Origin of the sequence: Streptomyces sp. NPDC021749, assembly GCF_040640655.1 — a bacterium.
GTDB lineage: Bacteria > Actinomycetota > Actinomycetes > Streptomycetales > Streptomycetaceae > Streptomyces.
Genome location: NZ_JBFACE010000005.1, coordinates 1 through 112,484 on the forward strand (window position 1 = coordinate 1; position 112,484 = coordinate 112,484).

The 112,484-nt window shown below is 72.2% G+C and carries 100 protein-coding genes, 2 tRNA genes and 1 pseudogene (1 of these 103 running past the window's edge); 48 read left to right on the forward strand and 55 right to left on the reverse strand.

Annotated features, from left to right (window positions below):
• Positions 1–209 precede the first annotated feature (209 nt).
• A complete protein-coding gene (locus AB0G35_RS06440) occupies positions 210–2,882 on the forward strand; it encodes a bifunctional FO biosynthesis protein CofGH (protein WP_360944640.1) in 2,673 nt (890 codons plus the stop codon).
• Positions 2,883–3,066: 184 nt separating this feature from the next.
• Here AB0G35_RS06440 and AB0G35_RS06445 read toward each other — a convergent pair whose 3' ends face one another.
• On the reverse strand, positions 3,067–3,321 hold the full coding sequence (locus AB0G35_RS06445; RefSeq protein ID WP_030415575.1) for a hypothetical protein: 255 nt from the start codon (positions 3,319–3,321) through the stop codon (positions 3,067–3,069).
• Between the two features lie 66 nt (positions 3,322–3,387).
• Positions 3,388–4,347: a D-2-hydroxyacid dehydrogenase family protein gene (locus tag AB0G35_RS06450; protein ID WP_360944643.1), complete on the reverse strand. Its 960-nt coding sequence runs from the start codon at positions 4,345–4,347 to the stop codon at positions 3,388–3,390.
• Between the two features lie 179 nt (positions 4,348–4,526).
• On the opposite strand from AB0G35_RS06450, the gene AB0G35_RS06455 reads away from it, so the two are divergent.
• The gene (locus AB0G35_RS06455; protein WP_360944646.1) at positions 4,527–5,648 is read left to right on the forward strand and encodes an ADP-ribosylglycohydrolase family protein; all 1,122 of its coding nucleotides are present in this window, start codon (positions 4,527–4,529) and stop codon (positions 5,646–5,648) included.
• A gap of 447 nt (positions 5,649–6,095) precedes the next feature.
• On the opposite strand, the gene AB0G35_RS06460 is transcribed toward AB0G35_RS06455, so the two are convergent.
• The 3 genes from AB0G35_RS06460 to AB0G35_RS06470 form a co-directional block, all read right to left on the reverse strand.
• Positions 6,096–6,881, reverse strand: coding sequence for an SDR family oxidoreductase (locus AB0G35_RS06460; RefSeq protein ID WP_360944649.1), 786 nt, complete (start codon positions 6,879–6,881; stop codon positions 6,096–6,098).
• Positions 6,882–7,007: 126 nt separating this feature from the next.
• Positions 7,008–7,223: a hypothetical protein gene (locus AB0G35_RS06465; RefSeq protein WP_360944652.1), complete on the reverse strand. Its 216-nt coding sequence runs from the start codon at positions 7,221–7,223 to the stop codon at positions 7,008–7,010.
• 273 nt (positions 7,224–7,496) lie between these two features.
• Positions 7,497–8,744: a PLP-dependent aminotransferase family protein gene (locus AB0G35_RS06470; RefSeq protein WP_360944655.1), complete on the reverse strand. Its 1,248-nt coding sequence runs from the start codon at positions 8,742–8,744 to the stop codon at positions 7,497–7,499.
• Between the two features lie 387 nt (positions 8,745–9,131).
• On the opposite strand from AB0G35_RS06470, the gene AB0G35_RS06475 reads away from it, so the two are divergent.
• Positions 9,132–10,037, forward strand: a complete 906-nt coding sequence (locus tag AB0G35_RS06475; RefSeq protein ID WP_360944658.1) for a hypothetical protein — start codon at positions 9,132–9,134, stop codon at positions 10,035–10,037.
• Positions 10,038–10,198: 161 nt separating this feature from the next.
• On the opposite strand, the gene AB0G35_RS06480 is transcribed toward AB0G35_RS06475, so the two are convergent.
• The 3 genes from AB0G35_RS06480 to AB0G35_RS06490 form a co-directional block, all read right to left on the reverse strand.
• Positions 10,199–10,408 carry a DUF397 domain-containing protein gene (locus AB0G35_RS06480; protein WP_360944661.1) on the reverse strand — a complete coding sequence of 70 codons (210 nt, stop codon included), beginning with the start codon at positions 10,406–10,408 and terminating at the stop codon, positions 10,199–10,201.
• 237 nt (positions 10,409–10,645) lie between these two features.
• On the reverse strand, positions 10,646–11,512 hold the full coding sequence (locus AB0G35_RS06485) for a helix-turn-helix transcriptional regulator (protein WP_360944664.1): 867 nt from the start codon (positions 11,510–11,512) through the stop codon (positions 10,646–10,648).
• A 332-nt stretch (positions 11,513–11,844) separates the two neighbouring features.
• Positions 11,845–12,609 carry a GPP34 family phosphoprotein gene (locus AB0G35_RS06490; RefSeq protein ID WP_360944667.1) on the reverse strand — a complete coding sequence of 255 codons (765 nt, stop codon included), beginning with the start codon at positions 12,607–12,609 and terminating at the stop codon, positions 11,845–11,847.
• Positions 12,610–12,848: 239 nt separating this feature from the next.
• Here AB0G35_RS06490 and AB0G35_RS06495 point away from each other — a divergent pair, with 239 nt between their 5' ends.
• The 3 genes from AB0G35_RS06495 to AB0G35_RS06505 all read left to right on the forward strand — a co-directional run bounded on the left by AB0G35_RS06495 (position 12,849) and on the right by AB0G35_RS06505 (position 18,672).
• A complete protein-coding gene (locus AB0G35_RS06495; protein WP_360944670.1) occupies positions 12,849–15,800 on the forward strand; it encodes a serine hydrolase in 2,952 nt (983 codons plus the stop codon).
• Positions 15,801–16,088: 288 nt separating this feature from the next.
• Positions 16,089–17,777 carry a hypothetical protein gene (locus AB0G35_RS06500; protein ID WP_360944673.1) on the forward strand — a complete coding sequence of 563 codons (1,689 nt, stop codon included), beginning with the start codon at positions 16,089–16,091 and terminating at the stop codon, positions 17,775–17,777.
• A gap of 61 nt (positions 17,778–17,838) precedes the next feature.
• Positions 17,839–18,672 carry an isocitrate lyase/phosphoenolpyruvate mutase family protein gene (locus tag AB0G35_RS06505; RefSeq protein WP_360944676.1) on the forward strand — a complete coding sequence of 278 codons (834 nt, stop codon included), beginning with the start codon at positions 17,839–17,841 and terminating at the stop codon, positions 18,670–18,672.
• A 26-nt stretch (positions 18,673–18,698) separates the two neighbouring features.
• On the opposite strand, the gene AB0G35_RS06510 is transcribed toward AB0G35_RS06505, so the two are convergent.
• The 8 genes from AB0G35_RS06510 to AB0G35_RS06545 form a co-directional block, all read right to left on the reverse strand.
• Positions 18,699–18,983, reverse strand: a complete 285-nt coding sequence (locus AB0G35_RS06510; RefSeq protein ID WP_360944679.1) for a hypothetical protein — start codon at positions 18,981–18,983, stop codon at positions 18,699–18,701.
• A 267-nt stretch (positions 18,984–19,250) separates the two neighbouring features.
• Positions 19,251–21,218 (reverse strand): DNA helicase RecQ, encoded by a 1,968-nt coding sequence (gene recQ / locus AB0G35_RS06515; protein WP_360944682.1) that lies wholly within the window; start codon positions 21,216–21,218, stop codon positions 19,251–19,253.
• A gap of 520 nt (positions 21,219–21,738) precedes the next feature.
• Positions 21,739–22,089: a MerR family transcriptional regulator gene (locus tag AB0G35_RS06520; RefSeq protein ID WP_360944685.1), complete on the reverse strand. Its 351-nt coding sequence runs from the start codon at positions 22,087–22,089 to the stop codon at positions 21,739–21,741.
• A 961-nt stretch (positions 22,090–23,050) separates the two neighbouring features.
• Positions 23,051–23,380, reverse strand: a complete 330-nt coding sequence (locus tag AB0G35_RS06525; protein WP_360944688.1) for a CBS domain-containing protein — start codon at positions 23,378–23,380, stop codon at positions 23,051–23,053.
• 43 nt (positions 23,381–23,423) lie between these two features.
• Positions 23,424–24,917, reverse strand: coding sequence for a DEAD/DEAH box helicase (locus AB0G35_RS06530; protein WP_360944691.1), 1,494 nt, complete (start codon positions 24,915–24,917; stop codon positions 23,424–23,426).
• A gap of 228 nt (positions 24,918–25,145) precedes the next feature.
• A complete protein-coding gene (locus AB0G35_RS06535; RefSeq protein ID WP_161242060.1) occupies positions 25,146–25,349 on the reverse strand; it encodes a cold-shock protein in 204 nt (67 codons plus the stop codon).
• Between the two features lie 704 nt (positions 25,350–26,053).
• Positions 26,054–26,536, reverse strand: a complete 483-nt coding sequence (locus AB0G35_RS06540; RefSeq protein WP_261950898.1) for a universal stress protein — start codon at positions 26,534–26,536, stop codon at positions 26,054–26,056.
• A 5-nt stretch (positions 26,537–26,541) separates the two neighbouring features.
• Positions 26,542–27,798: an SLC13 family permease gene (locus AB0G35_RS06545; RefSeq protein ID WP_360945316.1), complete on the reverse strand. Its 1,257-nt coding sequence runs from the start codon at positions 27,796–27,798 to the stop codon at positions 26,542–26,544.
• Positions 27,799–28,477: 679 nt separating this feature from the next.
• Between AB0G35_RS06545 and AB0G35_RS06550 the strand changes: the two genes are divergently transcribed.
• Complete coding sequence (locus AB0G35_RS06550) at positions 28,478–29,422, forward strand: hypothetical protein (protein ID WP_360944696.1); 945 nt, start codon at positions 28,478–28,480, stop codon at positions 29,420–29,422.
• Positions 29,423–30,039: 617 nt separating this feature from the next.
• Here AB0G35_RS06550 and AB0G35_RS06555 read toward each other — a convergent pair.
• The 3 genes from AB0G35_RS06555 to AB0G35_RS06565 form a co-directional block, all read right to left on the reverse strand.
• Positions 30,040–30,112: transfer RNA gene (locus AB0G35_RS06555), tRNA-Arg, on the reverse strand.
• Between the two features lie 144 nt (positions 30,113–30,256).
• Positions 30,257–30,559, reverse strand: a complete 303-nt coding sequence (locus tag AB0G35_RS06560) for a hypothetical protein (RefSeq protein ID WP_360944699.1) — start codon at positions 30,557–30,559, stop codon at positions 30,257–30,259.
• A complete protein-coding gene (locus AB0G35_RS06565; protein WP_360945360.1) occupies positions 30,556–30,783 on the reverse strand; it encodes a hypothetical protein in 228 nt (75 codons plus the stop codon). The genes AB0G35_RS06560 and AB0G35_RS06565 overlap by 4 nt, the downstream gene beginning before the upstream one ends.
• Before the next feature lie 39 nt (positions 30,784–30,822).
• On the opposite strand from AB0G35_RS06565, the gene AB0G35_RS06570 reads away from it, so the two are divergent.
• Positions 30,823–31,467, forward strand: a complete 645-nt coding sequence (locus AB0G35_RS06570; RefSeq protein ID WP_360944702.1) for a TetR family transcriptional regulator — start codon at positions 30,823–30,825, stop codon at positions 31,465–31,467.
• Between the two features lie 57 nt (positions 31,468–31,524).
• On the opposite strand, the gene AB0G35_RS06575 is transcribed toward AB0G35_RS06570, so the two are convergent.
• A complete protein-coding gene (locus AB0G35_RS06575) occupies positions 31,525–32,772 on the reverse strand; it encodes a M6 family metalloprotease domain-containing protein (RefSeq protein ID WP_360944705.1) in 1,248 nt (415 codons plus the stop codon).
• 235 nt (positions 32,773–33,007) lie between these two features.
• Between AB0G35_RS06575 and AB0G35_RS06580 the strand changes: the two genes are divergently transcribed.
• Both AB0G35_RS06580 and AB0G35_RS06585 read left to right on the forward strand, forming a co-directional pair.
• Positions 33,008–33,718, forward strand: a complete 711-nt coding sequence (locus AB0G35_RS06580; RefSeq protein ID WP_360944707.1) for a TetR/AcrR family transcriptional regulator — start codon at positions 33,008–33,010, stop codon at positions 33,716–33,718.
• 179 nt (positions 33,719–33,897) lie between these two features.
• The gene (locus AB0G35_RS06585) at positions 33,898–35,424 is read left to right on the forward strand and encodes an MFS transporter (RefSeq protein WP_360944710.1); all 1,527 of its coding nucleotides are present in this window, start codon (positions 33,898–33,900) and stop codon (positions 35,422–35,424) included.
• Positions 35,425–35,593: 169 nt separating this feature from the next.
• Here the strand turns inward: AB0G35_RS06585 and AB0G35_RS06590 are convergent, their stop codons facing one another.
• Complete coding sequence (locus AB0G35_RS06590) at positions 35,594–36,091, reverse strand: MarR family transcriptional regulator (RefSeq protein WP_360944713.1); 498 nt, start codon at positions 36,089–36,091, stop codon at positions 35,594–35,596.
• Between the two features lie 155 nt (positions 36,092–36,246).
• Between AB0G35_RS06590 and AB0G35_RS06595 the strand changes: the two genes are divergently transcribed.
• Complete coding sequence (locus AB0G35_RS06595; protein WP_360944716.1) at positions 36,247–37,023, forward strand: class III extradiol ring-cleavage dioxygenase; 777 nt, start codon at positions 36,247–36,249, stop codon at positions 37,021–37,023.
• Between the two features lie 150 nt (positions 37,024–37,173).
• On the opposite strand, the gene AB0G35_RS06600 is transcribed toward AB0G35_RS06595, so the two are convergent.
• Complete coding sequence (locus AB0G35_RS06600; protein WP_360944719.1) at positions 37,174–38,223, reverse strand: questin oxidase family protein; 1,050 nt, start codon at positions 38,221–38,223, stop codon at positions 37,174–37,176.
• A 218-nt stretch (positions 38,224–38,441) separates the two neighbouring features.
• Here AB0G35_RS06600 and AB0G35_RS06605 point away from each other — a divergent pair.
• A pseudogene (locus AB0G35_RS06605) lies at positions 38,442–38,624 on the forward strand (hypothetical protein); the annotation flags it as partial.
• A gap of 103 nt (positions 38,625–38,727) precedes the next feature.
• Here AB0G35_RS06605 and AB0G35_RS06610 read toward each other — a convergent pair.
• Together AB0G35_RS06610 and AB0G35_RS06615 are read right to left on the reverse strand one after the other, a co-directional pair.
• Positions 38,728–39,294, reverse strand: coding sequence for a hypothetical protein (locus tag AB0G35_RS06610; RefSeq protein ID WP_360944722.1), 567 nt, complete (start codon positions 39,292–39,294; stop codon positions 38,728–38,730).
• A gap of 330 nt (positions 39,295–39,624) precedes the next feature.
• Positions 39,625–40,233, reverse strand: coding sequence for an N-acetyltransferase family protein (locus AB0G35_RS06615; protein ID WP_360944725.1), 609 nt, complete (start codon positions 40,231–40,233; stop codon positions 39,625–39,627).
• A gap of 213 nt (positions 40,234–40,446) precedes the next feature.
• On the opposite strand from AB0G35_RS06615, the gene AB0G35_RS06620 reads away from it, so the two are divergent.
• The 5 genes from AB0G35_RS06620 to AB0G35_RS06640 all read left to right on the forward strand — a co-directional run bounded on the left by AB0G35_RS06620 (position 40,447) and on the right by AB0G35_RS06640 (position 47,168).
• The gene (locus AB0G35_RS06620) at positions 40,447–41,451 is read left to right on the forward strand and encodes a sigma-70 family RNA polymerase sigma factor (RefSeq protein WP_360944728.1); all 1,005 of its coding nucleotides are present in this window, start codon (positions 40,447–40,449) and stop codon (positions 41,449–41,451) included.
• Between the two features lie 263 nt (positions 41,452–41,714).
• Positions 41,715–42,521: a DeoR/GlpR family DNA-binding transcription regulator gene (locus AB0G35_RS06625; RefSeq protein ID WP_360944731.1), complete on the forward strand. Its 807-nt coding sequence runs from the start codon at positions 41,715–41,717 to the stop codon at positions 42,519–42,521.
• 62 nt (positions 42,522–42,583) lie between these two features.
• Positions 42,584–43,531, forward strand: coding sequence for a 1-phosphofructokinase (gene pfkB, locus AB0G35_RS06630; RefSeq protein ID WP_360944734.1), 948 nt, complete (start codon positions 42,584–42,586; stop codon positions 43,529–43,531).
• 130 nt (positions 43,532–43,661) lie between these two features.
• Positions 43,662–45,893 carry a fructose-specific PTS transporter subunit EIIC gene (locus AB0G35_RS06635; protein WP_360944737.1) on the forward strand — a complete coding sequence of 744 codons (2,232 nt, stop codon included), beginning with the start codon at positions 43,662–43,664 and terminating at the stop codon, positions 45,891–45,893.
• Between the two features lie 402 nt (positions 45,894–46,295).
• Entirely contained in the window at positions 46,296–47,168 is an 873-nt protein-coding gene (locus tag AB0G35_RS06640; RefSeq protein WP_360944740.1) for an NAD(P)-binding domain-containing protein, read from the forward strand.
• A 153-nt stretch (positions 47,169–47,321) separates the two neighbouring features.
• Here AB0G35_RS06640 and AB0G35_RS06645 read toward each other — a convergent pair whose 3' ends face one another.
• The gene (locus AB0G35_RS06645) at positions 47,322–48,653 is read right to left on the reverse strand and encodes an Ig-like domain-containing protein (protein ID WP_360944743.1); all 1,332 of its coding nucleotides are present in this window, start codon (positions 48,651–48,653) and stop codon (positions 47,322–47,324) included.
• 61 nt (positions 48,654–48,714) lie between these two features.
• The gene (locus AB0G35_RS06650) at positions 48,715–49,938 is read right to left on the reverse strand and encodes a CaiB/BaiF CoA-transferase family protein (RefSeq protein WP_360944746.1); all 1,224 of its coding nucleotides are present in this window, start codon (positions 49,936–49,938) and stop codon (positions 48,715–48,717) included.
• Between the two features lie 284 nt (positions 49,939–50,222).
• On the opposite strand from AB0G35_RS06650, the gene AB0G35_RS06655 reads away from it, so the two are divergent.
• Entirely contained in the window at positions 50,223–50,537 is a 315-nt protein-coding gene (locus tag AB0G35_RS06655) for a hypothetical protein (protein ID WP_360944749.1), read from the forward strand.
• Between the two features lie 65 nt (positions 50,538–50,602).
• Here AB0G35_RS06655 and AB0G35_RS06660 read toward each other — a convergent pair whose 3' ends face one another.
• On the reverse strand, positions 50,603–51,235 hold the full coding sequence (locus AB0G35_RS06660; protein WP_360944752.1) for a YIP1 family protein: 633 nt from the start codon (positions 51,233–51,235) through the stop codon (positions 50,603–50,605).
• An 83-nt stretch (positions 51,236–51,318) separates the two neighbouring features.
• Between AB0G35_RS06660 and AB0G35_RS06665 the strand changes: the two genes are divergently transcribed.
• Positions 51,319–52,035, forward strand: coding sequence for a VIT family protein (locus tag AB0G35_RS06665; protein ID WP_360944755.1), 717 nt, complete (start codon positions 51,319–51,321; stop codon positions 52,033–52,035).
• Positions 52,036–52,153: 118 nt separating this feature from the next.
• Here AB0G35_RS06665 and AB0G35_RS06670 read toward each other — a convergent pair whose 3' ends face one another.
• From AB0G35_RS06670 to AB0G35_RS06680, 3 genes are all read right to left on the reverse strand, one after another.
• Positions 52,154–53,266, reverse strand: coding sequence for a P1 family peptidase (locus tag AB0G35_RS06670; RefSeq protein WP_360945319.1), 1,113 nt, complete (start codon positions 53,264–53,266; stop codon positions 52,154–52,156).
• Positions 53,259–54,092 carry a L,D-transpeptidase family protein gene (locus AB0G35_RS06675; protein WP_360944758.1) on the reverse strand — a complete coding sequence of 278 codons (834 nt, stop codon included), beginning with the start codon at positions 54,090–54,092 and terminating at the stop codon, positions 53,259–53,261. Before AB0G35_RS06675 ends, AB0G35_RS06670 begins: the two co-directional genes overlap by 8 nt.
• Before the next feature lie 822 nt (positions 54,093–54,914).
• Complete coding sequence (locus AB0G35_RS06680) at positions 54,915–55,946, reverse strand: methyltransferase (protein WP_360944761.1); 1,032 nt, start codon at positions 55,944–55,946, stop codon at positions 54,915–54,917.
• Between the two features lie 187 nt (positions 55,947–56,133).
• Here AB0G35_RS06680 and AB0G35_RS06685 point away from each other — a divergent pair, with 187 nt between their 5' ends.
• Positions 56,134–57,492, forward strand: coding sequence for an amidohydrolase (locus tag AB0G35_RS06685; protein ID WP_360944764.1), 1,359 nt, complete (start codon positions 56,134–56,136; stop codon positions 57,490–57,492).
• 162 nt (positions 57,493–57,654) lie between these two features.
• Positions 57,655–58,779, forward strand: coding sequence for a MerR family transcriptional regulator (locus tag AB0G35_RS06690; protein ID WP_360944767.1), 1,125 nt, complete (start codon positions 57,655–57,657; stop codon positions 58,777–58,779).
• A gap of 18 nt (positions 58,780–58,797) precedes the next feature.
• Here the strand turns inward: AB0G35_RS06690 and AB0G35_RS06695 are convergent, their stop codons facing one another.
• From AB0G35_RS06695 to AB0G35_RS06705, 3 genes are all read right to left on the reverse strand, one after another.
• Positions 58,798–60,015, reverse strand: coding sequence for an FAD/NAD(P)-binding oxidoreductase (locus AB0G35_RS06695; RefSeq protein WP_360944770.1), 1,218 nt, complete (start codon positions 60,013–60,015; stop codon positions 58,798–58,800).
• A 154-nt stretch (positions 60,016–60,169) separates the two neighbouring features.
• Complete coding sequence (locus AB0G35_RS06700; protein WP_360944773.1) at positions 60,170–61,015, reverse strand: sulfite exporter TauE/SafE family protein; 846 nt, start codon at positions 61,013–61,015, stop codon at positions 60,170–60,172.
• 1 nt (position 61,016) lies between these two features.
• A complete protein-coding gene (locus AB0G35_RS06705; protein WP_360944776.1) occupies positions 61,017–62,129 on the reverse strand; it encodes a UTRA domain-containing protein in 1,113 nt (370 codons plus the stop codon).
• A gap of 251 nt (positions 62,130–62,380) precedes the next feature.
• Here AB0G35_RS06705 and AB0G35_RS06710 point away from each other — a divergent pair, with 251 nt between their 5' ends.
• The gene (locus tag AB0G35_RS06710; RefSeq protein WP_360944779.1) at positions 62,381–64,042 is read left to right on the forward strand and encodes an MBL fold metallo-hydrolase; all 1,662 of its coding nucleotides are present in this window, start codon (positions 62,381–62,383) and stop codon (positions 64,040–64,042) included.
• A gap of 165 nt (positions 64,043–64,207) precedes the next feature.
• On the opposite strand, the gene AB0G35_RS06715 is transcribed toward AB0G35_RS06710, so the two are convergent.
• Entirely contained in the window at positions 64,208–65,734 is a 1,527-nt protein-coding gene (locus AB0G35_RS06715) for an MFS transporter (protein WP_360944782.1), read from the reverse strand.
• 315 nt (positions 65,735–66,049) lie between these two features.
• Between AB0G35_RS06715 and AB0G35_RS06720 the strand changes: the two genes are divergently transcribed.
• The 4 genes from AB0G35_RS06720 (at position 66,050) to AB0G35_RS06735 (ending at position 69,842) form a co-directional block, all read left to right on the forward strand.
• The gene (locus AB0G35_RS06720; protein ID WP_360944785.1) at positions 66,050–66,598 is read left to right on the forward strand and encodes an AMP-binding protein; all 549 of its coding nucleotides are present in this window, start codon (positions 66,050–66,052) and stop codon (positions 66,596–66,598) included.
• Positions 66,599–66,723: 125 nt separating this feature from the next.
• On the forward strand, positions 66,724–67,290 hold the full coding sequence (locus tag AB0G35_RS06725) for a hypothetical protein (RefSeq protein ID WP_360944788.1): 567 nt from the start codon (positions 66,724–66,726) through the stop codon (positions 67,288–67,290).
• A gap of 397 nt (positions 67,291–67,687) precedes the next feature.
• On the forward strand, positions 67,688–69,247 hold the full coding sequence (locus AB0G35_RS06730) for an MFS transporter (RefSeq protein ID WP_360944791.1): 1,560 nt from the start codon (positions 67,688–67,690) through the stop codon (positions 69,245–69,247).
• Between the two features lie 406 nt (positions 69,248–69,653).
• Entirely contained in the window at positions 69,654–69,842 is a 189-nt protein-coding gene (locus AB0G35_RS06735; RefSeq protein WP_360945322.1) for a hypothetical protein, read from the forward strand.
• A 53-nt stretch (positions 69,843–69,895) separates the two neighbouring features.
• On the opposite strand, the gene mscL is transcribed toward AB0G35_RS06735, so the two are convergent.
• From mscL to AB0G35_RS06760, 5 genes are all read right to left on the reverse strand, one after another.
• On the reverse strand, positions 69,896–70,399 hold the full coding sequence (mscL, locus tag AB0G35_RS06740; RefSeq protein WP_360944794.1) for a large conductance mechanosensitive channel protein MscL: 504 nt from the start codon (positions 70,397–70,399) through the stop codon (positions 69,896–69,898).
• 929 nt (positions 70,400–71,328) lie between these two features.
• Positions 71,329–72,162 carry an S-methyl-5'-thioadenosine phosphorylase gene (locus AB0G35_RS06745; protein WP_360944797.1) on the reverse strand — a complete coding sequence of 278 codons (834 nt, stop codon included), beginning with the start codon at positions 72,160–72,162 and terminating at the stop codon, positions 71,329–71,331.
• 242 nt (positions 72,163–72,404) lie between these two features.
• Positions 72,405–72,734, reverse strand: coding sequence for an FmdB family zinc ribbon protein (locus tag AB0G35_RS06750; protein WP_360944800.1), 330 nt, complete (start codon positions 72,732–72,734; stop codon positions 72,405–72,407).
• Positions 72,735–72,906: 172 nt separating this feature from the next.
• Positions 72,907–74,238, reverse strand: coding sequence for an MFS transporter (locus tag AB0G35_RS06755; RefSeq protein WP_360944803.1), 1,332 nt, complete (start codon positions 74,236–74,238; stop codon positions 72,907–72,909).
• Between the two features lie 325 nt (positions 74,239–74,563).
• The gene (locus AB0G35_RS06760) at positions 74,564–76,084 is read right to left on the reverse strand and encodes a potassium/proton antiporter (protein WP_360945324.1); all 1,521 of its coding nucleotides are present in this window, start codon (positions 76,082–76,084) and stop codon (positions 74,564–74,566) included.
• Between the two features lie 206 nt (positions 76,085–76,290).
• On the opposite strand from AB0G35_RS06760, the gene AB0G35_RS06765 reads away from it, so the two are divergent.
• Complete coding sequence (locus AB0G35_RS06765; protein ID WP_360944806.1) at positions 76,291–79,014, forward strand: penicillin acylase family protein; 2,724 nt, start codon at positions 76,291–76,293, stop codon at positions 79,012–79,014.
• Between the two features lie 191 nt (positions 79,015–79,205).
• Here AB0G35_RS06765 and AB0G35_RS06770 read toward each other — a convergent pair whose 3' ends face one another.
• On the reverse strand, positions 79,206–79,823 hold the full coding sequence (locus tag AB0G35_RS06770; RefSeq protein WP_360944809.1) for a 5-formyltetrahydrofolate cyclo-ligase: 618 nt from the start codon (positions 79,821–79,823) through the stop codon (positions 79,206–79,208).
• A gap of 144 nt (positions 79,824–79,967) precedes the next feature.
• On the opposite strand from AB0G35_RS06770, the gene galU reads away from it, so the two are divergent.
• The 7 genes from galU (at position 79,968) to AB0G35_RS06805 (ending at position 85,273) form a co-directional block, all read left to right on the forward strand.
• Entirely contained in the window at positions 79,968–80,870 is a 903-nt protein-coding gene (gene galU / locus AB0G35_RS06775; protein ID WP_261950938.1) for a UTP--glucose-1-phosphate uridylyltransferase GalU, read from the forward strand.
• Positions 80,871–80,874: 4 nt separating this feature from the next.
• The gene (glp, locus tag AB0G35_RS06780) at positions 80,875–82,191 is read left to right on the forward strand and encodes a gephyrin-like molybdotransferase Glp (RefSeq protein WP_360944812.1); all 1,317 of its coding nucleotides are present in this window, start codon (positions 80,875–80,877) and stop codon (positions 82,189–82,191) included.
• Positions 82,192–82,278: 87 nt separating this feature from the next.
• Positions 82,279–82,761 carry a cyclic pyranopterin monophosphate synthase MoaC gene (gene moaC, locus AB0G35_RS06785; RefSeq protein WP_360944815.1) on the forward strand — a complete coding sequence of 161 codons (483 nt, stop codon included), beginning with the start codon at positions 82,279–82,281 and terminating at the stop codon, positions 82,759–82,761.
• Positions 82,758–83,261 (forward strand): MogA/MoaB family molybdenum cofactor biosynthesis protein, encoded by a 504-nt coding sequence (locus AB0G35_RS06790; RefSeq protein ID WP_360944818.1) that lies wholly within the window; start codon positions 82,758–82,760, stop codon positions 83,259–83,261. Before moaC ends, AB0G35_RS06790 begins: the two co-directional genes overlap by 4 nt.
• A gap of 14 nt (positions 83,262–83,275) precedes the next feature.
• On the forward strand, positions 83,276–83,902 hold the full coding sequence (locus tag AB0G35_RS06795; RefSeq protein ID WP_360944821.1) for a GNAT family protein: 627 nt from the start codon (positions 83,276–83,278) through the stop codon (positions 83,900–83,902).
• A 151-nt stretch (positions 83,903–84,053) separates the two neighbouring features.
• Positions 84,054–85,109 (forward strand): hypothetical protein, encoded by a 1,056-nt coding sequence (locus AB0G35_RS06800; protein WP_360944824.1) that lies wholly within the window; start codon positions 84,054–84,056, stop codon positions 85,107–85,109.
• A gap of 91 nt (positions 85,110–85,200) precedes the next feature.
• Positions 85,201–85,273 (forward strand) — tRNA-Ala (locus tag AB0G35_RS06805).
• Positions 85,274–85,390: 117 nt separating this feature from the next.
• Here AB0G35_RS06805 and AB0G35_RS06810 read toward each other — a convergent pair.
• The 7 genes from AB0G35_RS06810 to AB0G35_RS06840 form a co-directional block, all read right to left on the reverse strand.
• Positions 85,391–85,921, reverse strand: a complete 531-nt coding sequence (locus tag AB0G35_RS06810; RefSeq protein WP_360944827.1) for a M23 family metallopeptidase — start codon at positions 85,919–85,921, stop codon at positions 85,391–85,393.
• A 124-nt stretch (positions 85,922–86,045) separates the two neighbouring features.
• Entirely contained in the window at positions 86,046–87,314 is a 1,269-nt protein-coding gene (locus AB0G35_RS06815; protein WP_360944830.1) for a glycosyltransferase, read from the reverse strand.
• A 127-nt stretch (positions 87,315–87,441) separates the two neighbouring features.
• On the reverse strand, positions 87,442–88,227 hold the full coding sequence (locus tag AB0G35_RS06820) for a MerR family transcriptional regulator (protein ID WP_360944833.1): 786 nt from the start codon (positions 88,225–88,227) through the stop codon (positions 87,442–87,444).
• A gap of 111 nt (positions 88,228–88,338) precedes the next feature.
• Positions 88,339–88,734, reverse strand: a complete 396-nt coding sequence (locus AB0G35_RS06825) for a GntR family transcriptional regulator (protein ID WP_360944836.1) — start codon at positions 88,732–88,734, stop codon at positions 88,339–88,341.
• Between the two features lie 148 nt (positions 88,735–88,882).
• The gene (locus AB0G35_RS06830) at positions 88,883–89,872 is read right to left on the reverse strand and encodes an ABC transporter permease subunit (protein WP_360944839.1); all 990 of its coding nucleotides are present in this window, start codon (positions 89,870–89,872) and stop codon (positions 88,883–88,885) included.
• Complete coding sequence (locus tag AB0G35_RS06835) at positions 89,869–90,801, reverse strand: ABC transporter ATP-binding protein (RefSeq protein WP_360944842.1); 933 nt, start codon at positions 90,799–90,801, stop codon at positions 89,869–89,871. Before AB0G35_RS06835 ends, AB0G35_RS06830 begins: the two co-directional genes overlap by 4 nt.
• Positions 90,802–90,943: 142 nt before the next feature.
• Positions 90,944–91,462: a GNAT family N-acetyltransferase gene (locus AB0G35_RS06840; RefSeq protein ID WP_360944845.1), complete on the reverse strand. Its 519-nt coding sequence runs from the start codon at positions 91,460–91,462 to the stop codon at positions 90,944–90,946.
• A 105-nt stretch (positions 91,463–91,567) separates the two neighbouring features.
• On the opposite strand from AB0G35_RS06840, the gene AB0G35_RS06845 reads away from it, so the two are divergent.
• Positions 91,568–92,371: an exodeoxyribonuclease III gene (locus tag AB0G35_RS06845; protein WP_360944848.1), complete on the forward strand. Its 804-nt coding sequence runs from the start codon at positions 91,568–91,570 to the stop codon at positions 92,369–92,371.
• A gap of 24 nt (positions 92,372–92,395) precedes the next feature.
• On the opposite strand, the gene AB0G35_RS06850 is transcribed toward AB0G35_RS06845, so the two are convergent.
• From AB0G35_RS06850 to AB0G35_RS06860, 3 genes are all read right to left on the reverse strand, one after another.
• The gene (locus AB0G35_RS06850) at positions 92,396–93,313 is read right to left on the reverse strand and encodes a hypothetical protein (RefSeq protein WP_360944851.1); all 918 of its coding nucleotides are present in this window, start codon (positions 93,311–93,313) and stop codon (positions 92,396–92,398) included.
• 65 nt (positions 93,314–93,378) lie between these two features.
• Positions 93,379–93,903 (reverse strand): hypothetical protein, encoded by a 525-nt coding sequence (locus AB0G35_RS06855; RefSeq protein ID WP_360944854.1) that lies wholly within the window; start codon positions 93,901–93,903, stop codon positions 93,379–93,381.
• 120 nt (positions 93,904–94,023) lie between these two features.
• Positions 94,024–94,758 (reverse strand): MerR family transcriptional regulator, encoded by a 735-nt coding sequence (locus AB0G35_RS06860; RefSeq protein ID WP_360945326.1) that lies wholly within the window; start codon positions 94,756–94,758, stop codon positions 94,024–94,026.
• 304 nt (positions 94,759–95,062) lie between these two features.
• Between AB0G35_RS06860 and AB0G35_RS06865 the strand changes: the two genes are divergently transcribed.
• The 4 genes from AB0G35_RS06865 (at position 95,063) to AB0G35_RS06880 (ending at position 98,878) form a co-directional block, all read left to right on the forward strand.
• On the forward strand, positions 95,063–96,601 hold the full coding sequence (locus tag AB0G35_RS06865; protein WP_360944857.1) for an NAD(P)/FAD-dependent oxidoreductase: 1,539 nt from the start codon (positions 95,063–95,065) through the stop codon (positions 96,599–96,601).
• Positions 96,598–97,620: an alpha/beta hydrolase gene (locus AB0G35_RS06870; RefSeq protein ID WP_360944860.1), complete on the forward strand. Its 1,023-nt coding sequence runs from the start codon at positions 96,598–96,600 to the stop codon at positions 97,618–97,620. The genes AB0G35_RS06865 and AB0G35_RS06870 overlap by 4 nt, the downstream gene beginning before the upstream one ends.
• Positions 97,617–98,528, forward strand: a complete 912-nt coding sequence (locus AB0G35_RS06875) for an SDR family oxidoreductase (protein ID WP_360944863.1) — start codon at positions 97,617–97,619, stop codon at positions 98,526–98,528. Before AB0G35_RS06870 ends, AB0G35_RS06875 begins: the two co-directional genes overlap by 4 nt.
• Before the next feature lie 125 nt (positions 98,529–98,653).
• Positions 98,654–98,878, forward strand: a complete 225-nt coding sequence (locus AB0G35_RS06880; protein ID WP_360944866.1) for a hypothetical protein — start codon at positions 98,654–98,656, stop codon at positions 98,876–98,878.
• A 136-nt stretch (positions 98,879–99,014) separates the two neighbouring features.
• On the opposite strand, the gene AB0G35_RS06885 is transcribed toward AB0G35_RS06880, so the two are convergent.
• Complete coding sequence (locus AB0G35_RS06885; protein WP_360944869.1) at positions 99,015–99,644, reverse strand: L,D-transpeptidase; 630 nt, start codon at positions 99,642–99,644, stop codon at positions 99,015–99,017.
• 245 nt (positions 99,645–99,889) lie between these two features.
• Here AB0G35_RS06885 and AB0G35_RS06890 point away from each other — a divergent pair, with 245 nt between their 5' ends.
• The gene (locus AB0G35_RS06890) at positions 99,890–101,008 is read left to right on the forward strand and encodes an XRE family transcriptional regulator (protein ID WP_360944872.1); all 1,119 of its coding nucleotides are present in this window, start codon (positions 99,890–99,892) and stop codon (positions 101,006–101,008) included.
• Between the two features lie 49 nt (positions 101,009–101,057).
• Here the strand turns inward: AB0G35_RS06890 and AB0G35_RS06895 are convergent, their stop codons facing one another.
• Complete coding sequence (locus AB0G35_RS06895) at positions 101,058–104,423, reverse strand: S41 family peptidase (RefSeq protein WP_360945328.1); 3,366 nt, start codon at positions 104,421–104,423, stop codon at positions 101,058–101,060.
• 171 nt (positions 104,424–104,594) lie between these two features.
• Positions 104,595–104,978 (reverse strand): helix-turn-helix domain-containing protein, encoded by a 384-nt coding sequence (locus AB0G35_RS06900; protein ID WP_360944875.1) that lies wholly within the window; start codon positions 104,976–104,978, stop codon positions 104,595–104,597.
• Between the two features lie 193 nt (positions 104,979–105,171).
• Here AB0G35_RS06900 and AB0G35_RS06905 point away from each other — a divergent pair, with 193 nt between their 5' ends.
• The 3 genes from AB0G35_RS06905 to AB0G35_RS06915 are packed head-to-tail and all read left to right on the forward strand — an operon-like array spanning position 105,172 to position 106,803.
• Positions 105,172–105,660 carry a luciferase family protein gene (locus AB0G35_RS06905; RefSeq protein WP_360944878.1) on the forward strand — a complete coding sequence of 163 codons (489 nt, stop codon included), beginning with the start codon at positions 105,172–105,174 and terminating at the stop codon, positions 105,658–105,660.
• A 32-nt stretch (positions 105,661–105,692) separates the two neighbouring features.
• Positions 105,693–106,331, forward strand: a complete 639-nt coding sequence (locus AB0G35_RS06910) for an NAD(P)H-dependent oxidoreductase (protein ID WP_360944881.1) — start codon at positions 105,693–105,695, stop codon at positions 106,329–106,331.
• Between the two features lie 58 nt (positions 106,332–106,389).
• Positions 106,390–106,803 carry a DUF6640 family protein gene (locus AB0G35_RS06915; protein ID WP_360944884.1) on the forward strand — a complete coding sequence of 138 codons (414 nt, stop codon included), beginning with the start codon at positions 106,390–106,392 and terminating at the stop codon, positions 106,801–106,803.
• Between the two features lie 565 nt (positions 106,804–107,368).
• On the opposite strand, the gene AB0G35_RS06920 is transcribed toward AB0G35_RS06915, so the two are convergent.
• Complete coding sequence (locus AB0G35_RS06920) at positions 107,369–107,563, reverse strand: hypothetical protein (protein WP_360944887.1); 195 nt, start codon at positions 107,561–107,563, stop codon at positions 107,369–107,371.
• Between the two features lie 498 nt (positions 107,564–108,061).
• Between AB0G35_RS06920 and AB0G35_RS06925 the strand changes: the two genes are divergently transcribed.
• Both AB0G35_RS06925 and AB0G35_RS06930 read left to right on the forward strand, forming a co-directional pair.
• A complete protein-coding gene (locus AB0G35_RS06925; RefSeq protein WP_360944890.1) occupies positions 108,062–108,898 on the forward strand; it encodes a helix-turn-helix transcriptional regulator in 837 nt (278 codons plus the stop codon).
• Positions 108,895–109,104 (forward strand): DUF397 domain-containing protein, encoded by a 210-nt coding sequence (locus AB0G35_RS06930; protein WP_360944892.1) that lies wholly within the window; start codon positions 108,895–108,897, stop codon positions 109,102–109,104. The genes AB0G35_RS06925 and AB0G35_RS06930 overlap by 4 nt, the downstream gene beginning before the upstream one ends.
• Before the next feature lie 58 nt (positions 109,105–109,162).
• Here AB0G35_RS06930 and AB0G35_RS06935 read toward each other — a convergent pair whose 3' ends face one another.
• Positions 109,163–109,528 (reverse strand): hypothetical protein, encoded by a 366-nt coding sequence (locus AB0G35_RS06935; protein ID WP_360944895.1) that lies wholly within the window; start codon positions 109,526–109,528, stop codon positions 109,163–109,165.
• Positions 109,529–109,795: 267 nt separating this feature from the next.
• Here AB0G35_RS06935 and AB0G35_RS06940 point away from each other — a divergent pair, with 267 nt between their 5' ends.
• The 3 genes in view from AB0G35_RS06940 to AB0G35_RS06950 are tightly spaced (at most 1 nt apart) and all read left to right on the forward strand, a layout consistent with a single transcriptional unit that may run on beyond the window.
• A complete protein-coding gene (locus AB0G35_RS06940) occupies positions 109,796–110,965 on the forward strand; it encodes an energy-coupling factor ABC transporter permease (RefSeq protein ID WP_360944898.1) in 1,170 nt (389 codons plus the stop codon).
• Position 110,966: 1 nt separating this feature from the next.
• On the forward strand, positions 110,967–111,728 hold the full coding sequence (gene cbiQ / locus AB0G35_RS06945) for a cobalt ECF transporter T component CbiQ (RefSeq protein ID WP_360944901.1): 762 nt from the start codon (positions 110,967–110,969) through the stop codon (positions 111,726–111,728).
• Positions 111,725–112,484 carry the 5' portion of an ABC transporter ATP-binding protein gene (locus AB0G35_RS06950; protein WP_360944904.1) on the forward strand. 17 nt of this gene lie beyond the right edge of the window, so only the first 760 of its 777 coding nucleotides appear in the window; it begins with the start codon at positions 111,725–111,727; its stop codon lies off the right edge, out of view. The genes cbiQ and AB0G35_RS06950 overlap by 4 nt, the downstream gene beginning before the upstream one ends.

The window sequence follows — 112,484 nt, forward strand, 5'->3', positions numbered from 1 at the left end:
TCCGGGCATAGAGTGCTGTCGCGAGGGTGTCCAGGTCTGTCTTCACACACTGACATTGGACGCCCTCGTCCTATATCCGCAGGCCATCCCTTGGAGTCGTTCATCTAGGAGCCCGGTTGGCCGGGACCGGCCGGCCCAGTGATCAGCGGCACAACCGGCCGTCGTTCTCCGGCGGCGGCACTGTCGGTGGGCGCTCGTATGCTCGGAGAATGACTTCCAGCGCGCAGGGACCTGAGCAGGTATCCGACGAGGTATCCGACCAGGCGTCCGGGCAAGCGGCCGACCGCGGCACGGGCGCCCGGCCCGCCCCCGAGGGCCGCCCGACGGCGAACGCGATGCGCCGCGCGCTCAAGCGGGCCCGCGACGGCGTGGCACTGGACGTCGACGAGGCCGCGGTGCTGCTGCAGGCCCGCGGCGCCGACCTGACGGACCTGTGCGCGTCCGCCGCCCGGGTGCGCGACGCCGGCCTGGAGGCCGCCGGCCGCCCCGGCGTCATCACGTACTCCAAGGGCGTCTTCATCCCCCTGACGCGGCTGTGCCGGGACAAGTGCCACTACTGCACCTTCGTCACCGTCCCCGGCAAGCTGCGCCGGGCCGGACACGGGATGTTCATGTCGCCCGACGAGGTGCTGGACATCGCCCGCCGCGGTGCCGAACTCGGCTGCAAGGAAGCCCTGTTCACCCTCGGGGACAAGCCCGAGGACCGCTGGCCCGAGGCCCGCGAGTGGCTGGAGGCGCACGGCTACGACGACACCCTCTCGTACGTCCGCGCCATGGCCATCCGCGTCCTGGAGGAGACCGGACTGCTGCCGCACCTCAACCCCGGCGTGCTGTCCTGGACGGACTTCCAGCGCCTCAAGCCCGTCGCCCCCTCCCTGGGGATGATGCTGGAGACGACCGCCGAGCGGCTGTGGAGCGAGCCCGGCGGTCCGCACCACGGCTCACCGGACAAGGAACCCGCCGTCCGGCTGCGCGTCCTGGAGGACGCGGGCCGCTCCAACGTCCCCTTCACCAGCGGCCTGCTGATCGGCATCGGCGAGACCTACGAGGAGCGCGCCGAGTCCCTCTTCGCGCTGCGCCGCATCCAGCGTGCCTACCACGGCATCCAGGAACTGATCATGCAGAACTTCCGCGCCAAGCCGGACACGGCGATGCGCGGCATGCCGGACGCCGAACTGGAGGAGCTGGCCGCGACCATCGCGGTGGCCCGGCACATCATGGGCCCCTCGACCCGCATCCAGGCACCGCCCAACCTCGTCGACGGCGAATACGCGCTGCTGATCGACGCCGGCATCGACGACTGGGGCGGGGTGTCCCCGCTGACCCTGGACCACGTCAACCCCGAGCGGCCCTGGCCGCAGATCGAGGAGCTGACCGAGCACTGCGCCGCCGCCGGCTTCCGCCTGCGCGAACGGCTCCCCATCTACCCCGAGTTCCTCCAGCGCGGCGAACCCTGGCTCGACCCCCGCCTGCTGCCGCACGTCCGCGCCCTCGCCGACCCCGAGACCGGCCTGGCCGTCGAGGACGCCCCCGTCGTCGGCCGGCCGTGGCAGGAGCCCGACGAGGGCTTCACGGCGAGCTCCTCGGGCCGTACGGACCTGCACCGCACCATCGACACCGAGGGCCGCAGCGCCGACCGCCGGGACGACTTCGACGAGGTCTACGGCGACTGGGAGGCGCTGCGCGAGGCCGCCGCGCCCGGTATGGCGCCCGAGCGGATCGACGCGGACGTACGGCAGGCGCTCTCCCGGGCCGCCGACGACCCCACCCGGCTCACCGACCCCGAGGCGCTGGCGCTGCTGCACGCCGACGGACCGGCCCTCGACGCCCTCTGCGGAATCGCCGACGACCTCCGCCGCGCCACGGTCGGCGACGACGTCACCTACATCGTCACCAGGAACATCAACTTCACCAACGTCTGCTACACCGGCTGCCGTTTCTGCGCCTTCGCCCAGCGCCGCACCGACGCCGACGCCTACACCCTCTCCCTTTCCCAGGTCGCCGACCGCGCCCAGCAGGCCTGGGACGTGGGCGCGGTCGAGGTGTGCATGCAGGGCGGCATCCACCCCGACCTGCCCGGCACGGCGTACTTCGACATCGCGCGCGCCGTCAAGGAACGCGTCCCCGGTATGCACGTACACGCCTTCTCCCCCATGGAGGTGGTCAACGGCGCGACCCGCACCGGACTCTCGATCCGCGAATGGCTGAGCGAGGCCAAGGCCGCCGGCCTGGACTCCGTCCCCGGCACCGCCGCCGAGATCCTCGACGACGAGGTCCGCTGGATCCTCACCAAGGGCAAACTCCCCACCGCCACCTGGGTCGAGGTCATCAAGACCGCCCACGAGCTGGGCATCCGCTCGTCCTCGACGATGATGTACGGCCATGTCGACCAGCCGCGCCACTGGCTCGGCCACCTCCGGCTGCTGGCCGAGATCCAGCAGGAGACCGGCGGCTTCACGGAGTTCGTCACGCTCCCGTTCATCCACACCAACGCGCCCGTCTACCTCGCCGGAATCGCCCGCCCCGGCCCGACGACCCGCGACAACCGCGCGGTGACGGCCATGGCCCGGATCCTGCTGCACCCGCACATCACCAACATCCAGACCAGCTGGGTCAAACTGGGCGCGGAGGGCGCCGCCGAAATGCTCCGCTCCGGCGCCAACGACCTCGGCGGCACGTTGATGGAGGAGACCATCTCCCGTATGGCGGGCTCCAGTTACGGCTCCTACCGCTCCATCCAGGACCTGATCGCCATCGCCGACCGGGCCGGCCGCCCCGCCCGACCCCGCACCACGACCTACGGCCCGGTCCCCGAGGACCGCCAGGCAGCCGCCCTCGCCTCGGACGGCCACCTGCCGGAGCTGCTGCCGGTCGTGGACTGAACGGAGACCGGTGGTGGACCGAACGGACTCCTGGTAGTGGACTGAACGGAGACCGGTGGTGGACCGAACGGACTCCTGGTAGTGGACTGAACGGAGACCGGTGGTGGACCGGCGGACTCCCGGTGGTGGACCGAACGGAGACGCTGGCGGGCTGAGCGGACGGGCGTAGCGGCGGGGGCCCGGCTCAGTCCCCGTCGTACTCCGACTCGTGCTGGAGGATGCACTGCTGCCACTGGGACAGTGCTTCCTCGCGGTCACCCCCGCTGTCCTGGGCGGCGACGATCAGGGCATCGGCGGCCATGGCGGCGAGCCGGACGGCGATGTGGCAGACGTCGCTCTGGGGGAGCGGCCGGAGGAGTTCCACCGCGCCGTCGCTGTCCCCGGAGAGGGCCGAGGCGACGACGGCCATGGTGGTGCGATCCCACTCGTACTCGGACATGGGGAGAGCATGCCCAGCGTGCGGCGCCGCCATCATCGAACGGATGCGCCCCGGCGCCGCCGCGCATCAGTTGAGTTGACGCACCGCACCGCCCGCCAAGAAGGCGGTGATGTCCTCGACGGCCTGCTGGAAATAGCCCTCGTAGTTGCGGCGGGTGACATAGCCGAGGTGCGGAAGGGCGAGCACGTTCGGCAGGGTCCGCAGGGGGTGGCCGGCCGGCAGCGGCTCCTGGTCGAAGACGTCCAGGCCGGCGCCGGCGATCCAGTTCTCGCGCAGCGCCCGCAGCAGCGCCGCCTGGTCGACGATAGCGGCGCGCGAGGTGTTGACCAGGTAACTCGTGGGCCGCATCCGGCGGAGCTCGTCCGCGCCGAGCAGCCCCCGGGTGCGGTCGCCGAGCACCAGATGGACGGAGACGAAGTCGGCGGCCTCCAGGAGCTCCTCCTTGGTGGCGGCGGCGCGTACGCCCACCTCCGCGGCGCGCTCGGCGGTCAGGTGGCGGCTCCACGCCACCACGTCCATGCCGAAGGCCAGGCCGATCCGCGCGACCCGGCTGCCGATCTTGCCCAGGCCCAGCAGCCCGAGCGTACGGCCGTGCAGATCGGCGCCCAGGGTGGACTGCCAGGGGCCCCCGGCGCGCATCGCGGTGCTTTCGGTGACGACGTTGCGGGCGAGGCCGAGGATCAGCGCCCAGGTCAGCTCGACGGGCGGCTCGGTGTTGCTGGCGGTGCCGCAGACGGTGATCCCGTGCCGGGCGGCGGCCGCCAGGTCGATGGCGGCGTTCCGCATCCCGGAGGTGATCAGCAGCCGCAGCCGGGGCAGCCGGGCGAGCAGTGAGGCGGGGAACGGGGTGCGCTCGCGCATCGCCACGACGATCTCGCAGTCGCCGATCGCCGCGACCACCTCGTCCTCGGAGCGGAACGGCTCGCGCAGCGTACGGACCTCCACGGCACCGGCCAGCGGCGACCAGTCGGCCAGGGACAGGGCGATGCCCTGATAGTCGTCGAGTACGGCGCAGCGCGGTGTCATAACAAGATCTCCCGGAGGCGCAGTTCGGCAGTCATCCGGACCGTAGCGCCCAAAAGCCGCCTAGCCAGTGACTATGCGCATACTCACCTGGCCAGAAACTGATCAATCCCGGTCGATTACAGTGCTGCGCCGGGGGCCTTAGCAAGGCCTCCGGGACGTGGTGAGCTTCGGGAGGCACAGTGAGCGCAGCGGGAGGCGGCGCCGCCATCTGGGGGCGCGCAGAACAGCAGGACTTCCGCAGCCGGGTACGCGGCTGCCTGCTCGGCGGTGCCATCGGCGATGCGCTCGGTGCCGGTATCGAATTCGACTCGCTGGACGCGATCCGCGCGGCCCACGGCCAGGAGGGCGTGACGGACTTCGTGCCCGCCTTCGGGCGGCGCGGCGCGGTCACCGACGACACCCAGATGACCCTGTTCACCGTCGACGGGCTGATCCGGGCCCAGGTACGCCGCGACACCGGCGCCTGGCACCCGCCCACCGACGTCCACCGCGCCTACCTCCGCTGGGCCGCCACCCAACGCGACTGGGGCCCCGACGAGCGCAAGGAGGACGACGGCTGGCTGGCCCGCGAGGAGTGGCTCTACTCCCGCCGCGCGCCCGGCCGGGCCTGCCTGACCGGCCTCGGCGACGAGGTGATGGGCACCCTGGAGGCACCGAAGAACCCGGACTCCAAGGGGTGCGGCGCGGTGATGCGCTCCGCGCCGTTCGGACTGCTGGTCGGCTGGGAGCCGCAGCTGGTCTTCCAGCTCGCCGTGGAGTGCGCGGCGCAGACGCACGGACACCCCACCGGTTACCTGGCGGCCGGCGCGTTCGCCGTGATCAGCCACTCCCTGGCCCGCGGTGAGGACCTCGACGGCGCGGTGCAGAAGGCGCTGGCCCACCTGGCCACCCGCCCCGGCCACGAGGAGACCACCGAGGCCCTCAAGCGCGCGCTGGGCGCCGTACGGCAGGGCATGCCGACGCCGGCCCGGGTGGAGTCGCTGGGCGAGGGCTGGACGGCCGAGGAGGCGCTGTCCATCAGCGTGTACTGCGCACTGGTCGCCGAGGACCTCCGGCACGGCCTGCTGCTCGCCGTCAACCACAGCGGCGACAGCGATTCCACCGGCGCCATCTGCGGCAACCTCCTCGGCACCCTGCACGGCGAAACGGCGCTGCCGCCGGTCTGGCTGGTCGAACTGGAGGGCCGGGCCACGATCCTGCAACTGGCCGACGACTTCGCCATGGAAATGACCCAGGGCCCCGCCCTGCACGGCCCGGCCACCTCGTCCCCCGGGTGGCTGGCACGGTATCCGCGGGCGTAAGGGCGTAAGGGCGCGAGGGCGTGGGGGTGCAAGGCGTAGGCGCGTAGGGCGAAGGGGCTGGGGTCGTTACGCGATGGGCTCCGTGCGAAATGGGGCCCTTAACGCAATATGGCCCCTACGCAATGTGGGCCCCTACGTGGCGGGTGCCTACGTGACGGGCCCTACGCGACGTGGCCCCTACGCGGCGGGCCCCTACGCGACGTGGCCCCTACGCGACGTGGCCCCTACGCGACGTGGCCCCTACGCGACGTGGCCCCTACGCGACGTGGCCCCTACGCGACGTGGCCCCTACGCGGCGGGCCCCTTACGGGAAGGTCGAACACTTTCCCTAGGGGGCGCGAACGCCCCCTCGGGGGCCGCAACGGTTCGGGCGCAGGCGGTATTCCCCTCCGTGCAGGTAAAGGAGACCCCGCCCCTCACCCCCCGCCCCTCACCCCCGCCCCCCCACTACCGCATCAGCTCGCCCGCGTTGACCAGCAGCGACTGGCCCGTGATGGCGCGCGCCCGGTCGGACGCCAGGAAGACCGCGGTCTCGGCCACATCGGCATCCGTGGCCAGCTCGGGCAGTGCCATCCGCTCGGTGAGCCGCCCGAGCACCTCCGCCTCCGGTACGCCCTCGGCCTGCGCCTGGAAGCGTACGTAGGCCTCGACCGGTGGACCCCACATCCACCCAGGCTGCACGGTGTTGACCCGTATCCGGTCCGGCCCCAGTTCGCGGGCGAGCGAGTACATCGCCGAGACCAGCCCGCCCTTCGACGCCGCGTACGCCGCCTGCTGCACCTGCGAGGGCGCCGCGACCGACGACTGGGTGCCGATGAACACCACCGAACCCCCGCCGCGCGCGGTCAGCGAGGGCAGACAGGCCCGGGTCATCCGCAGCGTGCCGAAGAGGTTGACGTCCACGACGGCGCGCCAGGAGTCGAAGTCGGCGTCCCGCAGCCCGCCGAACAGCGAGTCCAGCGCGGCGACATGGATCACCGCGTCGATCCCGCCGAACCGCTCCACGGCCAGCGCGGCCAGCTCCGTGCACTGCGCCTCGTCGCCGATGTCGGTCGCCCGCCAGGCCGTACGCGCCCCCGAAGGGTCGATCTGCGCCGCCGAGTTGGCGAGGTTCGCCTCCGTGCGCGCGCCCAGCACCACCGACGCACCGTCCCGTACGCAGGCCGCCGCGACCTGATGGCCCAGTCCCGCGCCCACGCCCGAGACGACGACGGTCTTGTTCCGCAGCAGCATCTCCGCCTCCGGGCGCTGTGATCCGCGTACGCATTCTGACGGTGAGTCAGATTAGAGCCTCGGGCCGGGAAGGAACAGCCTCGGTCGTACGCGGATCACGGGTGCGGGCGGTGCCGCGCCACCCTGTCAGTGCGCGTGCCCCCGGCGCAGCCGGACCACCGAGCGCAGTCGGCGCAGGACGGCGGCCACCCGCACCCGGGCGCCGCACAGCCGGGCCCACGCACGGCGGAGCAGGGAAGGGGGCGGCTCGGTCGGGTAGTCGTCGGCGGGATCCGGTGCGGGTGCGGGCGCGCCGCGCGTCGGGTCGTCCGGGCCGTGGGTGTCTGGGCTGCCTTGGGTCATCCGTCCTCCCGGAAAGGTGTTCCCACCCATGTCCTTCCCCGCAGCGGTCGTCCCGAAGCGGCAGCTCTCCTCGGCCGCCCCTCCGGGCGCGGCGGCCATCGAGAAGCCCCCGCCTCTGCCGCTGCCCGTGCTCGCCGCTACCCCCTCTGCCGCTGCCTGCCCCGCCACTGCTCGCGCTCGCCGCTACCTGCCTCCGCCGCCGTTCGCGCTCGCCGCTAACCGCCGCTGCCGCTGCTCGCGTTCGCCGCTACCTGCCCCCGCCGCTGCCCGCGCTCACCCCTCCCCGCGCGCCTCCTCCAGCGCCCCGCGCAAGCGCCCCAGGCCCTCGCGGATCTCCTCCGGCGTGTGCGTCACGAACGACAGGCGGACCGCGGCCGGGTCCGGCGTCCCGGCGAAGAACGGCGCCCCGGGCACGTACGCGACGTCGTGCCGCACGACCCCCGGCAGCAGCGCGGTCGCGTCATGGCCGGCGGGCAGCGTGGCCCACACGAACATGCCGCCCGACGGCCGGTTCCACCGCGAGCCCTCGGGGAGCGCCGCGGAGAGCCCGTCGACCAGCGCGTCCCGGCGCTCGCGGTACGCGTCGCGCACCCGCGCCAGATGGGCGTCCAGGTCCGTGGTCGCCAAGTACCGTGCCGCGGCCGCCTGGTCGACGGTCGAGGTGTGCAGATCGGTGGCCTGCTTGGCGATGACGCAGGGGCGTCGCAGCGGGGCCGGCAGCCGCAGCGTGCCCAGTCGCAGGCCGGGCGCCATCACCTTCGAGAACGAACCCAGCAGCACGGTACGGTCCTCGGCCCCCGGGAAGGACGCCACCCACGGCACCGTCTCTCCCTCGAAGCGGAGTTCGCCGTACGGGTCGTCCTCGGCGATCCACAGTCCGCGCCGGGCGGCGATCTCGGCGACCGCGGCCCGCCGCTCGGCGGAGAGCGTACGGCCGGTCGGGTTCTGGAAGGTGGGGATGACGTAGAGCAGCTTCGGCCGCTCACGGGCGGCGAGTTCGTCCAGTGCGGCCGGGTCCAGCCCCTCGTCGTCGGTGGGCACCGGCACCACCCGCGCACCCGCCAGCGAGAAGATCTGCAGCGCCGCCAGGTAGCAGGGGTCCTCGACCAGCACCGTGTCGCCCGGTTCCAGCAGGACGGTGGCCAGCAGTGACAGGCCTTGCTGGGAGCCGGTGGTCACCAGCAGTTCGTCGGGACCGGTGGGCAGCCCGCGGGCGGTGGTGCGCGCCGCGACGGCCGCCCGCAGCGCCGGGTCGCCTTCGCTGGTGGAGTACTGCAGGACCCGCCGCGGGTCATCGGCGAGCACGTGCTGGAAGGCGGCGGCCATCCCCGCCGCGTCGAACAGCTCCGGAGCGGGCAGCCCGCCGGCGAACGAGATGACCTCGGGCCGGGCGGTGAGCGCCAGGATGTCCCGTACCGGCGAACTGTCGGTGCGGGCCGCCCGCGCGGCGAGCTCGGGGAGCGGCGTACGGGCGGGCGTGGGGCGGGGCGTACGGGCATCGACGAGGATCGCATCCGGCATGGCGGTTCCCCCTTCACTCCGGCCGCGGGTTAACCCGCGTTAGCTGTAAATGCCAGGCAGCTTAAGCGGGACATGAACGGATGTGCAGGCATGCCCACATGGTGAGCAAGATGCGCAGTCGGCAGGCAGGGCGGACCCCTCCCCTGGTGGGCAGGGCGGACCCCCTCCCCTGGTGGGCAGGGCGGACCCCCTCCCCTGGCGGGCAGGGCGGACCCCCTCCCCTGGCGGGCAGGGCGGACCCCCTCCCCGCCGAGCCGGGACGGACCCCTCCCCGCCGGGCCGGGACGGACTCCTCCCCTGACGGGCAGGGCTGCTGCCCCCTCCTCCCCCCGCCGGGCAGGACGGACCCCTCCCCTTCTGACGCCACGTCAGCTACACCTGTTCCCCATGACCGCAGACAGCGAGCGCACGAGCAGCAGCACGCCGGAGGGCACCACCGCCACCCCTGCCACCGGCCGGCCCGCCACCCACGTCGCCGCGTATGCCGAACTGGCCGCCGTCGGCCCCTACGGCGTCCGCCCCGGGCATGCGCTGATCACCATGGTCGAACCGCATCCCGGCCATGAGTACGCCTACAACCGCTGGTATGAGGACGACCACTACATCGCCGGTGCCATGGCGATGCCCTGGATGTTCGCCGGCCGCCGCTGGGTCGCCACCCGCGAGCTGCAACTGCTGCGCTATCCGCAGGAGTCCGCGGTCGCCCGTCCGGTCACGGCCGGCTGCTACCTCTCCACGTACTGGCTCACCGAGGGCCGCTACGACGAGCACATGCGCTGGACGGTGGCGATCAACCGGCGCCTCAACCGGGACGGCCGGATCCACCAACACCGCACGCACGTCTTCACGGCCTTCCAGGACCACCTGGCGACGGTCTACCGGGACGGGGCGGCGGGCCCCCGGGACTTCCACGCCCTGGACCACCCCTACGCGGGGCTGGTGCTGGAGGTGATCGACGCGGCCGGGCCGGAGGAGCGGGCCGGGCTGCTGGAGTGGCTGCGGGACCGGCAGCTGCCGCGGCGGCTGACCGGCTCACCCGCGGCAATGGTCACGGTCTTCCGGCCGACCCCGCTGCCCGGTGACCGGATGTCGTACGTACGGCAGGTCGAGGGCGTCGACACCCGGCTGACGCTGCTGTGGTTCCTGGAGCGGGATCCCCGCGACGACTGGGCGGCGCACTTCGCGGGCCTGGGGGAGGAGGTCGCGGACGCGGGGCTCGGCCGGGTGGAGCTGGTGGCGCCTTTCGTGCCGACCGTCCCCGGGACGGACCGGTACGTGGCCGAATTGCGCTGATGGATGCTGACGGGCGGTGACGGGGCGGGGAGAGGGCGCAGGGGAGTGCGCGGGGGAGTGCGCGGAGAAGCGGGCAAGGCCGAGCCCCCTCGGCCGGGACGGCGATCCAGTCGAGAGGGCTCGTATCCGCGGGTGCGGACTGTGGAGCGTGCCGGCTCAGGTCACGCCACGTCGAACGCGCCGTCGGCGACGTCCGACACGAAGCGGTGCCAGGAGGCGTTGTCGAAGGTGAGGCGCGGCCCCTCGGGGTCCTTGGAGTCGCGCACGGCGATGGCGGCGGTGGTCGGTACGGCGATTTCCACACAGGCGCCGTTACCACCGGAGTACGAGGACTTGGTCCAGGAGAATGCGGAATTCGGCTGCACGGCCATGTTCACTCCAACTCACTCTGAGTTACCGCGGATTCGGTGATGACGACGCTACGCGCCAACATCACCAACCGCAGGGGCCGTTCACTCGTCCGAATGGCATATTCCTTGATCTCTTTTCATGACGGTAGGTGCAGGTGTACCGTGCCAACCTACTTTCCGGAACCCCGTATTCCGCCCTCTTTCGGTCCTGTTCCAGCCCTGCCGTCCCGGCCCTGTTCCGGTCCCGCCGTCCCGGCCTCACCTCATCTTGTCCGCATGGACTTTCGCCGCGTCCGCGATGAACTCCCGGCTCGCTTCGGCACTCAGGGCCTGCGCCCGCAAATGCTCGTACATGATCGTGTATTTGTGCACATCGTTGGTTTTCTCCAGATAGAGGTCACTGGTGACGCCCTCGATGTACACCACGCTGGAATCCGCGGCATCGTCGAATTCCAGGATGGAGAAGGTTCCCGACATTCCGGCGTGCGCACCGGCGTCATAAGGGAGCACCTGCACGGTCACGTGCGGGAGAGTGCTCAGCTCGACGAGGTGGTCGAGCTGTTCGCACATGATCAGATGGCTGCCGACCACCCGCCGCAGCGCACTCTCGTCCAGGACGACCCACAGCCGCAGCGGGCGCTCGTGGTCGTTCACCCGCTCCTGGCGGCGCATCCGCACCTGGATGCGCTTCTCCAAATGGTCCGGTGCCAGCTCGGGGACGGTGCCGGGAATGACCGCCTCGGCGTAACCGGGCGTCTGCAGCAGCCCGGGCACGAGCAGCGACTCGTAGATCCGCAGCGAGGCGGCCTCGGTCTCCAGACCGATGTAGACGCTGTACGGGATGTCGCCGAAGGCGTGCCACCAGCCCTGCTGGCGGGAGTCCTTCGCCATCTGCATCAGCGAATCGACTATCCGGTGGTCCTCGACCTCGTAGACCCCGCAGAGATCGCGGACATCACGCTGGCTGATGCTGCGGCGGCCGTTCTCCAGTCTGCTGATCTTCGATTGCGAGACCAGCAGCCGATCGGCCACCTCTTCCGCCGTCATGCCCTTGAGCTCGCGGAGCCTGCGTAGCTCCTGGCCCAGCCGGCGTCGCCTGACGGTGGGATTGACGTGGGACGCCACGGGATGTGCACCTCCGGCTCCGTACTGCTGTCATTTCCTGGTCAGCAGACTGCCACTCCCGGGTCACGCCGCGCAGTGAAATGCGCACAGAAGGCGAGCGAGCGTGTGCGTGGGGTGGCGGGCCGGCCGTCGTCCAAAGCGGCCGGCCCGCCACCCCGCGCTTCCTTGCTGCGGCTCCCGAACGGGATCGTGGGGCGGTGGTGCACTGGTGGAACGGGTGGAACAGGTGGAACGGGTGGAACTGGTGCGGAACCGGTGGGCGTCCGTGCAGCAGGGCGCCCGGTCGTACGGTCTCGTGCCCGACGACCGGCCGTTACGGGCCCTTCAGGGCGTCAGCGGGCGCCCACCCGGGCCATCCTGCCGTGACCGTGCCGCGACTGGCCCGGCGTGCCGGACGCGTTCGCCGTGGCGCGGGATGCCGGTTGCCGTACCGCGCCGCCCCCGGCGGCGGCCTGCGACCGCCGTGGTTGCGCCGCGACGCCGTTCTGCACGTCCATGACGGCATGGGCGACCAGCCCGCCCATGGGGTCGTGCCGGATCAGATCCCGGAGACGGGAGCGCGATGACCGCCCCTCGTTCCCTGGGTAGAGGTGCTTGCCGAGTCCGACCGCATGGGCCAGCGCGGCGAGTGCCGCGGTCCGCGGGTCCGGGGGTACGCCGGTGCGGATCGCGTTGTCCAGCCGGGCCCTGATTTCCCGGCTGATGGCCGTCTCCGTCGCTTGGTAGCGCGTCGTCGGCAGCACCCCGCACATCTGGCCCGCCACGGCATGCACCATGCCGCACCGTTCGAGATGCGTGAGGTACGTCTGGCGCAGCCCCAGCCGGGGCCCGCCGATCCAGTGGACCGCGCGCACCGGACTGCCGCGTCGGCGCAGCAGTTCGAGCGCGGAGTCCAGAGTCGGATCTCCTGTCGGCCGTGCCATCACCACGGCGATACGATCCCCGTCTGGGGCTATCCGTCCTGCCAGAGCCAGCTCTACTAGCTGGGCCCCGGCCAGGCCGAGGTCGAGCGACTGCGGCTGCGCTGTGGTGCCCGTCGCCGGGTCCAAAGCGAGCAGCAGAAGCTCCTCCGGAATTGTTCTGCGGCTCCTGCCCATCCATGCCTCCCCGCGTGGATGAATGACAGGGTGACCCCTCTCACATTCATCTGTCGAGAGTGCGTGGGGGGTTCGGTAGGTAACCGGTAGGTATGTCGTTCTCGTCTTGCACGTTGGCGACATCTATCCGTGGGTGCGGCGCATACCCGTTCGCGTGGCGGCGAGGTGCTGCCAGCGGAACACAGGACACTTGGGAACACTGAGCCAATGCGGCAGTGCGACATATGAAGGAGACATCGGTGGCGGGCGAGTCCCCCGACAAGTCGGACCAGAAGCAGTCGTCGGGGGAGACGACGCAGGACGAACGTGATCCGCGTCTGTCCGCCCTCCGAGGGGAGCCGGCCGAGCCGGCGGAGGAATCGGTGACGGGGGAGGGTGAGGACTCCGAGTCGACCGGATCGGCGGAGTCGTCTGATTCTTCCGAGTCGTCCGCGTCGTTCGCGTCGTTCGCGTCTTCCGAGGAGTCCGGGGCGTCCGGGGCGTCCGGGGGCGCCGAGGCTCCGGAGGCGTCCGAGGGGGCGCAGAAGGCCCCCGGCGACGAGAAGGCCCCCGAGGCCGGTGACGAGCGTCTGCGGACGGCTGTGGCGGCCTGGGTTGCCGGGAAGCGCGACGGGGACGCCGATGCCGATGCCGGTGCCGGTGCCGAGGCTGGGGCTGCCGGTGCCGGTGCCGGTGCCGATGCCGGTGCCGAGGCCGGGGCTGCCGGTGCCCGCGCCAAGACCGATGACGGTGACGCGAAGGGAGTCGAGGACGGCGCGAAGGGCGACCAGGGGCGTGCGAAGGCCGGCGACGCTTCCGCAAAGGCGGAGGTGAAGCCGGAGCGGGAGTCGGAGGGTGAGCCCGAGGCTGCCGCCGAGTCGGAGAGCGATGCCGCGGCCAAGGCTGAGTCCGGTGCGGACGCTCCCGAGGGTGACGAGGCGAGCGAGGGTGACGAGGCGAGCGAGGGCGACGAGGCGAGCGAGGGCGACGACAAGGACGGCAAGCCCGAGCGCAAGGGTGCGGACAAGCCCGAGCTCAAGCCCAAGGCCAAGGCCAAGCCCACGTCCGAGGCCCGGGCCACGTCCGAGGCCAAGTCCGGGGCCAGGGCGAAGTCTGAGGCCGTTGACCAGCCGACCGCTGTGTTCAAGACGGTCGGGCCGCAGAAGAGCAAGCCCGTAGAGGCGTCCGACGAGGGCGACGGGGCCGACGGGTCGGCAGTGGACGACGTGACCCGGGTGTTCGCTGTTGCGAAGGTCAAGGGGAAGGGCGCCTCCGCCGACACGACCGCACCGGTCGACCAGGCGACCACCGCCCTCAAGATCAACCCGCCCGCCAAGGCCCCGGCCAAGGCTGCCGCCAAGGACGCCGAAAAGGGCTCCGCGAAGGGCTCCGCGAAGGACTCCGCGAAGGACGCCGACAAGGACTCCGCGCAGGACTCCGGCAAGAGCGCGGACCCGAAGGACGCCAAGAAGAGCAGCGAGAAGGCCAGCAAGGACGGCAAGGGCGGCAAGGGCGGCGGCAAGGGGGCCGCTGCCGAGAGTGACTCGGAGCGGACCAGCCAGTTCGTGGCGCTGAAGTCGGCGGACGACGGCACGGCCGGCAAGTCCCTCGGCAAGACGGCGCCCCGGACCCCCCTCGGTACGCCCGGCAAGCCGACCTCCAAGCCCGCCGGCAAGGCCCCCGGCAAGACTGCGGACAAGACAGCGGACAAGACGACGGGCAAGGCCGCGGCGAAGGAGAAGCCCTCCGGCGCCCTGCCGTCCGCCGCAACCACCGCCTCCGCCGCCTCCGCCGCCTCCGCCGCGTCGGCCAAGCCCGCTGGTCCGCCCGGTGCCCTGCCGCCCGCCGCCCCGACGGGCGCCACCGCGCCGGCCGGTCCCGGTGCGCTGCCCGAGTCCGAGCGGACCAAGCAGGAGCCGCTGCCGCCGCTCGACCTCCTGGCGCAGCTCACCAACACCCCGCCGCCGCCCGAGACCCCGCTGCGCACGGTCGTCCGCCGGTTCAAGATCTGGACCCCGCTGGCGGTGCTGCTGGCGATCATCTACGTGATCGCCCAGGGGGTGCGCCCGCTGCCCGATCCGCAACTCGCCGTCGGCGCCTCCACCTCGTTCACCTTCAAGGGCGGCACGCTCTCGATGCCGTGGCCGGACCAGGGCCAGGCCGCCGCCGAGGTCGTCGGCGTCGGCCGGATGGGCAGTTCCGGTGCGGCCAAGCCGGTGCCTACCGCGAGCGTCGCCAAGGTGATGACCGCGTACGTGATCCTCCGCGACCACCCGCTCAAGAAGGGCGAGAAGGGCGAGATGATCACGATCGACGCGCAGGGTGAGGCGGACTCGAACAAGGGGGACGAGTCGCGCGTCCCGCTCAAGAAGGACCAGAAGTTCAGCCAGTACCAGATGATGCAGATGCTGATGATCCCCTCGGGCAACAACGTCGCACGGCAGCTGGCCCGTTGGGACGCCGGTTCGGTTGAGGCGTTCGTGAAGAGGATGAACGCCGCCGCCAAGCGGCTGGGCATGAGCAAGACGACGTACACCGACCCCAGCGGCCTGGACAAGTCGACCGTGAGCACCGCCGTCGACCAGCTCAAGCTCGCCGAGCAGGTCATGAAGAACGACGTGTTCCGCGAGGTCGTGCGCACCGAGAACGTCCAGATCGACGGCCTGCCGGAGAAGATCTACAACAACAACAAGCTGCTCACGACGATGGCCGGTCAGGTCGCCGGCATCAAGACCGGTTCGAGCACGCCCGCCGGCGGCACGTTCATGTGGGCGAGCTACCGCACCGTCGGCGGCAAGGACCAGCTGATCCTCGGTGTGACGATGGACCAGCACACCAACAGCCCGGACTCCAACGCGCAGCTCGACCTGGTGCTGAACAACACCCAGTCGGTGATCACGGCGGCCCGGAACGCGCTGGTGTCCGACACCGTGGTGAAGAAGGGCCAGGTCGTCGGGTACGTGGACGACGGCCTCGGCGGTCAGACCCCGGTCGTGGCGACCAAGGACCTGTCGGCGGTCGGCTGGCCGGGCATGAAGGCGACGTTCTCGATGAGCACCGGCGGCAAGAAACTGCCGCACGAGGCGAAGGCCGGTACCAAGGTCGGTGTGCTGACGGTCGGCAACGGCGCGAGCACCCAGAAGGTCCCGGTCGCCCTGAAGGACGACCTCGTCGAGCCCGCCTTCGGGGCGAAGCTGACCCGTCTCGGGTGAGCGGCCCCGGGGCTCCGGTGGCAGCGGCAGGCGGGCCCGCCCCGCACCACCACCGGAGCCCCGGGCACCGTCCATCCCCGGGTTGCCCCATCTGTTTCCGCCCTCCTTCCGCCCTCCTTCCGTCCTCCCTCCGTCCTCCTTCCGTCCTCCTCCCGCTCGGACGCCCCGCTCGCCCGTCCTCCGTCCCGTACGTGACCGGAGCCCGTCATCGACGTAGCGCAAGCACAGAAGCCGGCCTATGCGTCCGCCGTCGCCACGCGCAGACCGTGGGCGGCGCAGGGCGCGGTGATGCTGATGCCCTCCGGCGTGATGCTGCTCCTGGGGGCGTGGGGGATCCGCCGCCGGGACGGCGTATGGCGCGACGAGGCGGTCACCTACGACATGGCGCACCGCAGCCTGCCCGACCTGTGGCACACGCTGCTGCACGTCGATGTCGTCCACGGCCTGTACTACGCGCTGATGCACGTCTGGTTCCGGGTCTACGACGCCGCCCTCGACGGGACGTTCGGCGAGGTGGTGGGGTTGCGGCTGCCGTCGGTGGCCGCGATGACCGCCGCCACCGCGGGCGTCGCCCTGCTCGGACACCGCCTCGTCGGCCGGCGGGCGGGCCTGCTGGCCGGCTTCACCTTCGCGTGCATCCCCGTGGTCCAGCAGTACGCGCAGGAGGGACGCTCGTACGCGACCGTCTGCGCTCTGGTCGTCTGGGCCACGTACCTGCTGGTCGTGACCGCCGCCGCGACGACACCGCCGCACTCGCCTCCGCGCCCGGGGCCGCATCCGGAACCGCCTCCGGGGCCACATCCGGGGCCGCATCCGGAACCGCGCCCGGGGCAGCATCCGGGTCCGGGCCCCAGGCCGTGGCTCGGCTACACGGCGCTGATGCTGGCCGCCTGTCTGCTGCACGAGTTCGCGTGCCTGATGCTGCCCGTGCACGCCGCCGCGCTGGTCCTCGGCCGGCTGCCCCGCCGGGTGCTCCGCGCCTGGGCGCTGTCCGCGGGCGCCGTCCTGGCCGGTCTGGCCCCGCTCGCGGTGTTCAGCACCCGGCAGTCGGCGCAGATCAGCTGGTTGATGTGGCCGGACCCGCTGCAGTTGCTGACCTTCGCCGTGCTCGCGGCCCTCGGCCTGGCCTGCGCCCGCGTGCGGATCCGCTCCCGCGGCCCGATCGGTCTGCGCGCCCTGGGCATCCCGCTGCTGCTCCTGCCCACCCTCCTCCTGTTGCTGCTCTCGCACGTCGAACCGGCTTACGTCGACCGCTACGTCCTGTACTACGTGGCCGGCTTCGCACTGCTCGCCGGTGCCGCACTGGCCCGGCTGCTGCGCCCGGCCGGCGAACGGGGGCAGACCCGGGCCCGCCGGCTGCGCCGGACCGCGGCCGTCGCGCTGGTGCTGGCCGCCCTGCTGCCCATCGACGTCCATCTGCGCAGCCCGGACAGCCGGGTCGACGACGTCACCGCGGTCGCCCAGGCCGTACGCGAGGTGGCCGAGCCGGGCGACGGCCTGCTGTTCATGCCGGCCCGGCGGCGGATCTGGACGGCGACCCGGCCGCACGACTTCCGCGGTCTGACCGACCTCGCCCTGGCCGAGAGCCCGTTGGCCTCCCACACCCTCTACGGCACCGAACGCTCCGGTGACGCGATCCGCGCCCGGATGCTGGCCAGCCGCCGGATCGTCGTCGCGGGCGACCCGGACGGCCAGCCCACCGACGACAACGACCAGGAAATCGCCAAACGGGCCACCCTGCGCGACGCCTTCGAGGTCTGCAGCACCACGGAGGTCCGGGGCGCCCGCATCACGGTCTATGGGCGACCGGGGGCATGCGGGCCGGGAGCCACCCGCCAGGAAGCCGGAGCCACCCGCCAGGAAGCCGCGGCCACCCGCGCCGTGCGAGCCCGGTGCGCTACGCCGGAGCGCCGTCCGCCGGAGCGCCGTCCGCCGCCGCCCGGTTCGTCGCGGTGCTGTACGCCGGAGTGGTCATGACTCGATTGTCCGCCGCGAGTCTTCGGTGCGTACCGAAGGGACTCGTGCCTACGGTGCCCGTATGAGCACCTCCCCGGAGTACGCCACCTTCCACTTCCACGCGCTGCACCACGCCGACCAGCCGCTGCTGCTCCCCAACGCCTGGGACGTCGCGTCGGCGGTCGCTCTTGCCGCGGCCGGATTCGCGGCGGTCGGCACGACGAGCCTGGGGGTCGCGGCGGCCCACGGCTATCCGGACGGCCGCGGGCTCGCCGAGGTCAAGGACGCCACCCTCGCCCTGGCACTGCGCCTCAACGGCCGGCTGACCTGCCCCTACACCGTCGACATCGAGGGCGGGTTCGGCGGCGGGCCGGAGCAGGTGGCGGACCTGGCGGGGGCGCTGGCGGAGGCCGGGGCGGCGGGGCTGAACCTGGAGGACGGGCTGCCCGGGGGCGCGGGGCTGCAGGACCCGGCGCGGCAGGCCGAGGTGCTCGCCGCGGTGAAGCAGCGGGCGCCGGGGCTGTTCCTGAACGCCCGGATCGACACCCACTGGCGGGTGGCCAGCCCGCCCCCGCTGTCGGAGACGCTGGCCCGCGCCGAGAGCTATCTGACGGCGGGCGCGGACGGGGTGTTCGTACCGGGGATCGTCGCCGACGAGGACATCACCGTGCTGGTCCGCGAGGTCCAGGCCCCGCTGAACATCCTCTTCACGCCGGGCCGGCACACCGTCGCCCGGCTGGCGGAACTCGGCGTGCGCCGGATCAGCACCGGTTCGCTGCTCTTCCGTACGGCCCTGCAGGCCACCCTCGGGGCGGCGGAGGCGATCCGTACGGGGCAGCCGCTGCCGGAGCCGGGCGGCGCGGCGCCGGCGTACGAGGACGTGCAGCGGATGGTGGAGGAACAGCCGGGGGAGTAGCCCCCGGCTCGGCGCTCAGGCCTTGCTCAGGCCTGGTGGCTGCGGCTCGACTGGCGGCGGCGGTGGACGGCGACGGCCGCACCGGCCACGCACAGCGCGCCGGCACCTCCGATCAGGCCCGCCTTGGGCAGGTGCCCGGCCTTCTCGGCGATTCCGGCCAGTCCGTTGTCGGGCAGCATGATCGACGTACGGCTTTCCGTCGGCGCGGTGGAATCCGCGGCGAAGGCGGCGCCCACGGGCAGCAGCAGGACGGCGAGCGCACCGGTGGCGACGGTGGCGGTACGGATCATGGAGCGGCGCTGGGCCCGCATGGGTACTCCTCGTCGGGGGCGGCTCGGGCCGCCCGGGGTCACGGTACGGGAGGCACCTTACGGAGCGTCCTTAACGGCAATCCGTACGTTGTGTAACAGTCAGCAAGATCTCTGGGATCGGTCCCGTGACAATCCACCCGGCAGTCCCGGCCAAAGGCCGCAACCCCGGCAAGGCGCCCGGGCCGTCGGCACCGCCCGCGCCGCCCTCCGCCTCCCCCGGGAAGCCGCCCGGCCGACCTGCTGAGCGGCTCACCGGTCGGGGCTTTGTCACCAGTCGATGTCGTCCGGGGGCTCCGGCAGCGCCTCCTCGTCCTCCGGGGCGGGCCCGGGCTCGGGGTGGGCGACCGCCGCCGCGGGCCCACCGCCCGCGCCGTCGGCGTCCCCGTCGCTCTCCCGCCCCGCCAGCACGTCCAGGATCTGCTGGCCGTACTTCACGAGCTTGTTCTCGCCGACCCCGTTGACCGTGCCGAGTTCGGCCGTGGTGGCCGGGCCCAGGAGGGCGATCTCCCGGAGCGTCGCGTCATGGAAGATCACATACGCGGGCACGCCCTGTTCCTTGGCCGTACGGGCCCGCCAGCCGCGCAGCGCCTCGAAGACCGGCAGCGCCTCCTCGGGCAGATCCACCGGCGCCCGCTTGCCCTTCGCGGTCTTCGCCTTAGCGGCCCGCGCGGCCTTCTCCGGCTCGCGCCGCATCGGCACCTCACGCCCGCCGCGCAGCACCTCGCCGCTCTTCTCCGTGAGCACCAGCGTGCCGTACTCACCCTCGACGGCGAGCAGGCCCTGCGCCAGCAACTGCCGTACCACGCCGCGCCATTCGGCCTCGCGGAGATCGGCGCCCACGCCGAAGACGCTCAGCGCGTCGTGATCGAACTGGATGACCTTGGCGGTCTTCTTCCCCATCAGGATGTCGATGATCTGGCCCGCGCCGAACTTCTGCCCACGCTCGCGCTGCAGCCGTACGACCGTCGACAGCAGCTTCTGGGCGGCGACCGTGCCGTCCCAGGTCTGCGGCGGGGTCAGGCAGGTGTCGCAGTTGCCGCAAGAGGTGCTGTCGCTCTCCTGCCCGAAGTAGGCCAGCAGCCGGACCCGCCGGCACTGCACCGTCTCGCACAGCGCCAGCATCGCGTCGAGATGAGCCGACAGCCGCCGCCGGTGCGCCTCGTCCCCCTCCGAACCGTCGATCATCTTCCGCTGCTGGACCACGTCCTGCAGCCCGTACGCCAGCCAGGCCGTCGACGGCAGGCCGTCCCGCCCGGCGCGCCCGGTCTCCTGGTAGTAGCCCTCCACCGACTTCGGCAGGTCCAGATGCGCCACGAACCGCACGTCCGGCTTGTCGATGCCCATCCCGAAGGCGATCGTGGCGACCACGACCAGGCCGTCCTCCCGCAGGAACCGCGCCTGGTGCTCCGCGCGCGTACGGGCGTCGAGGCCGGCGTGGTACGGCACCGCGGCGATGCCGTTCTCCACCAGGAACTGCGCGGTCTTCTCCACCGAGGCCCGCGACAGGCAGTAGACGATCCCGGCGTCGCCGGCGTGCTCGCCCCGCAGCAGCTCCAGCAACTGCCGTTTGGGCTCGCTCTTGGCCACGATCCGGTACTGGATGTTCGGCCGGTCGAAGCTCGCCACGAAGTGCCGGGCCTCCGCCATCTTCAGGCGGGAGGTGATCTCGGCGTGCGTGGCGTCGGTCGCCGTGGCCGTCAGCGCGATCCGCGGCACGTCGGGCCAGCGCTCGTGCAGCATCGACAGGGCCAGGTAGTCCGGCCGGAAGTCGTGCCCCCACTGCGCCACGCAGTGCGCCTCGTCGATCGCGAAGAGGGAGACCTTCCCCCGGTCCAGCAGGCTCAGCGTCTGCTCCACCCGCAGCCGCTCCGGCGCCAGATACAGCAGGTCCAGCTCCCCGGCCAGGAACTCCGCCTCGACCAGCCGCCGCTCCTCCAGGTCCTGCGTCGAATTGAGGAACCCGGCCCGCACCCCGAGCGCCCGCAGCGCGTCGACCTGGTCCTGCATCAGCGCGATCAACGGCGAGATCACGACCCCGACACCCGGCCTGACCAGCGACGGAATCTGATAACAGAGCGACTTGCCGCCACCGGTCGGCATCAGCACGACGGCGTCGCCGCCCCCTATGACGTGCTCGATGATCTCCTGCTGGCTGCCCCGGAACGCGTCGTACCCGAAGACGCGGCGCAGCACCTGCACCGCCTCGCCCGCCTCCGGAGTGTCTGCTGCATCCATGTCCTCGACCATTCCCACGTCCGCCAGAGCCACCCCGAAAGCCTACGAGCTCCGCCCCGCTCCCCGCGGCGCCTGTGGATAACTTCCGGTGCCCGGCCCCTTCAGCCCGGCCGGTATCCCCAGAAACAGTACGAGCAGGCTCCCCGCCCCTCCGCCCGGCCCGCTCCTCCCCGCACAGACAAAAGGGTCGGCCCAAGAGGGGCATACCCTCCAGAACCGGCCTTGCCGGGGGCTGCCCGATGCCGCTCCGTAGCGCCATTCGCCCTGGTCAGCGGTGCAGCGGCGGCATGCGCGATCCCCGGCATGACGCCCTCGGCCGGGCAGTCCGCGCACGATCGCGCACGGTTATGCCCTGCGGCGCAGTGGGCCGTCACAGGCGGCGAACGGTGCCGGACGGGCCTTGATGCCCACCAGAACGGCAACCAGCGCTCGTCGGCACGGACGGGCCGACCGTGTGCGCCTTCCTTCATGTGCGTCGCGGAGTCGTGCGTGCCCGAGCCGCCCCGCCCCGCCCACGTGATCAGCTCGACCCGGGACTGGAGCTGTCGGACGCATCGTTCGCGGCACGGTGGTACGCGGCGTTGATGCGCTGAGCCTCCTCAAGCTGGTCCTCGAGAATGATGATGCGGCAAGCGGCCTCGATCGGGGTTCCTCTGTCGACGAGCTCGCGGGCGCGAGCGGCGATCCGCAGTTGATAGCGGGAGTAGCGGCGGTGTCCGCCCTCCGAGCGCAGCGGAGTGATCAGACGAGCCTCACCGATGGCTCGGAGGAAGCCCGGGGTGGTACCGAGCATTTCGGCGGCCCGGCCCATCGTGTATGCGGGGTAGTCGTCGTCATCCAGACGATCGCTGAGTGGAGTATCTGCTGCCATGTCACCTCGTAGTGCAACGCGTCGAGGGGCCCTGGTGCCGTACGGCACCAGGGCCCCGAAGGAAATGAAACACCATCTGTCGGCCCTCATGCTCTGCCGACCTTCTGTTTCCGCTACCCGGCCCGCCAAGGGGAGGGGTGCGGGGATCGCGGCTGCGTGACCGGGGACCACCATCCATTCCGGGGTCTTTCGGTACCCGGACCGGGAGCTTGCCCGGGCCGGGCGATCCTGATGGCGTCTGACTCCTCCGTCCTTTCTTCGAACCGACCACTTGGTGAGCGGGTACTGCGGTACTGCTCGGTGATGCTGTTGCGCAGCCCCTCGACCTGCGGGCTGCTCAGTGCGGCTCTCAGCCCCGTCACCATTCTTCGAACACCTTGGCTTCGGAACTCCAGAACCGCGCTGACCTGCGAACTTCAGGTACTGCTACCCGGCAGTTCATGTCTGCCGGGTCTCGCTCGACCGTGTCGACGAGACAAAGATTAACCGTGCCAGAAGCCAATGTCTACTCTGGCAAGAGTAGATTTTGATGCCCAGGAGCCACAGGTCTCCTATGGCCTGCGGTAACGGATGGAACAGGTCGTCCTGGGCGGCGAGCACCTGGCCAGGTCCCTCAGGGCTTGGGGCAGCCGCCTCTTGTCGCCCCGGCGGTCGCGTCACGCCAGGGGCAGGGCCGAACAGGCTGGTACGCGAGTGTGGGCATGTGTGCCGACGCTCCTGAAGGGATGCATCCGTCCCGGCCACTGCGGGCAGCCAGACGCCGCCTCGCCCCTCCGCTCGGCCAGGAGCCTTCGCACGGACGACGAGACGCCGGGCGGCGATACGACGGATGAGGGCCCGGCCGACGCGTGTCGGCCGGGCCCTCACCGGTTCTTTGACGGCGGCTTTCCGCCTGTCCTCACACCTCCGTGGAGGCGGTGCCCCCGAGCAGCGCCGAAGCGGTCCGGAGCGGCGAAGCGGATCAGCCGGCGAGGGCGAGGACGCCCGGGGGTCCGCCGTGCTCCCCGACTGTGCCGGACGAGGTGAACGGTCCGTCGAGGATGTCCCGCAGACGGATCCGGTCCGTGTAGGCGGGGCTGCCGCGGAGAGCGGCGAGCCGGGTCAGGGTGACCAGGCCCGTGCTCTGGTCGTCCCCGTCGCACACGACGAGGTGATCGACACGGGCACCGGCCATGAGGGACAGGGCCACCTCGACCGTCATGTCGTCACGGACCCGAGGCCCGAACGCGCCCCTGTCGTGGACCACGGCCGTGGGGCGGTCCGCTACCTGGTGCGGCTGAACGGTCGTCATGGGTGCCTCCTGCCGGACGGACGGGCTGGTGATCACGGCGGCTCTAGGCGGCCGAGTCGAAGGTGGTCCGCCGCTGTGCCCTGCGGCGCGCCGCTTCGCTGACGGGCCGGCCCTGGCCGACGCGGCCTCGGCGGCCCTGACGGCCCTGGGACGAAGACGACGCACCGCGGGGACGTTCCCCGCCCGGCGCGGGGACGACGACCGGGACGCCGGAAGGGGCCTGGGCACCTGTGATGCGGCTCAGCTCCGACTCGCCCGAACGTACCTGGGCGACCCGAGGGGTGATGCCTGCGGAAGCCATCAACCGGGTCATGCCGCGACGCTGGTCGGGGGTCACCAGGGTGACGACGCGGCCGGACTCGCCGGCGCGGGCCGTACGGCCGCCGCGGTGCAGGTAGTCCTTGTGGTCACTGGGCGGATCCACATTGACGACCAGGTCGAGGTTGTCGACGTGGATCCCGCGCGCCGCGACGTTGGTCGCCACCAGCACCGTCACCTGCCCGCTCTTGAACTGGGCCAGGGTCCGCGTGCGTTGCGGCTGGGACTTGCCACCGTGCAGGGCCGCGGCGCGGACACCGCTGCCCAGCAGGTGCTCGGTCAGCCGGTCCACCGCGTGCTTGGTGTCAAGGAACATGATCACTCGACCGTCCCGCGCCGCGATCTCGGTGGTCGTCCGGTGCTTGTCCGCGTCGTGCACATGGAGCACGTGGTGCTCCATCGTGGTGACCGCGCCCGCTGACGGGTCGACGGAGTGGACTACCGGGTCCGTCAGGTAGCGGCGGACCAGCAGGTCGACGTTACGGTCCAGGGTGGCCGAGAAGAGCATCCGCTGTCCCTCGGGACGCACTTGGCCGAGCAGGGCGGTGACCTGGGGCATGAAGCCCATGTCGGCCATTTGGTCGGCCTCGTCGAGGACCGTGATGTCGACATCCACCAGTCGGCAGTCGCCCCGGTCGATGAGGTCCTTGAGCCGTCCGGGCGTCGCGACGACCACCTCGGCCCCGGAGCGCAGCGCACCGGCCTGCCTGCCGATGGACATTCCGCCGACGACGGTGGCGAGCCGCAGGCTCACGGAGCGGGCGTACGGAGTGAGCGCCTCGGTGACCTGCTGGGCGAGCTCACGGGTGGGGACCAGGACAAGGGCGAGGGGCTGCCGCGGCTCGGCACGTCGCCCGGCTGTACGAGCCAGTACGGCGAGGCCGAAGGCGAGGGTCTTGCCCGAGCCGGTGCGGCCACGGCCGAGTACGTCACGACCGGCGAGGGAGTTGGGCAGGGTCGCGGCCTGGATCGGGAACGGCACGGTCACGCCCTGGTGGCCGAGCGCGGCCAGCAACGGCGCCGGCATGGCGAGTTCGGCGAACGACCCGACGGCGGGCAGTGCGGGCGTGATCGTCTTCGGCGGCGCGAACTCGCCGTGTGCGGGCCGTCCGGCCCGGTGGTTTCCGTAGCCCTTTGAACGGCGCTGACCACCGGAGCGGTTGGCGCCGTCGCCTCCTCCGAAGCGGTCATATGTGCGGGGAGTGCGGGTGTGCTTCATGCGGAACCATCCTTGATGGGGCACGTAGCAAGGAATTCCCGCAGCAGAGGAGCGCGCAAAGAATTTCGAGACGAGCCACAGTCGATGTGGGGCGGGTCGGGCGACGGGGAATGTCTCACCGGTCGGTGATGTGGTGGAGCCTTCCCGTCGCGCCCTGAAAAGCAGCGAGCTGGGGCCCGCACCCCAGAGGTGCGGGCCCCAGCTGCGAAGTATGCGTCAGCGCCGGTGTCAGGCGGGAACGATGTTCTCGGCCGTCGGGCCCTTCTGGCCCTGCGCGATGTCGAACGACACCTTCTGGCCCTCCAGCAGCTCGCGGAAGCCCTGGGCGGCGATGTTCGAGTAGTGGGCGAAGACGTCGGCGCCGCCGCCGTCCTGGGCGATGAAGCCGAAGCCCTTTTCCGCGTTGAACCACTTCACGGTGCCAGTAGCCATGTTATTTCTCCTTCGAGGCGGTGTCAGGAATTCGCCCTGTGCGAATTCCGTGTCGCCGTGATGATTACCCCGTCGGAAATAAACCTTCTGGCAACCACACCTGCAACTGAGATCGACAGTAGCACGGTGCGATCAGCCCTGCGCGGTCAATAATTCCGCGCCGGTCGACGCCCGGAGTAATGCTCGTCGGGCCCCGAACCTATTTCTCATGTCGCGGACACAGATATGGCTCTCCGCGCGCCCGGCGTTTTCTGCCGTGCGCATCCGCCCACACCCCTATGACCTTCATCGACGGGGGATGAGCCGCCGCCACCGTCGCCGGGGGACGGCGCAAGGGTGAACGCGTTGAGACTCCACCACCGCGATGAAGGTCACATCCCCGAGGCACGCATCGTCTCCATGGATACCGACGCGGCCCGGCACGTCGCGGACGCTCCGGTGCTGTTCGCCGGGCACGGGCGGCGCAGTGGAAATGCGGGCGCGCGTCGGCCGTTGCCGTCGGCCCCTGTGCCGTCGATGAACCAGTCGTAGATGAGCAACGCTGTGTCATCCGCGGGGTAGCCGCGGTCATCGGTCGGCGTCGTCCGGCGCCCTGGCCGAGGAGGCGGAGCAGCTCACCGGCCCGATCGAGTCCGTCATGGAATGGGACGACGAGCAACACAAGGAGAGCCAGCTCAGGCGACGTCTTCTGTTCAGCCGGAGTACTAGCAGTGGTGTGGAGGGATGGTGGCGGTGGTGGGTGCGGGCTCCGGCCAGACGAGGAGCACGGGGCAGGGGGCGTGGTCGACGATGAAGCGGCTGGTGGGGGCGAGGCTGCGGGGGCCGAGGTGGGTGCGGTCGCCGTCGCGGGCGACGATGAGCAGGTCGGCGCCTTCTGCGGCGGCCACGACCTCCTGTTCGGCGCGGCCTGAGCGTTCTTGCCGGGTGCAGGGGCGTCCCAGCCGCGCGGCCGCGCTGGCCAGGAGTTGTTCGGCGGAGGCGGCGGCCAGGTGTTCCACTGCGGTGCCGGGGTCGCGATCGGGGCGTGCGCGGCCCAGCAGTCCGGCGTAGGCGCCGTGCGCGGCGTCCGGTACCTCGTGGCCGGTGACGTGGAGCAGCACCGTGTCGGCGTCCGCGGGCGTGTGGGCGCGTGCGGCATCGACGCAGGCGGGCCAGGTGCCCTCGACGATCCAGACGATGACGGTCACGGTGTTCAGCCTCCGATCGTTTGGAGTGAGGTCCACAGTGCCACCACCGCGAGCAGGAGGGCGGCCGGTACGGCGAGCAGGCCGAGGCGGGTGAACTCGCCCAGGGCCACATCGGTGTCGTGTTCGCGCACGATGCGCCGCCACAGCAGGGTGGCCAGCGAGCCGGCGTAGGTGAGGTTCGGGCCGATGTTGACCCCGAGGAGGACGGCCAGGACGGCGCCCGGGCCGGTGGGGGCGGTCAGGGGGAGGAGGACCAGGACGGCGGGCAGGTTGTTGATGATGTTGGCCAGTACGGCTGCCAGGGCCGCGATGGCGAGGAGGGCCGGGAGGCTTGTGCCGCCGGGCACCAGGTGGCCCAGCGCGTCGGCGAGGCCGTTGTCCACCACCGCCCGGACCACGATGCCCAGGGCCAGGACGAAGGCGCAGAACGGCAGGGCCGCGGACCGGACGATCGCGGTGGGGGTGGTGCGGCGCCGGGCCAGCGCGCGGGCCGCCAGAACGGCCGCGCCCGCGGCCGCCGCCCAGGCCGGGTTGATGCCGAGCGCGGAGGTCAGGACGAAGCCGGCCAGGGTGCCCGCCACGGTGATCAGGGCGAACAGTGGCAGTTCGCGGGGTGCTTCCGTGGGCGGGCTCTGGGCGCCGGCGTCCAGGTCGGTGGCGAAGAAGCGGCGGATGACGACGTACTCGGCACCGATCGCGGCCAGCCAGGGCAGCGCCATCAGGGCGGCGAAGCGGGTGAAGCTCAGGCCGCTGGCGGCGAACGCCAGCAGGTTGGTCAGGTTGGAGACGGGCAGCAGCAGCGAGGCCGTGTTGGACAGGTGGGTGCAGGCGTACACGTGCGGTTTGGCGCGGGCGCCCAGCCGGGCGGCGGTGGCGAACACCACGGGCGTCAGCAGCACCACCGTGGCGTCCAGGCTGAGCACCGCGGTGATCAGCGAGGCGATCACGAACACCAGCACCAGCAGGCGACGGGGGCGGCCGGCCGCCCTGCGGGCCATCCAGGCGCCGCAGGCGTGGAACAGGCCCTCGTCGTCGCACAACTGGGCCAGAACGAGCACGGCCGCGAGGAAGCCGATCACCGGACCCAGCCGGACGGCCTCGGCCGCCGCGTGGTCCAGGGAGATCGCGCCGGTGGCGATGACCACTCCGGCGGCGGGAACGGCCACGACCGCCTCCGGCCACCCCCACGGCCGGATCACCGCACATGCCAGCACCGCCAGGAGCAGGGCGGCAGAGAGGGCTTCTGCGAGTGCGGTGTTCAGGGTCGGAGCCTTTCGGGGGATGCCGGTGGTGAAAGGTCGCGCCGGATCGGCGGCGGCTGGAGTCGAGCACGTTGCGTTCGTAGGGGACGCGGCGCAACCTTGGCAAGTAGTAGAATGTTAAACTATCAACTGATCGAGGACGAGCGGTGAAGGCATGCCGTGAAGTGAGCAAATCGTGGAGGCTGCGTGAAATATGGCCAACCTGGTGTCCGCTTGCACGCGCGTAGACCTCGCGTGACATCGAGACCCCGGGGTGCCCGCCTACCGTGTCGAGCCAGGCGCAAATGACTGAAAATTGAACTAATGACCGACCAGCGCTCTACGGTTTGCGGCGGTTGCTGTTCCATCGAGAGGAAACCCCTCATGACCGCCGCCGACAGCGCACCGATCACGGCCCGCATCCTCACTGGCTACCGCCCGGAGGACGGCTTCGTGGCCGTAGAGCTGAACCCGCCCCCCGCCGAGTACGTCTGGCACGACGAAGACGCCGAGCAGCAAGCGGAGCGGTACGGCCCGGGAGTGGGATACCACCAGTGGTTGGCCATCGACGCGCAGAGCGGTGCGGTCTGGTTCGGGGACGTCGACTGGCGGGCCTCGCGCGAGCACCTGGACAGCCAGCTCCCCGGTGTCCCGCGCAGCGCACTCGGTGACGGGACGCTGCCGCCCCCCCGGCGTTCTCGTGTACCTGCTGACCCACCTGGCGCACGACGAGCAGCGCGGCTACTCCTGGCGCTTCTTCACCGCCGAGGAACTGCATGCGCTCGCGCTGCGCACACTGCCCGCCGTACAGCGGCTCGTGGACTCGATACACCGCACGGGGCCGGCCGGCGAACTGGAGTGGTCCGCCGAGGCCGCCACCGCCTGGGACGACATCGAGCAGGCCGCCACCTACACCTTCGCGCCCTCCGGAGCTGTCGTCTGGCCCAGGCTCCGGATGAGCCCGGTCCCCGCGTGGCGGGCCGAGGTCAGCGCGTTCCTCGCGAGCAACCCCGACCTGTGCGAGCCGTCCTGGGGAGTGGCCACCGACGCGGAACTGGAGGCTTACGCCGACTACCGGCCCGACTCGGGCTACGGCGGTGTCCCGGGGCGGATGTGCCGCGCCGCCGACCGGCGGATCGAGGACGGTTTCACCTTCTACGGTCACCGCGCCGCCCTGTACGCCTATCGCGCCCAGGCGTGCGGCGACCGTACTCCTACGGAGGCCCGCCTCTGGCTGGAGGCGACGGAGGCCGGCAGGGGCACCTGGGAGGCGGCCAAGCCGCCCGGAGCCACTCTCGCCGATGTGCCGGACTGTGTGCTGGCGGCCCTGGCCGAACGCTTCCAGGGCGCCGCGCACGAGGAGGGGTTGGTCCTGACGGGCCTGCCCGCCTATCTCCGGCAGTTGCGCGCCGACGAACGGGCCGCCGTCGACCGGCAACTCGTCCACGAAGGCGAGGAGGTCGAACGTCTCGAAGGCGTGCTCAAGGACTTGCGCGTCGCGCGGAACCGCACCGTGACCCGGATCCTGGCGTGGGCCGACGGCCGTGACGACGCGGAGATAGCCCGCCTGGCCTCCATCTCCCATGACTGCGTCCGTGACTGGCGGGCCCGCCTGACCACCGAACCGGCCACGGCGACGCCTTAGACGTGTGGTCAGCGGCGGCGCGGGCCGCGCAAAGGGTCCCGGCACAGACTCGGCGGTATCGGTGTCCCCTGCTACGGCACTGGCTCGCCTATGGGGGGTGCCCCGGACGCGCCCATTGATCAAGCCACGTGCCCGAGTTGAGGAGATCGGCGGGCGACCGACACCCGTCGATCAAGGCGGAGAAGAAGGCGCGCAAGGCCGCAGAGACGGTGGCCGTCTTGAAGGGGTCGCAGCGTGATGTGTGCTTGACGCGTGCCGGGTGGCTGTAGCCGAAGGGGCCGGGCCGACTGCCTCAGCGCAGTGGGCCCGGATCCTTCGGCTTTCCCGGGCTGAGGCCGCCGCCTGCTCAGTGGTCGTCGCGCCCGGTCCACGGCTTCGGCAGCCGCATCTCCGGCCAGCCGCGCGATCTCCTCGGGTACTTCCCGCGCGTCGATGACGAAGCGTCGACCGCCGACGAGCCTGGTGACGGGCTTCCACCCAAGTCGGCGGCCCGCCTCCCGAGCAGCGCGCCTGACGTCCCCGAGCTTGCCCGTCTCCGCGACGTCATCGCGTGTGCTGCGAGGACGAAGGCCCTCCCGTCCGATGGGCGGAAGGGCCTCTGAACAGGCGTTTCTCTGTGCCCCCGGCAGGATTCGAACCTGCGACACCCGCTTTAGGAGAGCGGTGCTCTATCCCCTGAGCTACGGAGGCGGGGATCACGGGCGTGATCCGGCGACTAGCGTAGCGGATAAGGGATCCGCGCTTGCAAGGTTTGCCTTTCGGCAGGTCAGCGTGGTCGGGGCGGGGTCGTGGCAGGGGTGTTGCGGGGTGTGCGGGGGCGCCTCCTGGGTCGGGTCAGCCGGCGATGTGCCAGCTGACCGTGCCGTCCGTGGTGACGAGCAGGGCGAGCAGGAGGAGGTCCGTGGCGCCGAGGGCGAGGCCCAGGAGGGCGCGGCCGCGGCGGGTGGTGCCGCGGGCCAGGGCGAGGCCGCCGAGGATCAGGGCACAGGGGCCGAGGACGAGGTTGAGGACCAGGGTGCCGAGCAGGCCGAGGATGAAGGACGCCACGGCCATGCCGTCGGCCTGCGGGCGGGTGGCGCGCGGGGCGGCGGCCGGCGCGGGGGAGGCCGTCCGCGGGGCTTCGCTGAGCGCGGTCATCGGGAGGTCACCTCGGTCTTGTGGCGGCGTTCGCGGAGGAAGAAGACGAGCAGCCAGCCGCTGATGGCGGCGGCCGCGAGGAGGGTGACGGGGACGGGGAGGTGTGCCGCGGTGCCCAGCATGATCCCCATCAGGAGGAGGGCTGCGACGAGGAAGAGCATGATCCGCCTTTTCCACTCGGAGGACAGTTGTTCACTCAGTGCCTCCAGCATACGGCGGCTCATGGGTGGAGAAGTTAAGAGAACGGTTGTTTACTGGATGACATGAGTCACACTCTTGGGGCACGCCAGGCCCAGAAACAGAAGACCCGTCAGGCACTGCTCGACGCGGCGCTCGGCCTGTTGGCGGAGCAGAGCCTGAGCAGCCTGGGCCTGCGGGAGGTGACGCGGGTGGTGGGCATCGCCCCGGCCGCCTTCTACCGGCACTTCAAGGACCTGGGGGAGCTCGGTGTCGCACTGGTCGAGGAGGCGCTCGGCAGCCTGCACGTGATGGTGCGGGCGATCCTCGCCGAGCAGGACGGCGCCGAGGAGCGAATAGACCGTACGGTCGCGGTCGTCGAGCGGCACGTACGGGCCTACCCGCTGCACATCCGGTTCATCGCCCGCGAGCGGCACGGCGGCGTACGGGCCGTACGGCAGGCCATCGCGGACGAACTCGACCGGTTCGCCGAGGAGGTGGCGGCGGCGCTCAAGTCGCAGCCGGTTTCGGACGGGTGGCGCGACGAGGACGTGCGGATGCTGGCCGAGCTGTACGTGGACCGGCTGGTCACGACGGCCGCAGCCCTGCTCGACGCCGAGGAGGACGGGGCGCCCGGAGCCGCCGACCAGGTGGTGCGTACGGCGCGCCGCCAGTTGCGGCTGATCAGTATCGGGCGGCAGCACTGGCGGGAGGAGGGGGACCTTGCCTGACGGGCCCCGTGCCTGATGAGGGGGCCTTCCCTGGGGCCGGCCGGCGGGGGCGGCGGCTCAGGCGCGGGCCGGGGTGACGCGGACGCGGTAGGTGCCGTCCTGGTTCTCCGTCAGGACGGTGACCGCGGCCCCGGTGGTGTGGTCGGCGTAGGTCTCGCCGGGGAGGAAGGTGGCGTCGGTCAGTTCCGCGTCGACGTAGGGGCTCTCCCGGTAGCAGCCGCCGCTGTGCGGGGTGGCGTCCACGATGCGGAGCGGGCCGCGGCCCGAGGGGACGTCGGTGGCGACGCGGTAGACCAGGACGCCCGGCCGGCAGACCGCGGGGTCGAGCAGGCCGCGGCTGCGGGCCTCGACCACCAGGGCGCTGTGCGGCGAGGTCGGGATGACGACGATCTTGGTGCCGCCCGGGGTGGAGACCGGGGTGAGGGTGTGTTCGCCGGGCGTGCCGTGCGGCGGCGCGCAGTGCACCTGTGAGGGCGACAGCCAGCCGAGCTTCCACTTGTGCCAGCCGACGAAGTCGTTGTTCGGCCCCCAGTCCTCGTCCATCGGGTCCCAGTGGCCCACCGGCGGCGGCTCCGGGCGGTCGTCCGTGTAGTAGAGGTCGGGCAGGCCGAAGCTGTGCGCGTTCTCGTGGTTGAGGACGCGGAAGGCGCTCAGCCCGGATTGCCGGCTCCAGATGAAGGACGCGTTCCGGAACGGCACCCCGTCGGCCGTCTTCAGCCCCAGGTCGCCCCCGCTGAAGGTGACCGACAGGACCGTACGGGTGGCCGGCGGCCCCGCGTTGGGCGCCGCGATGACGTTGATGACGTCGTAGTCGCGGAAGTTGACGACCGGGTCGACGGCGCGCACGACCTCCTGCGACAGCGCGTGATAGCCGCCGTCCGAGGCCGGGTCGAAGTTGGTGCCGCGCTCGATGCCGTACGCCGCCAGCGGCCGGGACATCCGGATCCACCGGAACAGCGGTATCGGCAGGTAGGTCAGCCTGCCGTACGAGCTGGTGCGGAAGAAGTCCGTGGTGGCCGGGAAGAACTCGGCGAAGCGGGCGCTGGCCGGCATCGTGGCGCGGGCGTCCGGGAAGTCGATGAAGAGCGTCAGGGCCCGTACGACGCCGGACGAGCGGGCGAAACCGGCGGGGGTGTCGGCCGATTCGGCGACGTCGTTGTCGATGCCGTGCAGCGCGCAGGGGCCGCTGGGCCGGGCGCCGGGCCCAGGAGGTATGGCCACGGCGTTGGGGGGTGAACCCAGCGCTATGGCCGCCGCCGCGGTGGCCGCACCGGCGGCCAGCACCGCGGATGCCTTGAGCTTCATAACGATCACCTTGGGACGCGGGGTGAGCGCTCGCGCGCGGAGTTACATCAATCGGAGGCACGGGGCCACCTGGCAGCGCGAGAGGGGGCGGGAGGCGGGTGCCGCGGCCGTGTGTGGCAGGTCACATGCCGGCGTGAAATATCCGGGGAGCGGTTCCCCGTTTAACCAGTCGTTCGGTCGAAGCGGGGAGGGTTTCCCCGGTTGGAATCGTCGGAAGCCGGAAGGGGTGAGTCGGATGGCCGTAGCTGCCGGCGCCACGAGCGCCACGAGCGCCACGAGCGCCACGAGTGCCACGAGCGTCAAGAAGGCGAAGCGCGGTACGGCGTCACCCCGGCTGCGGGCGGACGCGCTGCGCAATCGGGAGCGGATCATCGCGGCCGCCCGCGAGACGATGGTCGAGTTCGGGGCCGATGTCCCCTTCGACGAAATCGCTCGACGTGCGGGGGTCGGCAATGCGACGCTTTATCGTCACTTTGCGGATCGCCTGGAGTTGATCCACCACGTCACGCTCTCCGTCATGTCCCGTACCGCGGACCGGGCGGAATCCGTCCTTGTCGAGGAGTCCGATGCCTTCCGAGCGCTGAGGCGCTTCGTCCACGCTGCGGTGGGGGAGAAGATCGGGGCCCTGTGCCCGCTGCTCTCCGACGGCATCGACCGTGACCACCCCGATCTGGTCGCCGCGCGCGACCGCCTGGAGGCGGCCGTCGAGGCCCTCATGGGTGCCGCGCGCGACAGCGGCCAGCTGCGTACCGACATCGCCGTCGGGGATCTGATGGTCGCGATCACCCAGCTCACCCGGCCGCTGCCCGGAAGTGCCTGCGTCGACTTCGACAAGTTCGTGCACCGGCACCTGCAACTGTTCCTGGACGGCCTGCAGGCCCCCGCCCGCTCCCAACTCCCCGGCTGCGCCGCCACGTTGGAGGACCTCAGGCGCCGGAAGGCCTGACGCGCCACAGGTCCCCGCGCCACCCGTCCTCGCCCGCTCGACCGTCCCGTAACCCCTCGCCCCCTCTCCGTTCGACCCTCCCGTTCGTCCCGTCCCGTTCTTTTCCTTCCTTCCTGTTCTTCTCCTTCCGTCCTGTACTCCGCTCCTGTTCGCTCGCACGCCACTAGGTGGATCCCGCCATGCCTGAAACCGTCCCGTCCGTCGATCCCCGGCGCTGGAAAGCGCTGATATTCATCGCCCTCGCCCAGCTGATGGTCGTCCTCGACGCGACCATCGTGAACATCGCGCTGCCCTCCGCCCAGAAGGACCTCGGCATCACCGACGTCAACAAGCAGTGGGTGATCACCGCTTACGCACTGGCCTTCGGCGGGCTGCTGCTGTTCGGCGGGCGGGTCGCCGACCTGTGGGGCCGGAAGCGGACCTTCATCACCGGACTGGCCGGATTCGCGATCGCCTCGGCGCTCGGCGGGGCCGCGGCCAACGAGGGCGTGCTGCTCGGTGCGCGCGCACTGCAGGGCGTCTTCGGCGCGCTGCTGGCGCCCTCCGCGCTCTCCCTCCTCGCCGTGACGTTCACCGAGGCCAGGGAGCGCGCCAAGGCGTTCGGCATCTTCGGTGCGATCGCCGGTGGTGGCGGCGCCGTGGGCCTGATCCTCGGCGGTGTGCTCACCGAGTACATGAACTGGCGCTGGACCTTCTTCGTGAACATCCCGTTCGCCGTGGTTGCCGCGACCGGTGCCTACCTGGTCGTCCGGGAGCCCGCGGGGAGCCGTAATCCCTCCCGGCTGGACGTCCCGGGCGTCGTCCTGGCCACGCTGGGCCTGGTCTCGCTGGTCTACGGGTTCACCCGCGCCGAGTCCGACGGCTGGCTGGCCGGCCCGACGCTGGGGCTGTTCGCCGCGGCCGCCGTGCTGCTGCTGGCCTTCGTGCTGGTCGAGTCCAAGGTGAAGGCCCCGCTGCTGCCGCTGCGGGTGGTCACCGATCGGAACCGCGCCGGCGTCTACGCGTCGCTCGGCCTGGCCGTGATCGGGATGTTCGGTCTCTTCCTCTTCCTGACCTACTACCTGCAGATCGTGAAGCACTACTCGCCGGTCGAGACCGGTCTGGCCTTCCTCCCGATGATCGCGGGCATGATCACCGGCTCGACGCAGATCGGTGCCCGGCTGATGACCCGGATCCGGCCGCGGCTGCTGATGGCCCCCGGTTTCGTGGTGGCCGCGACCGGCATGCTGGTGCTGACCCAGATCGACCTGGACACGTCCTACCCGGCGCTGATCCTGCCCGGCTTCCTGCTGATGGGCCTCGGCATGGGTACCGCGTTCATGCCCGCGATGTCGCTGGCCACCCACGGGGTCCAGCCGCGCGACGCCGGTGTCGCCTCCGCGATGGTCAACACCTCGCAGCAGGTGGGCGGCGCGATCGGAACGGCGCTGCTGAACACGATCGCGGCGAGCGCCACCACGGCGTACGCCACCTCGCACGCGGCCGGTGCGCACTCCCGCGACCTGCTGAAGCTCCAGTCGATGGTGCACGGCTACAGCACCGCCATCTGGTGGGCGGTGGGCATCCTGCTGCTGGCCGGCGCGATCGCCTTCACCCTCATCAACACCGGGCGTCCGGGCGCCGGTTCGCCGGTGGCCTCCTCGGCGGACGCCGAGAACGCGGCCGAGGGCGCGGAGGAGGTCCCGGTCCCGGTGATGGCCCACTGAGGCGCTCCGCGCCGGCTCTTACCGGACTCCTACCTCGCTCTTACGGGTGACCCGCTCCCTCGGGGGCGGGTCATCCGTCCCGAACGGGCGGAGTCATCCGTCCCGTACGGGGCGGCGTGGTGGCAAGGAGCTTTCACGGGCGCCGGCCTTCTCCGGTTCCGCTGACGGGTCAGCGGAGCCAGGGGAGGTCGGCGCCTTGGGGTTGCAGTCCTTCGGTCATCACCTGGCAGATCTCGGCCAGGTGACCGACCTGCTCCGGGGACAGGCGGTCGAAGATCGCGGCACGGACGGCGGCGACGTGTCCCGGGGCGGCCTTCTCCAGCACCCGCATGCCCTCGTCCGTGAGGTACGCGTTCTGGCCGCGCTTGTCGGACGGGCAGTTCTCGCGCCGCACCCAGCCGTTCTTCTCCAGGCGGGCGATCGCGTGCGAGAGCCGGGAGCGGGTGATCTTGGCGTTCTGGGCCAGCTCGGTCATCCGCAGCCGGCGCCGCGGTGCCCGGGAGAGCTGGACGAGCAGCCCGTAATAGACGTGCGGCATACCGGCGTCACGCTGCAGCTGACGGTCGAGGTGGTCCTCCAGGAGCGTGGTGGCGTGGAGGTAGCACTGCCAGGCGTATTGCTCCTCGTCACTGAGCCAGCGTGGCTCGGGTGCGGGTTCGTTGCTCATGCCATTCACTCTCTCACCGCTAGGAGAGTTATTTAAGTTTTAACAACGTCGGGTTAGACTGGCAACTGATGCTTGAAGATTCAAGCAATAGGGTGTGCGGTGGCCGGATGTCTCTGCATCACCGACTACCGCCAGTGTGACGCCGTGGAGAAGTAATGTCCGTAATGCCGACTCTCTACCTCAGCCATGGCGCGCCGCCGCTCGCCGACGACCCGCTGTGGCCCGGCCAACTGGCCGCCTGGTCCGCGCAGCTGCCGCGCCCGAAGGCGGTGCTGATCATCTCCGCGCACTGGGAGGCGGCCCCGATAGCCCTCGGCGCCACCGAGACCGTGCCGCTCGTGTACGACTTCTGGGGATTCCCGCGCCACTACTACGAGGTCCGCTACCCGGCCCCCGGTGCACCGGAGCTGGCCGAGCGCATACGGAAGACACTGCGGACGGCCGGCACCCCGGTCGCGGACCTCCCGGACCGGGGGCTCGACCACGGCGCGTACGTCCCGCTCGTCGAGATGTACCCGGACGCCGACGTCCCGGTCCTCCAGCTCTCGATGCCCACGCTCGATCCGCGCCTCCTGTACGAGACCGGCCGCCGGCTCGCCCCCCTGCGCGACGAGGGCGTACTGATCGTCGGCAGCGGGTTCTTCACCCACAACCTGGCGGCGCTGCGGCAGTCCCATGACGGCGCGCCCGCCTGGTCGGCGGAGTTCGACGACTGGGGCCGGCAGGCCCTGGAGGCCCAGGACCTCGACGCCCTCTTCGACTTCCTCCACAAGGCTCCGGCCGGACGGCTGGCGCATCCGCGCACCGAGCACTTCGCGCCGCTGTTCGTGACCCTGGGGGCCGCGGACGCCCAGGGGCAGCTGGACAGCGGGCGGAGCGTGATCGACGGGTTCTGGATGGGGCTGGCGAAGCGGTCGCTGCAGTACGGGTGAGGGCGGACGGCCGCGCGGGTGCGGCCGGGCTCGTACGGCTGCGCGGGTGCGGCCGGGCTCCTACGGATGCGCGGGTGCGCGGGTGCGACTGAGTGTGTACGGCCGAGCGGGCTGTCCGGGGCCGCTCGACGAGGGGTGATCAGGGGTGGGTCAGTCGTCCTCGTCGATCAGTTCCACGGCGTTCAGGGCCGCCGACAGGGCGCGGGTGTCGCCGTCCTCGGCGCCCGCGGCCACGTCCAGCGCGGTGTCGGCGAACTTGATCGCGTGCTCGTTCCCGTTGGCGACCGCCCGGGCGAAGACCTCCTCGGGGGTGAGGGAGCCGGCGTCCGGGGCCCGGCGCGGGGAGTCCGCGGCGTAGATGGCGGTGATCGCCGAGGTCGCGGCCCAGGCCACCGTGAAGGAGGCCGCCCAGAGTTCCCGGGGGAGCGCGGGCAGGATGCGCAGCACCGCGTTCGGCGCGGTGGCGGCGTGGACGAGCATGATGCCGTTCCCGTGGCCGTACTCGCCGTAGTTGAGCGTGGCGGCCCGGACGAGCGCGGTCAGTGCCTCCCGTGCGGCCTCCGGGTCCTCGGGGACGTGCAGCGACTCGGCCGTCGCCAACCAGCCGTCCGTTTCGGGCAGTTGGGCATAGCCCTGTTCCGGCGCCACCCGCTGGTCGGCTATACGGGGCACGGCTGCCAGCGCCTCGGCAGGGGTGGCGCGGCCCGTGGGGCGTACGGCAGTGGGGAGCAGCAGGTGCCGGGCGGCCCAGTAACCGAGGGCGTGCGCGAACTCGGCCAGGCGCGGCGGATTCTCACCCTCCGTCAGGAGGCTGCGCACGGCGTGGCCCAGGCGGATGACCGGGTGGGTGGCGGCGCCCGCGATACCGGGGAGCAGCCGCGGCCACCACTCGGCGAGGACGTCCCGCCAGGGCCGTTCGGCGACCCGTTCGGCGAAGTACGCGGTCCAGTCGGTGACCCGGGCGGTCTCGCCCAGCGCCTGCTGCCAGTTGGCGTCGGTGACGGCCGCCTTGGCGACCGGTACGTCCTCCAGCTTGTGCTCGTAGGTGTCGAGCCAGCGGTGGACGGTGCGGGCCTGGCCGTTGCGGACCATCGCTTCGATGGCCATCGGGCCGTGGTTGCTCAGGAACCCCTTGAATTCGGGGCCGGATGCGTGCAGGCGCTGTAACGCCTCGTCGAGTGTGCCGCTCGTCGTGGCCATGGCCCGAGGCTAGGTCGGCCGCGGGCGGGAACGTAACGGGCTTTGGGCTTACTGCGCTGGTCGTAAGGCTGCGGTGCGGGACGGTGCGGGGCGGACGCGGGGGAGAGGCGCGGAGGGGAACTGACGCGGAAATCCCGACAGGAGGTGTCGGGTATCGGGGGGAGAGTGACGGCATGAGCGACGGCATGAGCGACGGCATGAGCGACGGCATGAGAGGTATGAGTGACGGCTTGAACCACGGCCGGACGAGGCGAGGCGACGCGGCGATCGCCGGGGTCGCCTGGTCGGCGGCCGAGGAGGCGGTGCCCGAGCTGGCCGGCCGGGTGGGGGCGCGATTCGGGGCGTACCGGCACCACGTGCTGGCCACCCTCCGGCGGGACGGCGCACCGCGGCTCAGTGGATACGGAGGACGTCGCAGGACGCGACGCTGCGGGTGGGGTGAGGTGGCTCGCCCCTGCCGGCGCTCCGCCGGCGCGGGCCCGGTGGGGCCGGGCCCGCCCAGCGTCAGTGTGTGGCGGCGGGCAGGCGCCGGTGGCGGGTGGTGTCCGCCTGGCGCCGGCGGTGCCGGCCGTGTGGTTCGCGGGCGCTGTGGGCGCGGAAGAGGTACAGGGCGGAGAGGAACATGATCCCGCCCATGATGAACCCGAAGATGCAGGACTTCAGGATCGGCTCACCGCCCAGGCTGTAGACCCAGCCCATCGACAGTCCGAAGAGCGCGCCGTAGGAGAGCGCCCGGGTCTCGGTGAGCATGGACGACTGGTAGCGCACGAGCAGCAGTCCGAGGGCGCCGCTGACCACGGCCGCGGCCACTCCGTACAGCAGGGCCGGTCCGCCCTTGGTGCCGGCGGTGTGGGTGCGGAAGATCGTGAACAGGCCGAAGGTGACTGCCGCGATGACCGGCCAGGTGACGGTGGCCGGGACGCGCTCGGCCAGGGCCGCCAGGCGTGAGGTCTTCGAGTCTCCCGCGGTGCGGTCCGCGGGGCCGGGGCCGGCGGTCGCTCCGTGTTCGACCTCGACCTCGCCGTGTGAACGGGCGGCCCTCGCGCCGTGCCGGCGGGCGTGCTGGTCCATGGCGGGCTCCTCTCGATCGCCCCACGGGTCCTGGGCCCGCGTCCCCGGGCCCACTCCCGTATGCCTGCGTGCCGTTCACGTGCCGTGCCTGGGCGCCTTGCCGTCGACGGCTTTCCCGGCACGCCTTCAATCCAGGCGACACCCGGGGGGCCGCCGCGTCAACCGGAGCGGCCGAGGAGCCGCACGGGGTGGCGTACGAGGTGACGTACGAGATGGCCTACGAGGTGACCTGCCGGGTGACCTACGAGGTGGTCGCCGCACCGATGAAAGGCGGTCGCCGCACCGATGAGAGGCGGTCGTCGGACTGCTCAGAGGCGGGCGGCAGGCCGATCAGCCGAGGTCCTTCTGGTACCAGGCCACGTCCCAGTAGCGGCCGAACTTGCGGCCCACCTCCGTGTACGTTCCGATGGGGCGGAACCCGAAGCGGGTGTGCAGGCGGGTGGACGCCTCGTTCGGCTGGGTGATGCCGGCGTAGGCGCGGTGCACGTCCTCCTTGGCCAGCGCCTCGAACAGGGCCTCGTAGAGGAGCGTGCCGACGCCACGGCCGGCGGCCTCCGGGGCGCAGTAGACGGTGACCTCGACGGACGGGGCGTAGGCCGCCTTGGGGCGGAAGGCGCTGCTGGTCGCGTAGCCGAGCAGAGTGGCCTCCGGGGCAGGCGCCGGGGCCAGGTCCGGGCGCCGGGCCGCAGCCGCACCTTCCCGGACCGGTTCGTCGTGTGGGTTTTTTGTCCGTTCTGCGGGTACCTGCGCAACCAGAAGGCGGTGGGGGCCGTCTTGAGGGTGGGAGAGCAGCCAGGGGCGGCGCTCCTCAGGCGTGAAGGGCTCCAGGTCGAAGGTGATCGGAGTCTCACGGATGTAGTGGTTGTAAAGATCCGTAAGGGCCGGCAGGTCCGCCTCGACGCCCGCTCTGACCTGCACTTCCCCTTGCCCGACCGGCATGCGACCTCCCTCGGTGAGGGGGCAGGGTACTGCATGATCAGAAAAATAGGCGCGCCGAGTGGGAATTCTGTCCGGATTCCAGCCGTTGTTTCCTTCGGACGGGCCACTCGGCAAGCATCGCAGTCGATGCCCACCCGGTATCGGCGCACGTCGCAGCACCAGCCGGCCCGCCCCACCGTCCCGCGACCGACTCATCGCAAAGGGAGCACACGCATGGCAACCCGTGCCGTCGCCCGTCGTCAGGAAAGCAGCACCAGCGCTTCTGACGGGGCCCACAGCGTTCGCGCCGTAGGCGGGGAGATCGCCGACCGCGACCTGGTCGGCATGTACCTCGACGAGATCGCGCGTACGCCCCTGCTCGACGCCGCCAAGGAGGTCGAGCTGTCCCAGACCATCGAGGCGGGTGTCTACGCCCAGCAGATCCTGGACGGTGAGGTCACCGACGGCAATGCCGCAGGTGCCAGCCGCGAGGAGCTGGAGGCGCTGGCCGCGGAGGCCGCCAAGGCCAAGGACGTCTTCATCCGCTCCAACCTGCGGCTGGTCGTCGCGGTGGCGCGCCGCTATCCGCGTGCCGGACTCCCGCTGCTCGACCTGATCCAGGAGGGCAATGCCGGCCTGGTGCGGGCCGTGGAGAAGTTCGACTACGCCAAGGGCTTCAAGTTCTCGACGTACGCCACGTGGTGGATCCGTCAGGCGATCACCCGCTCCATCGCCGACCAGTCGCGCACGATCCGGCTGCCCGTGCACCTCGTCGAGGAGCTGGGCCGGATCCGCCGGGTGCAGCGCGAGTTCAACCGCGAGAACGGCCGCGACCCGGAGCCCGAGGAGGTCGCCGGCGAGCTGGGCACCACGCCCGCCCGCGTCACCGACGTACTGGACTGGGCGCGCGACCCGGTCAGCCTCAACATGTCGGTGGACGACGACGGCGACACCCAGTTCGGCGACCTGCTGGAGGACACCTCCGCGGCCTCGCCCGAGCAGTCGGTCCTCACGCTGCTGCGCAGCGAGGAGCTGGAGGACCTGATCGACCGCCTCGACCACCGCACCGCGTCGATCATCAAGGCGCGTTACGGCATCGAGGACGGCCGCGAGCGCACGCTGACCGAGGTCGGCAAGCAGCACGGCCTCACCCGCGAGCGGATCCGGCAGATCGAGAAGCACGCGCTGCTGGAGCTGAAGCGGATGGCGCACGACACGGGGTTCGACGCGGCCGCGTAACCCCACGGCCAAGCCGCATACCCCCACGGAAACAGGCAACGACCACGCAAACCCCTCCCCCGGCAAGCAGGACGAGCCCCGGTGCCCTTCGCGGCGTCGGGGCTCCTTTGTGTCGCCGGGGGTGCCCGGACGTGTCTCCGTTCCTCTCCCTGGGTGTGTCTGTTTGAGTCCGATCGTCGCCCGAGTCTGTTTACTTCACCAAGGTGTGGGCGTAGCATCGCAGTGAAACCACAGATTCGGGCAGGAAAACGGACACCAACGCGATGTATGCACCGGAGCGGCAGCAGGAGATCCTGCGACTGGCCCGTGAGAGCGGCCGGGTCGACGTACTCTCCCTCGCCGAGGAATTCCAGGTCACCGCCGAGACCGTACGGCGCGACCTCAAGGCACTGGACCGGGCCGGTCTGGTGCGCCGCGTGCACGGTGGTGCCATCCCCGCCGGCCGGCTGGACTTCGAGCCGGACCTCGCCGAGCGGGACGCCGTCGCCGCCGACGAGAAGCTGCGCATCGCCCGCGCCGCGCTCGCCGAACTCCCGGGCCATGAGAACGGTGAGCACGGCGGCGGGTCCCGCAGCGGCCGCAGCTTCGGCAGCGTGATCCTGGACGCCGGTACGACGGCCGCCCGGCTCGCCGCCGAGATCCCGCTGGAGGCCGAGCTCACGGTGGTCACCCACGGCCTGCCGGTGGCCGCGCGGCTGGCCGACCACCCGGGGCTGACCGTGCACCTCGTAGGCGGCCGGATCCGGCACCGCACCCGGGCCGCGGTCGACGACTGGGCGCTGCGCGCCTACCGCGAGATCAACGCCGACGTGCTGTTCCTGGCGACCAACGGCTTCTCCCTCGACGGCGGGCTGACCACCCCCGACCTCGCGGAAGCCGCGGTCAAGCGGGCGCTGATCCGCGCCGCCCGCCGGGTCGTCCTGCTCGCCGACTCCGGCAAGTTCGAGCAGCGGCACTTCGCCCGCTTCGGCGACCTCTCGGACGTGGACCTGCTCATCACCGACACCGGACTGAGCCCCGACGACGCCCTCGCCATCGAGCGCGCGGGCACCGAAGTGGTGCGCGCATGATTCCCGCCGAGAGGTCCCTCAGCTCCTCCGGGACGTCCGTGAGCCCGGCGGAGAGGCGGCCCATGATCCTCACCGTCACGCCCAACCCCAGCCTGGACCGTACGTACGAGATCCCGGCGCTGGAGCGCGGGGCCGTGCTCCGGGCCACCGCGGACCGGATCGACCCCGGCGGCAAGGGCGTCAACGTCTCCCGGGCGCTCGCCGCCGCCGGACACCGCACCCTCGCCGTACTGCCCTTGGGCGGTCCCGCGGGTGCGGCGCTGGCCGGGCTGCTGAACGCGGAGGGGATCGAGGTGGCGGGCGTACCGGTGGCCGGCCAGACCCGTTCCAACATCTCGGTCGCCGAGCCCGGCGGCACCCTCACCAAGATCAATGCGACCGGTCCCGAGCTGTCCGCCGACGAGGCGGAGGCGCTCCTCGCGACGGTCGGCGAGCGGTCGGCGGGCGCCGGCTGGATCGCCTGCTGCGGCAGCCTGCCGCGGGGGCTGGCGCCCGCGTGGTACGCGCAGCTGGTCGCCCGTGCGCACGGTGCCGGGGCCCGGGTCGCCCTGGACACGTCGGGCCCCTCGCTGACCGCGGCCCTGCGGGAACGCCCGGACGTCGTCAAGCCGAACGCGGAGGAGCTGGCACAGGCCGTCGGCCGTCCGCTCGCGAGCGTGGGCGATGCGGTCAAGGCCGCCGAGGAACTGCGGGCGCGCGGCGCCCGCGCCGTCCTCGCCTCGCTGGGCGCGGACGGCCAGCTGCTGGTCGACGAGGACGGCACCCACTTCGGCAGCGCGCCGGTCGCCGCGGTCCGCAGCAATGTGGGGGCCGGCGATGCGTCGCTGGCCGGGTTCCTCGCGGCCGGCGGGACGGGGACGGCCGCGCTGGCCGCGGCGGTGGCGCACGGCGCGGCCGCCGTCCAACTTCCCGGCAGCCAGATGCCGACGCCGCGGGATCTGGCCCCGGCGGCGGTCATGACCACCGATGAGGTGCCGTATGACCGGCGGCTGACGGAGCCGGTGTCATGAACGGGCGGGTGGGTGTCATACGACTCCGGGCCGGTGCGAGGTACGGGGTGGTGTGGCCGTCCGCCGACGTGTTGTTCGCGAGGGTCGGTCGCCCGGCAGGCGCTCGGGCCGGTACTGAAGGGAGCCCGCGATGAGCGAGCTGATCACCGCGGACCTGGTCGATCTCGACCTGTCCGCAGCAACCAAGGACGCCGCCGCACGGTCGCTGGCCGAGCGGATGGCCGCGTCCGGCCGGGTCACCGATCTGGAGGGCTTCCTCGCGGACGTGGCGGCACGCGAGGCCCAGATGCCGACCGGGCTGGACGGCGGGATCGGGATCCCGCACTGCCGCAGTGCGCACGTCACCGAGCCGACGCTGGCCTTCGGACGCAGCGCCGCCGGGATCGACTTCGGGGCGCCGGACGGCCCGGCCGACCTGATCTTCCTGATCGCGGCCCCGGCGGGCGGGGACGCCGACCACCTGTCGATCCTCTCCACCCTCGCCCGCCACCTGATGGACGAGTCCTTCACCGGCGCCCTGCGCTCCGCCGCCGAGCCGGGCCGCGCGGCGGCGCTGATACGGGGCGAGACGCCGGAGGAAGCGGCGGAGACCGCGGCACCGGAGGAGCCGACGGCCGCTCCGGAACCGGCCGCGGACCTGGCACCGGAGGCCGTTCCGGAGCCGACGGCCGTTCCGGAGCCGACGGCCGTTCCGGAGCCGACGGCCGTTGCGGAGCCGACGGCCGTCCCCGAGCCTGCGGCTGCCTCCGAGCCTGCGGCTGTTCCGGAGCCTGCGGCCGCCGCGGAGTCGGCGGCAGACCTGGCACCGGAGGCCGTTCCGGCGCCGGCGGCCGCCCCCACCCCCCTCCGTATCGTCGCCATCACCTCCTGCCCCACCGGCATCGCGCACACCTACATGGCCGCCGAGTCGCTGGAGAAGGCCGGACGGGCCGCCGGCGTCGAGGTGTTCGTCGAGACGCAGGGCTCGGCCGGGTTCAAGCGGCTCGATCCGCAGCTGGTGGCCGAGGCGGACGGCGTGATCTTCGCCCATGACGTCGAGGTACGGGACAAGGAGCGGTTCGCCGGCAAGCCGACCGTCGACGTCGGGGTGAAGGCGGGCATCAACCGCGCCGCCGAACTCATCGCCGAGGTAAGGGAGAAGGCCGCCCGAGGCATGACCGGCGAGACCGGCGAGACCGGCGGGACCGGCGGGACCGGCGAGCCGGGCACGACCGCGCGCCCCGCCGCGCCCATGGACAGGGGCGCCGACGCCGCCGACGGCTACGCCACCCGCCTGCGCAAGTGGCTGATGACCGGCGTCAGTTACATGGTTCCGTTCGTCGCCGCCGGCGGTCTGCTCATCGCGCTCGCCTTCGCGATCGGCGGCTACACGATCAACAAGGCGCCGTCCGTCGCCGACCACTTCCTCTGGACCGAGTCCGCCAGCTGGGCGGCCCTGCTGTTCCAGATAGGCAGCGTCGCATTCGGCTTCCTCGTCCCCGTACTGGCCGGCTTCATCGCGTACGGCATGGCCGACCGGCCCGGACTCGTCCCCGGCTTCGTCGGCGGGGCCATCGCGCTCACCATCAACGCGGGCTTCCTCGGCGGTCTGATCGCCGGTCTCCTCGCGGGCGGGGTGGTGATGGCGATCCAGCGCCTGAACGTCCCGGCATCGTTGCGCGGCATCATGCCGGTCGTCGTGATCCCGCTCGTGTCGTCCGCATTGGTCGGCTTCCTGATGTTCCTGGTGGTCGGCAAGCCGGTCGCCGCACTGCAGAAGGGGCTGACCGACTGGCTGTCCGGGCTCACCGGCGCCAACGCGATCATCCTTGGTGCGCTGCTCGGCCTCATGATGTGCTTCGACCTGGGCGGCCCGCTGAACAAGGTCGCCTACACCTTCGCCGTCGGCGGCCTCGCCAATCCCAACGAGGGCAGCCTGAAGGTGATGGCCGCGGTGATGGCCGCCGGTATGGTCCCGCCGCTGGCGATGGCACTGGCGACGACCGTCCGCGGGCGGCTCTTCACCAAGACCGAGCGGGAGAACGGCAAGGCGGCCTGGGTGCTCGGGGCGTCCTTCATCACCGAGGGCGCGATCCCCTTCGCGGCCGCCGACCCGCTGCGCGTCATCCCCTCCGCGATGGTCGGCGGCGCGGTCACCGGCGCTCTGTCGATGGCCTTCGGCTGCACCCTGCGCGCCCCGCACGGCGGCGTCTTCGTCGTCCCGCTGATCGGCCAGCCACTGCTGTACCTGCTGGCCATCGCTGTTGGCACGTGCGTCAGCACGGCCCTGGTCCTCCTCCTCAAGAGCCTCCGCAAGCCGACCCCCGCCACCCCCGCCGGGACCCCGTCCCCCGACCACCCCGGCGTCCCGGCCACCGCCTGACCCCCGCCCCACCGGGGCCCCACCGCCACCCCAGGCGGCCCGGGGCCCCGGCTTCGTCGCAGTGGCGGACGGGCACCGCGGCGCTGTATTTCGCGTGCGCCCACGGCCCGCGCAAGGACCCTCCCGTGCTGGCCGCGGTGGTGATGCTGGCCGCGGTGGTGGTGCATGCCGGGCTGGGGCTCGTCCGGTACGGGGGCGGGTCTCGCGGCGGGGGAGGCAGATGTCGGTTCTGCCTCCGTGCCTCGCTCACCTGGAGGTAAGTCAGCCACCTCCAGGTAAGTACGCACTAAAAAGTGGGTACTTGTCCCTCCTTTCGCCTGGGCCAAGACTGATCGCGAGAGCGAGAGGTCGCCAGATCGAAGCGAGAGATCGCGAGTAACCAGGTAGACGGGGAGTTGTGGCGTGTCGGTGGAGAAGACCGGTGTTGCGGTGCTGGGGCTGGGGAGTATGGGGAGCGCGCTGGCCGGGGCGTTGTTGGCGGGCGGGCATGCGGTGCGGGTGTGGAACCGTACGCCGGGGAAGGCCGGGGGGCTCGTGGCGCGGGGAGCGTGGGAGGCCGGATCGGTGGCCGAGGCGGTCGACGGCAGTGAGGTCGTGATCGTCTGCATCCTCGATTACGGCGATGTCGGGCCGCTGCTGGAGCAGGCCGGCGGCCAGGGTGGATTGCAGGGGCGGGTGGTGGTCAATGTGACCAACGGGTCGCCCGAGGAGGCCCGGGAGATGGCGGAGCGGGTGACCGCGCTCGGGGGCGAGTACCTCGACGGCGGCATCATGGCCGTCCCGGAGATGCTGGCGACGCCGCAGGCGTTCGTGCTGTACAGCGGGTCCCGGACGGTCTTCGACACGTATCGGGGGCTGCTGGACTCCTTCGCGCGGAGCGTCTACCTGGGCGAGGATCCGGGGCTCGCACCGCTCAACGATCTTGCGCTGCTGAGCGGGATGTACGGGATGTTCGGCGGCTTCGCGCACGCCGCGGCGTTGATCCGCTCGGCGGGCGGACCGGTCGCCGAGTTCACGAGCACGCTGCTGGTGCCGTGGCTCCAGGCGATGACCGGTGGCTTGCCCGAGATGGCGGAGCAGATCGACTCCGGCGACTACTCGGTCACCGGCTCACCCCTGGCCATGCAGGTCTCGCACGACGCCATCGGGGACGTCTCGCGGGCGCAGGGGGTCAGCCCGGAGCTGTGGGCGCCGGTGCTGGCGCTGATGGAGCGGCGGGTGGCGCAGGGGCACGGGAGCGAGGGGTTCGCGGGGGTCGTCGAGCTGTTGCTGTAGCGGGCCCCACGTACCCGGCTGGTCCGCAGCGGGGGCCGGCGGGTGGGGGCGGGCCTGAGCGTTCCCGGCGGACGGGAGCCGGCCCCGGGCCGACAGCGCGGTGGCCGGCCCCTCCCCGGGACCGGCCACCGTCGTGCTCGGTACGGATACGCGTCAGACCGCGCTGCCCGCCTTCCAGTCCGACCAGGACAGGTTCCAGCCGTTGAGGCCGTTGTCCGGCTGGACCATCTTGTCGTGGGAGTTCTTCACGACGACGACGTCGCCGACCAGCGACTCGTTGAAGAACCACTTGCCGGGGGTGTCGCCGCCGCCGCCCTTGTTGTCGCGCAGGCCGACGCAGCCGTGGCTGGTGCCGGAGTTGCCGAAGACGGAGGGGGAGCCCCAGTAGTTGCCGTGGATGAAGGTGCCGGACGACGACAGGCGCATGGCGTGCGGGACGTCCTTGATGTCGTACTCACCGCCGAAGCCGACCGTCGAGCCGTCCATCCGGGTCTGCTCGAACTTCTCCGAGATCACCATCTGGCCGTTGTAGGTGGGGTGCTCGGGGCTGCCGCCGGAGATCGGGACCCGCTTGAGGACCTTGCCGTCCCGCTTGACCGTCATGGTCTGGGTGTTCATGTCGACCGTGGAGACCTGCGAGCGGCCGATCGTGAAGGAGACCGTCTTGGACTGCACACCGGTGATGCCGTTGCCGCCCTTCACACCGTCCAGGTCGATCTTCATGGTGACCTTGGAGCCGGCCTTCCAGTAGTCCTCCGGCCGGAAGTCCAGGCGCTGGGAGCCGAACCAGTGGCCGACGACCTCCTGGCCGCTGCTGGAGGTCACCTTGATGTGGGACTGGACGTCCTTCTTGTTGGTGATCACTTTGTCGAAGTTGAAGGACACCGGCATGCCCACGCCGACGGTCTTGCCGTTGTCGGGGGTGTAGGTGCCGATGAAGCTGTTGGCCGACGAGACCGTCGTGAAGGTGGCGTTCTCGGTGGCCGAACGGCCCTTGGCGTCCTTCGCGTTCGCCACGAGCTTGTACTTGGTGCCGCGCTCCAGCTGGACGCCGGGCTTCCAGGACGTGCCGTCGGGCGATATGGCGCCCGCCACGGTGGCGCCCGTGTCGGCGACGGTGAGCTTGACGTCGGTCAACTTGCCGCCGGTGACCTTCACACCGGTGCCGTTGATGCTGGCGTCGGTGGCGCCGTCCTTCGAGGAGACCGTGATCTTGGCGTCCGAGGCGTCCTTCTTGGCCGCGGCGTCCGCGCCCGCCTGACCGCTCTTCCCGTCGTCGTGGCCGCCGGCCTCGGCGTCGCCGCCACAGGCCGACAGGGCCAGCGCACCCGCTGCGAGCAGGGCGGTCACCGCGAGCGTGCGGCGCATCCGGCGGGTGCGGCGCGGGGCGCCGGTCACCTGCTGCTCGGCTGACGGGAACAGCTGGTGCGGGGTGCGGGACGGATCGGGCGCGGGGGTGTCCGGCGATGTCACGAGCTGCTCCATACAGGGGTGTTGTGTATTTCCGTGCTGGTAAACAGCACCTACGGGCAGATTTGGTTGCGGGTCAGGCCATGTTGTGATGAAGGTCACATTCCGGTGGGAGGGGGTGGTCGGCCGGTCCCGACAGCCAGGTTCGCAGTGCGGTGCCGTGTTCGTCCAGGCGGGGTGGCGCTGTCGGCGGTGTCACCGGCGTGTCCGAGAGCCGGAGCGGGCTGGTGACTTGGGGGATCCGGCCCTCGCCGACCGGGGTGACCGGGTCGAGCCCGAGCCGCTTCGCCAACTCCAGGGCCTGCGGGACGGTGTTGACCGGGCCGCAGGGGACGGCGGCGGCGAGCAGCCGCTCGGTCCAGTTCTCGGGGGTGTCGGAGGCCAGTCGTTCCTCCAGCGCTTTGATGAGGTCCGTACGGTTTTGCACCCGGTCCTGGTTGCGGGCGAAGCGGGGGTCGTCGGCCAGCTCCGGGGCGCCCAGTGCCGTGGCCAGGGCCCGGAATTGGCGGTCGTTGCCCGCCGCCACCGCCAGGGGCCGCCCGTCCCGGCAGGCCAGCGTCTCGTACGGGGCGATGCTCGGGTGGCGGTTGCCCATCGGACCGGGGTCGCGGCCGGTGGCCAGGTGGCCGGACGCCTGGTTGACCAGCGAACCCAGCAGGGACGACAGCAGATTGACCTCCACCAGCTGGCCCCGGCCGGTGCGGTCCCGGTGGCGCAGCGCGGCCAGGATGCCGGTCGTGGCGTCCTTGGCGGTCAGTACGTCCACCAGCGCGACCCCCGCCTTCAGGGGCGGGCCGCCGGGCTCGCCGGTGATGCTCATCAGCCCTCCGACGGCCTGCACGACGAAGTCGTAGCCCGGCAGCGAGGCCCCCGCGCCGGAGCCGAAGCCGGTGATGGTGCAGTGCACCAGGCCCGGGTTGGCGGCGCGGGTGGCGGTGTGGTCCAGGCCGTACTTGGCGAGTGCGCCGGGGCGGAAGTTCTCGATCAGGACGTCGGCCCGGCGCGCCAGCTCGCGGGCCGCGGCCGCGTCGGCCGGGTCGGCGAGGTCCAGGGCGAGGCCCCGCTTGGAGCGGTTGGCGGCGTCGAAGTACGCGGCCGTCCCGTCGGGAGCGAACGGCGGGCCCCAGGCGCGGGTGTCGTCACCGGTGCCCGGCCGCTCCACCTTGATCACCTCGGCGCCGAGGTCGGCGAGCGTCGCGGCGGCCAGCGGGCCGGCCAGCACCCGGCTGAAGTCCGCGACGAGGATGCCGTCGAGGGCGCGGGCGGACGGGGACGCGGGCGGTCGGGGCGGCTGCGGCACGGGCGGGCTCCTCACGTCGCGGGCGGTGTGCCGCCATCGTGGGCGGCCCGCCGCTCCGCGCGGAAGCGTCCGGGGTGTCCAACGAAACCTTCCCGACCCTGACGGATCGGCCCCTTGGGGACGTATATGCAGTCGTAGGGACCACGAGCGGCGCCAGAAATGTGGCGAAATGTCATAGGAGATGCGTCACTTCGGGACTTAAGTCCCAAGATCCTCTGTTGTAACCGTGGATGCGTGGTGTCTACTGGCTCTAGCCCAGCGCCTCATACGTCCTGGAGGACCGCATGCTCCCCTCCGTATCGATTCTGCAGCAGATCGGCCTCGGCGTGCTCCTCGCGGTGGCCGTGCTCTGGGTCGTCGGCATCGTCAGACTGCTGCGGAACGGCCGGTACGAGGCGGCCATGCGGCGCGACCGGCGCGAGATGCGGATGCGGTACGCGACGCCCGCCCCGGAGCGGCTCCCCGAACCGCCGGAGCTGCTCGGCTCGGTGCCGCGGCAGACCGGGCCGGCCGGGCCCCCGGCGGAGTGCGTGGAGCTCAGCGCCGAGGAGCGGGAGGCGTTCGAGGAGCTCGTGCGGCAGCTGACCAGCCGTAGCTGACCGGCGCCGCGGGGCCGGACGCGGACGGCCGGCCCCGGGGACGAGTGAGGGAGCGCCGGCCCGGTTCAGTGGACCGGGCCGAGCCTGAGCAGGGCCAGCGCGGCCAGCATCTGCACCGTCACCGACAGCGCCGACTTCCCCGTCGGCAGGTGGTGCTGGCCGCGTATCAGCAGCACCGCGAGGACGTAGCCGAATCCCCAGGTCGTCCAGGTCGCGGCCTGGACGAAGGTGGCGTCGGTCGGCAGCCAGGCGGCGATCGCCAGCCGCGGCAGGTCCGTCACCCAGAAGAGCACGATGAACAGGCTCGCGGTCGGCGCGAACCGGCCGCTGCCCCCCAGCGTGCGGGCGATCGCATGGGTCACCGCGCCCAGCGCCAGGCTCGCCACCAGCACCCCGGCCTCGGCCAGCCCCACGAGCTGCAGCGCGGCCGAGCGGTCGGCCGCCCACTGGCCGCGGAACGCGTCCACCGACAGCACCCCGATGGCACCGCTGATCAACGACAGCAGCACCGCGGCACTCCACGCGCTGCGGTCCCGCGCCTCGTCCAGGACCTCCACCGGCCGGTACCAGAGCCCGAATATCAGCCGGTGCCACCACAGCCGGCGGCGTGGCGCGGGCGCTCCGGGCGCCTCGGGAGCCGGCTGGACGAGCGTGGGCGGCGGGTGTTGGGGAGGACGGGAGGGGGGCGGTGCGGACATACGGCCGTTTCTACCACCGGGCGAACCGGGGTGCGGCGGGGGCGTCGGACGGGGCACACGGGGTCGGATGAGACCCTCGGGAGGTGACCTTGCAGACTCCGGAGCACGACGAGGCGCACGGCGGCGGCCTCGGCAGCCGGCTCAACTGGCTGCGGGCGGCGGTGCTCGGCGCCAACGACGGCATCGTGTCGACGGCCGGACTCGTCGTCGGGGTGGCCGGCGCGACCCAGGACCGTGCGACGCTGCTGACGGCCGGTCTGGCCGGGCTGCTGGCCGGGTCGATGTCGATGGCGGCCGGCGAATACGTCTCGGTGTCCACCCAGCGCGACTCGGAGAAGGCGGCGCTGGCGCTGGAGCGCCGGGAGCTGGCGACCGCACCCCAGGCGGAACTGGTCGAGCTGACCGACCTGTTGGAGGGCAAGGGGCTGGAGCGGCAGCTCGCCCGCGAGGTCGCCGAGCAGCTCACCGAACACGACGCGCTGCGCGCGCACGCCGAGGTCGAGCTGGGCATCGACCCCGACGAACTCACCAACCCCTGGCACGCGGCCGCCGCCAGCTTCCTCGCCTTCACCGCCGGTGCGCTGCTGCCGCTGCTCGCGATCGTGCTGCCGCCCGCCGCGCACCGGCTGTGGATCACGGTGGCCGCGGTGCTGGTCGCGCTGGCCGGCTGCGGCTGGTCCAGCGCCCGGATGGGGGCCGCGCCGCCCGGGCGCGCGGTGCTGCGGAACGCCGGCGGCGGCGCGCTGGCCATGGCGGTCACCTACGTGGCGGGGACCCTGCTGGGCGCCGCCGGCGTCTGACCGGCCGCCCCCGGAAGGCCGCTCGGCCGCCTTCGTACAGGTCCCGGTACGAGGGGACGCGGCTGCCGGCCCCGTCCACCGTCTCCCGGTGCACACCGCCCGCATCCCGGAGTGGCGCTCAGCCGCCTTCGTACAGGTCCCGGTACGAGGGGAAGCAGCCGCCGGGCCCGTCCACCGTCTCCGCGGTGAGCGCCGCCCGCACCACGGCACGGGCCAGCACGTCCGCGCCGGCGGCCAGTACGTCGTTCAGCGCACCGGCCTCCACGTGGACGCCGAACGCGGGGTCGGCGACGGCCTCGGGCGGGGCCAGCGGGCGGGCGGCGGTGGACAGTGCGAAGACGGTGTCGCCGTCGGAGAGGAGGTGCACCGGGCGGACCGCGCGGGCCAGCCCGTCGTGCGCGGTGCCGGCGAGCTTCTGGGCCTGGGCGCGGGTGAGCGCGGCGTCGGTGGCGACCACGGCCAGGGTGGTGTTCAGCGGGGGACGGACCGAGGCGGCCGCGCGGGCCTGGGACAGCTCCCGGGCCTCGGCCAGCCGGCGGAGCGCGGCGGTGTGCACCTCGGGGTCGGGCCGGGCCGCGTCCGGCAGGCCGTACAGGGCGCCGGTGCGGGGGTCGGCGAACGAGCCCGCGGCGTTGACGGCGGCCAGCGCGGCGACCGTCGCCCCCGAAGGGAGGACCGCGCTCGCGGTGCCGATGCCGCCCTTGAAGCCGCCGGCCACGGCTCCGGTGCCGGCGCCGGTGTTGCCCTCGGCGACCGGCGCGCCGGGACCGGTGGCCGCGGCGGCCTCGGCGGCCGCACGGCCCAGGGCGGCGTCCGGGCGGGCCCGCCAGTCGCCGCCGCGGCCCAGGTCGAACAGCGCGGCGGCCGGGACGACCGGTACGACCTGGGCGGGGTCGGGGCCGACACGGAAGCCGCGGCCGTGGTCCTCCAGCCAGCCCAGGACACCGGACGCGGCGTCCAGGCCGTAGGCACTGCCGCCGGTCAGCACCACCGCCTCGATGCGCGGCACGAGATTGCGCGGGTCCAGCGCGTCGGTCTCCCGGGTGCCGGGCCCGCCGCCGCGCACGTCGACGGCCGCGACCACGCCGCCCTCGGGCGCGAGGACGACCGTGGTGCCGGTCAGCGCGCCCCCGCCGGTCCGCCCGGCGTGGCCGACCCGCAGGCCGAGGACGTCGGTCAGTGCGTCCCGCGGCCCGGCGGGGAGCCCGGCGGCCGCGGCCTGCTCAGTAATGGGCCGGTCCCATCACGATGACCGGGTGCAGTTCCGGGTCGAGGGTGCGCAGCAGCTCCCGCATCACCTCGGGCTTGAGGCTCACACAGCCCTGGGTCGGGCCGTCGTGGTCGACGTGCAGCCAGACGCCGCCGCCCTTGTAGTCGCCCCAGGGGCGCCGCGGGTCCAGCGGGGAGGAGCCGGCCTCGCGGTTGTAGTTGATGGCGATGACGTAGTCGAAGGCGCCGGCCAGCGGCTCGCCCTCCACGCCGGTGCCGTCGGCGACGAAGCTGTCGTTGTGGTCGTAGGGGAGCTTGGTGCCGTCCGGGGCGGGCAGCCGGCCGCCGGCGTCGGTGAGGGGGTAGACGCCGATGGGGGAGCGCAGATCGCCGTAGTGGTGGTCGTCGGTCCAGCCGTGGGCGGCGTTGTGCGCGGACCAGGTCGGGCCGGGTTCCCAGTTGTCGGAGTCCTCGTCGCGGGTGTAGAGGACGACCTGGGACTCGTAGGAGTCCATGTCCTTGCCGGTGACGACGAGCACCTGCCGGGAGTCCGCCGGTATCGCCTTGCGGGCCGCGTCGCTGAGGCCGGGGATCGGGCGGCCGGCCGGGACGCCGGGTGCGGCGTTCGGGGCGGATTTCGCCGCGGCGGCGGGGGTGCGTGGCGTGTCCGGGCCGGAAGCCGTGGTGGACGTGGTGCTCTTGGCGTCGGTCCGGCTTTCGTGGTCGTCGCCCGAGGCCGGCCACGCCCACAGGGCGGTGCCGACGAGCGTGGAGAGGGCGAGACCACTCACGGCCTTGCTGCGCCGGGACAGTCTCGTCCCCACGCGGTTCTGGGCGTGGCGGGCCATGTCTGGCGTCTCCTCAGGTACGGACGGCGGGCGTGCCCTCCGGGGTCTCCCTCAAGGAATTCCCCCTGTCATAAAAAGGGCAATCTGCACCCTACCGCGTCTGTGTCGGACCGCCTCCGCTGGCCGGGGGGGAAGCAGGGGGAACAAGAGCGCGAGCCCTCGGGAAGTGGGAGCCATTAGTGGGTAATTGACGGTGAATGAGCTGGCTGCCGGGACGAGCCGCGCCGCTGGCCAGGGGCCGGGCGGGTCCTAAGATGGCCGGATCTGATGCGCAATCAGGGTGATGCCCGGGCAGGTACGGCCGTTCGGCACGCTTATGGGGGACGCCCTTCCGGGGCCCCGCCGGCGGTCCCGTCCGGGCCTGTTCCGCCAGGGCGGTGCCCTGGCGGGCCGTAAGGGTGACAGCCACCGCGACCGTGGCCGACGCCACCAGCCCGGCCGCGAGCACCGCCCGGCGCCCCGCGAAGGCGCACACCGGCACCAGCACGGACGACACCGGCAAGCCCGACACCGGCAAGCCCGACACGCCGTGTCGCCAGTGGCCCTCGGCCGGCGCATACGCCAACTGGCGGCCGGCCTGGGCGACCGACACGACGAAACACAGGTCGAAGAGAGCTCCAGCGGGGTGGCGGCCGGTGCGCCTCGTCGCGGTGGCGGGCGCGCATGCGGACCGGCGCGTCGGCTCCTCTCGTCGGCCGGGGACCCGCCGTCCGGGGGCCCGTACGGCCGGAGCGGACCGGGTCAGCAGAGCGCGGGCGCCGGGTGCCGCCCTTGAGGGGGAGCACGGCGTGTCGCGCGGCACCCGGGGGCGCGGCGCGCCGGTCACTCGGCGACGGCCTCCACGATCGACGGGAGCGCCGCGGTCGGCAGCACCCGCGTCAGCCGGAAGCCGCCCGCCGACAGCAGCGTCGAGAACTCCTCCGCGGTGCGCTCCTGCCCGTCGAGGACCGCCATCATCGCCACGTCGAGGGTCTTGCCGAAGTGCGGGGCGTTGCCCGGCGGCAGCACACAGTCGACGACCAGCAGCCGGCTGCCGGGCGCCATCGCCGCACGGCAGGCCCGCAGCAGGCGCCGGCAGTGGTCGTCCGGCCAGTCGTGCAACACGTGCTTGAGGACGTAGACGTCCCCGCCCGCCGGTACCTCCGCGAAGAAATCGCCCTCCTGGGTGCGCCAGCGGCCCTTCAACTCGTCGTCGTCCAAGAGGTGGTGGGCCAGCGGCGGCGCCTGGTCGAAGAGCACCCCGGTCAGCTGCGGACGGCGGCGCAGCACGGCACGCAGCAGCCCGCCGCGGCCGCCGCCGACGTCCACGACCGTGCCGGTCTCGGGGAACGGATAGGCACCGGCCACCGCCTCGTCCACCTGCGCGGACAGCGACGCCATCCCGTCGTCGAACAGCTGCCGGGTGGTCGGGTGCGCCCCCAGATGGTCGAAGAACGGCGCGCCGAAGAGCCGCTCGAAGGACGCCCCGCCGTGCCGTACCGCCTCCGGCATCCCGGCCGAGGTCCGCAGGAACAGCTCGTCGGTGACCATCAGGACGGCGGTGTGCAGGGAATCGGCCACGTCGGTACGGAGCGGGCGGGCGGCCGGGGTGAGCCGGTAGGCGCCGGTCGCGTCCTCGTGGAAGATGCCCCGGGTCGCGAGGTAGCGCAGCACCCGGCGCAGGTGCGGGGCGTGGGTTCCGGTGGCGGCGGCGAGCTGCTCGGCGGTGCGCGGGCCGCCGGCGAGGTGGTCGGCGAGGCGGTGCTGGGCCGCGGTGCGTAACGCCGCGGAGAAGAGGTGGCCCATGGCGTGGTCCATCAGGTGGGCCGCGATGTCCTGGGGCGCGCCGGTCGGTCGCTGGGATGAGGTGGCCAACGTCAGCCTCCGTTCGTCGGCTCGGCCTGCGGATCGACGGTCGCAGGCGGGTGAGCCACGGTTGCAGCAGTGGGCTGCGGTGTCACGAAGACCGCGGTGGCCAACCGCTAAGTCCGGCCAGGGCAGCGGGCGTACGACCGGGGGCCGGCCCTCGAAGGCGGGCGGCGGTCCATGGTCGAATGCGCGTATGAGCGACAGCGACAGCGACACGACAGGAAAGACCGGTACGGCAGAAGCGGAACGGACCGACAGGGCGGGAGCGGCCGGTACGGGGAGGGCGGCCGACACGACGCAGGCGGCCGGCGCCGCCGTCCTGGCCCCGCTCGACGACCGCCTCCCGGACCTCGAAGCGCTCTACAAAGACCTCCACCGCCACCCCGAACTCGGCTTCCAGGAGACCCGCACCGCCGCCGAGGTCGCCCGCCGGCTCACCGGCCACGGCTACGACGTCACCACCGGCATCGCCAAGACCGGCGTCGCCGGCGTACTGCGCAACGGCCCCGGCCCGGTCGTGCTGCTGCGCGCCGACATGGACGCGCTGCCGGTCACCGAGGCCTCCGGCCTGGACTACGCCTCCACCGTCCCCGGCCGGATGCACGCCTGCGGCCACGACGTGCACGTCACCTGCCTGCTGGGCGCCGCCGACCTGCTCGCCGCGGGCCGCGCACACTGGTCCGGCACCCTCGTCGTCCTCTTCCAGCCCGCTGAGGAGGTCGGCAGCGGAGCCCGGGCGATGATCGAGGCCGGGCTCTACAGCGAGGGCCTGGTCCCCACCCCCGACGTGGTGCTGGCCCAGCACGTCGCCCCGTTCGGCGCCGGACTCATCGCGTACTGCCCCGGCGCCTGCATGGCCGCCGCCGACAGCCTGGAGATCACCTTCCACGGCACCGGCGGCCACGGCTCGCGGCCCGAGACCACCATCGACCCCATCCTGATGGCGGCCTCCTTCGTCCAGCGCGTACAGGCCGTGGTGGCCCGCGAGGTCGCGCCCAAGGACCGGGCCGTGGTCACCGTCGGCTCCTTCCACGCCGGCGACACCGCCAACGTCATCCCCGACCGCGCCGTCGTGCGGCTGAGCGTCCGCACCTTCGACGAGACGGTACGCACCGCCGTCCTGGCCGCCGTCGAACGGATCGCCCGCGCCGAGGCCGCCGCCTCCGGCGCCGACCGGGACCCCGAGATCACGACCCTGGACACCTTCCCGGTCACCGTCAACGACACCGGCGTCCTCACGCAGGTCAACCAGGACTTCACCCGACTCTTCGGTGAGCAACGGCTGTTCGCCTACGAACCGGCCACCGGCAGCGAGGACGCCGGGCTGCTGGCGACCGCGGCCGGCGCACCCCTCTACTACTGGTGGCTGGGCGGCTGGGACCCCGATGCGTTCCGCACCGCGCTGGCCGCCGGCCGGCTGGCCCAGGACATCCCCTCCAACCACTCGCCGCACTTCGCCCCGGTGGTCCGGCCCACCCTCACCATGGGCGTCGAGGCACTGACGGCGGCGGCCCTCAATCAGTTGGCGGGAGCGGCACGGGCGGGCGAGTGACGTCGGGGGAGCGGCACGGGCGGGCGAGTGACGCTGGGGGAGCGGCACGGGCGGGCGAGTGGCCCTGCCCTTTGACCTTGCCCTTGGGGGAAGCCCCAGCATCGGTGGCACCGGGCGAGGAGCCCGGCACGAGGAGGACGGCATGGAGACGGGAGGTGCGGCGTGGAGCTGCTGACCATCGGCGCGTTCGCCCGCGCCTCCCGGCTCTCGCCGAAGGCCCTGCGGCTCTACGACGAGCTCGGTCTGCTGACCCCGGCACGGGTCGACCCGCACAGCGGCTACCGGCACTACGCCCCGGCCCAGCTGGAACGGGCCCGGCTCGTCGCCTGGCTGCGCCGGCTCGGCATGCCGCTGGCCCGCATCCGTGAGGTGTGCGAGCTGGCACCGGCCGCGGCGGCCGAGGCGGTCGCCGCGTACTGGGCGCAGGTCGAGGCCGACACGGCAGCCCGCCGCGACCTGGCCGCCTTCCTCGTGGACCAGCTCTCCAGGAAGGACGTCACCACCATGACCGCTTCGCCCCTCCCGCTGACCCTGCGCGCCGCCGGCCGCACCGACCGCGGCCTGGTCCGCCCGGCCAACCAGGACGCCGCCCACGCGGGCCACCGACTGCTCGCCGTCGCCGACGGCTACGGTCCCGACGGCGCCGCGGCCGCCACCGCGGCCATCGACGCCCTCCGGCACCTCGACGCCGACGACTCCGACGGCCGGGCCACCCTGCCCCCGGCGGACCTCCTGGCCGCGCTGGAGGAGGCGGCCGGGAACGCCCACCAAGCCCTCCGGGACGCCCCGTTGGCGGTCGGCTCCGCGGACGCCGGGAGCACGGTCCACACCACCGGTACGACACTCACCGCGCTCCTCCAGCACGGCGGGCAGCTCGGGCTCCTGCACATCGGCGACTCCCGCGCCTACGTCCTGCGGGACACCGGCCTCATCCGCCTCACCCACGACCACAGCCTCGTCCAGTCCCTGATCGACGAGGGCCGCCTCACCCCCGAAGAGGCCCCCACCCACCCCCAGCGCGCCCAGCTCCTGCGCTCCCTCGACCCGGCCACCGACTTCGCCCCCGACGTGACACTCCTGGAGGTCCGCCCCGGCGAGCGGTACCTGCTCTGCACCGACGGCCTGACCGGTGTGGTCCCGCCGGAGACGATCCAGCGGGTACTGGCCACCGCCCCCGGTCCCGCCGAGGCCGTGACGGAACTGATCGCCCTGGCCCACGAGGCGGGCGCGCCCGACAACGTGGGGTGTGTGGTGGCGGACGTGAAGGCGGCGGCCGCGGCGGCGTAGCGACCTTCAGGCCGGTGCCTATGCCAGGCCCTTGAGCATGCCCTTGAAGTAGAGCTGGGGCAGGCCGTACCGCTTGAGGAACCACATGTCGGTCCGCTCCCGGGTCGTGTCGAGGAAGGGGAACGAGGGGGCGGGCCGCAGGTCGTAGTCGAATTCGGCGAGCAGCATCTTGTGCCGGGCGGTAACCAGCGGGCAGGAGGTGTAGCCGTCGTAGCGGGCGGTGGCCGGGCGGCCGCGCAGACTCGCGAGGAGGTTGGCGACCACGACCGGGGCCTGCTTGCGGACGGCCGCGCCCGTCTTGGAGGTGGGCAGCGACGCCACGTCCCCCAGCGCGAAAACCGTGGGGAAATCGGGGTGTTGGAGGGTTTCGCGGTCGGCCTTGACGTAACCGAAGGGGGAATCGGGGTCGGCCAGCGGGCCGTCCGCCAGCCACTCGGGAGCCCGCTGCGGCGGTACGGCGTGCAGCAGGTCGTAGCGGACCGTCTCCTTGCTGCCGGTGGCGTGATCGGTGATCACCGCCTCGCGCGCCGCACCGTCCAGGTGGGTCATCTCGGAACTCAGCCGCACCTCGATGCCGTACCGCCGGGCCGTCTCCGTCAGCGCCTCCGAGAAGACCGGGACCTTGAACATCGCCGGTTCGGGCAGCACCAGGATGATGCGGATGTTGCCGAGGACGCCGCGCTTGCGCCAGTAGTCGGCCGCCAGATACGCGATCTTCTGCGGTGCGCCACCGCACTTCACCGGCCCCGACGGCATGGTGAACAGCGCGGTACCACGGCGCATCCGGCGGATCAGGTCCCAGGTGAGCGGGGCGAGATCGGGCCGGTAGTTGCTGCTCACCCCGCCGTGGCCGAGGGCGGCGGCCAGTCCCGGTACGCCGTCCCAGTCGAGGGCAAGACCGGGGGCGAGGACCAGCCGCCCGTAGGAGAGCACCCGCCCGGAGGCGGTGGTGACGGTACGGGCGACCGGGTCCACGCCGGTGGCCCGCTCCCGCAGCCAGCGCACACCGGCCGGTATCAGCTCCGCCTCGGTACGCAGCGAGGCACGCAACGGCGCCTGCCCACCCCCGACGAGGGTCCACAGCGGCTGGTACCAGTGCGTCTCGGACGGCTCCAGCAGCGCGATGTCCGCGACCCCGGCCCGGCGTAACCGGGCGGCGACGGTGAGACCTGCGGTTCCGCCACCGACGATGAGGACTTGGTGACGGGAGGGGGTGGGGGTGGGGGCGGGGGGCATAGGGGGCCTCCTAGGGCGGTCTGTTGGTGGTGCTGTTGCTGTTGCTGTTGCTGTTGCTGTTTCGGTTTCGGTTTCGGTTTGGGTTGTTGGTGTTGGTGTTGGTGTTGGTGTTGGTGTTGGTGGTGCTGGCGGTGTGGGTGGTGGGGGGCTTGGGTTACGGGGGCCACAGGCGGGGGAGGGCGGCGGCTGCGGTCGTGAGGGCGAGCAGCGTGACGAGGGTGGCGAAGGCGGTGGTCAGGACCTGGGCGGGCAGCCGGCTGGTCAGGCGGTTGCCGAGGTGGCTGCCGACCGCCGCGCAGGCCGCGAAGCCGGCCAGCAGCGGCCAGTCCAGTGGGCCGGTGCCGGCCCGGGTCGCCAGCGCCGTCAGGGAGTTGATGAGGATGACGAGCAGCGACGTGCCGATGGCGACCGGCATCTCCAGGCCCAGGACGAGGGTGAGGGCCGGGACGACGACGAAGCCGCCGCCGACCCCGAAGAAGCCGGTGAGCAGGCCGACGCAGGAGGCGGTCACGACGACCCGGCCGGAGCGGAGGGCGGAGTTCGGCCGGTGGGGGCGAGGCCTCTGTAATCGGGCGGCCCGGGGAGACGTGGGAGATGTGGGAGACCGGGCAGCCCCTGCCGTACGCCGCTCGCCCCGGCTCCGTAACAGCAGCAGCGCCGCAACTACGAGCATCAGCCCGGCGAACGCCGCCATCAGGACGGCCGGGGGAACCGCCGCACTCCAACGGGAGCCGAGGTAGCTGCCGGCCGTCCCGAGGGCGCCGAAGGTGACGCCGGCCGCCCACCGGACCCGGCCCGCACGGGCGTGGCACAGCAGGCCGCTCACCGCGCCGACCGTGACGACGACCAGCGCACCCGCGGTCGCCTCGTGCGGCGACTGCCCCAGCACGTACACCAGCACGGGCACCGCAAGCACCGAACCGCCGCCGCCGAGCGCCCCCAGCAGCAGACCTATCAGCAGCCCGCACGGCAGCGCCGCGGCGGCTATGAGGACGGACACGCTAGGCGGAGGGACACGAGGAGGGATACGAGCGGGGATGTGCGGGGGGTGGAGCGGAAGGATCCGAGTCGCGCGAGGCGGACGGACCCGAGGCGTGGGGGTCGGATGGGCCCGAGGCGTGAGGGTCGGATGGGCCCGAGGTGTGTGGGTCGGGTGATGGGTCCGAGGCGCGTGGGGCAGAGGGGGCCGAGGCGTGTTCGACGGAGGGGTTCGCCGCGCGTGGGGCCAGTGCGACGGCCGGGCTGGTGTCCGACCACTCCGCCACGAACGTGAACCGGTCGCCGCGGACCACCGTTTCGCGCCATTCCACCGGCCGTGCCCCGGAGCGCCCCAGCCGCTCGATCGCGAACGCCGGCTCCCGGTCGGCGAGCCCCAGCAGCCACGCCTGCCGGATGTCCGGCAGGAACGGATGGATGCGTTCCCGGCCGCCGGTGACCTTCACCGAACAGCGCCGCGCCAGCTCGCCGTAGAGGGAGGTGTGCCCGAAGTCCGCCTCCAGCAGGGGCTCGGCGATCTCGGCGGGCAGATACGCGGTGTCGTGGGCGAGCGGTTCACCGTCCGCGAGCCGCAGCCGTTCCAGTACGACCAGCGGTGCGTCCGGCACCAGCCCCAGATGCCCGGCGATCGTGCCGTCCGCGGTCCGTTCCAGGCGCAGCACCTCGCTGCGTTGCTCCACGCCCTGCCCCTCCAGCTCCCGGAAGAGGCTGTAGAGCGAGCCGAGCGGCTGCTGTATGCGGCGGGTGTCCAGGCGGCTGGCGCGCCCGCGTTCGGCGATCACCAGGCCGTCGGCGCGCAGCTTGCGCAGCGCCTCGCGAACGGTGTGCCGGCTGACCTCGTACTCGGCGGTGAGCCGGTGCTCGGCGGGGAACTCCTCGGTGAACGCACCGGCGTCCATCCGCCGGCGCAGGTCGGCGAGCAGCTGCGCCCAGAGGGGGAGCGGCGAACGCCGGTCCAGGGGACGCGGGGCGTGCGCACCGGGTACAGGATGCGCACCACGAGCGCGGTGCGCACCGTGGTCACGGCTCGCACCGTGCTCGCGGCTCGCGCTGTGGTCACGGCTCGCACCGTGCTCGGGGTTCGTACCGTGCGGGGGGTCTGCCGGCTCGGTCGACATATGCGGGACACCCTCCGCGGGCCTAGGGGACGGGACGGGACGGGACGGGACAGGGCGGGGCGGGCGGGACGGGGCAGGACGGATCTGCTGATGACAGGTCAATTCGGCGTGACCGCACCGGAACCCCGGCTTGTCGCCCGCCAACCCGGCTCCCTAATGTACGTACATCCGTGCATCCGCACAACGCATCGTCCCGCCCGCCCGAGCGGACCTCAGCCGCCGCCCGGGGCGTACACCCCTGGAGGCCGACCGTGCACTTCACGCAGTACTACCTCGACTGCCTCTCCCAGGCGTCGTACCTGATCGGTGACGAGACCACCGGACGCGCCGTCCTCGTCGACCCGCGCCGTGACATCGACGACTACCTCCGGGACGCGGCCGCCGCCGGCCTGCACATCGAGCTCGTCATCGAGACGCACGTACACGCCGACTTCCTCTCCGGCCACCTCGAACTCGCCCGTGCCACCGGCGCCACCATCGCCTTCGGCGAAGCCGCCCGAACCGGCTTCCCCATACGGCGGTTACGCGATGGCGAGCGCATCTTCCTCGGGGAGGAGAAGAACGGGCGCGAGGGGAAACGCGCGCACTCGGGCGAAGGCGGGCCCCAGGACGGGGGCAGGGGTGATGACGGCGGGCGCCCGATCGGGGACAGCGGCAGAGGCGGGCCCCAGGACGGGCCCAGGACACAGGAGGGGGGCAAGGGCGGAGGCGTCACCCTCACCGTGCTCGCCACCCCCGGCCACACCCTGGAGTCCCTCTGCCTGGTCGTGCACGAACACCCCGACGACCCCGTGCCGTTCGGCGTGCTCACCGGCGACACCCTGTTCGTGGGTGACGTCGGCCGCCCCGACCTGCTCTCCGCCGCCGGCCACTCCCCGCACGACATGGCCGTACGCCTGCACCACTCCCTGCACACCAAACTCCTGACGCTCCCGGACGCGACCCGGGTCTTTCCCGCACACGGCGCCGGATCCGCCTGCGGCCGCAACCTGTCCACCGAGACCAGCTCCACCATCGGGGACCAGCGCCGTTTCAACTACGCCCTGCAGCCCATGCCGGTCACCGACTTCGTACGGCTGGTCACCGCCGAACAACCCGCGACACCCGGCTACTTCGCCCACGACGCCGCCCTCAACCGGGACGGCCACCCGCTCCTGGAGACCGACGAGCTGCCCGCCCTCACCCTGGAGGAGGCTCTCGCGGCCCGCACGCAGCAGGGGGCCGTGCTGCTGGACTGCCGGCCACTGGCCGCCTACACCCGGGCGCATCTGAAGGGGTCGCTGCACACGAGCCTGGACACGCGGTTCGCGGAGTACGCGGGCAGCGTGGTCGCCCCGGGCACACCGATCGTGCTGCTCGCCGACCCGGGAAAGGCACAGGAGGCCCGCCTGCGCCTCGCACGCATCGGCTACGACCACGTCCTCGGCCATCTCCCCGACCCGGCCGCCGTATTGGACCGGGAACCGGAACTCGTCCGCCGCAGCCACCGCATCACCCCCGAGGAACTCCTGAAGGACTCGGTCGAGTTGGCCGTCAGCGGCACAAGTACGGGTGCCGGGCCGGGGCTGGGTGCGGGTGCGGGTGCGGGAGCGGGTGCGGGCCCGGGTCTGGGCGCGGGTGCGGATGCCGGTCCGGGTGCAGGTGCGGTTACGGGCCCCGAGCGATGCGCCCATGCCCAGCTGGTGGACGTCCGTAATCCCGCCGAGTACGCGGCTGGCGCGCTCCCGGGGGCCCGCAGCATCCCGTTGGCCACCCTCCCGGACCGCATCACCGAACTGGACCCGGCCCGCCCGGTCATCCTCTACTGCCGCAGCGGAAACCGCTCGGTGATCGCAGCGGCCCTCCTGGAGGCCCGCGGGTTCGGGGATGTGTGCGACGTGGTGGGGGGATACGAGGCGATGGCCGGGAACTGAGGCGGCAGCGGCGGACACCGTGCCCTGTGGCACCGGTGGACGCGCTGGGCGTCGCGGGCGCGGTGGACGCCGTGGGCGCGGAGGGCGCCGTGGACGCCGTGGGCACTGTGGGCGTCGTGGCACCGTGGACGCCGTTGGGCCCGTAGTCCGACGGCTGTCCACCGGTCACTGCCGCCCCTGGCGCCGTATGCGGACGCGTACGAGCGCCGCCGCGACCAGGCAGGCAGCAACCAGACAGGCAGCGGCCGGGATTACCAGCGACGGGCCCGCGCTGCCGCCGGCCGTGAGACCGAGGCCTGCCGTGACCGTCATCACCGCCTTGGTCACGCCGGACGCCTCGCCGGCGCGTTCGCGGCGTACCACCGTCTGGGTGCCGGTGAGGGCCAGCCCACCGGCCACACCCAGTGCCGCCGCGGCCACGGTGGCGGCGGCCTCCGCAGGGAATCCGGCGCCTCCCCTCGCCCCCGCCTCCACTCCCGCTCCCGCCCACCCGAGAGCGCAGAGTGCCGCACCCGCGGTGAACAGGCAGAGCGTCATCACCCGTACGGCCGCCGCGGGCCGCACCCGGCCGGCCAGCGGACCGCCGACGGCCAGCGCAGCGGCCGCAGCGAGCAGTGCCGGTTCCGCGCCCGGCACCGGCCACCCCCGCCCCCGCGACAGCAGCAGCGGCAGGACGTACAGCAGCGCCACCGTCGCCGCGTTGGCCACCGCACCGGCCGCGGTCAGCGTCACGTACGGCCGGTTGCGGAACAGCGACGGATCGAGCAGCGGCGCGGGTGAGCGGCGCTCCAGGGACTGATGCTTCAGGGGCTGACCCTCCAGGGGGTGATGCCCCAGGGGGCGGCGCTCCAGGGGTTGATGCTTCAGGGGGCGGCGCTCCAGGAGCTGACGCTCCAGGGGTTGCTGCCGTGCCGCCGCCCGGCGTTCGGCCCGTACGAACAGCGCGCCGAGCAGCGCAGCGGCGGCCGCCCAGAGCCCTTCTGCGGGCTGCTGCAACCAGCGGGCCAGGCAGGCGAGCGCCCCGGTGGCGGTGACCGCACCGGTGAGGTCGAGGGGGTGCGGGTCGGAGGCGCGCGAGGCGGGCGCACGCAGGGCACACAGCGCGGCGGCCACGGCGAGCGGCACGGTGAGCCAGAAGACGGCCCGCCAGGAGACCCATGCGGCCAGCACACCGCCCAGGAGCGGCCCGCAGACCGTGGCCACCCCGGCCAGGCCCAGCGCCCGACCGATGGCCCGGTGCCCGCCGGGCCCCCGCCCCCGTTGCTCGCGGCCCGGTGGGCAGACGTTCGTCAGCAGCGCCAACCCGGTGGGCATGATCAACGCACCACCCGCCCCTTGGAACACCCGCGCCGCCACCAGGAGCGGCAGTGAGGGCACAAGCGCGCAGAGGGAGGCGGACGCCGCGAACAGCGCCAGCCCGAGGAGCAGCATCCGGCGCCGGCCGTAGAGGTCCCCGAGCCGGCCAGCGACGGGCATCAGCGAACCGGCGGCGAGGAGATAGCCGCTGACGACCCATGCGGTGGCGGCCGCAGATCCGTGCAAGTCGGCTCGGATGACGGGCAGCGCCGGATTCAGCGCGAAGGAATCCAGCTGTACGCAGAAGGCACCGGTCGCAACGGCGGCCAGCGCCCAGCGGGCCTGCCGACGCGTCGACAGGGAAGAGAACCGGGGCGTGGGCATGGACATGGACATGGGAAGGGACGAACCACCTCTCACGGCGCCCTGCCGTACGCGACGCGCTTGATGCGGCGCCTCGTGCAACACCTCGTGCAACACCTTGTGCGACGCGCGCGGCAGGCAACGGAAAACGGAAGCGGAGAGGAGGGATGAAGCGCACCGGAACGGGGCAGGAAGCATGACGCATGACGCATGAGACGTCAGAGGGCGAGCCAACTGCCTTGGTTGCAAGGCTCGCGCACGAGGCCTGGGTGCGAGAAGGGGCGGGCGCGGAGCCCCGTACAGCGGACGTTCAGCGATCGTTGATCGGTGATCTCCATGCTGATCCGCATGTTGCGCCGTGTGATCACCAAGCATGCAGACCCCGCCGGGGAAATACAAGAGCCCGATTCCTCGCGGATCGCCCTCACCTGGAGCGGGGAACCGGGCCGCCTGGAAGAGCTCACCCACAGCGCGCTCCTGGACCAGGCCGAACGGGCCGCCGACGCGCTCGCCCGGCTCGGGGTCCGGGCCGGTGACCGGGTCGCGGTGCATCTGCCGCTGGTGCCGGAATCCGTGATCGCCACGCTCGCCTGCGGTCGGCTGGAGGCGATTCGTACGACCCTGCCGGTCTCCCTGACGGTGCCCGAACTCGTCGCGCGTACGCGGGAGTCGTCGGCACGAGTGGTGATCACGGCGGACGCGGCGTTCTGGGACGGGGCGGTACGGCCGGTGAAACCGCTGCTCGACCACGCACTGGCGCGCGCCACCGCGTCGGGGGAGACGCCGGTGCAGAGGGTCCTGGTGGTGAACCGCTGCTCCCGGCCGGTGTCCTGGAAGCCGGGCCGCGACCTGTGGTGGCACGAGGCCCTGCAGGGACGCACACCGGCCTGCCCGTAGGGACCGAGTAGGTCACCGCGTACGACCGAGCGCGTCACCGCTTACGACCGAGTAGGTCGCTGGGTACGTCACCCGCCGAGGTCGCAAAACGAGCGAACTGCCCCGTAGCTGCTTAGCGTGGCCTCGTGCCCCGACCCCCAGACGCCGCCCCATCCGACCCGTCCGTCACCCCGGACGGGACCGAGGCACATAACGCAACCGGGGCGTCCGCGCCAACCGGGCTGCCTACGGCAACTGGCGGCAGCAAGGCGACCATCCGTCCCGGGGCGCCCGGGCGGGAGGCGTCGCCGACCAGATCAACGGCGATCGCCCGCGCCACACTCGCGGCCTCCACCGTCGCGCTGCTCCTCGGCGCCCGCCCCACCGCCCGCCGGCCCACCCTCCAACTCCCCTCCCCGGGCTGCCTGTTCACCGCTCTGATCGCCTGCCCGCTCATCTGGGGGCGGTTCACGTTCACCGCATCGACCGGCGCCGGCCGGGCTACGGAATGCGGCTCTCGGTCCCGGAAGTCCTGGACGTCAATTCCTCCGACGCCGACGCCGACGCCGACGCCGACCGTCGCCTGCGGCATGTTCCACGGCGTCGACCTCGCCGCCGTCCTCGTCATCGCGTGCGCCGGCTCTTTCCCGTGGCCCCGCATGCGCGACCGAACCGGCCGGCACCGCCAGCGATTCGCCTACGAGGAAAGGTGACCAGCTCCCATGTCCTCCCCTCGCTCATCATCCGCACCGGCTCGCCACGCCCTTCCCGGCAGCACCGACCGGACCCGCCCCCACAAACGCAGCCACGCCTCGCAGAGCCCGCCGACCCGCCCCAACGGCGGCCAGCGCCCGCGCCCCATACCCACCCACGACAAGGGCCACTAGAGAACGGCGTCGCCCGATGGTGGAAACGCGGTCCTGGTCGGCCGCGGTGCCGGCGGGATTCGGACCCGCTGACGGGGAGAGGCGGCTCACACCGCCCCGTCAGTCGCCATGAGAGGGCACCAGGTTCAAGCAGCGGTTGAGGGCTACCCGCGTATCGGCCCTGAGCTGTCGCTCGGAAGGGAGGAAAAGTCTCCGGGGCCACTTCAACGAAACACTTGCAGGTATGACTGCTCGAGACATCGAACCGCCCGCTGCGGAGCCGGACGTCGAGACCCGCGACACCGCGGCAGGACCAGGCTCCGCACAGCGGCGGTGGTGGGTCCTGTTAGCGGTGAGCGTGGCCCAGCTCCTCGTGGTTCTGGACGGGACGATCGTGAATATCGCGCTGCCCTCCGCGCAGAGCGCGCTGGGCATATCTGACGCGAGCCGACAATGGGCGATCACCGCGTATGCCCTGGCCTTCGGCGGGCTGTTGTTGATCGGCGGCAGAATCAGCGGTTCGCTCGGCCACCGGCGCACGTTCATCATCGGCCTGGCCGGCTTCGCCGCCTCGTCCGCGCTGGGCGGGGCCGCCGTGAATCCCGAGATGCTGTTCGGAGCCCGGGCCCTGCAGGGCGCCTTCGGCGCCGCGCTCGCACCCGCGGGATTGTCGTTGTTGACCACGACGTTCACCGAGCCGCGCGCCCGCGGTCGGGCGTTCGGTGTGTTCGCCGCGGTCGGTGCAGCCGGATCAGCGCTCGGTCTGGTCACGGGGGGACTGCTCACTGAGTACGCCAGCTGGCGCTGGTGCCTGTACATCAACGTTCCTGTCGCCCTGATCGCCGCGCTCGGCACGACGTTCATGCCACCGGACCGCCCCCTCCGTGGCGACGGACGGCTCGACATTCCGGGCGCACTGCTCAGCGCCGCGGGCTTCGCCGCTGTGGCCTATGCCTTCAACGAAGCCGAACCGCTCGGCTGGGATTCACCGAAGGTACTGGCATTGATGGCTGCTGGTGCCCTGTTGCTGGCCGCGTTCGCTGTCGTCGAGGCCCGCGCCTCCCGCCCGCTACTGCCGATGCGTGTACTCCTGCACCGTGCTCGCGCGGGTGCGCTCATCTCGATCACCCTGATGTTCGTCGCGATGTTCGGCTTTTACCTGTTCATGAGCTACTACACGCAAACCGTCCTCGGCTACTCGCCGGTCCAGGCGGGCCTGACGCTGATCATCAACGCCGTGGCTGCCTTGCTCGGCTCCACATTCATCGCCGGGAAACTGCAAGGACGCGTCGCGCCTGCGGCGTTGATCCTGCCGGGTCTGATCGTCGCGGCCGTCGGGATGCTCATCCTGACCCGTTTGACACCGCACAGCACGGACGTCCTGCCGCTTCACCTGGTACCCGCCCTGGTACTCACCGGGATCGGCCTTGGCTGTGTCATCCCCCCGACCGCCAGCCTGGCCACAGCGGACATGCACGGGCACGACATCGGAGCCGCATCGGCCGCCTACAACGCCTCCCAGCAACTCGGAGCAGCGCTCGGGACCGCACTGCTCAACACCCTTGCAGCCAGCGCCTCGGCCACATACCTGGCGTCATCGCGCAACGCCACGTCGACCGCGGCATCCGTGCACGGTTACACCACCGCTCTGACAGTCGGCTTCGGCATCCTCCTCGCCGCCGCGTGCATCGCAGCACTGCTGATCACGACCCGCACCGCACGAGAAACCAGGCCGCGAGGACAAGACGAGCGGTCATGCCCGGCGGTCGAAGGCCGTAGTGACTCCCGAACTCATCGACGTTGATCATGGATGAGGCTGGGCGAGCGACTCCCGAAGAGGTCAACTCCCGTTCTCGTGAACGCAGCCACCTGCCCCTGCCCGACCGGTCGGGGCGACGACGCAACGTGCGCGCCCCGGCAGGCGATGCCCACGCACGCAAGCGGTATCGGTGGGTGGCGGCGGGCCGGGCGAGACCGGAGGTTGCCGTGGCGGTGTGCCGCTGGAGGAGCCGGGGGATCGCCGTGCGGGGCCTTGTTCGGGTCGCCCGTACTCTGGAGGGGTGAGCACCACCCCTGATTCTGAGCGGGGCGCTGAGCCCCAGGCTGATTCTGCTGCCCCGGACTGCGCGGTCGAGAGTGACCGCGGCCGTGCGGAGGCGGGCGTCGCCGAGACCGAGGCCGGCGCTGAGGCCGGGGCCGTCTCCGAGGCCGTGTCTGCGCCCGTGCCCGCGGCCCCGCGCCCGGACCGCAAGTCTGCCGCGGCTCTGATCTTCGACGACCCGCTGAGCCAGCAGTCCTCGGACGACACCGACAGGGGCTGGGGCGAACGACCGGCCGGTGGCGACAGTGCCACCGACCTCGCCCGCTTTCTCGACGAGAAGCCGCCGCATCACCTCTGAGGCGCCCGGGACCTCTAGGGCGGACGCCTGGGGTGACGGCCGTCTCTGACCCGCTAGTCCCGGGTCTTCTGGGTGCCGATCGTGCCGGAGGTGGGGGAGGGGATGGCGGGAGAGGCGGTGCGCTGGGCGATCAGGGCGTCGCGGATCTCGGTGAGCAGCTCGACCTCGGTCGGGGCGAGCGGGGTGCTGTCGACCGCCTTCCTGGCCGCCTGGCGCTCCTTCCACTTGTTCATCGGAAGGATCATGAGGAAGTAGACGACCGCGGCGGTGATCAGGAAGGTCAGTGCGGCACTGAGCACCGAACCCCAGAGGATGTAGATGCCGTCGGTGAACGCGCCCGTCTTCTTGTCCGTGTGGCAGGTGGTGAGGCACGCCTTGTAGTTGTCGAGGTTCTGCGAGCCCAGAGCGCCGACGATCGGGTTGATCACGCCCTTGACCACGGCGTTCACGATGTTCGTGAAGGCCGCACCGACGACCACCGCGACCGCGAGTTCGATGACGTTGCCCCGCATCAGGAAATCCTTGAACCCCTGCAGGACGCCCTTGCTCTCGCTCACCTGACAGCCTCTTTCCACGCTCACGACGCTCACCACGGACGGTGCACGAACAATCAGCACCGCAACTTACGGCAGGGCACGGCAGAGATGTCCAGCCGGGCAGTACGAACCAGCGATCGGCCAGTGCGTCAGTGCGGGGCTGGCGGAAGGGCTTCGGTTTCGTCCGGTGGAGCGGTCCGGCGGTTCCGGTGCGGGCGGCACGCCACCGTTGGCGCGACCGACGTAACCGGCCCCGGTCTCCCGCGGCAGGTGCCCCGCCGCTCGCAGCAGTCTCGCGGGCGGTGTACGGAGAAGCCACTCGATCTTTGGGCATGGCTACCGCCCTCCCAGGGCCGCCGCCGACGGGCAGCCCGTCGCGGGTAAGGCTCGTACGGCTCCGTACGAGGCCGCACCGGCCAGTGCTGCGGCGGCCATCGCCAGACCGGCGATCAGCATCCGGCGCGGCCCGGCCCGGCCCCATCCACGTCTGCCGCCGCCGGGCCGTACCGGTGGAAAGTGGGGCACTTCACACCGTGGGGGAGTGGGGAGCGGTGGCGACGGGAGAGCGGAGGAGAGACCAGCAGAGGGAGTGGTCAGCGGGGAGTACGGCGTGGTGGGCATGGTGGTACCGCCTGGGTGAGGGGCTCTTCTCGGCTCTGGTTTGAGAGGCCGGATGAGCCTGGTGGAATCGGCGAGGACCACCGTGCCGTATCGCGCCCGTACCTGCTGAGGCCTGTGGAGAAGCTCCGGGATGTGGATAACTTCGCCACTCGGGTGGGGGACGAGAGCAGGACGGACGGGGATGGGGACGGGGACGGGCCGGGGCAAGGCGGCCGCGTCCGGCGCCTCCCCGGCCGGCGTCTTATGGCCCCAGAGGGCCCGGCCGGCCCGGCGTCTCACGGCTCCAGGGGCCCCGGCCCGTCAGGCGCCCTACGGCAGTTCCAGGCGCCTTACGGCAGTTCGATGCCCAGGTCCCAGCCCGCGTGGGCGTCGGCGCAGACGCAGGTGCGGTCGGTGGTCTGCGGCAGGGCGGCGACCGCGTCGAAGAGGACCTCGCGAAGCCGTCCGACGTTCTGGGCGAAGACCTGGAGGACTTCCTCGTGGGAGACGCCGTCGCCGGTCTCGGTGCCCGCGTCCAGGTCGGTGACCAGGGTCAACGAGGTGTAGCAGAGGCTCAGTTCGCGGGCCAGGACGGCCTCGGGGTGGCCGGTCATGCCGACCACCGACCAGCCCTGAGCGGCATGCCAGCGGGATTCGGCGCGGGTCGAGAAGCGCGGGCCCTCGATGACGACGAGCGTGCCGCCGTCGACCGGCTCCCAGTCGCGGCCGCGGGCGGCGGCGAGGGCGGCCTGGCGGCCGGCGGGGCAGTACGGGTCGGCGAACGTCAGGTGGACGACGTTGGGGACGCTCCCGTCGGGCAGCGGCTCGCCGTCGAAGTAGGTCTGGACGCGGGCCTTGGTGCGGTCCACGAGCTGGTCGGGTACCAGCAGTGTGCCGGGGCCGTATTCGGGGCGCAGCCCGCCGACCGCGCACGGGCCGAGGACCTGACGTACGCCGAGCGAGCGCAGCGCCCACAGGTTGGCGCGGTAGTTGATGCGGTGCGGCGGGAGACGGTGCTCGCGGCCGTGCCGGGGGAGGAAGGCGACCTGGCGGCCGGCGATCTCGCCGAGGAACACCGAGTCGCTGGGGCGACCGTAGGGGGTATCGACGGTGATCTCGGTCACGTCGTCGAGGAAGGAGTAGAAGCCCGAACCGCCGATTACGCCTATTTCCGCGTCAGCCATGGCGGTCACCTTAGCGGGGCCGGCCAGCGCGATGACTGCCGTCCTCGGAAGCGGATGAGTAACAGGCCTCACCCCCGGAGCGGACGCGCAGCCGGCTCCGTCCCCCGGAGGCGCGCATGTACCAGGCCCTACTCCCGGAGCGGTCACACGGCAGGCTCCGCCCCCCCGAAGTGGACATACAGCGGACCCCGCCATCCGGTGACGGCGGGGTCCGGGGATGTTTGTGCTGCCGGTGCTTCCGGTCAGGCCGCGGAGCTGGTGCTCGACGCGCTGCCGGTGGACGACGTGGCGGCCGGCTTGCTGTCGGAGCTGCTCGACGAGGAGCTGGCGGAGTCCGAGGACGACGTCGTGCTCGACGAGGAGGAGCTCTTCGCGGGGCTGCTGCTGGACGACGAGCCGCGGCTGTCGTTGCGGTAGAAGCCGGAGCCCTTGAAGACGATGCCGACCGCGGAGAACACCTTCTTGAGGCGTCCGTTGCAGCTGGGGCACTCCGTAAGCGCGTCGTCGGTGAACTTCTGCACCGCCTCAAGGCCCTCGCCGCACGCGGTGCACTGGTACTGGTAGGTCGGCACTTGACTTCCTCCTGGCACTCTCACTCGATGAGTGCTAACGACGCTCCATATTGCAGTATTCCGGCGCGTCAGTCCACTGCGACCGGGCAGACGGTGACCGACCCCACGTCCGGGGCCTGTCCGCAACGGAAGCCCGAGGGCGTTCGCCGGCTCCCGCCCGAGGTCCGTCCCGTCAGGCGTTCGCCAGCTCCCGCCCGCGGTCCCCGGTCGCCGTGCCGGTCTCCGTCGCAGAGTCCGTGTCCGTGCCGGTCTCCGGCGCCGTGCCCGGCAGGTCCGACCCGGTCACCACGGACGAGGTGCGCGGCAGCAGGTGGGCGCGGAGGGCCAGCAGGACCACCAGGGCCAGGGCGGTGCCGGCCAGGGGGACCAGGAAGCCGCTGCTGGGGCCGAAGCGGTCGGTGAGCTGGCCGGCGGAGGTGGCGGCAGCGGCCTGGCCCAGGGCGACCGCGCCGGTCAGCCAGGTGAAGGCCTCGGTGCGGGCGGCGGCCGGGACCAGGGACTCGACCAGGGTGTAGCCGGTGATCAGGGCGGGGGCGATGCAGAGGCCGACGACCAGGCCGACGGCGCCCAGCAGCGGTACCGCGGTCACCGCCCACAGCGGGGTGGTGGCCAGCGCCAGCAGCCCGTAGGCGACCAGCAGCCGGCGGCGCGGGCCGACCTTCCAGGCGACGGCACCGCAGACGATCCCGGCGAGCATGTTGCCGCCGGCGAAGATGCCGTAGAGCAGGCCGTTGATGCCGGGCTGGCCGATGGACTGCGTGAACGCGGTCAGCGAGACCTGCATGCCGCCGAAGACGGCGCCGATGCCGAGGAACGCCACGATCAGGACGCGGACGCCGGGGACCGACAGGGCCGAGACGCGCGGGCGGTCGTCGGCCTGCGCCCGGTGGACGGCCGGCTGGGTACGGCGCTGGGAGGCGAAGAGCAGGCCGCCGGCCAGGGTCAGCGCGGCCTCGGCGACCAGGCCGGCGGCCGGGTGGATGCCGGTGCACAGCGCGGTCGCCAGGACCGGGCCGACCACGAAAGTGAACTCGTCGGTGACCGACTCGAAGGCGGCCGCCGTCGGCATCAGCGGGCTGCCGCCGAGCCGGGCCGCCCAGCGGGCCCGCACCATCGGGCCGACCTGCGGAGTCGAGGCGCCCGTGGGGACGGCCACGGCGAGCAGCGCCCACAGGGGGGCGTGCGCCAGGGCCAGGCTGATCAGCGCCGCGACGCCGGCGGTGTGCACGAGGATGCCGGGGATCAGCACCGCGCGCTGGCCGAAACGGTCGGCGAGCTTGCCGCTCTGCGGGGCGAACAGCGCCATCGAGACGCCGGTGGTGGCCGAGACCGCGCCGGCGGTGCCGTAGGAGCCGGTGGTGGACTGGACGAGCAGGACGATGCCGATGGTCAGCATCGCGAACGGCTGCCGGGCCAGGAAGCCGGGCAGGAGGAAGGTCCACGCACCAGGGGTGCGGAGCAGTTGTCCGTAACCGGGACGGGATTGCTTGACCGCGGATGCCACGGCCGGGCCTTTCTGCCGCCTGGTAGCGCGTCGTCCGCGAGGTCGTCACGGGTACGCGCCGAGAGCTGTCCTCTCGCGCTGGACCGAGTGATACCGCGTGGTCCGCACCCCGAGAGGGTGGCTGCAGGTGGCAGGGGACCGCGGCCGCCGAGCGGTCGCGCCAGCTCTGCATCAGGCAGAGGTGGTTCGTCGTTGTTCCTTCTTGATTGTACAGGTCCCAGCGGCTGGGGCCCTGGGATTGGTCAGAGCTCCAGCCGCTTTTCCTTGGGTTTCTTGGAGATGTCCGCCACATTCGGGGGAAGCCCGCCATGCCGGTGTACCGGCGTCAGTGCCAGCCGTGGCCGCGCCGCCGCGGGGCGGCGCCGGTGCCCAGCCAGCCGGCCAGCTTGCCGCCCTGGGAGACCGCCTGCAGTCGCCGCTCGGCCGCGTCGCGCACCGGGTCCGTGGCGACCACCAGCAGCTCGTCGCCGCGCCGCAGCACGGTCGTCGGGGAGGGCACGAAACTGGAGCCGTCCCGGACGACGAGGGTGACCGCGGCGCCCGCCGGCATCCGCAGTTCGCCGACCTCGACGCCGTGCATCCGGGAGCCCGGCCCGATGGACGTCGACAGCAGATGGCCGCGCAGCCGCTCCAGTGGTGCGGACTCGATGCCCAGGTCGGCGGGCTCCTCGCCGTCGCCCAGCCGGAGGTGCCGGGCGAGCCAGGGCAGGGTCGGCCCCTGGATCAGGGTGTAGACCACGACGAGGACGAAGACGATGTTGAAGACGCCCTCGCTGCCGGGGACGGCGCTCACCATCGGGATGGTGGCCAGCACGATGGGGACCGCGCCGCGCAGGCCGGCCCACGACAGCAGGGCCTTCTCCCGCCAGGGCACCCGGAACGGCAGCAGCGAGACGAACACCGACGTCGGGCGGGCGACGAGGGTGAGGATCATGCCGATGACCAGGGCCGGCACCACGTCGTCGAGGAGGTTGTGCGGGGTGACCAGCAGGCCCAGCAGGACGAACATGCCGATCTGGCCGAGCCAGCCGAGCCCCTCGGCGAAGCCGCGGGTGGCCGGGGCGTGCGGCAGCTTGGCGTTGCCGAGGATCATCGCGGCCAGATAGACGGCGAGGAAGCCCGAGCCGTGCGCCAGGGCGCCGGCGGCGTAGGCGGCGACCGCGATGGCCATGACGGCGATGGGGTAGAGGCCGGAGGCCGGCAGCGCCACGTGCCGCATGCCGTAGGCGCCGAGCCAGCCGATCGCCAGGCCGAGCGCGGCGCCGATCGCCAGCTCCAGGGTGATCTTGCCGAGGAGGACGTACCAGTGGTCGACCGGTCCCGCGGTGGAGAAGGCGACGACCAGGATGACCACCGGGGCGTCGTTGAAGCCGGACTCCGCTTCGAGGACACCCGTCAGCCGGGCGGGCAGCGGCACGCTGCGCAGGACGGAGAAGACCGCCGCGGCGTCCGTGGACGAGACCACGGCGCCGATCAGCAGCGCCTGCCGCCAGCCGAGCCCGGCGAGGTAGTGCGCTCCGGCCGCGGTGACCCCCACGCTCACCGCGACGCCGACCGTCGACAGCACCGCCGCCTTGGGCAGTGCCGGCTTGATCTCTTTCCATTTGGTGCCCAGACCACCCTCGGCGAGGATCACGACCAGCGCGGCGTAGCCCATGAGTTGGGTCAGCTCGGCGTCGTCGAAGACGACCCCGCCGAGGCCGTCCTGCCCTATGGCGATGCCTATCCCCAGGTAGATGAGCAGGCTGGGGAGCCCGCTGCGCGAGGAGAGCCGTACTGCGGCGACCGCGACGAGCAGCACGAGCGAGCAGAGCAGCAGGAGTTCATTGAGGTGGTGGACAGTCAGGAGCTGGTCCTTCCTCGCACGGGTCCGAAACGATGGGCCGGGGGTGGTCTTTGAGCGCTCTTTCCTTACCGTATCTAGTTACTGAGACTAACAATTTACCATTACTTGAAGGTTTGGGGTGCTGGCGGTGACTCCGCGTAGGGGTCGGCGAACCCGTGCGCCTATGGTTGCTCCAGCACTCCCACCCTGCCCCTCGAAGGACAGAGATGCCCGCCAACAAGTCCGGCCCAGTCCCCAGGAAGAAGAAGGGGCGGCGCGGCCGCCTCGTCGCCATCACGGTCGTGCTGCTGCTCGTGGCGGGCATCGGCTGCGGCGCGTTCTGGGGAGTCAGCACCGTCCGAGCCTCGTTCCCGCAGACCACCGGCTCACTCAAACTCCCGGGCCTGTCCGACCCGGTGGACGTCGTCCGCGATGCCAACGGCATCCCGCAGATCTACGCCGACACCGACGAGGACCTCTTCCGCGCCCAGGGCTACGTCCAGGCCCAGGACCGCTTCTGGGAGATGGACGTCCGGCGCCACATGACCGCCGGCCGGCTGTCCGAGATGTTCGGCAAGGGCCAGGTCAAGACCGATGAGTTCCTGCGCACGCTGGGCTGGCACCGGACCGCGCAGCAGGAGTACGACACCAAGCTCTCGCCCAGCACCAAGAAGTACCTCCAGGCCTACTCCGCCGGAGTCAACGCCTACCTCAAGGACCACGAGGGCTCGGCACTCTCCCTGGAGTACGCGGCGCTGGACCTGGAGAACGACTACAAGCCCGAGAAGTGGACGCCGGCCGACTCGGTGGCCTGGCTCAAGGCGATGGCCTGGGACCTGCGCGGCAACATGCAGGAGGAGATCGACCGGTCCCTGATGACCAGCCGCTTCACCCCGCAGCAGATCGCCGGGCTGTACCCGGCGTACCCGTACAAGCGGAACAAGCCGATCGTGGACGGCGGTGCGGTCGACCCGGCCACCAAGAAGTTCACGCCCAAGGGCTCGGCCAACGCCACCCCGGCCGGCCCCGGCGGCACGGTCCCCGGCCTCACGTCCCAGCTGTCCTCGCTGTCAAAGAAGGTCAACGACGTCCCGGCGCTGCTCGGCCCCAACGGCAACGGCATCGGCTCCAACTCCTGGGTCGTCTCCGGCGCCCACACCACCACCGGCAAGCCGCTGCTCGCCAACGACCCGCACCTGGCACCGCAGATGCCCTCGCTCTGGTACCAGATGGGCCTGCACTGCCGTAACTCCGGCCCCAAGTGCGGCTACGACGTCTCCGGCTTCACCTTCTCCGGGATGCCCGGCGTCGTCATCGGCCACAACCAGGACATCTCCTGGGGCATGACCAACCTCGGCGCCGACGTCACCGACCTGTACCTGGAGAAGGTCAGCGCCGACGGCTACCTCTACGACAACAAGCAGCGGCCGTTCCTCACGCGCAAGGAGACCATCAAGGTCGCCGGCGGTGAGAGCCGGCAGATCACCGTCCGGTCCACCAAGAACGGGCCGATCGTCTCCGACCGCGACGACGAACTCGGCAACGTCGGCAAGGACGCCCCCGTGGGCAACACCGCCCCGGACCGCGGCGACGGCTACGCCGTCTCGCTCCGCTGGACCGCGCTCGACCCCGGCCGCTCCATGGACGCCGTCTTCGAGCTCAACCGCGCCAAGGACTGGACCGGCTTCCGCAAGGCCGCCGCGCACTTCGAGGTGCCCTCGCAGAACCTGATCTACGCCGACACCAAGGGCAACATCGGCTACCAGGCGCCCGGCCGGATCCCGGTCCGCGGCAAGGGCGACGGCCACTTCGACGGCACCTACCCGGCGCCCGGCTGGGACCCGCGCTACCAGTGGCGGGGCTACATCCCGCAGAGCGCCCTGCCGTACGAGTACAACCCCCAGCGCGGCTACATCGTCACCGCCAACCAGGCCGTCGTCGACGAGAAGTACCCGTACCTGATCACCAAGGACTGGGGCTACGGCTCCCGCAGCCAGCGGATCAACGACCTGATCCAGTCGAAGATCAAGGACGGCGGCAAGGTCTCCACCGTCGACATGCAGGCCTTCCAGAAGGACAACAGCAGTGAGATCGCCCGGCTGCTGACGCCCTACCTCACCAAGATCGACATAAAGGACAAGTACGTCCGCGACGCCCAGCAGCTGCTGGAGGGCTGGGACTTCACCCAGGAGCCCGACTCCGCCGCGGCCGCCTACTTCAACGCCGTCTGGCGCAACACCCTCAAGCTCGCCTTCGGCAACAAGATGCCCAAGGCGCTGCGCCCCGAGGGCCAGTGCCTCACCGTCCGCCCGGCCGACGAGACCGGCCCCGCCGACGAGAATGACAAGTACGTCCGCGAATGCGGCGAGCGGGCCGGCGACACCGCGCAGCCCGACGGCGGCGACCGCTGGTACGAGGTCGTCCGCAACATCCTCGACGACCCCGGCAACGCCTGGTGGAAGACCGAGGACCGGCCCGGCCGCCCCGGCGACAAGAACCGCGACCAGCTCCTCGCGCACGCCATGAAGGACGCCCGCTACGAGCTGACCTCCAAACTGGGCAAGAACATCGACAACTGGACCTGGGGCCGGCTGCACCAGATGTTCCTCAAGAACCAGACCCTGGGCACCGACGGCCCCGGGATACTGCAGGGCCTGTTCAACCGCGGCCCGTGGAACGTCGGTGGCGGTGAGGCCGCGGTCGACGCCACCGGCTGGAACGCGGCCGGCGGCTACAAGGTCACCTGGGTCCCGTCCATGCGGATGATCGTCAACCTCGCCGACCTCGACAAGTCCCGCTGGATCAACCTCACCGGCGCCTCCGGGCACGCCTACGACACCCACTACTACGACCAGACCGACAAGTGGGCCAAGGGCGAGCTGCTGCCCTGGGCGTACAGCGAGGACGCCGTCAAGAAGGCCGGCAAGGACTCCCTGACGCTGTCGCCGTAAGGCCGCCGCCGCAACGAGCCGCCGGGCGGGCCGGAGATCTCCCACGGGACGATCCTCCGGCCCGCCCGGCGGCGTTCGGGCCCGGTCCGGCGGGCCGGGACGGGGGAGCCGGCGGGCCGGGGCCGGGCGCGCGACGTGGAGCCGGCCGGCCCGGGGTGGGGCGCCGCCGGGAATCCGGCGGCCCGCCGGGCTCAGTGCCGGAAGCGGTGCACCCCCGACGGGGTCACCGCGGCGTGCACCCGCCGGTCGTGCGGCTCGGCCGGCACCTCGTCCAGCACCTCCGCGTCGAACAGCAGCACCACCAGGTGCGCCGGCGCCCCGGCCCGGTCCAGCCGCTCCAGCACCCGGTCGTACGAGCCGCCGCCGCGGCCCAGCCGCACCCCGTCGCGGTCCACCGCCAGCCCCGGCAGCAGCACCACGTCCGCCTGCGCGACCGCCTGCGGGCCCAGCCGCTCACCGGCCGGCTCGTGCAGCCCCCAGCCCGCCGGCACCAGACGGTCGGCGCCCTCGTACGGCGCCCAGTCGAGGTCGTTGTCCGGCATCAGCACCGGCAGCAGCACCCGCACCCCCGCGTCCCGCAGCCGGTCCAGCAGCGCCCCGGTGGGCGGTTCCGAGCCCATCGACACGTACGCCGCCACCGTCGGCCGGCGGGCGGCCGCCTCAGCGGGCGCCGCACCGGCCGCTTCACCGGGCGCTTCACCGGCCGCCTCGCCGGGCGTCGGCGGGGCGAGGAACGGCGCCAACTCCTCCAGCTCCAGGGTCCGTCGGGCCAGTGCCTCGCCCGCCGCCGCGAGGACATCCGGGGGCAACGATCTCCTTACCTCCTGGAGATCCCGCCGCAACCTTCGTTTCCTATCGTGCTGCTTGCTCACTGTGCGCCCTTGCTCCCGCTCTCATGCTCTATTCACCGGACCCTCATCATCGTTCCGAATGGGCCGGTTATGGTGTCGCGCATGACTCCATCGCACACACGGATCAGCAAGGCTGTCATTCCGGCAGCCGGCCTCGGCACCCGGTTTCTCCCCGCTACGAAGGCCACACCCAAGGAGATGCTCCCGGTCGTCGACAAGCCCGCCATCCAGTACGTGGTGGAGGAGGCCGCCGCCGCCGGGCTCTCCGACGTCCTGATGGTCACCGGTCGCAACAAGCGCCCCCTTGAGGACCACTTCGACCGCAACTACGAACTCGAAGAGGCCCTGCACCGCAAGGGCGACGAGTCCCGGCTCGCCAAGGTCCAGGAATCCAGCGACCTCGCGACCATGCACTACGTCCGCCAGGGCGACCCCAAGGGCCTCGGCCACGCCGTGCTGTGCGCCGCGCCCCACGTCGGCGACCAGCCCTTCGCCGTGCTCCTCGGTGACGACCTCATCGACCCCCGCGACCCCCTGCTGGCCCGCATGGTCGAGGTGCAGGAACAGTACGGCGGCTCGGTCATCGCCCTCATGGAGGTCGACCCGGCGCAGATCCACCTCTACGGCTGCGCGGCCGCCGCCCCCACCGGCGACGACGACGTGGTCACCGTCTCCGACCTGGTCGAGAAGCCCGACCCGTCCGAGGCGCCCAGCAACCTCGCGATCATCGGCCGCTACGTCCTCGACCCGGCCGTCTTCGAGGTGCTGCGCAAGACCGACCCCGGCCGCGGCGGCGAGATCCAGCTCACCGACGCCCTCCAGGCGCTCGCCGCCGACCCGTCGCTCGGCGGCCCGGTGCACGGCGTCGTCTTCAAGGGCCGGCGCTATGACACCGGTGACCGTGGCGACTATCTGCGTGCCATTGTCAGACTCGCATGCGAACGTGAAGACCTGGGCCCCGACTTCCGGGCCTGGCTTCGCAGTTACGTCACCGAGGAGATGTAGGACGTTGAACCACGCCACCGGCCAGACCAGCCACCCGGACCGCGTCTGGTCGGTGGCCGAGCACCTCGACGATGTCCTGGCGAAGATCGCCCCGCTGGACCCGATCGAGCTGCAGCTCCTCGACGCCCAGGGCTGCGTCCTGGTCGAGGACGTCACCGTCACCGTCCCCCTGCCGCCCTTCGACAACAGCTCCATGGACGGCTACGCGGTCCGCACCGCGGACGTCGCGCAGGCCACCGAGGCCGCCCCGGTCACCCTCACCGTCATCGGCGACGTCGCGGCCGGCAGCGGTGAGCTCCCCGAGGTCGGCCCCGGCCAGGCGGCCCGCATCATGACCGGCGCCCCCCTCCCGCCCGGCGCCGAGGCCGTCGTCCCCGTCGAATGGACCGACGGCGGCGCCGGAGCGGGCCCGGCCGCCACGATGCGGGCGGCCAGCGCCGCCCCCGAGGACGCCGGCGGCCAGGTCCGCATCCACCGCCCGGCCCCGGCCGGCGCCCACATCCGCGCCCGCGGCAGCGACGTCACCGAAGGCGAGCTCGCGCTGCGGGCCGGCACCTTCCTCGGCCCGTCCCAGATCGGCCTGCTCGCCGCCCTCGGCCGCGGTACGGTCCGGGTCCGCCCGCGCCCCCGGGTGGTGGTGGTCTCCACCGGCAGCGAACTCGTCCAGCCCGGCGAGGCGTTGGGCCCCGGCCAGATCCACGATTCCAACAGCTTCCAGCTCACCGCCGCGGCCCGGGCCGCCGGCGCCCTCGCCTACCGCGTCGGCGCGGTCGCCGACGACGCCGAAACCCTGCGCGCCACCCTGGAGGACCAGCTCATCCGGGCCGACGTCCTCGTCACCAGCGGCGGCGTCAGCGTCGGCGCGTACGACGTGGTCAAGGAGACCCTGGCCGGCCTCTCCGCCGACGAGGGAAAGGTCGAGTTCCGCAAGCTCGCCATGCAGCCCGGCAAGCCCCAGGGCTTCGGCCTCATCGGCCCCGACCGCATCCCGCTGCTGGCCCTGCCCGGCAACCCCGTCAGCAGCTACGTCTCCTTCGAGCTGTTCGTCCGCCCGGTCATCCGCGCCCTGATGGGCCTGCCGGACGTCCACCGCCCGACGACCAGGGCCCGCTGCACCGCCGCCCTGACCTCCTCGCCCAAGGGCAAGCGGCAGTTCCTGCGCGGCTCCTACGACGCCGACGCCGGCACCGTCACCCCGGTCGGCGGCGCCGGCTCCCACCTCATCAAGGCCATGGCGCACGCCGACGCACTGATCGTCGTCCCCGAGGACACCACCGAGGTCCCCGAGGGAGCCGACGTGGACGTCCTCCCGCTCGGATAACCGGTCCCCGAAAACCCGTACCGGGTGCCCCGCGGCCGCCGGAGGTACGGTGTCGTCCCACAGGCGGCAGTTTGGACCGGGAGAACGATGAGCAGCGGCCAGCAACACCTCACCCACCTCGACGCGGCGGGCGCGGCCCGGATGGTCGACGTCTCGGCCAAGGACGTCACCGCCCGCACCGCCCGCGCCCGCGGCCGGGTGCTGGTGTCAGCGCAGGTCATCGAGCTGCTGCGGGGCGAGGGCATGCCCAAGGGCGACGCCCTGGCCACCGCCCGGATCGCCGGGATCATGGGCGCCAAGCGGACCCCCGAGCTGATCCCGCTCTGCCATCCGCTGGCCGTCTCCGGCGTGAAGGTCGACCTCGCCGTCACCGACGAGGCCGTGGAGATCACCGCCACCGTCAAGACCACCGACCGCACCGGCGTCGAGATGGAGGCGCTCACCGCCGTCTCCGTCGCCGCCCTCACCGTCGTGGACATGATCAAGGCGGTCGACAAGGCCGCGGTGATCTCCGACATCCGCGTCGAGGAGAAGACCGGCGGCAAGTCCGGCGACTGGAGCCGGTCATGACCACCGCCCGTGCCCTGGTCGTCACCGCCTCCAACCGCGCCGCGGCCGGCGTCTACGAGGACAAGGGCGGCCCGCTGCTCGCCGAGGGCCTGACCGCCATGGGCTTCGAGGTCGACGGCCCCGAGGTCGTCCCCGACGGCGACCCGGTCGAGGCCGCCCTGCGCCGGGCCGTCGACTCGTCGCGGTACGCCGTCGTCCTCACCACCGGCGGTACCGGTATCTCGCCCACCGACCGCACCCCCGAGGCCACCGCCCGGGTCCTGGACTACGAGGTCCCCGGCATCCCCGAGGCGATCCGCGCCGCCGGCCGCGCCAAGGTGCCCACCGCGGCGCTCTCCCGCGGCCTCGCCGGCGTCGCCGGCACGACCCTGATCGTCAACCTCCCCGGCTCCTCCGGCGGGGTCCGCGACGGCCTCGCCGTACTGGCCGACCTGCTGCCGCACGCCGTCGACCAGATCCGCGGCGGCGATCACCCCAGACCCTCCGGGAGCCCGAGCTGAACGCGCCCTGGCCCGTGGTCCTGACGGACGGTGAGATCACCCTCCGCCCCATAAAGCTGCGCGACCAACGGGCCTGGCGCGAGGTCAACCGCCGCAACCGCGACTGGCTGCGCCCCTGGGAAGCCACCGTTCCGCCGCCCCCGCCCGGTCTCATCCCGCCGCACCGGCCCACCTACCGGCAGATGGTCCGCCATCTGCGCGCGGAGGCGCACGCCGGCCGGATGCTCCCGTTCGTCGTGGAATACCAGGGCCGCCTCGTCGGGCAACTCACCGTCGCCGGCATCACCTGGGGCTCGATGTGCTCGGGCCATATCGGCTACTGGGTCGACCAGGAGGTCGCCGGGCGCGGTGTCATTCCGACCGCCGTGGCGCTCGCCGTCGACCACTGCTTCCGCACCGTCGGACTGCACCGCATCGAGGTCTGCATTCGCCCGGAGAACGCCCCGAGCCGGCGGGTGGTGGAAAAGCTCGGTTTTCGCGAGGAAGGCCTGCGCCCGCGCTACCTCCACATCGACGGCGCCTGGCGCGACCACGCGGTTTACGCGCTCACCGCGGAAGAAGTACCCGAGGGCCTGCTCAACCGCTGGCGGCGGGGGAAACCCAGCAGGCCCGGCACCGCCCCTGGCGCACCCCACAAATAAAATAAACGTTCGAATGTAATCCCTCATTGGCCGGATGGGGGCGGGTACGGATCTCTACCATCACAAAAAAGTTCGAGATATCAGCCAGATCGTGCGACACACCGGCCCAATTGGCGGATGGCCCCCTGCAAACCCCTCTACCGTGTGAGTTGTGAGAAGCAGCGGCCTCATCTACGCAGTCATCGTCGGGGCCTGGGCCGCCTACTTGGTGCCGATGTGGCTCCGTAGACAGGACGAGCTCAACGAGGCCCGTCCGACCGAGCGCTTCAGCACCGCCATCCGGCTGCTGTCCGGACGCGCGGCCATGCAGCGTCGCTACGACCGGGAGCGCGGGGAATACCCGGCCGACGAGGCGGACGACGACCTGGACCCGGACGCCCTGGCCGGCGAGGACGCCGGGCCCTTCGCCGACCCCGCCCCCGCCGAGGAATCCGAGGCTCCGCCCACCCGCGTGCAGTCCAGCCCGCCGCGGCCCTCGCTCACCGAGCGGACCAAGCGCGCCAAGGTGCTCGCCCGCCGCCGGCGCACCATCACCATCCTGTTCCTCACCTTCACCACCGGCGCCATCGTCGCGGCCGTCGGCGGCACCCCCTTCCTCTGGGCGCCCGCCATCCCCGCCCTCCTCCTGACCGCGTACATCATTTACCTGCGCGCCCAGGAGCGCCGCCGCTTCACCTTCACCATGGACCAGCGCCGCGCGGAGGCCGCGGCCCAGCGCCTGCGCGAGGGCCGCCGCCCCCGCCAGGCCGCCGACCAGCCGCCCGCCGACGCCCGCCCGGAGCACCCCGTCGACGCCCGCACCGAGCACCCGGCCGACGCCGCCCCGGAGGCGCCCCGCGCGGCAGCCCCCTCCCGCCCTTCCCCCACCGCCGGCCGCCGCGCCGTGGTGGAGGAGACCGACCACGCCGAGTGGGTCGACCAGCAGCGCGAACGCGAGCGCCCGCGCCCCGCCGCCGGCAGCTGGGACCCCGTCCCGGTCCCGCTCCCCACCTACGTCACCGCCCCGGTCGCCCCGCGCGCCACCAGCCACGTCGACCTCGACGCCGAGGACGCCTGGAGCTCCGCCCGCTCCAGCGCCGCCTCCGAACACCCCCAGCCCGACACCCTCCAGCAGGACCGCCCCGCCCCCGGCCGCCGCACCCGCGGCCGCACCCCGCTCTTCGACCAGTACGAGGACGAGGACCGCCCCCGCGCGGCCAACGAGTGACTCGCACCACACCGGCCGCTCCTCCGCTGACCAGCAACGGAAGCGATTTCCGAGCACCGCGACCGAGATGCTAGAGTTTCACTCGTCGCAAGGGCCTGTGGCGCAGCTGGTAGCGCACCTCGTTCGCAACGAGGGGGTCAGGGGTTCGAATCCCCTCAGGTCCACGCACTTCGTGAATCCCGTCCGATCGCTTCGATCGGACGGGATTTTCGTTTGTGCAGTGGAACTTTGTCTGCGTCAGGGGGAGTTCGCCGCCTTGGCCTGCCGGGTGTGGCCGGACGTCACGTCAGGCGGATGCCGTGGCGGGCCAGGTAGGCGAGGGGGTTGATGTCGGAGCCGTAGTGGCGGCGGGTGCGGACCTCGAAGTGGAGGTGCGGGCCGGTGGCCCGGCCGGTGGCGCCGGCGTAGCCGAGGCGGGTGCGGGCGCGGACGTGCTGGCCCGGGTGGACGGTGATCCGGGAGAGGTGGCCGAAGAGCGTGTAGTGGCCGTCCCGCATCCGGACCGTGACGGCCTTGCCGTACGCGCCCGAGCGCCGGGCGAGGACGACGGTGCCGGGTCCGACGGACCTGACCTTCGCCCCGGAGCGGACCGCGAGGTCGATGCCGGTGTGGTGACCGGCCTGCCAGTCGCCGGGCAGGCCGTAGGGCACGCTGATGCGGTAGCGGGCGGCCACCGGGTGGGCCCAGTGGCCGGTGGGGGCGGCGAGGGCGACCTGGGCCGCCGTCACGGTGACGGCCGGGCCCGCGGCCGCCAGCAGGGCGGCGCGGAGGAGCGCTCTGCGAAGCGGGGTGCTTTTGCGGAACGTGGTCATAGGGCGAGCCCACGCCCTGCGGCGGCCGGTCGCATCCCGGGGCGGGGCGGCGGGCCCCCGATCGGGTGGCGGTTTCCCCGCGAAGCGGGTCCTCGCCCCGGTCCGGTGTCCGCCGCCCCGGGGCTCAGCTCGTCAGGCGGTCGACCGTCTCGGCGACCGCGCCGGCGCCGTCCTCCGCGGCGAGGCGGGCCGCCGCGGCGCGGGCGCGGGCGTGGCGTTCGGGGCCGGTGGTGGCCTGGGTGAGGGCGTGGGCCAGGCGGGCGGCGCCGGTGTCGCCGGTGAGCTGGGCGAAGGGGATCGGGGCGGTGGCGAGGCCGGAAGCGGCCAGGCGGGCGGCCCAGAAGGGCTGGTCGGCGGTGACGGGGACGGGGACGGTGGGCACCCCGGCGCGCAGGCCGGCTGCCGTGGTGCCCGCACCGCAGTGGTGGACGACCGCGGCCAGGTGCGGGAAGAGCAGGGCGTGCGGCACTTCGCCGATGGTGAGGACGTCGTCCGCGCCGGGTGCGTGCGCGGCGGACAGGCCGGCCCAGCCGGACTGGAGGATGCCGCGGACCCCGGCGCGCCGCAGGGCCCGTACCGCCAGCTCGCCCAGGCGCTCCCCCTCGCCGCCCGCCATGCTGCCGAAGCCGATGAAGACCGGGGGCGGGCCGGCGGCGAGGAAGTCGCGTACGGCAGGCGGGAGTTGGGCGTCAGGGGCGTGCCAGGGCCACCAGTTTCCGACCACTTCGAGGCCGCTGCGCCAGTCGGCGGGGCGGGGGAGCAGGGTCTCGCTGAAGCCGTGCAGGACCGGCCAGCCGGCCGCTTCGGCGCGGCGCCGGACCGTGGCGGGCGTGGCGGGTGGCAGGCCGAGGCGGGCACGCAGGGTGCGGGTGGCGCCGGCGTAGAGGCGGTCGATGACGCGGAGGGAGAGGCGTCCGAGGGCGCGGTTGCCCGTCCGGCCCAGGGAGCGGCCGCCGCTGACGACGGGGGCGAAGTCGCCGGTGGGGGCCTGCGGCACGAGGAACAGGCCCAGCGACGGGATGCCGTGCGCCTCGGCGAGGTGGTGGCCGAGCGGTGCGGTGGTGGCGGAGAGCAGCAGCAGGTCGGTGTCGTCGTCGGCGGCGTCGGCCATGCCCCCGCCCAGCTCCTCGATGAAAGCGGCGGCCCGGCGCATCAGGGCGCGGCGGCCGGGCGGGGTGCCCTCCGGGGGTGCGGTGCCGTCGGCCGGGGGCCCGCCGCGCGGGTCGGCGGGCAGCCGGCGGAACTCCAGGCCGGCGGCCCGGACGAGGGGCTCGTAGGCGTCGTGGGTGGCGAGCGTGACGTCGTGGCCGGCCGCGCGGAGCCGGGCGCCGACGCCGGTGTAGGGGGCGACGTCGCCGTACGAGCCGGCGGCGGTGAGCAGGATTTTGGGCATGGGTGGGCAGCCTTCGGGAGGTCGGGGTGTATCGGGGTGGCGGGGAGGCCGGCGTACGGCTGAGGGGTGCGGCCCTCAAGGGCGCGGCAGTCTCAGGGGGCGCAGGCGCTCAGGGCGCGGCCGGGGCTCAGGAGCCGTCGCCGGCCGGGTGTCGTACGGCGTTGGCGTGGACGGCGGTGCGCAGGTACGGGGCGAGGCCGGGGCGCTGCTCCGTGGGCGGGATGATCAGTGCGAACGCGCGGGGGTCGGCGGCGAAGTCGTCGGCGATCCGGCCGTGCATGTCGGTGGGGCAGGGGGTGAACCAGCGGCTGATGTGCTGCCGCTGTTCCTCCGCGAGGTCCATGGCGCGCTCGCCGTCCGCGGGCTCCTCGGCGTCGAAGGCGGCGAGCAGCCGCCGGCGCCAGTCGGCAGCCTCGGCCATCAGCGTGGCCCAGTCCTCCTTGGAGTGCGCGGCGGCCCGCGCCATCGAGCGCTGGTGGCCCTCGCTGTGCTGCCACTTCAGATGGGCCTGGGTGGCGTAGGTGAGGTCGAAGGCCACCTCGCCGAAGACCTCGAAGCGTTCCTGCGGCGTCAGCTCGACCCCGGTCTGCTGCACCTCCATGGCCCGCTCCGCGACCTCGACCAGCCGCTGCAGCTTGCCGATCTGCTCGTTCAGGAGCCGGTGCCGGGCGCGGAGGTGGTCGAGGGCGTTGGCCTGGGGGTCCGCCAGGATGGTGGCGATCTCCTCCAGCGGGAAGCCGAGCTCGCGGTAGAAGAGGATCTGCTGCAGCCGGGCGAGGTCGGCGTCGCTGTATTGGCGGTAGCCGGCGGGGCTGCGGTCGCTGGGGCAGAGCAGGCCGGTCTTGTCGTAGTGGTGCAGGGTGCGCACCGTGATCCCGGCGAAGCCGGAGACCTGCCCGACCGAGTAGCTCATCGCAGCGCCTTTCGTCCCGTGGTGCCGTACCGCCTCAGGGTGCGGCCTGACGTGACGTGAGGGTCAAGCGGGGCTGCCGATTCCGGAAGGGCCCTCTGCGGCCGGCCCGGCTCAGCCGTTCGGATACCGCTCCTCCAGCAGGGAGTTCATCAGCGCCTGGACGTCCTCCCGGGCCAGCCCCTCCGCACGGGCCCGTTCCAGCCAGGCGCGCAGCTCCTCGCGCAGCAGGGCGTCCGCCGCGGAGGTGGGGCGGGCGAGGGTACGGCTGACGAACGTGCCGAGGCCGGGGCGCGGTTCGACCAGGCCCTCGCGTTCCAGCTCGCGGTAGGCCTTCAGGGTCGTGTTGGGGTTGACCTTGGTCGTCGCGGCGACCTGTGCCGCGGTCGGCAGCCGGTCGCCCTCGACGAGGATGCCCAGCCGCAGCGCCTGCTGGACCTGCTGGACGATCTGGAGGTAGGTGGCCACGCCGCTGCGGCGGTCGATGCGGAACTCCACGGCGCTCACCACCTCTCTGCTGCTTTCCCCCGTGCCGCCGGGACCGCCACCGCGCGGCTCCCGGGCGGCGCCGGGATCGTGCGGCCCGACCGCTCGATGATCAAGCCGCCCGTGCGCGGTGTCAAAGCGCCGCCCCCGGCGCGGCGCCGGACCGTGCCGTTCAGAGCGGTCGCCCCCGGGTGCGCCACACGACGAACGCCAGCACCAGGGCGGCCAGCGCCACCAGGACGGCCGCACCGAGCCACTGCATTCCGGCCATCTGCCCGTAGTCGAAGTACTGGATCACGCGGTTGACGATGCCCAGCTTGGCCCGGCAGGCACGGTCGGCTCCGCTGTCGGAACTGACGCAGGTGCCGAAGCCGTAGAGCTTGCCGTCGGCGGTGCCGACCCAGTCGTCGAACCGGGCGGCGTCGAACGGCAGGTTCGGCCCGTCGCCGTTGTAGGGGGAGCTGACGCTGCGGACGGCGCCGAGCCGGCCCCGGAACGTGTCCCAGGCCACGGAGGTGGCCAGGGCGACGAAGGCGGTGGCGGCCATGGCCGGTACCACCCGCTTGATCAGCATGCCCAGCGCGATACCGCAGGCGGCCAGGAAGAGGGTCCGGGCGGCCGGCACCGGTCCGGTGGCCTCGAAGGCGCCGCTGGTCAGCCAGTCCCCGTTCACCTCCATGCTGTGGACCGGCGTCCACACCCAGGTGAAGACGGCCGACAGCAGGGCGGAGCAGCCCACGGCGACGGCCAGCGGAAGCCCGAGCGTGGCGGCGAGCCAGCGGCTGCGGCTGACCGACTGGGTGGTGACCAGCTTGAGGGTGCCGTGTTCCTGCTCGCTCGCGATCAGCGGTGCGCCGAGGAAGACGCCGACGATGAACGGCACGTACTGCAGGTACTGCATGTCGCGTGCGAAGTCCGGGCCGAAGCGGTTCCGGAACTCGGTGGCCAGCGTCTCGCTGCCCTCCGGCGGGGCGCCCTTGCCGTGCAGGAAGTCCATGACGCCGATGCGCTGGTAGAGGAAGAGCGCACAGCCGACGAGGGTGAGCAGCAGGGCGGCGCGCAGGAACGTGCGGTGCCGGCGCCAGACCACCCAGGGCAGTCCGCGCAGCGGGCCGCGGCCCGCTGCGGCCGTGGTGGGGGCGGGAGCGGCGGTGGTCGTCATGCCGCCACCTCCCCGGAGGCGTCGAGCCGCGCTTCGCCGGCGATCAGGTCCGGTGCGCCGGGCGACCGCAGATAGGCCAGCAGTACTTCTTCCATGCTCGGTGCCAGTGCCTCCCAGCTGTCGGAGAGCGGGCCGCCGGGCCGGATCAGGGCGCTGAACTGCCGCCCGGTCACCCGCGATTCGACGACGGTGTGCTGCTGCCGCAGCTCTTCGGGCACCCCGTCGTCGCCGGCGGCCACCCCGGTCACGAGCAGGTGCGCGGGCACCAGCGCGTCGGTGGGCCCGGCCATCCGCAGCCGGCCCTCGGCGAGGAGCAGGAGGTAGTCACACATCTCCTCCATCTCGGAGACCAGATGGGAGGACATCACCACGGTCGTGCCGTGCTCGGCGGCCTCGGCCATCAGCAGGCCGGACAGTTCGTGCCGGGCCAGCGGGTCGAGGTCGGCCATCGGCTCGTCGAGCAGCAGCAGATCGGGCCGCTTGCCGAAGGCCAGGGCGAAGGCGACGCGGGTGCGCTGGCCGCCGGAGAGGGTGCCGATCCGGGCGGTGAGCGGCACGTTGCCGGACCGTATGACCCGCTCGGCCAGCGCCTGGTCCCAGCGCGGGTTCAGCTCGCGGCCGAGCCGAAGGGTCTCGGCGACCGTGAAGCGGGCGTAGAGCGGCTTGTCCTGGGCGAGGAACGCCGTCCGCGCCATGACGGCCGGGTCGGTCACCGGGACGCCGAACAGCCGCAGCGTTCCGGTGGTCGGCGTCACCAGCCGGGTCGCGGTGCCGAGGAAGGTGCTCTTGCCGGCGCCGTTCGGCCCGACGAGGGCGCAGATACGGCCGGCGGGAAGCCGGAAGGAGCAGTCCCGCAGCGCCCAGCCGCGGCGGTACTTCTTCCCCAGTCCTGCGGCCTCGATGGCCCACGGGCTCGGGTCGTCGCTCACCCAGATCCCCCCCTTTAGCTAGTGGATTAGTGGAATGAGTATGGGCAGCGGTCGAGATCACTGTCAAACGCGCGATCCCCGTCACACGGCGGCCGGAGCGCCGCTACGGCCCCGGCCCCGGGGGCCCTGAAGGACAGGCGCCTCAGCCGGCCGCCGCGTCCCCCAGCGTCTTCGCCAGGCACCGGCTGTCCTCGTACGTCCGGTACAGCCCGAACTTCTCCACCGGCAGATAGCCGCTGGAGGCGTACAGCGCCAGCGCCTCGGGCTGCTTGATGCCGGTCTCCAGCACCATCCGCGACCGTCCCGCGGCCCGGGCGTCCGCCTCCAGGGCGGCCAGGATCCGCCGCGCCAGGCCCCGCCCGCGCGCCTGCGGCAGCACGAACATCCGCTTGATCTCGGCGTCCCCGACGGCGTACCCCTCGGCGGCGTCCTCCTGCACCCGCCAGCCACCGGTGGCCAGCGGACGGTCACCCTCGTACGCGACCAGGTACGTCCCGCGCGGCGGCACGAACATCTCCGGGTCCAGCGGCGTCATGTCCCCGTCGCCGTAGCGGCGGGCGTACTCCTGCTGCACCAGGGCGTCGAGCGTCACGGCGTCGGGGTGGTCGTAGCGGACCGGGCGTATCTGGACGGGGCCGGTCCGGACGGGGCGGGTCTCCATACCGACGAAGGGTACGGGCCGGGGCGCCGCTCCCGACGAGGGACGGACGGTCCGCGCCGCCCGGCCCGAAGACGATCACCGGCCCGGTCTGGGTATCGTGCCCGGATGCTCACCGTGACCTCTGTGAATGTGAACGGGCTGCGCGCCGCGGCCAAGAAGGGCTTCGTCCCGTGGCTGGCGGAGACCGCGGCCGATGTGCTGTGCCTGCAGGAGGTACGGGCCGAGACCGCCCAGCTGCCGGAGGAGGTCCGCGAGCCGGCCGGCTGGTTCACCGTGCACGCCCCGGCCGCCGCCAAGGGCCGCGCCGGCGTCTCCCTCTACACCCGCCGGGAGCCGGACCGGGTCCGGATCGGCTTCGGCTCGTCCGAGTTCGACACCAGCGGCCGTTACGTCGAGGCGGACCTGCCCGGCGTGACCGTCGCCAGCCTCTACCTGCCCTCCGGCGAGGTCGGCACCGAGCGCCAGGACGAGAAGGAACGCTTCATGGCCGAGTTCCTCCCCTACCTCGTCGACCTGCGCAAACGCGCCGCGGCCGACGGCCGGGAGGTCGTGGTCTGCGGCGACTGGAACATCGCCCACCAGGAGGCCGACCTCAAGAACTGGAAGGCCAACCAGAAGAAGTCCGGCTTCCTCCCCGAGGAACGGGCCTGGCTCACCGACGTCCTCACCGAGACCCGAGGCGGCTACGTCGACGTCGTCCGCGCCCTCCACCCCGACACCGAGGGCCCCTACTCCTGGTGGTCCTACCGCGGCCGCGCCTTCGACAACGACGCCGGCTGGCGCATCGACTACCACCTGGCCACGCCGGGGCTGGCACAGCGCGCGGTGAAGGCGTACGTGGAGCGGGCGACGGCGTACGACCAGCGGTGGAGCGATCATGCGCCGGTGACGGTGGTGTACGGGCAGTAGCCGGAAGCAGGCGTGTGGCTCGGTTCAGGCCGGCGGGAGGGGCAGCGACGCCGTCACCACCACCGGTGCCACCCGCCCCGCCGCGCGCAGGGCGTCGGCGACCATCTCCACCAGCCAGACCGCGAGGTCCGGTGACCACTCCCGGGTGGTGCAGCCGAACCGGAACGCCTCGCGCATGCCCTGCGTGTGTACGGCGTGGTCGAGATCGAGGTCCAGGCCGGGTGGGGCGGCCGGGGACGTGACGGGTGGTGCGGAGTGCGCACCGGGGCGGGGGAGCTCCACCGCACCCTGTGCCATATCCCGCACCGCCGCGCACACCGCCGCGGCATCGTCGCTGGACACCGCGGCCTTCCCGGGGTGGCAGGAGACCGTCACCATGACCTCGTGCCGGGCGTCCGGGTCCGCCAGGGCGAACCAGGGTGCCAACTCGGCCTGGTGGAAGGCCGTGTTGCGGCGGGCGGCGGGCAGTGGCAGCAGGGCGTGCAGACCGGTGAAGGTCACCGTGCCCAGGCGAGCCAGGGCTTCGGCCAGTACCAGGGTGATCGGCCGGACGGGCAGCCCGAGGGGCGGCGGGTCGGTGCGGACTCCGGCCTGCAGCCAGGCCAGTTGGTGGATCCGGCCATCGGGCGTCCAGTCGCCGCCGACCTCCTCGTGCGCCCACGCGGTGGGCTCGTGCCGGGCGGTGACCTGCCCGTTCTCGGTCAGCCAGCTGGTCACGGTCTGCCAGCCGTAGGCACCGGCCCGTTCGATCACGAGGCTGCTGAGCACCTGCTCTTCGACGGAGGTCTCCTCGGGGGTCTCCTCGGGGGTCTCCTCGGAGGTCTCCTCGGCGGTGGCCTCTTCGGCGGAGTCCTCTGCGGTGAGGGCCTCGACGACGCGGTCGAACCACGGTGCGCGCCGGAGGATGCCGTGCAGGCCGATGATCACGGTGGGGGGAAACACAGGCACTCCCGGGAAAGACGGACGGCGCCGGAAGGCTACCTTCCAGCGCCGCCGTCAGGTGTTGCTCAGGTGCCGCAGAACAGCGTCTGCGTGTCGGTGATCTTCTTGTGGGCGTCGTCGGGGTACCCGACGATGTCCACGTCGATGACGCTGCGGAACGAGTACTTCGCGACCAGGTTCGTGCACTTCCAGGCGGCCGAGGCGCGCTTGCCGCTGCCGCCGCCGGAGTAGACGGTCTTGACGCCCTTGTTGAGGGTGTACCAGTGGCCGTTGTTCTTGACCTGGAGCCAGACCGTGACCTTGGCCTTCTTCGCCGGGCCGTTCAGCCGCTTCCACCAGCCGTGCGCGTTGATGGCCCCGCGCACCGTGTGCGAGAAGTGCACCCGGTCGCCCTCGGTCACGAAGGCACCGACGCCCCCGCCGGCGGCCAGTCCCGGGCCGTGGCCGTTGCTGTAGGTGCTGCTCGGCGGCTGCATCGGGTCGCGGTCGTCGGCCTGAGCCGGGGCGGTGGCGGCGACGGCCAGCAGGCCGGCCAGGGCAGCGGAAGCGGCCCCCGTACGGATGCGCACGTGGATGTCCCCCTCGATCATGCGGTCGTGTCATACCTGACGCCGCACCCAACCACGCGGCCGATCCCCGGACAATTGGCCTCCGGGACAGGACGGGACACCGGCCCGCTCCGTCCCGCGTACTGACGGGGCGTCGGTACGTCAGTCCCGCTCCGGCCCCTGTTCCTTCAGCCACTGCTCCAGTTCGGCCTGGACGCGGCGGTCCATGGCCATGGAGAGTTCGGCCTCGACGACGCCCTTGGAAAGGGGGCGGAGGGCCTCGATGGTGCGGGCTATCTGCTCGACCTCCTGGGCGGTGGGCGGGTCGGTCGCCGAGGCGCGTTCGAGGATGTCGGCGAGGACGTGGGTGCGGATGAGGGTGGTGAAGATGTCGGCGAGCGCGTCGGCGTGCGCGCGCACCTTGCGGCCGGCTTCCAGGACGGCGGCCAGCGGGATGCCCTTGTTGACGAGCTCGGTGGAGGCGTCCAGGAGGCGGCGGCTGATGTGCACGAACTCGTCGCCGTCGACGGCCAGATAGCCGATGTCGAGGGAGGCGGAGAGGTTCTCCGGGGTGATGTCCTTGCTGAAGTGGTCGGCGAGCTGCTCCGGGGTGAGGCGCACCGGGGTCTCCTCGGACCACGGGGGCAGCAACGGGGGCCGCAGGCCGAGGAGTTCGCCGACGTCGCGGCCGGACTCGAAGGCGGCGAGGAGCTCGGCGATCCCGCCGAGGGTGTGGCCGCGCTCCAGGAGGGCGCCGATGGTGCGCAGGCGGGCGAGGTGGTGCTCGTTGTACCAGGCGATCCGGCCCTCGCGGCGGGGTGGCGGGATGAGCTTGCGTTCGCGGTAGAAGCGCAGCGTGCGGACCGTGATGCCGGCCTCCTCGGCCAGCTCGGTCATGCGGAATTCGCGCGCGGGGCGGCGGTCGTCCCCGGCCTCCGCGTGGTCGTCCTTCGGCTTCTCGTTCGCTGCCACGGGGTCAGCCTATGCCGGAGATGTGACAGAACTCCGGGGTGCAACTGCCGGTAACTTCCTGCCGCCCGACCCCTACCGCTCGGTACGTGGCTGCCCTACGCTCCCCTTGTGCCCAATCGTGCCAGTGATTGCTGGCGCGATTGACGGGCGGTGTGCGGAACGGCCCGTGGCCGCGGTATGCGTGGGCGGCGGGGCGGGCAGGAAGAGCGTCGGACTCGGGAGGCGGCGGATGGCCGGACGCGAAGCGCAGCATGTGCGGGTGGCGGTGATCGGATCGGGATTCGGTGGTCTGGGGGCGGCCGTACGACTGCGCCGCCAGGGGATCACCGACTTCGTGGTCCTGGAGCGGGCCGACTCGGTGGGCGGGACCTGGCGGGACAACAGCTATCCGGGGTGCGCGTGCGATGTGCCCTCGCATCTGTACTCGTTCTCCTTCGCTCCCCATCCGGAATGGCCGCGGAATTTCTCCGGACAGCCGCATATCCGGGCGTATCTGGAGCGGGTGACGGACATCTTCGGGCTGCGGCCGCACATCCGCTTCCACTCCGAGGTACGGCACCTGCGGTGGAACGGCGACGCGCTGCACTGGGAGGTGGAGACGGCGAGCGGGAGGCTCACCGCCGAGGTGGTGGTGTCGGCCACCGGCCCGTTGTCCGACCCGAAGATCCCGGACATTCCGGGGCTGGATTCCTTTCCGGGGAAGGTCTTCCACTCCTCGCGCTGGGACCATGACTACGCACTGCGTGGCAAGCGCGTCGCCGTGATCGGCACCGGTGCCTCGGCGATCCAGATCGTGCCCGCCGTCCAGCCGGAGGTGCAGCGGCTCACGCTGTTCCAGCGCACCCCGCCATGGGTGCTGCCGCGCGCCGACCGCCGGATCACCGCGGTCGAGAAATGGCTGCACACCAAGGTCCCGGCGACCCGGGCGGCCCGCCGCCAACTGCTCTGGGGCATCCGGGAATTGCAGGTCAGCGCGTTCACCAAGCGCCCCGACCAGCTGGGCCTGATCGAGCTCCTGGCCCGGAACCACATGAAGAAGGCGATCAAGGACCCGGCGCTACGGGCCGCGCTGACGCCCGACTACCGCATCGGCTGCAAGCGGATCCTGCTCTCCAACACGTACTATCCGGCGCTCGCCCGGCCGAATGTGGACCTGGTGACCTCCGGACTCAAGGAAGTGCGCGGAAACACCCTGATCGGCGCCGACGGCCAAGAAGTCGAGGCCGACGCCATCGTCTTCGGGACCGGGTTCCATGTGACGGACATGCCCATCGCCGAGCGGGTGACCGGCGCCAAGGGCACCACCCTCGCCGAGGAATGGAAGGACGGCATGGCCTCGCTGCGCGGCGCCAGCGCGGCCGGATTCCCGAATTTCCTCACCCTCATCGGGCCCAACACCGGACTCGGGAACAGCTCGATGATCCTGATGATCGAGGCCCAGCTGAATTACCTGGCCGACTACCTCCGGCAGCTGGACCTGCTCGGCGGGAAGACCGCGCTGAGCGCCCGCCCGGAGGCGGTGGAGGACTGGAACCGCATGATCCAGGAGAGGATGAAGCGCACCGTGTGGAACACCGGCGGCTGCGACAGCTGGTACCTCGACGCGAACGGGCGGAACACCACCGCCTGGCCCGGGACCACCGGCGAGTTCAAGCGGCTGACCCGCCAGGTCGACCTCGCCGAGTACGAGGTGCTGCGCCCGAAGGCCGGCACCGCGGCCCGCCCCGCGGGCGCCTCCGCCGACGCCCGGGCGGAGGTGGCCGCATGAGCCGCCGGCCCGGACACGTCACCAGCGGCCCCTACGCGCCGCCGGTCCCGCGCACGACGACCGAGGTCACCTCGGCCGACGGTGCCCGGATCTACGCGGAGACCCACGGCCCGGAGGGCGCCCCGGCCGTGGTGCTGGCCCACGGCTGGACCTGCTCCACCGCCTTCTGGGCCCCGGTCGTCCGCGAACTGTCCGCCGACCACAAGGTCGTCGTCTACGACCAGCGGGGCCACGGCCGCAGCCCGGCCACCGGCCCGGCGGGCTACGGCACGACGGCACTCGCCGACGACCTCGTGGCCGTACTGGAGGCGACCCTCGGCCAGGACGAACGCGCCGTGGTGGGCGGCCACTCCATGGGCGGCATGACGATCATGGCTGCCGCCGAGCGCCCGGAACTGCGCGCCCGGGCCGCCGCCGCCATGCTGTGCAGCACCGGCTGCGCCCGACTGCCCGCCGCCTCCCAGGTGTTCCCGTTCCGCAGCGAGGCCGCCCGGCGCCTCGCACACCGGCTGCTGCTGGGCTCCCGGGCCCCGCTCGGCCCGGTGTCGCCGCTCACCCGGCGCGCGCTGAAGTACGCCACCATGAGCCCCGAGGCCACCCCCGAGCAGGTCGAGGCGTGCGCCCGCATCGTGCACGCCTGCCCGCAGGCCGTACGCGCCCGCTGGGGCAAGGTGCTCTCGGTGCTCGAACTGACCGGTGGCGTCAGCCGGCTGGAGGTGCCGACGGCGGTGCTCGCCGGGGCCGCCGACCGGCTGACCCCACCGGTGCAGTCCCGCCGGCTGGCCTCCGTGCTCCCGGACTTCCGCGGGCTGACCGAGCTGCCGGGGAAGGGCCATATGACGCCCATCGAGGACCCCGGCGCGGTCGCCGGCCTGTTGCGGGACCTGGTCCGGGACCACCTCGTGGCCGGCGGCGGCCGGTCCACGGCGGCGACCACCGGCGCCGCGGTCCCCGCCGCGCGGGACGCCGCCCAGGAGAACGTGCAGCAGTCCGCGCAGCAGAAGGAGAAGACCGCATGAGCGGGAGCAGGAGCCTGGACGGACAGGTCGTCGTGGTGACCGGCGCGGCGCGCGGGGTCGGGGCGCTGCTGGCCCGCAAGCTGTCGGCGCGCGGTGCGACGCTGGCACTGGCCGGCCTGGAGCCGGACGAGCTGGCGAAGGTGGCCGCCGCGCTGCACGGCCCGGCGCACCACTGGCACGCCGACGTCACCGACCACGAGGCGATGGCCCGGGTCGCGGCCGAGGTCAAGGACCGCTTCGGCAAGGTCGACGTGGTCGTCGCCAACGCCGGGGTGGCGACCGGCGGCCCGTTCGTCGACTCCGACCCGGTCTCCTGGAGGCGGGTCATCGAGGTCAACCTCATAGGCGGTGCGGTCACCGGCCGGGCCTTCCTGCCCGTCCTGATGGAGTCCCGCGGCTACTTCCTGCAGATCGCCTCGCTCGCCGCGATCACCCCGGCGCCGATGATGACCGCGTACTGCGCCTCGAAGTCGGGCGTCGAGGCGTTCGCGCACAGCCTGCGCGCCGAGGTCGGCCACAAGGGCGTACGGGTCGGGGTCGGCTATCTGAGCTGGACCGACACCGACATGGTGCGCGGCGCCGACCAGGACGCCATCATGCGCGAACTGCGCTCCCGGCTGCCCTGGCCGTCGAACAAGACCTATCCGCTGGGCCCCGCCGTGGACCGGATCGTGGCGGGCGTCGAACGCCGTTCCGCGCACGTCTACGGCCAGTGGTGGCTGCGCGGGATGCAGTCGCTGCGCGGATACCTGCCGTCGGTCATCGGGTCGGTGGGGCAGCGGGAGATGCGGCGGTTCGGGGACCGGCTGGAGGGCATGCGGGTCGGCCTGGTCGGCGCGGGCGGCGCGGCGGACGAGAAGGCCCGGGCGGGCGGCGAGGCGGATGGCAAGGCCCGGGCGGGCCGGTAGCGGACCCCCGTCCGGCCAGGAGGTTGTGACTCCTGGTAATCGAACGTGATCGAAATGCGAGCAATGTTCGGGCGTGTCACTCTGGTGCGGGGCCCACCCCCTACGCCCCACTAGGAGTGAACAGCATGGGCATCAAGGACCAGTTCCAGGACAAGGCCAACGAGCTCAAGGACCAGGCCCAGAAGGCCATGGGCAGCGCTCGCGACGAGGCGGACGAGCGCGGCCGGCAGGGCCAGGACCGGGCCCGTCAGCGCGGCCAGCAGGGTCGTGAGCGCGGTCAGCAGGGCCGTCGCCCCGCCCCCGACCCGATGGACGAACTGCGCGACGAGCGGGACCGCTTCCAGAGCTGATCCGCAGTCCTGAAGGTGACGCGTGGCGGCGTACGCGCCATGCGCGCGGGGCGCACCCGGTCGACCGGGTGCGCCCCAACTGCATTCCCCCGTTGTTCCCCCGTGGCCCCCGTGACCTCCGTCGTTCCCTACCGGGTCAGTCGACGACCTTGAGCCTCGTCGGCCAGCCGGAGCGCGCGGCCTGGGCGAAGAGCTTCTTGATGTCCGTCGGCTTCAGCTTGATGCAGCCCAGCGAGAAGTAGTCGTTGTCGCCGTCCCAGCGGTAGGGGCTGTCATGGCCGGGCCACCGCGGGCCCTGGGTGCCGTTGACGTTCATCTCGCTGTGCACGAACAGCTCGGTGCGCTTGGTCCGGTGGTCCTTGCACACCTTGTCCTGCACCTGGATCGCATAGCCGTTGATGCCGCTGCGGCCACCGTTGTGCCGCTTGGTGTGGCTCAGCACCCGGTAGTCGCCGGTGGGCAGCCAGCCCTGCATCTTGGCGCACTCGTTCGTGCCGTTGCGGTGGCCGTTGCCGGAGCCGGCACGGTACTTGGCGATCACCTGGTCCTTGGCGTGCGGGATGCTCCTCATCAGCCAGAGCTTGGACTTGCTGGGGTGGCGCTGGTTCTTGTTGAAGTACAGGTACGTACCGCCGGCCGCGGTCGACGTGGCGGACTTCCCGGGCGCCGGGTGGGCGGCCAGCGCGGGGGCGGCCTCGGTGGCCGCGAGGCCGCCGGTGAGGACGACTGCGGCCGTGAGCGGAACGATCCGGTGACGGATGCGCATCGGACATCTCCCGTTGAGTGTGCGGTGGTTGGTGGCTGTTGCGGTGTGCCCCGGCCGGGCAGGACACGACCTTGCTGGGCCGGCCGGTGTCCGGCAAGGCCCCTTGGCCGTCCCGGACAGGCCGCTCGCTGTCCGGGCAGGTCAGGCGGGGGACGCGGGGCTTGTCCGGACGGGTGGCGGGCGCTGTCCGGGACTGACCGGCGGGGGTGTTGTGGCCGCGGTCGGGCGACGGTTCAATGACCGGCATGACACGCACGGGGGGAACCGGCGGTGCGGGGCCCGCGGCGGCCCACGACCCCGCCGCACTCGTCGCACTGATGCAACGCCTCAAGGACGACAGCGGGCTGACCTACCGTCAGCTGGAGCAGCGGGCGGCCGAACGCGGCGAGGTGCTCGCCCGCAGCACCCTCGCGGACGTACTGGGCCGGAAGTCCCTGCCGCGGGCCGAGGTGCTCGCGGCGTTCCTGCGGGCGTGCGGCCGCACCGAGGGCGAGGTCGGGGAATGGCTCACGGCCCGGCGGCGCATCGAGGAGAGCGCGGCGGCTCCGCCTGCCCCCGCTCCGGACCCCGACGCCGCTCCGGACCCCGACGCCGGTCCGGACTCCGACGCCGGTCCGGCTCCCGCTCCGGGCCCCGACGCCGGTCCGGCTCCCGCTCCGGACCCCGACGCAGGCCCGGCTCCCGCTCCGGGCCCCGACGCCGGTCCGGCTCCCGCTCCGGGCCCCGACGCCGGCCCGGCTCCCGCTCCCGACCCCGTCTCAGCGCCAGGTCCCCCCGGCCCCGCTCGCCGTCCGGCCCGACGGCGGCGGCTGCTGACCGGTGCCGCACTGCTGGGGGCCGTACTGCTCGCCGTCGGCGTCCCGCTGCTGACCGGGGACGGCGGTGCGGACCCCGCCCCGCCGCCCACCGGCGAGGTGCGGATCCGTCCGCTGCGGGCGCCCGGGCTCTGCCTGACGGACGGGCGGGTGCTGCGGGCGCACGAGTACCACACGGTCGCGGTGGTGCGGCCGTGCGCGCAGGCGGTGCCCCCGCACACCCGGCTGACGGCGGCCGGCGACGGCCGCCGCCTCGTCCAGTGGTCACACCCGGACGAGGGCGTCGGCTGTCTGGTCCTGCTGCGCGCACCGGGCCTGGCCGGGCTGCTGGAGCCGCAGAACGACTGCACGGCGGGCGGGCCGGCACAGCGGTTCCGGTTCGAGCCGGTCGACGGGCCGACCGACGGCGGCGGCCCGGCCTACCGGCTCCGGCTCAGCGACGGCGACCGGTGCGTCGGCCTCAGCGGCCGGACGGCGGGCGCCCCGGCCGTCGGCGTCCCGTGCCGCACCGGCGCGGACGACCAGACCTTCCTGATCGGCCCGGGGTGACCCGGCGCCCGGCAACCGGCTGGCGGAACCCGCCCCCCGCGCCGCCCGCTCAGGCCCCCGCCGCCTCCTCGGCATCGCCGCCCGCGCCGCGCGGCGGCAGGGCCGGACGCCGCCGGTCGGGGACGTCCGAGAGGTCCGGGGGCGTCGCCGCCGGGTGCCGCTCCAGCAGCTCCAGCGCGGTGCGCACCGCCACGCCCAGCGTCGGATGCCGGCCCTCGGCCCAGTGCAGCGGCGAGCGCAGGGCCTCGATGTCCACCTCGACGCCGTGGTTCTCCACGCCCCAGCCGTAGAGCCGGAACCACGCCGCGTTCATCGGGACGGTGATCGTGGTGCCGTCGCCGAGCCGGTGCCGGCCGGTCATCCCGACCACGCCGCCCCAGGTGCGCATGCCCACCACCGGGCCGATGCCCTGGAGCTTGAAGGCCGCGGTGATCATGTCGCCGTCGGACGAGGTCATCTCGTCGGCGACCGCCACGACCGGGCCGCGCGGGGCGTTGCTGGTGTACGACACCGGCTCGGCGTCCCGGGTCAGGTCCCAGCCCATGATGGTGCGGGTCAGCTTCTCGATCACCAGCTCCGAGATGTTGCCGCCGGCGTTGCCCCGTACGTCCACGATCAGCGCGGGCATCGACATCTCCATCCGCACATCGCGGTTGAACTGCGCCCAGCCGGAGCCGCCCATGTCGGGGATGTGCAGATAGCCGCACCGGCCGCCGCTCAGCTCCCGCACCACCGCACGGCGCTTGGCGACCCAGTCCTGGTAGCGCAGCGGCCGTTCGTCGACCAGCGGCACCACCGCGACCCGGCGGGCGTGCCCGTTGCCCTCCGCGGGGATGAAGGTCAGCTCGACGGTGGTGCCGCCGGCCGCGGCCAGCAGCGGGTACGGCCCGGTGACCGGGTCCACCGGCCGCCCGTCGACATGGGTGAGCGCCGCGCCCTCCCGGATGCCCGTACCGGCCAGCGGCGAGCGCGCCTTCGGGTCCGAGGACTCGCCGGGCAGGATCCGCTGCACCACCCACCGCCCGTCCCGGCAGACGAAGTTGGCGCCGAGCAGGCCGATCGCGCGCTGGTAGTGCGGCGGCCCCTCGTTGCGCCGGGCGCCGGTGACGTACGCGTGCGAGGTGCCCAGCTCGCCCAGGACCTCGCGCAGCAGATCGGCGAACTCGTCGGGGGAGGCGACCCGTTCGACCAGCGGCCGGTACTGCGCGAGCACCGCGTCCCAGTCGATGCCGCACATCCGCGGCTCCCAGAAGTACGCCCGGATGATCCGGCCCGCCTCGTCGTACGCCTGCCGCCACTCCGCTCCCGGATCGACGTCGTGCAGGATGCGCCGCAGGTCCAGGAAGACCGTCGAATCGCTGTCCGCCAGTTCGGCCGCCGGGACCGCACGCAGCTCGCCGTCGTCGTTGACGACCAGCCGGGAGCCGTCGCCGCTGAGCGCGAACTCGTCGATCGCGCTGGTGAGTTCGGTGCGCCGCGCCTTGGTCAGGTCGAAGTGCTCCAGGGTGGGCTTGCCGGAGGTGTTGTCGGGGCTGGCGAAGGTCTCGCCCAGCGCGCCGGAGATCGGCCAGCGCAGCCAGACCAGCCCGCCGCCGCTGACCGGTTCCAGGTGGGAGTACTTGGATGCGGCGACCGGGAACGGCGTGACGCGGTTCTCCAGCCCCTCGACCTCCACCAGCACCGTTCCCTCACCGGCCGGCGGAGGGTTCTCGTCCGGATCCAGCCCGCCCGCCGCGGGCCGCCCCTCCGGCGACAGCGCGAACGGGGACGGCGTGGCCGACGACAGTGGTACCAGGTGCGGACGGCAGCCCAGCGGGAACGACAGATCGCCGGTGTGCACGTCGTAGACCGGGTCGAAGCCGCGCCAGGACAGGAACGCCAGATAGCGGCCGTCGCGGGTGAACACCGGCTGCTCGTCCTCGAAACGGCCGTTGGTGACGTCCACGACGAGCCGGTCGGAGAGCCGGGCCATCTTGATCTTCCGCAGCGAACGGCCGATGCCGGGGTGCGACCAGGTCAGCCAGCGCGAGTCGGGGGAGAAGGCCAGGTCGCGGACCGGGCCGTTGGTGGACCGGATCAGCTCGGTGACCCCGCCCGGCCCGGCGGCGTCCTCCTCCGCCGAACGGTCCTCCTCGGTGCTCTCCTCGTCCGGCCGGGTCACGTCCACCAGCAGCAGCCGGCCGTCGTGGGAGGCCACCGCCAGCCGCTCGCCGTCCGGCGACGAGGCCATCTCGTGGACCCGGCCCAGCTCACCGGAGGCCAGCCGGCGCGGCTGCCCCGGGTCACTGGCCCGCGGCAGATTGGCGATCTCGATGGCGTCCGGGCCCTCGGCGTCGGTGACGTAGGCGATCCGGCCGCTGGAGCCCAGCATCTCGGGCAGCCGGACGCGGACGCCCGGGGTGTCGTGGATCGTCCGGGCCGGGCCGTCGCGGTGGGTGAGCCAGTACAGGCTGCCGCGGACGCCGACCGCGCTGGCCCGCCCGGTGGCGTCCACCGCGAGCGAGGTGACGTGCGAGGCGGCCGGGACCTGGTAGCCGCGCCGGCCGGCCCGCGGCCCGCCCAGCCGCACCGCCAGCTTCCGCGGTACGGCGTCCGGCCCCAGGTCGTCGATCAGCCAGAGGCCGCCGGCGCACTGGTAGACGATCCGCTCACCGTCGGTCGAGGCGTGCCGGGCGTAGAAATCGGCGTGATCACTGTGCCGCCGCAGGTCCGTCCCGTCCGCGAGACAGGAATAGACATTGGCCGTGCCTTCATGGTCCGACAGGAACGCGATCCGCCCGCCCACGAACATCACCGAGTCCAGATGCCCGTACAGATCCGGCAGCAGCCGGGTCCCGTGCAGCCACATCCGGCCCATCGCCCCGCCCCGGTAGCGCTTCCAGGAGGCGGGCTCGTGCGGCGGCTTGCCCGTGAGCAGCAGCGTGCGCCGCTCCCCCTCGATGTCGGCGACCGCGATGTCGGACACCGGCCCCCAGGGCAGCTTCCCGCCCGGGCTGCCGTCGGTGGGCAGGCTGTAGGCCCACGAGTAGTACGAGAACGGCTGCCCGTGCGAGGACACCGCGAGGACGTGCGCCTGCCCCTCGTGGTCCGGCGGCGTCCACCCGCACACCCGCGCATCGGTGCTGCCCCAGTACGTCAGCCGCCGCGCCGGCCCCCCGTCGACCGGCGCGAGGTGCACCTCCGGGTCGAGGCTGCGCCAGGTCGTGAACGCGATCTGTCTCCCGTCCGGCGAGAACCGCGGGTGCCCGACCCGCGTCCGGTCCACGGTCAGCCGCCACGCCCGCCCCGGCTCCTCCCCCTCCGCGGCCAGCGGCGCCACCCACAGGTCGTCCTCGGCGGCGAAGCAGAGCAGATCCCCGTGCAGATGCGGAAAGCGCAGGTACGCCCCGGGCTGCGCCCCCGGCCCGTCCGGCATCCGACGCAGCCGCCCCTCCGTCTCGACGACATCCGTCCCCATACGAGGCCCCACGGCCCCGGGTGCATCGCTCACGCCCCCATGGTTTCGGGCGGGGGAGTGGGCGGCAACTCGGCCGGGTGGGTGAGGGGGCGGGGCACCGGTCGGCCGGCCGGCCACGGCTCTTCCTCCTCAGCCCTCCGCCCAGGCCTCTTCCTCCGCGCGCGCCGTGTCGTACGCCAGGCGGGCGTTGGTCACCTGGGACAGGTGGGCGTCGGACCATGCCGTGATGGCGTCGAAGACGGGGACGAGGGTGCGGCCCAACTCGCTGATCGCGTACTCGACCCTCGGCGGGATCTCGGCGTGGTAGGTGCGGGTGATCAGCCCGTCGCGTTCCAGCTGGCGCAGGCGCTGGGTGAGCACCTTCGGCGTGATCGTCGGCAGGAGCCGCTGCAGTTCGTTGAAGCGCGAGCGTCCGTGGTGTTCGAGGACCCACAGGATCGGGGTGGTCCAGCGGCTGAACACCAGCTCCACCACGGGATTGATCGGGCATGCCTGCTGCGCCGGGTCGGTCACGGCACCTGTCCTTCCGCTCTCGCCCGCACTCCCGTACTCAGCCGTGGGGCACTTTCCTGGAGGAAACCACTTTCCGCAGGATACTAGCGTGGTGGTGTCAGCGAGCGGGCCGGCGGCGAGCCGGACCGCTCGGCGATCAGTCGGCCGCCCGCCCCGCCGACGGGCCGTCCGCGCCACCGAAAGAGGCACCACCATGACGTTCCCCGTACTGCCCGAGCGTGCGGGCGACCGGCCCGAGACCGGGCCCGAGGTCCCGCACCTTCAGCTCACCCAGCCCAGCCCGCCGCAGATCAAGGAGGCGCTGCGGCGGTGGATGGCCACCGCGCTCCCCGGCACCGTCTCGGGCCGCAGCGAGATCTCCGTCCCCAGTACCTGGGCGGTCTTCCTCGGCGATGTCGCCCCGGCCGGCGGCGCCCGGCTGTTCCTCCCGCGCGGGGACGCGGAGTTCGTGCACCTGCACGCCGACGGCAGCCTGCACCTGGCGCTGGACCCGGCCGACCACGCCCGGTTCCTGGCCTCCGGATGGGGTGAGAAGCACCCGCTCTACGACCGCGGCGCCAATGTCGTCATGTTCTACGCCCCGCGCGACGAGGCCGAACTGGAGGTGGCCAAGCAGGTCATCGCCGCTTCCTACCGTTACGCCACCGGTCACGCACCGACCGCCCGGCCCGCCGCAGCCTGAGCGCTCTCCACCCGATCAGCAAAGGCTTCGCCATGTCCTACCTGCTGCACATCGACTCCTCCTCGCTCGGCGCCGATTCGGTGTCGTCCCAGGTCGCCCGGTCCTTCCGGGACGGCTGGGACGGGCCGGTCGTCCACCGTGACCTGGCCGCCTCGCCGGTACCCCACCTGGCCGCGGCGGGCATAGCCGCCTGGAGCACCGACCCCGGCCGGCACACCGCGGAACAAGCCGCGGCCGCGGCCGTCCAGGACGAACTCATCGAGGAGTTTCTCGGCGCGGGCGCCTACCTGTTCACCGTGCCGATGTACAACCTCACGATGCCTTCGGTGTTCAAGGCATGGCTGGACCAGGTCATCGTCAAGGGCCGCACCTTCGGCTTCGCCGAGGGGCCCGCGGCATCCGGCCGTCCGGCCCTGGTGATCTCGGCACGCGGCGGCGGTTACGGCCCTGGCACCCCCAACCACGGCAAGGACTTCGTCGTGCCCGCGCTGGAGGCGATCCTGCGTGATCTGCTCGGCCTCGAAGTGACCTCGTTGACGCCCGAGTTGACCATGGCGCCCGTCGTCCCGGCGCTGAGCCACCTGATTCCGCTCCACGAGGCGTCCCTGGCCGACGCGCACCAGGAAGCCCGTCGACGGTCCGAGGAGTTCCGCGGCCGGATCGCCGCCTGATCCGCTCCGACCTGCCGCCACACCCCCTCACGCCCCACTCACAGCAACGGAGAAACCCATGCCCAAGATCACCACGGGAAAGGTCCTGCTGACCCTCACCTCACTGGTCACCCTGACCGGTGCCTACCTCGCGGACTGGAACGAGACCCACATCTACAACCCCCATTGGCCGCCGCACGCCAAGTTCCACAACGCTCAGACCATGAGCATGGGCGCCGCACTCGGCCTGATCGGCCTGTACCTGCTGTGGGTGCACCGGGGCGCCTGGACGCGCTCCCTGGTCCAGGTGATCGTCGTGGCCGAGTCGCTGTACTGGATCACCCAGCTGTCGGCGATCCTCTACCCCGGCACCGCCCTCGTCGACGGCGACTGGGTTCCGCCCATCCAGCCCGCCCTCGCCACCACCATGCTGATCCTCAACGCACTCGCGTACGTCCTCGAACGTCGACGGCTGGAGCGCCGCGTCGTTTAGGACTTCTCCGGGACGGTGTTCCGGATACCCGGCGCCGCAGGCAGGTGCGGTACGGCCCGTCGTTCCGGCACCGCCGTCACCTGGGTGCTGCCCGCCCGTTCTCCGCCGGTGAGGGCGGGGCGGCGGGCGGCAGCCACCGTCGGCGCTCAGGTGGAGCTTGCTGCGTGCAATTCCCCCTCCATTGAAATCTCTGGAGGGGGAATTGCTGGATGTGGAATTCGGTCGATGAATGAGGCGCTTGAGCTGCACATGAACAGGGAGGGGGAACGAGTCGCCGAGGCCGGCGGCGCGATCAATAACCCTCACACATCCCCGGATCGAATCGTGCTCCCTGGTGACTGTGCCTGCATCCCATTTCAGCGTCTCCGTTCTTGTTGACGGATGGTGTCTAACGGTGGTGCTGCCCTCCCTAGTGACCAGGGAGGGAGCTTCCACCGACGGTGGTGGGTTCCCTTCAGCGGGGATGAATGTCACGCCGTGGGACACGTAGGCGCGCTGGACCGGTGGCCTGCCGACCCGCTCTTCCCACTCGCCGGCGGCGGGACGGGGTGGCTGTGGCTGCTGCTCAGGCACGGTGGCCCTGCTCGTGGTGCCGGATCTTCTGGCTGGCGACGACGGCCACGGCGAACTCTCGGCGTTTGCGTGCCTCGTACCGCGTGGCGTCCAGTTCGGCGCACTTGGGGCAGCCGGGGACGGGGTCAGGGATGAGGTCGTCGTACGGACACGGGAGTTCTACGGGGTTCTCCTGGAAGCCGCTCACTGCCGCGCCCCCTGCATGATCTTCTGCACCAGCTGCTCAGTCTGACCGAACGACAGCCATGGCGGGATGATCCGATTGCCCCGCGTACCCCAGACGACACGCGACGGCGGCGCGACGATGCCTACCTCGCGGAGTGCGGCATCCAGCGCCCTCGCAACCTCGTACGTATCGGCCCAGAACACTCGGCCGCCCAGTACCTCGGTCAGCCCGATCCCCTGAGCGTCGCGAGTGCGGCGGGACGGATCCGGTGGCTCTTGACACCGGCAATCTCGTCACCAGCCGCGATAGATGGGGCGGGGTCAAGCCCGGCCAGGCGCAGCGCATCGTCCAGGCGCCGACTTAGCTCCAAGACGGCCTGCTGCGGCGTTCTGAGGGTGGGGGCAGACATGGTCAATCGCTCCTCTCCGTAGTGATTCCACTACTGGGGAGGTTCAGCGTGGCCCACGCCTGGGAAGCGTTCAACGTGTCAGCAAAGGATGGAAGGTCGACGAACGCACTGTGAACAAGAACGAGTTGAACCCGGACCGTAGCCCCCAGGCGGCCTTCGGAGCGCGTTTACGCAGCCTGCGGGAAGCGCGCGGCTGGACCCAAGAGGACCTTGCCGGCCGCACGGAGTATTCCAGCGTGCACGTTTCGGCCGTGGAAAATGGTCGGAAGCCCCCAACTCTCCGGTTTTCGCGTGGTATTGACCGGGCCTTCGGGATCGAGGGCACAGCAGACGCGTTCGAGCGTCAGTACCGAGAGATCAAACATGGCAACCTGCTGGAGGGCTTCCCGGAGTACGTCAAGTACGAGGGGCGGGCGGCAGAGATCCGGCTGTACGAAATCGGGATCATCCCCGGGCTGCTGCAGACACCGGAGTACGCGCGGGTACTGGCAGACAGCACCGTGCGGCGGGGGGCCATCACGCCCGAACAGGCAGAGGAACGCGTCTCGTTCCTGGCGGAGCGACAGGCGGCCTTGGAGCGGCCCCGCCGTCCCATGATGCTGGTGGTGATGGATGAGAGCTGCATTCGCAGACGGGTCGGCGGACCCGAGGTCATGAGCGCTCAACTTGATCGACTGGTGGAGTTCGCCGAGCTGCCGAACACCGTGCTCCAGATCGCCCCCTACGACATAGGGGAGCGTCGCCCGTTCAACCTCCCGATGAACCTGCTGACGATGTCGGACCTGTCCGTAATCGCGTACGCGGAATCCCAGATGCGCGGACACCTGGAACGCGATACGGCAGCGGTGCTCCCCCTGTTGACGGCCTACCATCAACTACAGGCCGAAGCGCTGTCGCAGGCGGCATCGGTGGCCATGATCCATGAGGTACGAAAGGGCACCCCGTGACGACCGAATCCCCTCGCTGGTTCAAGTCCTCCTACAGCGACAACGGCGGCAACTGCATCGAGGTTGCCACCAACCTCATCACCTCGCGTGGCGTGGTCCCCGTCCGTGACTCCAAGGCCCCGCATGGCCCAGTGCTCACCATCGAGACTGCCGCCTGGTCCTCGTTCGTGGTGGCCGTTCAGGCGGACCGCTTCGGCAATGCCTGACGGCTGCTGAGGCCCCGCCACTCCACCACCTTCGGAGCGGCGGGGCTTTCGCTGCTGATTACTTCAGCGATTTTTCGATCGCTTCAAAAATGTCCCCGTCAGTCTTCCTTTGCCACTCCGGCAGATCGCTCCAGTCCGCCACGTACCCGGGTTTCGGGTCCTCGAAGTGCTTGAACATCTGGGCCGTCCAGCATGTCGCGACGAACCGGCTCTTCTGCTCGGGTGTCAGTCGTGACGCGTGGCCGGCGCTCACGTCCAGCAGCTGGCGCACTTGCTCGTAGACGGCGCCGGCGGCCTGGCGCTCCCAGTCCGGGGTGTCCTCCCAAGGAGTCACGTAGCCGGGCTTCGGCTCGCCGGGGAAGTGCTCTCGCACGCCGGTGATCCATGCCTCACGGAACAGGCGCGCGCCTTCACTCTGTGACATGCGTCCCCTCTCGTCACGTGTGCTCTCTGCTGTGATGAGCCTTGCACTCCGTCGATGAACCTGGCGAACGCCGCCGCCGAGAAAGTGAGCACCGGCTGGCTTGTGCGCACCCTCGCGGCGGCGGGCGGGGACGGGATTCCGGAGGGGGACCGGTAGGGGCGCCCCTCCGTGCGCCCACGCCCGTCCCGCATTCAAGGCGCTCTTGCGACTTTGTTGCAGTAAGCCTCACCATTGGCTGGTTGCAGACCCTGAAGCGGAGAGCCTGAGATGCACGTACCCGATGGATTCATCAATGCGCCGGTGTCGGTGGCGGCCGGTGCGGTCGCTGCGGTGGCGGTTGCGGTCAGCCTGCGCGGGGCCCGGCGGGAGCTGGCGGGTGCGGGGCAGGGGGTCGGTGCGGGGGCGGAGCGGACGGCGCCGCTGGCCGGGCTGGTGGCGGCGTTCATCTTCGCCGTGCAGATGCTGAACTTCCCCGTGGCGGCCGGTACGAGTGGGCATCTGCTGGGCGGGGCGCTCGCGGCGATACTCGTCGGGCCGTACACCGGGGTGCTGTGCGTCTCGGTCGTGCTGCTCATGCAGGGTGTGCTCTTCGCGGACGGCGGGCTGACCGCGCTGGGCGTCAACATCACCGACATGGCGATCGTGACGACCGTGGTCGCCTACGGGATCTTCCGGCTGCTGGTGAAGGTGCTGCCGCGGCGGCGCAGCTCGGTGACCGTCGCTTCGTTCGTCGCGGCGCTGGTTTCGGTGCCCGCTGCTGCGATCGCCTTCACCGGGATCTACGCGCTCGGGGGGACCGCCGATGTGCCGATCGGGAAGGTCTTCGCCGCGATGGTCGGCGTGCATGTGTTGATCGGGATCGGTGAGGCGGTCATCACCGCACTGACGGTGGGTGCGGTGATCGCCGTACGGCCGGACCTGGTGTACGGGGCGCGGGGGCTTGCCAAGCCGCTGGAGCTGCGGACCTCGCCGCTGGCCCCGGAGGGCACCTCCAGCCCGGCGCCCGCTCCCGCCGCCACGGCCCCAGCCACCCCGCGCCGTTCCGTCCGTCGCGTCTGGCTGGCCGGGGTCGCGGCTGCCCTGGTGTGTGCGGGCGGTCTCAGCTACTACGCCTCCGCCAGCCCCGACGGTCTGGAGAAGGTCGCCCATGACCAGGGCATCGACGCCAAGACCCGGGACCACGCCACCAAGGACTCGCCGCTCGCCGACTACAGCGTCAAGGACATCACCGACCCGCGGCTGGCCGGCGGGCTCGCCGGGGTCATCGGGGTCGGCGCCACGCTGGCCGTCGGCACCGGCGTCTTCGTGGTCGTACGCCGCCGCAAGAACGCCGGGTCGGGCATGAACGCCGGGTCGGGCATCAACGCCGGCGCGGAGAAGGGCACCGGGGCCGCCAAGGACGCCGTGCCGGCCGCCGACGGCTCCGGGAGCGCCTGACATGGGCGCCGGCCACGCACACAAGCTCTACCGGCACGGGCACTCGCCCGTGCACGCGCTGCCCGCGCACTGCAAGATCGCCGCGGTCTTCTGCTTCGTCCTGATCGTCGTCTCCACCCCGCGCGAGGCGGTCTGGGCCTTCGGGCTCTACGCGCTGCTGATCGTGGCCGCCGCCGTGGCGGCCCGGGTCTCGGCCGGGTTTCTCCTCAAACGGCTGCTGATCGAGGTGCCGTTCGTCGCCTTCGCCGTGCTGATGCCGTTCGTCGCCGAGGGCCCGCGGATCCACGCCCTCGGGCTCAGCCTGAGCGAGTCCGGTCTCTGGGGCGCCTGGAACATCCTCGCCAAGGGGACGCTGGGCGTTGCCGCGTCCGTACTGCTCGCGGCCACCACCGAACTGCGCGAACTCCTCCTCGGCCTGCAGCGGCTCCGGATGCCGCCGCTGCTCGTGCAGATCGCCTCCTTCATGATCCGCTACGGCGACGTGATCACCGACGAGATGCGGCGGATGCGGATCGCCCGGCTCTCCCGCGGCTTCGAGGCCCGCGGCGTACGCCACTGGGGCGTGCTCGCCAAGTCCGCCGGAGCCCTGTTCATCCGCTCCTACGAGCGCGGCGAACGGGTCCACCTCGCCATGGTCAGCCGCGGCTACACCGGCACCATGCCCGTCATCGACGCCGTCACCGCCACCCGCACACAATGGACCCGCGCGGCCGCCCTCCCTCTGGCCGCGCTCGCCGTCTGCCTCCTGGGATGGACCCTTTGAGCACCGCACCACCCGCCGCCGCGCCCGCCCCCTCGCTCGCCGTCTCCGGCCTCGCCTACGCCTACCCCGATGGCCACCAGGCGCTCTTCGGCGTCGACCTGACCGTCGCCCGCGGCGAACGCGTCGCGCTGCTCGGCCCCAACGGCGCCGGAAAGACCACCCTCGTCCTGCACCTCAACGGGATCCTCGAAGCCGGCGCCGGCAGCGTCGCGGTGGCCGGGCTCCCGGTCGCCAAGCAGCACCTCGCGGAGATCCGCCGCCGGGTCGGCATCGTCTTCCAGGACCCCGACGACCAGCTGTTCATGCCCACCGTCCGCGAGGACGTCGCCTTCGGCCCGGCCGCCGCGGGCCTGCGCGGCGCCGAACTCGACGCCCGGGTCACCGAGGCGCTCGACCGGGTCGGCATGGCCGGCTTCGCCGACCGCCCGCCGCACCACCTCTCCTTCGGCCAGCGCCGCCGGGTGGCCGTCGCCACCGTCCTGGCCATGCGCCCGGAGATCCTCGTCCTGGACGAGCCGTCCTCCAACCTCGACCCGGCCTCCCGCCGCGAACTCGCCGACATCCTGCGGTCGTTGGACGTCACCGTGCTGATGGTCACCCACGACCTGCCGTACGCGCTGGAGCTGTGCCCGCGGTCCGTCGTGCTCTCCGGTGGCGTACTGGTCGCCGACGGCACCACCCAGGAGCTGCTGTGCGACGACGAGCTGATGCGCACCCACCGCCTGGAGCTGCCGTTCGGCTTCGACCCACGCTCGG

What these genes read in the sequence shown, in the direction of transcription:
- AB0G35_RS06440 (WP_360944640.1), top strand. Translation starts at nt 210, where the DNA reads ATGACTTCCAGCGCGCAGGGACCTGAGCAGGTATCCGACGAGGTATCC.
- AB0G35_RS06445 (WP_030415575.1), bottom strand. Translation starts at nt 3,321, where the DNA reads ATGTCCGAGTACGAGTGGGATCGCACCACCATGGCCGTCGTCGCCTCG.
- AB0G35_RS06450 (WP_360944643.1), bottom strand. Translation starts at nt 4,347, where the DNA reads ATGACACCGCGCTGCGCCGTACTCGACGACTATCAGGGCATCGCCCTG.
- AB0G35_RS06460 (WP_360944649.1), bottom strand. Translation starts at nt 6,881, where the DNA reads ATGCTGCTGCGGAACAAGACCGTCGTCGTCTCGGGCGTGGGCGCGGGA.
- AB0G35_RS06465 (WP_360944652.1), bottom strand. Translation starts at nt 7,223, where the DNA reads ATGACCCAAGGCAGCCCAGACACCCACGGCCCGGACGACCCGACGCGC.
- AB0G35_RS06470 (WP_360944655.1), bottom strand. Translation starts at nt 8,744, where the DNA reads ATGCCGGATGCGATCCTCGTCGATGCCCGTACGCCCCGCCCCACGCCC.
- AB0G35_RS06475 (WP_360944658.1), top strand. Translation starts at nt 9,132, where the DNA reads ATGACCGCAGACAGCGAGCGCACGAGCAGCAGCACGCCGGAGGGCACC.
- AB0G35_RS06480 (WP_360944661.1), bottom strand. Translation starts at nt 10,408, where the DNA reads ATGGCCGTGCAGCCGAATTCCGCATTCTCCTGGACCAAGTCCTCGTAC.
- AB0G35_RS06490 (WP_360944667.1), bottom strand. Translation starts at nt 12,609, where the DNA reads ATGGGCAGGAGCCGCAGAACAATTCCGGAGGAGCTTCTGCTGCTCGCT.
- AB0G35_RS06500 (WP_360944673.1), top strand. Translation starts at nt 16,089, where the DNA reads ATGCTGATGCCCTCCGGCGTGATGCTGCTCCTGGGGGCGTGGGGGATC.
- AB0G35_RS06505 (WP_360944676.1), top strand. Translation starts at nt 17,839, where the DNA reads ATGAGCACCTCCCCGGAGTACGCCACCTTCCACTTCCACGCGCTGCAC.
- AB0G35_RS06510 (WP_360944679.1), bottom strand. Translation starts at nt 18,983, where the DNA reads ATGCGGGCCCAGCGCCGCTCCATGATCCGTACCGCCACCGTCGCCACC.
- recQ (WP_360944682.1), bottom strand. Translation starts at nt 21,218, where the DNA reads ATGGATGCAGCAGACACTCCGGAGGCGGGCGAGGCGGTGCAGGTGCTG.
- AB0G35_RS06520 (WP_360944685.1), bottom strand. Translation starts at nt 22,089, where the DNA reads ATGGCAGCAGATACTCCACTCAGCGATCGTCTGGATGACGACGACTAC.
- AB0G35_RS06525 (WP_360944688.1), bottom strand. Translation starts at nt 23,380, where the DNA reads ATGACGACCGTTCAGCCGCACCAGGTAGCGGACCGCCCCACGGCCGTG.
- AB0G35_RS06530 (WP_360944691.1), bottom strand. Translation starts at nt 24,917, where the DNA reads ATGAAGCACACCCGCACTCCCCGCACATATGACCGCTTCGGAGGAGGC.
- AB0G35_RS06535 (WP_161242060.1), bottom strand. Translation starts at nt 25,349, where the DNA reads ATGGCTACTGGCACCGTGAAGTGGTTCAACGCGGAAAAGGGCTTCGGC.
- AB0G35_RS06560 (WP_360944699.1), bottom strand. Translation starts at nt 30,559, where the DNA reads ATGACCGCGCTCAGCGAAGCCCCGCGGACGGCCTCCCCCGCGCCGGCC.
- AB0G35_RS06565 (WP_360945360.1), bottom strand. Translation starts at nt 30,783, where the DNA reads ATGAGCCGCCGTATGCTGGAGGCACTGAGTGAACAACTGTCCTCCGAG.
- AB0G35_RS06570 (WP_360944702.1), top strand. Translation starts at nt 30,823, where the DNA reads ATGAGTCACACTCTTGGGGCACGCCAGGCCCAGAAACAGAAGACCCGT.
- AB0G35_RS06575 (WP_360944705.1), bottom strand. Translation starts at nt 32,772, where the DNA reads ATGAAGCTCAAGGCATCCGCGGTGCTGGCCGCCGGTGCGGCCACCGCG.
- AB0G35_RS06580 (WP_360944707.1), top strand. Translation starts at nt 33,008, where the DNA reads ATGGCCGTAGCTGCCGGCGCCACGAGCGCCACGAGCGCCACGAGCGCC.
- AB0G35_RS06585 (WP_360944710.1), top strand. Translation starts at nt 33,898, where the DNA reads ATGCCTGAAACCGTCCCGTCCGTCGATCCCCGGCGCTGGAAAGCGCTG.
- AB0G35_RS06590 (WP_360944713.1), bottom strand. Translation starts at nt 36,091, where the DNA reads ATGAGCAACGAACCCGCACCCGAGCCACGCTGGCTCAGTGACGAGGAG.
- AB0G35_RS06595 (WP_360944716.1), top strand. Translation starts at nt 36,247, where the DNA reads ATGTCCGTAATGCCGACTCTCTACCTCAGCCATGGCGCGCCGCCGCTC.
- AB0G35_RS06600 (WP_360944719.1), bottom strand. Translation starts at nt 38,223, where the DNA reads ATGGCCACGACGAGCGGCACACTCGACGAGGCGTTACAGCGCCTGCAC.
- AB0G35_RS06610 (WP_360944722.1), bottom strand. Translation starts at nt 39,294, where the DNA reads ATGGACCAGCACGCCCGCCGGCACGGCGCGAGGGCCGCCCGTTCACAC.
- AB0G35_RS06615 (WP_360944725.1), bottom strand. Translation starts at nt 40,233, where the DNA reads ATGCCGGTCGGGCAAGGGGAAGTGCAGGTCAGAGCGGGCGTCGAGGCG.
- AB0G35_RS06620 (WP_360944728.1), top strand. Translation starts at nt 40,447, where the DNA reads ATGGCAACCCGTGCCGTCGCCCGTCGTCAGGAAAGCAGCACCAGCGCT.
- AB0G35_RS06625 (WP_360944731.1), top strand. Translation starts at nt 41,715, where the DNA reads ATGTATGCACCGGAGCGGCAGCAGGAGATCCTGCGACTGGCCCGTGAG.
- pfkB (WP_360944734.1), top strand. Translation starts at nt 42,584, where the DNA reads ATGATCCTCACCGTCACGCCCAACCCCAGCCTGGACCGTACGTACGAG.
- AB0G35_RS06635 (WP_360944737.1), top strand. Translation starts at nt 43,662, where the DNA reads ATGAGCGAGCTGATCACCGCGGACCTGGTCGATCTCGACCTGTCCGCA.
- AB0G35_RS06645 (WP_360944743.1), bottom strand. Translation starts at nt 48,653, where the DNA reads ATGGAGCAGCTCGTGACATCGCCGGACACCCCCGCGCCCGATCCGTCC.
- AB0G35_RS06655 (WP_360944749.1), top strand. Translation starts at nt 50,223, where the DNA reads ATGCTCCCCTCCGTATCGATTCTGCAGCAGATCGGCCTCGGCGTGCTC.
- AB0G35_RS06660 (WP_360944752.1), bottom strand. Translation starts at nt 51,235, where the DNA reads ATGTCCGCACCGCCCCCCTCCCGTCCTCCCCAACACCCGCCGCCCACG.
- AB0G35_RS06675 (WP_360944758.1), bottom strand. Translation starts at nt 54,092, where the DNA reads ATGGCCCGCCACGCCCAGAACCGCGTGGGGACGAGACTGTCCCGGCGC.
- AB0G35_RS06685 (WP_360944764.1), top strand. Translation starts at nt 56,134, where the DNA reads ATGAGCGACAGCGACAGCGACACGACAGGAAAGACCGGTACGGCAGAA.
- AB0G35_RS06695 (WP_360944770.1), bottom strand. Translation starts at nt 60,015, where the DNA reads ATGCCCCCCGCCCCCACCCCCACCCCCTCCCGTCACCAAGTCCTCATC.
- AB0G35_RS06705 (WP_360944776.1), bottom strand. Translation starts at nt 62,129, where the DNA reads ATGTCGACCGAGCCGGCAGACCCCCCGCACGGTACGAACCCCGAGCAC.
- AB0G35_RS06715 (WP_360944782.1), bottom strand. Translation starts at nt 65,734, where the DNA reads ATGTCCATGTCCATGCCCACGCCCCGGTTCTCTTCCCTGTCGACGCGT.
- AB0G35_RS06720 (WP_360944785.1), top strand. Translation starts at nt 66,050, where the DNA reads ATGTTGCGCCGTGTGATCACCAAGCATGCAGACCCCGCCGGGGAAATA.
- AB0G35_RS06730 (WP_360944791.1), top strand. Translation starts at nt 67,688, where the DNA reads ATGACTGCTCGAGACATCGAACCGCCCGCTGCGGAGCCGGACGTCGAG.
- AB0G35_RS06745 (WP_360944797.1), bottom strand. Translation starts at nt 72,162, where the DNA reads ATGGCTGACGCGGAAATAGGCGTAATCGGCGGTTCGGGCTTCTACTCC.
- AB0G35_RS06765 (WP_360944806.1), top strand. Translation starts at nt 76,291, where the DNA reads ATGCCCGCCAACAAGTCCGGCCCAGTCCCCAGGAAGAAGAAGGGGCGG.
- galU (WP_261950938.1), top strand. Translation starts at nt 79,968, where the DNA reads ATGACTCCATCGCACACACGGATCAGCAAGGCTGTCATTCCGGCAGCC.
- moaC (WP_360944815.1), top strand. Translation starts at nt 82,279, where the DNA reads ATGAGCAGCGGCCAGCAACACCTCACCCACCTCGACGCGGCGGGCGCG.
- AB0G35_RS06790 (WP_360944818.1), top strand. Translation starts at nt 82,758, where the DNA reads ATGACCACCGCCCGTGCCCTGGTCGTCACCGCCTCCAACCGCGCCGCG.
- AB0G35_RS06810 (WP_360944827.1), bottom strand. Translation starts at nt 85,921, where the DNA reads ATGACCACGTTCCGCAAAAGCACCCCGCTTCGCAGAGCGCTCCTCCGC.
- AB0G35_RS06815 (WP_360944830.1), bottom strand. Translation starts at nt 87,314, where the DNA reads ATGCCCAAAATCCTGCTCACCGCCGCCGGCTCGTACGGCGACGTCGCC.
- AB0G35_RS06820 (WP_360944833.1), bottom strand. Translation starts at nt 88,227, where the DNA reads ATGAGCTACTCGGTCGGGCAGGTCTCCGGCTTCGCCGGGATCACGGTG.
- AB0G35_RS06830 (WP_360944839.1), bottom strand. Translation starts at nt 89,872, where the DNA reads ATGACGACCACCGCCGCTCCCGCCCCCACCACGGCCGCAGCGGGCCGC.
- AB0G35_RS06840 (WP_360944845.1), bottom strand. Translation starts at nt 91,462, where the DNA reads ATGGAGACCCGCCCCGTCCGGACCGGCCCCGTCCAGATACGCCCGGTC.
- AB0G35_RS06845 (WP_360944848.1), top strand. Translation starts at nt 91,568, where the DNA reads ATGCTCACCGTGACCTCTGTGAATGTGAACGGGCTGCGCGCCGCGGCC.
- AB0G35_RS06855 (WP_360944854.1), bottom strand. Translation starts at nt 93,903, where the DNA reads ATGATCGAGGGGGACATCCACGTGCGCATCCGTACGGGGGCCGCTTCC.
- AB0G35_RS06860 (WP_360945326.1), bottom strand. Translation starts at nt 94,758, where the DNA reads ATGACCGAGCTGGCCGAGGAGGCCGGCATCACGGTCCGCACGCTGCGC.
- AB0G35_RS06865 (WP_360944857.1), top strand. Translation starts at nt 95,063, where the DNA reads ATGGCCGGACGCGAAGCGCAGCATGTGCGGGTGGCGGTGATCGGATCG.
- AB0G35_RS06870 (WP_360944860.1), top strand. Translation starts at nt 96,598, where the DNA reads ATGAGCCGCCGGCCCGGACACGTCACCAGCGGCCCCTACGCGCCGCCG.
- AB0G35_RS06875 (WP_360944863.1), top strand. Translation starts at nt 97,617, where the DNA reads ATGAGCGGGAGCAGGAGCCTGGACGGACAGGTCGTCGTGGTGACCGGC.
- AB0G35_RS06880 (WP_360944866.1), top strand. Translation starts at nt 98,654, where the DNA reads ATGGGCATCAAGGACCAGTTCCAGGACAAGGCCAACGAGCTCAAGGAC.
- AB0G35_RS06885 (WP_360944869.1), bottom strand. Translation starts at nt 99,644, where the DNA reads ATGCGCATCCGTCACCGGATCGTTCCGCTCACGGCCGCAGTCGTCCTC.
- AB0G35_RS06890 (WP_360944872.1), top strand. Translation starts at nt 99,890, where the DNA reads ATGACACGCACGGGGGGAACCGGCGGTGCGGGGCCCGCGGCGGCCCAC.
- AB0G35_RS06895 (WP_360945328.1), bottom strand. Translation starts at nt 104,423, where the DNA reads ATGCCGGACGGGCCGGGGGCGCAGCCCGGGGCGTACCTGCGCTTTCCG.
- AB0G35_RS06905 (WP_360944878.1), top strand. Translation starts at nt 105,172, where the DNA reads ATGACGTTCCCCGTACTGCCCGAGCGTGCGGGCGACCGGCCCGAGACC.
- AB0G35_RS06910 (WP_360944881.1), top strand. Translation starts at nt 105,693, where the DNA reads ATGTCCTACCTGCTGCACATCGACTCCTCCTCGCTCGGCGCCGATTCG.
- AB0G35_RS06915 (WP_360944884.1), top strand. Translation starts at nt 106,390, where the DNA reads ATGCCCAAGATCACCACGGGAAAGGTCCTGCTGACCCTCACCTCACTG.
- AB0G35_RS06935 (WP_360944895.1), bottom strand. Translation starts at nt 109,528, where the DNA reads ATGTCACAGAGTGAAGGCGCGCGCCTGTTCCGTGAGGCATGGATCACC.
- AB0G35_RS06940 (WP_360944898.1), top strand. Translation starts at nt 109,796, where the DNA reads ATGCACGTACCCGATGGATTCATCAATGCGCCGGTGTCGGTGGCGGCC.
- cbiQ (WP_360944901.1), top strand. Translation starts at nt 110,967, where the DNA reads ATGGGCGCCGGCCACGCACACAAGCTCTACCGGCACGGGCACTCGCCC.